The sequence below is a fragment of the Streptomyces sp. NPDC002276 genome, assembly GCF_053891435.1.
On record NZ_JBSFCQ010000004.1, the window covers coordinates 284,365 to 399,707 of the forward strand.

96 protein-coding genes, 1 tRNA gene and 3 pseudogenes (2 of these 100 only partly in view) are annotated in these 115,343 nt (G+C 70.8%); 66 read left to right on the top strand and 34 right to left on the bottom strand.

Annotated features, from left to right (window positions below):
• Both ACWIHT_RS13275 and ACWIHT_RS13280 read left to right on the top strand, forming a co-directional pair.
• Positions 1 to 98 carry the final stretch of a glycosyl hydrolase family 28 protein gene (locus tag ACWIHT_RS13275; RefSeq protein ID WP_456167524.1) on the top strand. Its footprint begins 4,486 nt before the window's first position, so only the last 98 of its 4,584 coding nucleotides appear in the window; its start codon lies off the left edge, out of view; the stop codon is at positions 96 to 98.
• Positions 95 to 2,137, top strand: a complete 2,043-nt coding sequence (locus ACWIHT_RS13280) for a PQQ-dependent sugar dehydrogenase (protein ID WP_456167526.1) — start codon at positions 95 to 97, stop codon at positions 2,135 to 2,137. Before ACWIHT_RS13275 ends, ACWIHT_RS13280 begins: the two co-directional genes overlap by 4 nt.
• Before the next feature lie 12 nt (positions 2,138 to 2,149).
• Here the strand turns inward: ACWIHT_RS13280 and ACWIHT_RS13285 are convergent, their stop codons facing one another.
• Positions 2,150 to 3,976, bottom strand: coding sequence for an AMP-dependent synthetase/ligase (locus ACWIHT_RS13285; RefSeq protein ID WP_456167527.1), 1,827 nt, complete (start codon positions 3,974 to 3,976; stop codon positions 2,150 to 2,152).
• Positions 3,977 to 4,218: 242 nt separating this feature from the next.
• Positions 4,219 to 5,718 (bottom strand): MFS transporter, encoded by a 1,500-nt coding sequence (locus ACWIHT_RS13290; protein WP_456167529.1) that lies wholly within the window; start codon positions 5,716 to 5,718, stop codon positions 4,219 to 4,221.
• 117 nt (positions 5,719 to 5,835) lie between these two features.
• Between ACWIHT_RS13290 and ACWIHT_RS13295 the strand changes: the two genes are divergently transcribed.
• Positions 5,836 to 6,840 carry an Lrp/AsnC family transcriptional regulator gene (locus ACWIHT_RS13295; RefSeq protein ID WP_456168013.1) on the top strand — a complete coding sequence of 335 codons (1,005 nt, stop codon included), beginning with the start codon at positions 5,836 to 5,838 and terminating at the stop codon, positions 6,838 to 6,840.
• A 234-nt stretch (positions 6,841 to 7,074) separates the two neighbouring features.
• Entirely contained in the window at positions 7,075 to 8,220 is a 1,146-nt protein-coding gene (locus ACWIHT_RS13300; RefSeq protein ID WP_456167531.1) for a DUF3500 domain-containing protein, read from the top strand.
• A gap of 152 nt (positions 8,221 to 8,372) precedes the next feature.
• Here the strand turns inward: ACWIHT_RS13300 and ACWIHT_RS13305 are convergent, their stop codons facing one another.
• Positions 8,373 to 9,242, bottom strand: coding sequence for a LysR substrate-binding domain-containing protein (locus tag ACWIHT_RS13305; protein WP_456168015.1), 870 nt, complete (start codon positions 9,240 to 9,242; stop codon positions 8,373 to 8,375).
• A 183-nt stretch (positions 9,243 to 9,425) separates the two neighbouring features.
• Here ACWIHT_RS13305 and ACWIHT_RS13310 point away from each other — a divergent pair, with 183 nt between their 5' ends.
• The gene (locus tag ACWIHT_RS13310) at positions 9,426 to 10,442 is read left to right on the top strand and encodes a bile acid:sodium symporter family protein (RefSeq protein ID WP_456167533.1); all 1,017 of its coding nucleotides are present in this window, start codon (positions 9,426 to 9,428) and stop codon (positions 10,440 to 10,442) included.
• On the opposite strand, the gene ACWIHT_RS13315 is transcribed toward ACWIHT_RS13310, so the two are convergent.
• From ACWIHT_RS13315 to ACWIHT_RS13325, 3 genes are all read right to left on the bottom strand, one after another.
• On the bottom strand, positions 10,375 to 11,613 hold the full coding sequence (locus tag ACWIHT_RS13315) for a hypothetical protein (RefSeq protein WP_456167535.1): 1,239 nt from the start codon (positions 11,611 to 11,613) through the stop codon (positions 10,375 to 10,377). The genes ACWIHT_RS13310 and ACWIHT_RS13315 overlap by 68 nt on opposite strands.
• A 10-nt stretch (positions 11,614 to 11,623) precedes the next feature.
• A complete protein-coding gene (locus ACWIHT_RS13320) occupies positions 11,624 to 13,495 on the bottom strand; it encodes an exo-alpha-sialidase (protein WP_456167537.1) in 1,872 nt (623 codons plus the stop codon).
• Between the two features lie 157 nt (positions 13,496 to 13,652).
• Positions 13,653 to 14,570 carry a quinone oxidoreductase family protein gene (locus ACWIHT_RS13325; protein ID WP_456167539.1) on the bottom strand — a complete coding sequence of 306 codons (918 nt, stop codon included), beginning with the start codon at positions 14,568 to 14,570 and terminating at the stop codon, positions 13,653 to 13,655.
• A gap of 83 nt (positions 14,571 to 14,653) precedes the next feature.
• Between ACWIHT_RS13325 and ACWIHT_RS13330 the strand changes: the two genes are divergently transcribed.
• Both ACWIHT_RS13330 and ACWIHT_RS13335 read left to right on the top strand, forming a co-directional pair.
• The gene (locus ACWIHT_RS13330) at positions 14,654 to 15,091 is read left to right on the top strand and encodes a MarR family winged helix-turn-helix transcriptional regulator (RefSeq protein ID WP_456167541.1); all 438 of its coding nucleotides are present in this window, start codon (positions 14,654 to 14,656) and stop codon (positions 15,089 to 15,091) included.
• Between the two features lie 19 nt (positions 15,092 to 15,110).
• The gene (locus ACWIHT_RS13335; protein ID WP_456167543.1) at positions 15,111 to 15,659 is read left to right on the top strand and encodes an isochorismatase family protein; all 549 of its coding nucleotides are present in this window, start codon (positions 15,111 to 15,113) and stop codon (positions 15,657 to 15,659) included.
• Between the two features lie 86 nt (positions 15,660 to 15,745).
• Here ACWIHT_RS13335 and ACWIHT_RS13340 read toward each other — a convergent pair whose 3' ends face one another.
• Positions 15,746 to 16,465: an SDR family oxidoreductase gene (locus tag ACWIHT_RS13340; protein ID WP_456167545.1), complete on the bottom strand. Its 720-nt coding sequence runs from the start codon at positions 16,463 to 16,465 to the stop codon at positions 15,746 to 15,748.
• Positions 16,466 to 16,617: 152 nt separating this feature from the next.
• On the opposite strand from ACWIHT_RS13340, the gene ACWIHT_RS13345 reads away from it, so the two are divergent.
• The gene (locus tag ACWIHT_RS13345) at positions 16,618 to 17,448 is read left to right on the top strand and encodes a LysR family transcriptional regulator (protein ID WP_456167547.1); all 831 of its coding nucleotides are present in this window, start codon (positions 16,618 to 16,620) and stop codon (positions 17,446 to 17,448) included.
• Positions 17,449 to 17,520: 72 nt separating this feature from the next.
• On the opposite strand, the gene fdhD is transcribed toward ACWIHT_RS13345, so the two are convergent.
• From fdhD to ACWIHT_RS13360, 3 genes and pseudogenes are all read right to left on the bottom strand, one after another.
• On the bottom strand, positions 17,521 to 18,369 hold the full coding sequence (fdhD, locus tag ACWIHT_RS13350) for a formate dehydrogenase accessory sulfurtransferase FdhD (protein WP_456167549.1): 849 nt from the start codon (positions 18,367 to 18,369) through the stop codon (positions 17,521 to 17,523).
• Between the two features lie 59 nt (positions 18,370 to 18,428).
• Positions 18,429 to 18,539: pseudogene (locus tag ACWIHT_RS13355) on the bottom strand (2Fe-2S iron-sulfur cluster-binding protein); the annotation flags it as partial.
• Positions 18,540 to 18,570: 31 nt separating this feature from the next.
• The gene (locus ACWIHT_RS13360) at positions 18,571 to 19,542 is read right to left on the bottom strand and encodes a 2-dehydropantoate 2-reductase (protein WP_456167551.1); all 972 of its coding nucleotides are present in this window, start codon (positions 19,540 to 19,542) and stop codon (positions 18,571 to 18,573) included.
• A 289-nt stretch (positions 19,543 to 19,831) separates the two neighbouring features.
• Between ACWIHT_RS13360 and ACWIHT_RS13365 the strand changes: the two genes are divergently transcribed.
• The 4 genes from ACWIHT_RS13365 to ACWIHT_RS13380 all read left to right on the top strand — a co-directional run bounded on the left by ACWIHT_RS13365 (position 19,832) and on the right by ACWIHT_RS13380 (position 23,261).
• Complete coding sequence (locus ACWIHT_RS13365; RefSeq protein WP_456167553.1) at positions 19,832 to 21,163, top strand: OFA family MFS transporter; 1,332 nt, start codon at positions 19,832 to 19,834, stop codon at positions 21,161 to 21,163.
• Positions 21,132 to 21,266: an MFS transporter small subunit gene (locus ACWIHT_RS13370; protein ID WP_456167555.1), complete on the top strand. Its 135-nt coding sequence runs from the start codon at positions 21,132 to 21,134 to the stop codon at positions 21,264 to 21,266. The genes ACWIHT_RS13365 and ACWIHT_RS13370 overlap by 32 nt, the downstream gene beginning before the upstream one ends.
• 149 nt (positions 21,267 to 21,415) lie before the next feature.
• Positions 21,416 to 22,354: a beta-ketoacyl-ACP synthase III gene (locus ACWIHT_RS13375; RefSeq protein WP_456167557.1), complete on the top strand. Its 939-nt coding sequence runs from the start codon at positions 21,416 to 21,418 to the stop codon at positions 22,352 to 22,354.
• Between the two features lie 229 nt (positions 22,355 to 22,583).
• Entirely contained in the window at positions 22,584 to 23,261 is a 678-nt protein-coding gene (locus tag ACWIHT_RS13380) for a GntR family transcriptional regulator (protein WP_456168017.1), read from the top strand.
• A gap of 94 nt (positions 23,262 to 23,355) precedes the next feature.
• On the opposite strand, the gene ACWIHT_RS13385 is transcribed toward ACWIHT_RS13380, so the two are convergent.
• From ACWIHT_RS13385 to ACWIHT_RS13405, 5 genes are all read right to left on the bottom strand, one after another.
• On the bottom strand, positions 23,356 to 24,753 hold the full coding sequence (locus ACWIHT_RS13385; RefSeq protein WP_456167559.1) for an OFA family MFS transporter: 1,398 nt from the start codon (positions 24,751 to 24,753) through the stop codon (positions 23,356 to 23,358).
• Position 24,754: 1 nt separating this feature from the next.
• Complete coding sequence (locus ACWIHT_RS13390) at positions 24,755 to 26,143, bottom strand: OFA family MFS transporter (RefSeq protein WP_456167561.1); 1,389 nt, start codon at positions 26,141 to 26,143, stop codon at positions 24,755 to 24,757.
• 119 nt (positions 26,144 to 26,262) lie between these two features.
• Entirely contained in the window at positions 26,263 to 28,407 is a 2,145-nt protein-coding gene (locus ACWIHT_RS13395) for an acetate--CoA ligase family protein (protein ID WP_456167563.1), read from the bottom strand.
• A 4-nt stretch (positions 28,408 to 28,411) separates the two neighbouring features.
• Positions 28,412 to 29,644 carry a formyl-CoA transferase gene (frc, locus tag ACWIHT_RS13400; protein ID WP_456167565.1) on the bottom strand — a complete coding sequence of 411 codons (1,233 nt, stop codon included), beginning with the start codon at positions 29,642 to 29,644 and terminating at the stop codon, positions 28,412 to 28,414.
• 11 nt (positions 29,645 to 29,655) lie between these two features.
• Positions 29,656 to 31,338, bottom strand: coding sequence for a thiamine pyrophosphate-binding protein (locus tag ACWIHT_RS13405; RefSeq protein ID WP_456167567.1), 1,683 nt, complete (start codon positions 31,336 to 31,338; stop codon positions 29,656 to 29,658).
• Positions 31,339 to 31,516: 178 nt separating this feature from the next.
• Between ACWIHT_RS13405 and sucC the strand changes: the two genes are divergently transcribed.
• From sucC to ACWIHT_RS13420, 3 genes are all read left to right on the top strand, one after another.
• Positions 31,517 to 32,647 carry an ADP-forming succinate--CoA ligase subunit beta gene (gene sucC, locus ACWIHT_RS13410; RefSeq protein WP_456167569.1) on the top strand — a complete coding sequence of 377 codons (1,131 nt, stop codon included), beginning with the start codon at positions 31,517 to 31,519 and terminating at the stop codon, positions 32,645 to 32,647.
• Between the two features lie 11 nt (positions 32,648 to 32,658).
• Positions 32,659 to 33,621 carry a succinate--CoA ligase subunit alpha gene (gene sucD / locus ACWIHT_RS13415; RefSeq protein WP_456167571.1) on the top strand — a complete coding sequence of 321 codons (963 nt, stop codon included), beginning with the start codon at positions 32,659 to 32,661 and terminating at the stop codon, positions 33,619 to 33,621.
• Between the two features lie 118 nt (positions 33,622 to 33,739).
• Positions 33,740 to 35,302, top strand: coding sequence for an aldehyde dehydrogenase family protein (locus ACWIHT_RS13420; protein ID WP_456167573.1), 1,563 nt, complete (start codon positions 33,740 to 33,742; stop codon positions 35,300 to 35,302).
• Positions 35,303 to 35,343: 41 nt separating this feature from the next.
• Here the strand turns inward: ACWIHT_RS13420 and ACWIHT_RS13425 are convergent, their stop codons facing one another.
• Positions 35,344 to 36,291, bottom strand: a complete 948-nt coding sequence (locus ACWIHT_RS13425) for an LLM class flavin-dependent oxidoreductase (RefSeq protein WP_456167575.1) — start codon at positions 36,289 to 36,291, stop codon at positions 35,344 to 35,346.
• A 73-nt stretch (positions 36,292 to 36,364) separates the two neighbouring features.
• Here ACWIHT_RS13425 and ACWIHT_RS13430 point away from each other — a divergent pair, with 73 nt between their 5' ends.
• The 8 genes from ACWIHT_RS13430 (at position 36,365) to ACWIHT_RS13465 (ending at position 44,316) form a co-directional block, all read left to right on the top strand.
• A complete protein-coding gene (locus ACWIHT_RS13430; RefSeq protein WP_456167577.1) occupies positions 36,365 to 36,829 on the top strand; it encodes a MarR family winged helix-turn-helix transcriptional regulator in 465 nt (154 codons plus the stop codon).
• 157 nt (positions 36,830 to 36,986) lie between these two features.
• Positions 36,987 to 37,074 (top strand) — tRNA-Leu (locus ACWIHT_RS13435).
• A gap of 174 nt (positions 37,075 to 37,248) precedes the next feature.
• Positions 37,249 to 38,268, top strand: a complete 1,020-nt coding sequence (locus ACWIHT_RS13440; RefSeq protein ID WP_019073061.1) for a DNA-directed RNA polymerase subunit alpha — start codon at positions 37,249 to 37,251, stop codon at positions 38,266 to 38,268.
• Positions 38,269 to 38,497: 229 nt separating this feature from the next.
• Positions 38,498 to 40,831 (top strand): penicillin acylase family protein, encoded by a 2,334-nt coding sequence (locus ACWIHT_RS13445; protein WP_456167579.1) that lies wholly within the window; start codon positions 38,498 to 38,500, stop codon positions 40,829 to 40,831.
• 227 nt (positions 40,832 to 41,058) lie between these two features.
• Positions 41,059 to 41,946, top strand: coding sequence for a glycoside hydrolase family 19 protein (locus ACWIHT_RS13450; RefSeq protein ID WP_456167581.1), 888 nt, complete (start codon positions 41,059 to 41,061; stop codon positions 41,944 to 41,946).
• Between the two features lie 238 nt (positions 41,947 to 42,184).
• A complete protein-coding gene (locus ACWIHT_RS13455; RefSeq protein ID WP_456167583.1) occupies positions 42,185 to 42,934 on the top strand; it encodes a DUF4232 domain-containing protein in 750 nt (249 codons plus the stop codon).
• Positions 42,935 to 42,979: 45 nt separating this feature from the next.
• Positions 42,980 to 43,339, top strand: coding sequence for a hypothetical protein (locus ACWIHT_RS13460; protein WP_456167585.1), 360 nt, complete (start codon positions 42,980 to 42,982; stop codon positions 43,337 to 43,339).
• 68 nt (positions 43,340 to 43,407) lie between these two features.
• Positions 43,408 to 44,316, top strand: a complete 909-nt coding sequence (locus tag ACWIHT_RS13465; protein ID WP_456167587.1) for a trypsin-like serine peptidase — start codon at positions 43,408 to 43,410, stop codon at positions 44,314 to 44,316.
• A gap of 276 nt (positions 44,317 to 44,592) precedes the next feature.
• On the opposite strand, the gene ACWIHT_RS13470 is transcribed toward ACWIHT_RS13465, so the two are convergent.
• Positions 44,593 to 46,911, bottom strand: coding sequence for a LuxR C-terminal-related transcriptional regulator (locus tag ACWIHT_RS13470; protein ID WP_456167589.1), 2,319 nt, complete (start codon positions 46,909 to 46,911; stop codon positions 44,593 to 44,595).
• Positions 46,912 to 47,113: 202 nt separating this feature from the next.
• Positions 47,114 to 48,268: a Gfo/Idh/MocA family protein gene (locus ACWIHT_RS13475; RefSeq protein WP_456167591.1), complete on the bottom strand. Its 1,155-nt coding sequence runs from the start codon at positions 48,266 to 48,268 to the stop codon at positions 47,114 to 47,116.
• 137 nt (positions 48,269 to 48,405) lie between these two features.
• On the opposite strand from ACWIHT_RS13475, the gene ACWIHT_RS13480 reads away from it, so the two are divergent.
• The 7 genes from ACWIHT_RS13480 to ACWIHT_RS13510 all read left to right on the top strand — a co-directional run bounded on the left by ACWIHT_RS13480 (position 48,406) and on the right by ACWIHT_RS13510 (position 55,913).
• Positions 48,406 to 49,410 (top strand): LacI family DNA-binding transcriptional regulator, encoded by a 1,005-nt coding sequence (locus ACWIHT_RS13480; RefSeq protein ID WP_456167593.1) that lies wholly within the window; start codon positions 48,406 to 48,408, stop codon positions 49,408 to 49,410.
• Between the two features lie 25 nt (positions 49,411 to 49,435).
• A complete protein-coding gene (locus ACWIHT_RS13485; RefSeq protein ID WP_456167595.1) occupies positions 49,436 to 50,416 on the top strand; it encodes a dipeptidase in 981 nt (326 codons plus the stop codon).
• Between the two features lie 127 nt (positions 50,417 to 50,543).
• On the top strand, positions 50,544 to 51,512 hold the full coding sequence (locus tag ACWIHT_RS13490) for an RNA polymerase sigma factor (protein ID WP_456167597.1): 969 nt from the start codon (positions 50,544 to 50,546) through the stop codon (positions 51,510 to 51,512).
• Between the two features lie 93 nt (positions 51,513 to 51,605).
• A complete protein-coding gene (locus ACWIHT_RS13495) occupies positions 51,606 to 52,508 on the top strand; it encodes an alpha/beta fold hydrolase (RefSeq protein WP_456167599.1) in 903 nt (300 codons plus the stop codon).
• Between the two features lie 104 nt (positions 52,509 to 52,612).
• Positions 52,613 to 53,302, top strand: coding sequence for an alpha/beta fold hydrolase (locus ACWIHT_RS13500; protein ID WP_456167601.1), 690 nt, complete (start codon positions 52,613 to 52,615; stop codon positions 53,300 to 53,302).
• Between the two features lie 240 nt (positions 53,303 to 53,542).
• Positions 53,543 to 54,406 (top strand): GNAT family N-acetyltransferase, encoded by an 864-nt coding sequence (locus tag ACWIHT_RS13505; RefSeq protein WP_456167603.1) that lies wholly within the window; start codon positions 53,543 to 53,545, stop codon positions 54,404 to 54,406.
• A 493-nt stretch (positions 54,407 to 54,899) separates the two neighbouring features.
• Positions 54,900 to 55,913: a glycoside hydrolase family 26 protein gene (locus ACWIHT_RS13510; protein ID WP_456167605.1), complete on the top strand. Its 1,014-nt coding sequence runs from the start codon at positions 54,900 to 54,902 to the stop codon at positions 55,911 to 55,913.
• 83 nt (positions 55,914 to 55,996) lie between these two features.
• Here ACWIHT_RS13510 and ACWIHT_RS13515 read toward each other — a convergent pair whose 3' ends face one another.
• A complete protein-coding gene (locus ACWIHT_RS13515) occupies positions 55,997 to 57,109 on the bottom strand; it encodes a glycoside hydrolase family 53 protein (protein ID WP_456167607.1) in 1,113 nt (370 codons plus the stop codon).
• A 300-nt stretch (positions 57,110 to 57,409) separates the two neighbouring features.
• On the opposite strand from ACWIHT_RS13515, the gene ACWIHT_RS13520 reads away from it, so the two are divergent.
• From ACWIHT_RS13520 to ACWIHT_RS13575, 12 genes and pseudogenes are all read left to right on the top strand, one after another.
• Positions 57,410 to 58,345 carry an ABC transporter ATP-binding protein gene (locus tag ACWIHT_RS13520; protein WP_399117386.1) on the top strand — a complete coding sequence of 312 codons (936 nt, stop codon included), beginning with the start codon at positions 57,410 to 57,412 and terminating at the stop codon, positions 58,343 to 58,345.
• The gene (locus tag ACWIHT_RS13525) at positions 58,342 to 59,187 is read left to right on the top strand and encodes an ABC transporter permease (RefSeq protein ID WP_456167609.1); all 846 of its coding nucleotides are present in this window, start codon (positions 58,342 to 58,344) and stop codon (positions 59,185 to 59,187) included. The genes ACWIHT_RS13520 and ACWIHT_RS13525 overlap by 4 nt, the downstream gene beginning before the upstream one ends.
• Positions 59,188 to 59,290: 103 nt before the next feature.
• A complete protein-coding gene (locus tag ACWIHT_RS13530) occupies positions 59,291 to 60,607 on the top strand; it encodes a sensor histidine kinase (protein WP_456167611.1) in 1,317 nt (438 codons plus the stop codon).
• Complete coding sequence (locus tag ACWIHT_RS13535) at positions 60,604 to 61,296, top strand: response regulator (RefSeq protein ID WP_456167613.1); 693 nt, start codon at positions 60,604 to 60,606, stop codon at positions 61,294 to 61,296. The genes ACWIHT_RS13530 and ACWIHT_RS13535 overlap by 4 nt, the downstream gene beginning before the upstream one ends.
• 105 nt (positions 61,297 to 61,401) lie before the next feature.
• Positions 61,402 to 62,586 carry a lactonase family protein gene (locus tag ACWIHT_RS13540; protein WP_456167615.1) on the top strand — a complete coding sequence of 395 codons (1,185 nt, stop codon included), beginning with the start codon at positions 61,402 to 61,404 and terminating at the stop codon, positions 62,584 to 62,586.
• A gap of 271 nt (positions 62,587 to 62,857) precedes the next feature.
• Positions 62,858 to 63,019, top strand: a pseudogene (locus ACWIHT_RS13545) (ABC transporter permease); the annotation flags it as partial.
• Positions 63,020 to 63,092: 73 nt separating this feature from the next.
• On the top strand, positions 63,093 to 63,407 hold the full coding sequence (locus ACWIHT_RS13550; RefSeq protein ID WP_456167617.1) for an ABC transporter permease subunit: 315 nt from the start codon (positions 63,093 to 63,095) through the stop codon (positions 63,405 to 63,407).
• A gap of 172 nt (positions 63,408 to 63,579) precedes the next feature.
• Complete coding sequence (locus ACWIHT_RS13555) at positions 63,580 to 63,957, top strand: hypothetical protein (RefSeq protein WP_456167619.1); 378 nt, start codon at positions 63,580 to 63,582, stop codon at positions 63,955 to 63,957.
• Positions 63,958 to 64,119: 162 nt separating this feature from the next.
• Entirely contained in the window at positions 64,120 to 67,965 is a 3,846-nt protein-coding gene (locus ACWIHT_RS13560; protein WP_456167621.1) for an nSTAND1 domain-containing NTPase, read from the top strand.
• Positions 67,966 to 68,120: 155 nt separating this feature from the next.
• Positions 68,121 to 69,008 carry an NlpC/P60 family protein gene (locus ACWIHT_RS13565; RefSeq protein ID WP_456167623.1) on the top strand — a complete coding sequence of 296 codons (888 nt, stop codon included), beginning with the start codon at positions 68,121 to 68,123 and terminating at the stop codon, positions 69,006 to 69,008.
• A gap of 268 nt (positions 69,009 to 69,276) precedes the next feature.
• Positions 69,277 to 71,370 (top strand): elongation factor G, encoded by a 2,094-nt coding sequence (gene fusA, locus ACWIHT_RS13570; protein WP_456167625.1) that lies wholly within the window; start codon positions 69,277 to 69,279, stop codon positions 71,368 to 71,370.
• A 345-nt stretch (positions 71,371 to 71,715) separates the two neighbouring features.
• Positions 71,716 to 72,042, top strand: coding sequence for a putative quinol monooxygenase (locus tag ACWIHT_RS13575; RefSeq protein WP_456167627.1), 327 nt, complete (start codon positions 71,716 to 71,718; stop codon positions 72,040 to 72,042).
• A 65-nt stretch (positions 72,043 to 72,107) separates the two neighbouring features.
• Here the strand turns inward: ACWIHT_RS13575 and ACWIHT_RS13580 are convergent, their stop codons facing one another.
• A complete protein-coding gene (locus ACWIHT_RS13580; RefSeq protein WP_456167629.1) occupies positions 72,108 to 73,883 on the bottom strand; it encodes a coagulation factor 5/8 type domain-containing protein in 1,776 nt (591 codons plus the stop codon).
• Between the two features lie 210 nt (positions 73,884 to 74,093).
• Between ACWIHT_RS13580 and ACWIHT_RS13585 the strand changes: the two genes are divergently transcribed.
• From ACWIHT_RS13585 to ACWIHT_RS13610, 6 genes are all read left to right on the top strand, one after another.
• Positions 74,094 to 75,410 (top strand): ABC transporter substrate-binding protein, encoded by a 1,317-nt coding sequence (locus ACWIHT_RS13585; RefSeq protein ID WP_456167631.1) that lies wholly within the window; start codon positions 74,094 to 74,096, stop codon positions 75,408 to 75,410.
• A gap of 8 nt (positions 75,411 to 75,418) precedes the next feature.
• A complete protein-coding gene (locus tag ACWIHT_RS13590; protein ID WP_456167633.1) occupies positions 75,419 to 76,414 on the top strand; it encodes a carbohydrate ABC transporter permease in 996 nt (331 codons plus the stop codon).
• The gene (locus tag ACWIHT_RS13595; protein WP_078532652.1) at positions 76,407 to 77,267 is read left to right on the top strand and encodes a carbohydrate ABC transporter permease; all 861 of its coding nucleotides are present in this window, start codon (positions 76,407 to 76,409) and stop codon (positions 77,265 to 77,267) included. Before ACWIHT_RS13590 ends, ACWIHT_RS13595 begins: the two co-directional genes overlap by 8 nt.
• A 74-nt stretch (positions 77,268 to 77,341) precedes the next feature.
• Positions 77,342 to 78,700, top strand: coding sequence for a GH1 family beta-glucosidase (locus ACWIHT_RS13600; protein ID WP_456167635.1), 1,359 nt, complete (start codon positions 77,342 to 77,344; stop codon positions 78,698 to 78,700).
• 155 nt (positions 78,701 to 78,855) lie between these two features.
• Complete coding sequence (locus ACWIHT_RS13605; protein WP_456167637.1) at positions 78,856 to 80,721, top strand: discoidin domain-containing protein; 1,866 nt, start codon at positions 78,856 to 78,858, stop codon at positions 80,719 to 80,721.
• Between the two features lie 218 nt (positions 80,722 to 80,939).
• The gene (locus ACWIHT_RS13610) at positions 80,940 to 81,782 is read left to right on the top strand and encodes an alpha/beta fold hydrolase (protein ID WP_456167639.1); all 843 of its coding nucleotides are present in this window, start codon (positions 80,940 to 80,942) and stop codon (positions 81,780 to 81,782) included.
• Here ACWIHT_RS13610 and ACWIHT_RS13615 read toward each other — a convergent pair.
• Together ACWIHT_RS13615 and ACWIHT_RS13620 are read right to left on the bottom strand one after the other, a co-directional pair.
• Positions 81,769 to 82,161, bottom strand: coding sequence for an SCO5389 family protein (locus ACWIHT_RS13615; RefSeq protein WP_456167641.1), 393 nt, complete (start codon positions 82,159 to 82,161; stop codon positions 81,769 to 81,771). The two genes, ACWIHT_RS13610 and ACWIHT_RS13615, sit on opposite strands and share 14 nt — an antisense overlap.
• A 73-nt stretch (positions 82,162 to 82,234) precedes the next feature.
• Entirely contained in the window at positions 82,235 to 83,182 is a 948-nt protein-coding gene (locus ACWIHT_RS13620; RefSeq protein WP_456167643.1) for an ATP-binding protein, read from the bottom strand.
• 162 nt (positions 83,183 to 83,344) lie between these two features.
• Here ACWIHT_RS13620 and ACWIHT_RS13625 point away from each other — a divergent pair, with 162 nt between their 5' ends.
• The 6 genes from ACWIHT_RS13625 (at position 83,345) to ACWIHT_RS13650 (ending at position 90,235) form a co-directional block, all read left to right on the top strand.
• On the top strand, positions 83,345 to 83,881 hold the full coding sequence (locus tag ACWIHT_RS13625) for an N-acetyltransferase family protein (RefSeq protein ID WP_456167645.1): 537 nt from the start codon (positions 83,345 to 83,347) through the stop codon (positions 83,879 to 83,881).
• The gene (locus ACWIHT_RS13630) at positions 83,878 to 85,413 is read left to right on the top strand and encodes an ABC transporter substrate-binding protein (RefSeq protein ID WP_456167647.1); all 1,536 of its coding nucleotides are present in this window, start codon (positions 83,878 to 83,880) and stop codon (positions 85,411 to 85,413) included. Before ACWIHT_RS13625 ends, ACWIHT_RS13630 begins: the two co-directional genes overlap by 4 nt.
• 3 nt (positions 85,414 to 85,416) lie before the next feature.
• Positions 85,417 to 87,477: an ABC transporter permease subunit gene (locus ACWIHT_RS13635; RefSeq protein WP_456167649.1), complete on the top strand. Its 2,061-nt coding sequence runs from the start codon at positions 85,417 to 85,419 to the stop codon at positions 87,475 to 87,477.
• A complete protein-coding gene (locus tag ACWIHT_RS13640) occupies positions 87,474 to 88,703 on the top strand; it encodes an MDR family MFS transporter (protein WP_456167651.1) in 1,230 nt (409 codons plus the stop codon). The genes ACWIHT_RS13635 and ACWIHT_RS13640 overlap by 4 nt, the downstream gene beginning before the upstream one ends.
• Positions 88,704 to 88,849: 146 nt before the next feature.
• Complete coding sequence (locus tag ACWIHT_RS13645; protein WP_456167653.1) at positions 88,850 to 89,452, top strand: hypothetical protein; 603 nt, start codon at positions 88,850 to 88,852, stop codon at positions 89,450 to 89,452.
• Positions 89,453 to 89,491: 39 nt separating this feature from the next.
• On the top strand, positions 89,492 to 90,235 hold the full coding sequence (locus tag ACWIHT_RS13650) for a YcnI family copper-binding membrane protein (RefSeq protein WP_456167655.1): 744 nt from the start codon (positions 89,492 to 89,494) through the stop codon (positions 90,233 to 90,235).
• Between the two features lie 153 nt (positions 90,236 to 90,388).
• Here ACWIHT_RS13650 and ACWIHT_RS13655 read toward each other — a convergent pair whose 3' ends face one another.
• Positions 90,389 to 91,159 carry a CDP-alcohol phosphatidyltransferase family protein gene (locus tag ACWIHT_RS13655; protein ID WP_456167657.1) on the bottom strand — a complete coding sequence of 257 codons (771 nt, stop codon included), beginning with the start codon at positions 91,157 to 91,159 and terminating at the stop codon, positions 90,389 to 90,391.
• A 105-nt stretch (positions 91,160 to 91,264) separates the two neighbouring features.
• Here ACWIHT_RS13655 and ACWIHT_RS13660 point away from each other — a divergent pair, with 105 nt between their 5' ends.
• From ACWIHT_RS13660 to ACWIHT_RS13680, 5 genes and pseudogenes are all read left to right on the top strand, one after another.
• Entirely contained in the window at positions 91,265 to 92,245 is a 981-nt protein-coding gene (locus tag ACWIHT_RS13660; protein WP_456167659.1) for a zinc-dependent alcohol dehydrogenase, read from the top strand.
• A gap of 150 nt (positions 92,246 to 92,395) precedes the next feature.
• Positions 92,396 to 92,794 (top strand): 6-pyruvoyl trahydropterin synthase family protein, encoded by a 399-nt coding sequence (locus ACWIHT_RS13665; protein WP_019073017.1) that lies wholly within the window; start codon positions 92,396 to 92,398, stop codon positions 92,792 to 92,794.
• Positions 92,791 to 93,975: a glycosyltransferase family 4 protein gene (locus ACWIHT_RS13670; protein ID WP_456167662.1), complete on the top strand. Its 1,185-nt coding sequence runs from the start codon at positions 92,791 to 92,793 to the stop codon at positions 93,973 to 93,975. The genes ACWIHT_RS13665 and ACWIHT_RS13670 overlap by 4 nt, the downstream gene beginning before the upstream one ends.
• A gap of 116 nt (positions 93,976 to 94,091) precedes the next feature.
• Positions 94,092 to 95,048 (top strand): trans-aconitate methyltransferase, encoded by a 957-nt coding sequence (locus ACWIHT_RS13675; RefSeq protein ID WP_456168019.1) that lies wholly within the window; start codon positions 94,092 to 94,094, stop codon positions 95,046 to 95,048.
• A gap of 11 nt (positions 95,049 to 95,059) precedes the next feature.
• Positions 95,060 to 96,169, top strand: a pseudogene (locus tag ACWIHT_RS13680) (lysylphosphatidylglycerol synthase transmembrane domain-containing protein); the annotation flags it as partial.
• A gap of 104 nt (positions 96,170 to 96,273) precedes the next feature.
• Here the strand turns inward: ACWIHT_RS13680 and ACWIHT_RS13685 are convergent.
• Positions 96,274 to 97,029 carry a creatininase family protein gene (locus tag ACWIHT_RS13685; protein ID WP_456167664.1) on the bottom strand — a complete coding sequence of 252 codons (756 nt, stop codon included), beginning with the start codon at positions 97,027 to 97,029 and terminating at the stop codon, positions 96,274 to 96,276.
• Between the two features lie 38 nt (positions 97,030 to 97,067).
• Here ACWIHT_RS13685 and ribA point away from each other — a divergent pair, with 38 nt between their 5' ends.
• The 5 genes from ribA to ACWIHT_RS13710 are packed head-to-tail and all read left to right on the top strand — an operon-like array spanning position 97,068 to position 101,254.
• A complete protein-coding gene (gene ribA / locus ACWIHT_RS13690) occupies positions 97,068 to 97,730 on the top strand; it encodes a GTP cyclohydrolase II (RefSeq protein ID WP_200713495.1) in 663 nt (220 codons plus the stop codon).
• A 33-nt stretch (positions 97,731 to 97,763) separates the two neighbouring features.
• Complete coding sequence (locus tag ACWIHT_RS13695) at positions 97,764 to 97,901, top strand: hypothetical protein (RefSeq protein WP_456167666.1); 138 nt, start codon at positions 97,764 to 97,766, stop codon at positions 97,899 to 97,901.
• Positions 97,898 to 99,043, top strand: a complete 1,146-nt coding sequence (locus ACWIHT_RS13700; protein WP_456167668.1) for an NAD(P)/FAD-dependent oxidoreductase — start codon at positions 97,898 to 97,900, stop codon at positions 99,041 to 99,043. Before ACWIHT_RS13695 ends, ACWIHT_RS13700 begins: the two co-directional genes overlap by 4 nt.
• Positions 99,040 to 100,107 (top strand): saccharopine dehydrogenase, encoded by a 1,068-nt coding sequence (locus ACWIHT_RS13705; RefSeq protein WP_456167670.1) that lies wholly within the window; start codon positions 99,040 to 99,042, stop codon positions 100,105 to 100,107. The genes ACWIHT_RS13700 and ACWIHT_RS13705 overlap by 4 nt, the downstream gene beginning before the upstream one ends.
• Positions 100,100 to 101,254, top strand: a complete 1,155-nt coding sequence (locus ACWIHT_RS13710; protein WP_456167672.1) for a saccharopine dehydrogenase family protein — start codon at positions 100,100 to 100,102, stop codon at positions 101,252 to 101,254. The genes ACWIHT_RS13705 and ACWIHT_RS13710 overlap by 8 nt, the downstream gene beginning before the upstream one ends.
• A 15-nt stretch (positions 101,255 to 101,269) precedes the next feature.
• Here ACWIHT_RS13710 and ACWIHT_RS13715 read toward each other — a convergent pair whose 3' ends face one another.
• The 3 genes from ACWIHT_RS13715 to ACWIHT_RS13725 all read right to left on the bottom strand — a co-directional run bounded on the left by ACWIHT_RS13715 (position 101,270) and on the right by ACWIHT_RS13725 (position 104,504).
• Positions 101,270 to 102,499: a serine hydrolase domain-containing protein gene (locus ACWIHT_RS13715; RefSeq protein ID WP_456167674.1), complete on the bottom strand. Its 1,230-nt coding sequence runs from the start codon at positions 102,497 to 102,499 to the stop codon at positions 101,270 to 101,272.
• A 65-nt stretch (positions 102,500 to 102,564) separates the two neighbouring features.
• Positions 102,565 to 103,923, bottom strand: coding sequence for an MFS transporter (locus ACWIHT_RS13720; RefSeq protein WP_456167676.1), 1,359 nt, complete (start codon positions 103,921 to 103,923; stop codon positions 102,565 to 102,567).
• Positions 103,920 to 104,504: a TetR/AcrR family transcriptional regulator gene (locus ACWIHT_RS13725; protein WP_456167678.1), complete on the bottom strand. Its 585-nt coding sequence runs from the start codon at positions 104,502 to 104,504 to the stop codon at positions 103,920 to 103,922. Before ACWIHT_RS13725 ends, ACWIHT_RS13720 begins: the two co-directional genes overlap by 4 nt.
• 75 nt (positions 104,505 to 104,579) lie before the next feature.
• On the opposite strand from ACWIHT_RS13725, the gene ACWIHT_RS13730 reads away from it, so the two are divergent.
• The gene (locus ACWIHT_RS13730) at positions 104,580 to 105,023 is read left to right on the top strand and encodes a PPOX class F420-dependent oxidoreductase (protein ID WP_456167680.1); all 444 of its coding nucleotides are present in this window, start codon (positions 104,580 to 104,582) and stop codon (positions 105,021 to 105,023) included.
• A gap of 78 nt (positions 105,024 to 105,101) precedes the next feature.
• Positions 105,102 to 107,186 carry a tetratricopeptide repeat protein gene (locus tag ACWIHT_RS13735; protein WP_456167682.1) on the top strand — a complete coding sequence of 695 codons (2,085 nt, stop codon included), beginning with the start codon at positions 105,102 to 105,104 and terminating at the stop codon, positions 107,184 to 107,186.
• Here the strand turns inward: ACWIHT_RS13735 and ACWIHT_RS13740 are convergent.
• The 7 genes from ACWIHT_RS13740 to zwf form a co-directional block, all read right to left on the bottom strand.
• The gene (locus ACWIHT_RS13740) at positions 107,183 to 108,991 is read right to left on the bottom strand and encodes a hypothetical protein (RefSeq protein WP_456167684.1); all 1,809 of its coding nucleotides are present in this window, start codon (positions 108,989 to 108,991) and stop codon (positions 107,183 to 107,185) included. The genes ACWIHT_RS13735 and ACWIHT_RS13740 overlap by 4 nt on opposite strands.
• Before the next feature lie 215 nt (positions 108,992 to 109,206).
• Entirely contained in the window at positions 109,207 to 110,670 is a 1,464-nt protein-coding gene (locus ACWIHT_RS13745) for a membrane-associated oxidoreductase (protein WP_456167686.1), read from the bottom strand.
• Between the two features lie 97 nt (positions 110,671 to 110,767).
• Positions 110,768 to 111,355, bottom strand: a complete 588-nt coding sequence (locus ACWIHT_RS13750) for a histidine phosphatase family protein (RefSeq protein WP_456167688.1) — start codon at positions 111,353 to 111,355, stop codon at positions 110,768 to 110,770.
• Positions 111,356 to 111,362: 7 nt separating this feature from the next.
• Positions 111,363 to 112,238: a phosphogluconate dehydrogenase (NAD(+)-dependent, decarboxylating) gene (gene gnd / locus ACWIHT_RS13755; RefSeq protein ID WP_456167690.1), complete on the bottom strand. Its 876-nt coding sequence runs from the start codon at positions 112,236 to 112,238 to the stop codon at positions 111,363 to 111,365.
• A gap of 1 nt (position 112,239) precedes the next feature.
• Positions 112,240 to 113,907, bottom strand: coding sequence for a glucose-6-phosphate isomerase (gene pgi, locus ACWIHT_RS13760; RefSeq protein WP_456167692.1), 1,668 nt, complete (start codon positions 113,905 to 113,907; stop codon positions 112,240 to 112,242).
• A complete protein-coding gene (gene opcA / locus ACWIHT_RS13765) occupies positions 113,900 to 114,835 on the bottom strand; it encodes a glucose-6-phosphate dehydrogenase assembly protein OpcA (RefSeq protein ID WP_456167694.1) in 936 nt (311 codons plus the stop codon). The genes pgi and opcA overlap by 8 nt, the downstream gene beginning before the upstream one ends.
• Positions 114,832 to 115,343: the 3' portion of a glucose-6-phosphate dehydrogenase gene (gene zwf, locus ACWIHT_RS13770; RefSeq protein ID WP_456167696.1), read on the bottom strand. Its footprint extends 1,060 nt past the window's final position; the window shows 512 of its 1,572 coding nt (coding positions 1,061-1,572); the start codon falls outside the window, past its right edge; the stop codon is at positions 114,832 to 114,834. The genes opcA and zwf overlap by 4 nt, the downstream gene beginning before the upstream one ends.

Sequence of the window (115,343 nt, forward strand, 5' to 3'; positions counted from 1 at the left end):
CGCTGCGGCCGGGCGAGACCCGGCTGATCCGGGTGAACCCGGTCGACGACGGACTGAACGAACTGAACGAACTGAACGGGCTGAGGGGACAGTCATGAAACGCGACAGAATCCTGGCGTGGGGCCTCTCCCTGGCCCTCGCCGTACCGCTCGCCGGCCTCACCGGCAGCGCCGCGCAAGCCGTGCAGGCCGCGAGCACCGACTACCAGGCCGAGGACGCGACCGTCGTCCAGGGCACCGTGGCCACCAACCACACCGGTTACACGGGCACCGGCTTCGTCGACTACACCAACGTGACCGGTTCGTATGTGGAGTTCACGGTGAGCGCGACCGCCACCGGTACCGCGTCGGTCGCCCTGCGCTACGCCAACGGCACCGCCGTGGACCGCCCGTTGGACATCTCCGTCAACGGTACGGTCGTCGCGCCCGCCGTCTCCTTCCCGGCCACCGCCGACTGGAACACCTGGGCGACGAAGACCGTGAACGTCCCGCTGACGGCCGGCACCGACAAGATCCGGGCCACCGCGACCACCGCGAACGGCGGCCCCAACCTCGACCGCGTCAGCGTCGGCACCGCGACCGACGCACAGGCCCCGACCCGCCCCGGCCAGCCGAGTTGCCCGGACATCGGCGAGGACGGCCTCACGCTGACCTGGGGCGCCTCGACCGACAACGTGGGCGTCACGGCGTACGACCTCTACGAGCACGGCAACAAGATCGGTGAGGCGCCCGGGAGTTCGACGAGCAAGGCCCTCACGGGTCTCGCCCCGAACACCACCTACGACCTCACCGTCATCGCCCGGGACGCGGCCGGGAACACCTCGCCGGCCAGCCCGGTCGTCGACTGCACGACGAAACCCAGCTCCGACACCACTCCTCCCACCGAGCCCGGTACTTTGTCGACCGGCGACATCACATCGAATACGGTCGACCTCGCCTGGGGCGCCTCCACCGACGACCGATCGGTTGTCGCATACGACATCCGCAGCGGGGACACCGTCTACAAGACGGTCACCACCGGCACCTCCACCACCCTCACCGGCCTCGCGTGCGACAGCCCGTACACACTGAACGTCGTGGCCAGGGACGCGGCCGGCAATCTCTCCGCGCCGAGCAACACCGTCACCTTCACCACGAAGGCCTGTGCCGGCGACGGCGGTGTCCCCTCGTCGATCGCGACGCTCTCCACCGGCTGGACCATCCCCTGGGGCACCTACTGGATGCCCGACGGCCAGAGCGCACTCGTCACCGAGCGGGACGATTTCCGGGTCTGGAAGACGACCAAGGACGGCACCCGGACCCAGGTCGGCACCGTGCCCAACGCGGTCACCACCAACGGCGAGGGCGGCCTCCTCGGTGTCGCCGTCGACCCGAAGTGGGCCATCAACCACTACGTCTACTTCATGCACACCGCGTCCGAGGGCAACCGCGTCGTCCGCATGACATACAACGGCACCACCCTCACCGACTACACCGTCCTCCTCCAGGGCATCAAGAAGAACCGCTACCACAACGGCGGTCGCCTCGCCTTCGGCCCCGACGGCTATCTCTACGTCTCCACCGGCGAGGCCCAGACCCCCGACCTCGCGCAGGACAAGACCTCCCTCAACGGCAAGATCCTGCGCATGACGACGGACGGGAAACCGGCGCCCGGCAACCCGTTCGGCAACTACGTCTACTCGTACGGTCATCGCAACCCGCAGGGACTCGCCTTCGACCGCAACGGCCGCCTGTGGGAAGCGGAGTTCGGCAACAGCTCCAAGGACGAACTCAACCTCATCAAGCCGGGCGCGAACTACGGCTGGCCCACCTGTGAAGGGACATGCAGTGTCGCCGGCATGACCAACCCGAAGGCCACCTGGAACGTCAACGAGGCCTCGCCCAGCGGGATCGCGATCGTCCGCAACGTCGTCTACATGGCGTCCCTGCGCGGCGAACGTCTGTGGCGCATCCCGATCAACGGCGACACCGAGAACGTCGGCACCCCGACCGCGTACTACGTCGGAACGTACGGCCGGCTGCGCACGGTCACCAAGGTCCCCGGCGCCGACCAGCTGTGGCTGTCGACCACCAACTGCGACAACAACGGCAACCAGCCGGACGGCTCCGACCAGCTCTTCCGCGTCAACATCGGTTAGGGGAGAGGGAGTTCAGGACCGGTACAGCGCCTCGACCTCGTTGGCGTAGGCGTTCTCGATGGCCTTGCGCTTCAGTTTCAGGGACGGGGTCAGCAGACCGTGTTCCTCGGTGAACGGCTGGGCCAGGATGCGGAAGGTGCGGATCGACTCGGCCTGGGAGACCTGGGTGTTGGCGGCGACCACGGCGCGCCGCACCTCGGTCTCCAGGTCGGTGTCCCGCACCAGTTCCGCCGGTGTCATCCGGGGTTTGCCGCGCATGGTGAGCCAGTGCTCGACGGCCTCGTGGTCGAGGGTGACGAGGGCGGCGATGTAGGGGCGGTCGTTGCCGACGACGATGCACTGCGAGACCAGCGGATGGTCCCGCACCCGCTCCTCCAGCAGCCCCGGCGCGACACTCTTGCCGCCCGAGGTCACCAGGATCTCCTTCTTGCGGCCGGTGATGGTGAGATAGCCGTCCTCGTCGAGGGAGCCCAGGTCACCGGTGGCGAGCCAGCCGTCGTGCAGGGTCTCGTCGGTCGCCTTCTGGTTGTTGAGGTACCCCTGGAAGACGTTGGGGCCGTTCAGCCAGATCTCGCCGTCGTCCGCGATGTGCACGGTCACACCCGGGACCGCCTGCCCGACGGTGCCGTAGCGCGTGCGTTCCGGCGGGTTGGCGGTCGCGGCGGCCGTCGACTCGGTGAGGCCGTAGCCCTCGTAGATCTGCACCCCCGCACCGGCGAAGAACAGTCCGAGCCGCCGGTCCATGGCCGACCCGCCGGACATGGCGTTGCGGATCCGGCCGCCCATGGCGGCCCGCACCTTGGAGTAGACGAGTTTGTCGAACAGCTGGTGCTGCATCCGCAGTCCGGCGGACGGTCCCGGGCCGATGCCCCAGGCCTTCTCCTCGACCGCGTCCGCGTACTTCACCGCGATCTCGACGGCCTTCTCGAACGGCCCCGACTTGCCGTCCTTCTCCGCCTTGCGGCGGGCCGCGTTGAAGACCTTCTCGAAGATGTACGGCACGGCCAGGATGAACGTCGGCCTGAACGCGACCAGGTCGGGCAGCAGGGCGGCGGCGTTGAGCTGCGGCTGGTGGCCGAAACGCACCCCGCCGCGGATCGCCGCGACCTGCACCATCCGCCCGAAGACGTGCGCCAGCGGCAGGAACAGCAGGGTCGCCGCCTCGTCGCCCTTCTTCGAGTGGAAGACGGACTCCCAGCGGTCGATGACGGTGTCCGCCTCGTACATGAAGTTGCCGTGCGAGATGACACAGCCCTTGGGGCGGCCCGTGGTGCCCGAGGTGTAGATGATCGTCGCGGTCGAGTCCGGGGTGACGGCCTGGCGGTGGCGGTGCACCACCTCGTCCTCGATGTGCGCGCCGGCGTCGTACAACTCCTGCACGGCGCCCGTGTCCAGCTGCCACAGCTGGTGCAGCGCGGGGAGGCGGTCGATGACGGTGGCGATGGTCATCGCGTGGTCCTCGTGCTCGACCATCGCCGCCGAGACCTGCGCGTCGTGCAGCATCCAGAAGCACTGCTCGGCCGAGGAGGTGGGGTAGACGGGTACGACCTGGGCGCCGATCGTCCACAGCGCGAAGTCGAACAGCGTCCACTCGTAGCGGGTGCGGGACATGATCGCGACCCGGTCGCCGAACCGTACGCCCCGGGCCAGCAGCCCCTTGGCGAGGGCGAGGACCTCGTCGCGGAACTCGGCGGCGGTCACGTCCCGCCACCGGTCCTGCTCGTCCTTGCGGCCGAGGGACACGTGGAGGGGGTCGTCCTGGGCACGCTCGAACACGACGTCGGCCAGACCGCCCACCGGCGGCGCCAACGCCGACGGAGGGTTGGTGAACTCGCGCAAACCCCGCTCCCCGCTCTCGTCGACGCTCCCCACGGCGCGGTGAAAGCTACCCCACCGGACGGAAGGGCGGGAGGGGGCCGGAATCAGAGCACTCCTCACGTCCGCACAGGTCAGCGCCGGAAAATGCCCTCACAAGGGGAAGGGTCGGACAGAAATCCTTACGGTTCCGTAGGTTTCGGCCCCGTAATCTCCACTGAATCTGTACGACCCGATTACCCCCGTCGCCCCCCCCTCGTGCGACGTCACCCGGACGACGCCGTCTCCTCCTCACTCAGCGCCCGCCCGGCCGATTCCGTCACCCCGCCACGCTCCGCGCGACCGGCCCCGACCAGCACGAGGACCAGCGCACCGGCCGCCGTCCCGACGAACCCGGCCGTCACGAACGCCGAGTCGAGCCCCGACGCGAACGCCGCCCGCAGCGCGTGCTCGGAGAACACTCCGCGCAACGCCCCCGCCCCGCCGCCCGCGAGCGTGTGCGCCGCGTCGTGCGGGAGCGTGTCCCGCATCCGCGAGGTGAGGACGGTCCCGGACACGGCGACACCGAGCGCGTACCCCAGCTGCCGTACGGTGTTCATCGCGCCGCCCGCCATGCCCGCCCGCTCGGCAGGCACCGCGGCGAGCGCCGCACCCGCGATCCCCGGCGCCACCAGCCCCGTACCGACACCGACCAGGACCAGCCCGGGCACGAGCGCCGTCCAGTCCGAACCGGCGCCGAGGACGGCCTGGCAGAAACACCCCGTACCGATCAGCAGCAGTCCGCCGCCGACGGTCAGCCGTGCCGGCACCCCGTGCAGCAGCTTCCCGGCGAGCACCGACACCACGACCGCCGCCCCCGTCAGCGGCAACAGCGTCAGCCCGCCGCGCACCGGACTCATCCCCAGCACCGTCTGGAGCCAGATCGACAGATACGGCATCCCGCCGAACGCCACCCCGTTGAAGGCCAGCCCGCCCGCCAGCACCCCCACGAACGCGGGCTTGCGCAGCAGCGCCAGATCGAGCAGCGGATGCGCGACCCGCCGCTCCACCAGCACGAAACAGACCAGCGCGAGCGCCGCCAGCGCGAAGGACACGAGCGTCGGCGTCGCACCCCAGCCGTCCTCCCCGGCCCGCACCACCGCGTACGTCACCCCGCCCGCGAACCCCGCGAACGCCACCGTCCCGAGCCAGTCGATACGCATCCCGCGCGGCCCCTTCGACTCCGGCACCACCCGCAGCGTCAGCCACACCGCGGCCACGCTGACCGGCAGGTTCACGAAGAAGATCCACCGCCAGCCCGGCCCCTCGGTGAGCACCCCGCCCAGCACCGGCCCGACCGCCGCGGCCCCGCCGCTGACCGCGCCCCACACTCCGAGCGCCACCGACCGCCGACGCCCCTGATACACCGAGCCCAGCAACGGCAGCGTGGTCGCGAGCATCGCCGCCGCCCCCACCCCCTGCACGGCCCGCGCGGCCACCAGCGGACCCGGCCCGCCCGCGAGCCCGCACAGCAGCGACGCCACCGCGAACAGCACCAGACCCGCCACATGCACCCGCCGCCGCCCCAGAATGTCGGCGGCGGCCCCGAACCCCAGCAGCAGCGCGGCCAACGCCAGCGCGTACCCGTCGACCACCCACTGAAGGTCACTCAACGACGCGTGCAGCGACCGCGCCATGTCCGGCAGCGCCACCACCACGATCGTCACGTCCAGCAACAACATGAACGTGCCCAGACACACCGCCGTCAGCGGCCCCCATGTACGCATGCCCTCAACTCCCCTGTCCCGGAAAATCAGTTCTCCGTACGATGGGCTCCTCCCGGACGATCACCGCCGAACCGGGCACCTCATCGCCGGAATCCGACAGGAGCAGCCGTGCTGGAGATGGAATCCGACACCCTCGACCGGCTCGACATGGAACTCCTCACCGCCCTGGAGATCAACGGCCGCGCCTCCTTCAGCCGCCTCGGCACGGTCCTCGGCGCCTCTGACCAGACCGTCGCCCGCCGCTTCCGCCGACTCACCGCCGAGGCGGGCCTGCGCGTCGTCGCCATCCGGGACGCCGAACGCCTCGGTCAGGACCAGTGGATGCTGCGACTGCGCTGCGCCCCCGACAATGCCCTCAACATCGCCGACGCCCTCGCCAGACGCCCCGACACCGCCTGGATCGGCCTCGCCTCCGGCGGCACCGAGATCGTCTGCCTCACCCGCCCCCGCAACCCCGGAGACTACGACGACCTCCTGCTCGGCAAACTCCCGCGCACCCCCAGCGTCCTGGACATCCGCGCCCACCAGATGCTGCACCGCTTCTACGGCGGCCCCACCGGCTGGCTGCGCCGCTTCAAAGTGCTGGCGGACGACCAGATCACCGCCCTGCTCCCCGAACCGGCGCCGACACCGGGCCCCGCCCGCATCGAACCGGAGGACGAGGCCCTGATCGCCGTACTCGAACGCGACGGACGCGCCGGCTACCCCGAACTCCAGCGCGCCACCGGCCGCTCCGAGTCCGCCGTCAAACGCCGCCTCGCCACGCTGATCGGCTCCGGGGCGGTGTACATCGACATCGAGTACGACTCGGAGGTCTTCGGCTACCCGCGTGCCGCCGTGCTGTGGATCACGGCGACCCCCGCGGCACTCCACTCGGTCGGCGAGGCACTGGCCACGCACGACCAGATCGCCTACGCGTCCGCCACGGCCGGCCCGTCCAACATCGTCGTCACGGCCGTCGTCAAGGACACGGCGGGGCTCTACGACTACCTCAGCGGACCCCTGGGCGGGCTCGACGGAGTGCGGCACGTGGAGGCGAGCCCGTTTCTGCGCCGGGTCAAACAACTGACGTACCGGACGCTTCCGCTCAACTCGCCCTCAACTCGCGCTCCCTCAAAGTAAGTTCAAGATAAATCATGCTCAACACCAAGCACTCGGAGGCGTTAAACACAGTGTTCGGGGATCGAATGTGGCTCGTCCAAAGCGATGCCGCAGGGATTTCCACAAAGATCTTTTCCGGTGCTGGAAAAAATCATGGGAAGTCCTCGGGGCGAGACCCCTGAAGGGAATATCGAATTGAAGACCAAAAACGCTCACCGCAGGTCTCTGGGACGCCACAGGAAGGTGGTGGGCGCCTTGGCGGCAGCGACGGCCCTCCTCGGCGGCGGGCTCTACGCCAACGCGAACGCCGCCTCCGTCCAGTCCGACCCGTCCAGCAGTGCCTCCGCCTCTGACCCCGGATCCCAGTCCCAATCCACCCCCGGATCCAGCTCCCCGTCCACGCCCGGATCCGCCCGCCCGTCCTCGATCGTGCCCTCGAACTCCGCCGGGACCGGCACCTCCGCCTCGGACGTGGTCGACGCCGCCAGCACCTTCCTCGACACCCTGGACGACGACCAACAGGCCGACGTACTCCTCGACTTCACCCAGGCCAACGCCGTCGCCTGGTCGAACCTCTCGTGCGGCGCGACCTGCCGGGTCGGCATCGAACTCAGCTCGCTCAGCGACACCCAACTCGCCGCCGCCAAGGCCGTGGTCGAGGCCGCCACGGGCACCGGCACCGACACCGGCTACAACCAGATCTCCCAGATCCTCGCGGCCGACGACGTCCTCGGCGAGACCGACAGCAGCTACGGCAGCGGCAACTACTACCTCGCCTTCCTCGGCACCCCCAGCACCACCGGCACCTGGCAACTCCACTTCGGAGGCGACCAGTTGGCCGTCAACCTCACCTACAAGGACGGCGAGGTCGAGGGCGCCACCCCGTACTTCGCCGGCGTCGAACCCGTCAGCTGGACCGACGACAGCACCACCTACGCACCCCTGTCCGGGATGCACGACGGCCTGGTCTCGATGCTCGAAGGCCTGACCGACGACGAGTTGACCGAGGCGAAGCTCTCCGACACCACCACCGACGTCGTGCTCGGCCCGGACGACGACGGCGACTTCCCCAGCACCAAGGAAGGCATCGCGGCCAGCGAACTCACCGACGACCAGCAGCAGTTGATCCTCGACGCCATCACCCCCTGGGTCGAGGCCGCGGACGACACGACCGCCGCGTCCACCCTGAGCACCTACAAGTCGGAACTCGACGACACCTACATCTCCTACTCCGGCACCACCGACCTGGACACCGCCGGCGACTACGTACGCATCGACGGACCCGGCGTCTGGATCGAGTTCTCGGTCGAGGACGGCGTCGTCGACACCAGCCAACTCGGCTACAGCAGCGTCTACCGCGACCACGACACCGACTACGGAGGAGAGTTCTCGTTCTCTTGAACCGCATGACGGGCGGCGCTGCTCCTGACCGACAGCGCCGCCCGCTGTCGCGTATTTCCTCGGTCAATATTTCTTGTGCGGCGTCTTTTCTTCCGCCCTCGCGGAATTCGACATCGGCATCGCCCCGCAATGGAACGCCGATGCCACCGGTATTACGGACCGCGCCGATGCAGCCGATCCCCACCCGCCAGAATTGCCGCCGCCAGCGCGTCCGCCGCCCCCTGTGCGGAAACCCTGCGCCGCCCGTGCACCAGCACGAAATCGACCTCACCCAATTCCGGCAGCCCCGCCCGCTCCGGTACCCGTACGAGTCCCGGCGGCACCAGCCCCTTCGAGTGCGCCATCACCCCGAGTCCCGCCCGGGCGGCGGCGATCAGCCCGTTCAGACTCCCGCTCGTGCAGGCGATCCGCCAGGCCCGCCCCTGCCGCTCCAACGCCTCCATGGCGAGGGCCCGAGTGATCCCCGGCGGCGGATAGACGATCAGCGGCACCGGACGGTCCGCGTCCAGGCGGAGCCGCTCCGCGCCGATCCACACCAGCTTGTCGTGCCAGACCAATTCGCCCCGGGGGTCCTCGGACCGCCGCTTCGCCAGCACCAAGTCCAGCTTCCCGGCGGCGAGTTGCTCGTGCAGCGTCCCGGACAGCTCCACCGTCAGCTCCAGGTCGACCTCGGGATGGTCGTACCGGAAGCCCTCCAGGATCTCCGGCAGCCGGGTCAGCACGAAGTCCTCGGACGCCCCGAAGCGCAGCCGGCCGCGCAGCCGGGTGCCGGTGAAGAACGCCGACGCCTGCTCCTGCACCTCCAGGATCCGGCGTGCGAAACCGAGCATCGCCTCGCCGTCCTCCGTCAGCTCCACGGAGTGCGTGTCCCGGGTGAACAGCTGCCGCCCCGTCGCGTCCTCCAGCCGCCGCACATGCTGGCTCACCGTCGACTGGCGCAGCCCGAGCCGCCGCGCGGCCTGCGTGAAACTCAGCGTCTGGGACACCGCGAGGAAAGTCCGCAGGTGAGAGAGGTCGTACATGGCATACACCATGGCATACACGGTAGCCGGTCATCGTGAAACGTGATGACAGTCAGAGCGGTATGACGGATTCCCGATCAAGCGGCGGAAGAGGACGATGGGGAGGGCACGGGTCCGCGCCGGACGGGCGGACGTACAGCGAGACGGTGGAGCACAGTGAAACGCCTGCGATGGCCCAGTCGGATGCCGATCGACCCCTACATCCTGCTGCTCCTCGGGACGGTCGGCATCGCCGCACTCCTCCCCGCCCGAGGCACCGGCGCCGACGTCGCCTCGGGCGCCTCCACGGCCGCCATCGCCTTCCTCTTCTTCCTCTACGGCGCCCGCCTCTCGACCCGCGAGGCACTGGACGGCCTCAAGCACTGGCGACTGCACACCACTGTCCTGGCCTGCACCTTCATCGTCTTCCCGCTGCTCGGCCTGGCCGCCCGCGGCCTCGTCCCCGTGCTCCTGACCCACCCCCTCTACCAGGGGCTGCTCTTCCTCACCCTCGTCCCCTCGACCGTCCAGTCCTCGATCGCGTTCACCTCGATCGCGCGCGGCAACGTACCCGCCGCGATCTGCGCCGGCTCCTTCTCCTCCCTCGCCGGCATCGTCATCACCCCGCTGCTGGCCGCCGCCCTGCTCGGCGGCAACGCGGGCGGCTTCTCCGCCGACTCCGTCGTCAAGATCGTGCTGCAACTCCTCGTGCCGTTCCTCGCCGGGCAGCTGCTGCGACGGTGGGTCGGCGGCTTCATCACCCGGCACAAGAAGGTCCTCGGCTACGTCGACCGCGCCTCGATCCTCCTCGTCGTCTACACCGCGTTCAGCGAGGGCATGGTCCAGGGCATCTGGCACCAGGTCAGCGCCCTGCGCCTGGCCGGACTGCTCGCCGTCGAAGCCGTCATCCTCGCCGTGATGCTCACCCTGACCTGGTACGGCGGCAGGGCGCTGCGCTTCGACCGGGAGGACCGGATCGCCATCCAGTTCGCCGGCTCGAAGAAGTCCCTGGCCTCCGGACTCCCCATGGCCAGCGTCCTGTTCGGCGCCCACGCCTCCCTCGCCGTACTCCCGCTGATGCTCTTCCACCAGATGCAGCTGATGGTGTGCGCGGTCATCGCCAAGCGCCGCGCCCGCGATCCACAGCCCGAAGTCACCGAGGCGGCGGCCCCAACCGCAGGGTCACGAACCGCGGTCGGTACAGCGACACATTCCGGCTGAGGTTCCAGGCCGCCGAACCGGCCGTCGCGTCCAGCCAGTTGACGTCGTAGCTGAGCACGATCCGCCCGCCGCCGCCGAGCGCCGGATGCGTCTGCGGGTTGTACGCGGCGACCTGCCCGACCGGCAGCGGCGGACTGAACCCCCTCGCTGGCCCGTGCCACGGCCCGACGGGCGAACAGGCCCAGTACGAGGTCACGGTGGTCAGCCCCCGGCTCCCCGCCGCCATCGTGAACAGGACGTACGTCCGCCCGTCCCGCAGCACCGAGAACGCGCTCCCCACACCGGTGTGTCGACCGTCCCCGAGCACCGCCCGCGGTCCGGCCCGGGCCGTCCACCCGGAGCCGTCCCAGTACTCCCAGGCGCCCGGCTCCCCGAGCCGGCCCTCCGGCACCCGCGCCACATACGCCGAGGACGTCGGCCGCGCCGCCGCCTGCGCGTCGTTCCCGCCGAAGACATACGCCCACCCGCCCACCGCGACCAGCGTCGTCCCGAACTGCACCCGCCGGGACGGGTCTTGGACCAACCGCTGGTCGAAGACGGTCACGATCGACTCCACGCGCAGATCCGGCAGCGACAACGTCGCCACCTCCGTCGCGGTCGGCACCCCGTAGATCCACGGATACGCCCCCGCCGTCCGCGTCCACAGCAGCACCCGTACGACGGACTCGGCCGAGCCGGGGGAGCGCGGCTCGACCCGGGCCGCGACCGGCCAACGCCACTCGCCGGGGCCCGGATCGGGGAACAGCGGTGCGGGAAGGGTGAGTTGGGGGTGCCCGTCACGCATCACGACCGCCGAGTCGCGCACCAGCGGCGCCGTGGTGTCCCGCCAGACATACGACTCGCCGACCGGGTTGGGCGGGCCGTGCACCTGGCCGAGATAGGTGTCGGAGAACAGCCACAGCACCCGCCCGTCCGGCAACCGCACCGAGTGGCTGCCGTCGCCGCCGGTCCAGTCGTCGGTGCGGGTCGCGTCGTCGCCGTACGCGGCAAAGGCGTCGGTGAGTTTCGTGTCGGCAGACCAGGAGCGCACCGTACGGGCCGGGCACGTGCCGCCGCCCTCCCGGTCGTGGTCCTTCGGGAGGGCGGTGAGCAGCACGGCCGCGAGAGCCAGGGCCAGCAGCAGGCCGACCCCGGCTCCCGTCCGCTGTCGTGCTCGTCGGTCCTCGGGCACGCCCGGGACGTTAGTGGCTGCCGCTCACATGGTCCATGGGCAGCCACAGCACGGTCCCGGCGGTCGGCGGCTGCTGCGCGGCCAGCTCGTCGTCCGTCAACAGCCGGTCCCAGACGTGGACTTCGTCGAGGGCCCCGGTGAAGTACTGGAGGCTGTCCACGCGTTGGCCGAGGTGCACGCCGAACGGCGAGTTGCGGCTGACGGACCCCACGACATCCGCCGTGCTCACCGTCGTTCCGTCCACGGACAGCGTCAACTGCCCACCTCCGCGCCGCACCACGGCGTGATGCCACTGCCCGTCGTTGTAGGCGCCGACGGTGACCACGGAGGTGGTGTGGACGGCGGTCGCACCGTCCCGGGTGGTGATCAGCGCCCGCACATGGTTGCCGGCGGGCTCACCGCGCAGCCACACCTGCGGCTGACTGGTACCGACCCCGCCCATCCACAGGAACGGCTGATCGCCGGTCGTCGCGGTGTAGCGGAACCAGAGGGAAGCCGTGAAGTCCTTTGTCCCCAGGGGCAGTCGGTCGCTGTAGGGCAGTCGTACGGCGTCGTCGACACCGTCGAAGGACAGCGCGCCGCCCGACACGCCGTCCGTCTCCTGGGCGCCGCCGAGCACGGCGGCGCGCTTGGCGTGCGGGGCGAGGTCGGCGGTCGTCGGGTCCGGGCCCCGACGCGGTTGCAGCCAGGCCTCGTTGAAGCGGGCGAAGCGGATCTCGTCGGTCGCCGACACGGCACCGCCCTCGTAGAGCAGCCCCACCGTGTCCCCGCTGATCCGCGCCATGTCCGAGTAGCCGGACCAGTCCTTCGTCACCACCGTGCCGCGGTCCACGCTGTCCCAGGTGCGCCCGCCGTCGTAGGAGGACCGGATCATCATCGTGCGGCGGCGGTCGGGGTCCGCGTCGCAGGACAGCAGGATGCGGGAGCCGAGGCCGAGGGTCGCGCACTGGACCTGCGGGGCGTACAGGTCGGGGAGGTCGCGGAAGGGTGCGGTGAAGCTGTCGCCGCCGTCGCGGCTGACCGCCTGGGTGCGGTGGCCCAGGTCGGTGCCGTCCTGCTCACGGCCGCTGACCAGGATCGAGCCGTCGGTGCGCTCGGTCATCGTCACCTCGGACGGTTTCTGCCGCCAGGTCCCGTCGGCCGCGATCGGGTACGAGTCGGTGGCACCGATCTTCCAGTGGTCGCCGCCGTCGTCGCTCACGATCAGTGCCGCGTTGTTCGCGGTGACCCGACTCCCGTCCCAGGTCTCGGTGTTGACGCCGAACACGAGCCGGCCGCGGTGCTTGCCGCGGGTGAGCTGGATGCCGTGCACGGGGCCGGTGGCGTACCAGGAGTTCCAGTTCGGGGGCAGGATCTCGTCGCTCAGGTCACGCGGCTGCGACCAGCTGAGACCGTCGTCGTCGCTGTACTGGAGGTGCGGGGTGCGGTCGCAGGGGACCGAGCAACTGGCGCTGTCCGTACGGCCCGTGTTGTACGTCTCGGCGAGCAGGATCCGGCCCGTCTCGCGGTCCACGATCGGCGCCGGGTTGCCGTGCGTGTCGCCGCCGCCGTGGTTGACGACCTGCAAGGGGCTCCAGGTGGCGCCGTCGTCGGTGGAGCGTTTGACGACGATGTCGATGTCGGTGGCGTCACCGCAGTTGAGGATCCGGCCCTCGGCGAACGCGAGCAGCGTCCCGTCGTCGGTCCTGACGACGGCCGGGATCCGGAAGCAGGCGTAGCCCGGGTCCTGGGACGCCTTGAAGAGGACCTGTTGCGTGAACTCCGGTGCGGGGCTGGTGGTTTGGGCGGCGGCGTGGGCCGGGCTCGGGAGGACGAGCAGCGCGGCCAGGGTGAGTGCGGCGGTGAGGGTGGATCTCAGACGTGCGCGAAGACTTGACGGCATGGTGGTGCTACCTGCCCTTCATTCGTCTTGACATCCGGACATCCCACGTCCAACGGGCGCGCCACAGACGTTAGTTGGGGCATCCGGAGCCTCACAAGAAGCGTGCAGCGTTCGGTGTCAAGGAAGTTGACGGGGCGACAGGGGCGGGGTCGGTGTCTCAGGGCCGCAGTACGACCTTGCCCAGATTGCCCCGCGACTCGATCACCTCGTGCGCCTTCGCCGCCTCGGCCAGCCCGAACTCCCCGTGCACGAAAGGCTTCAGGGCACCCTCGGCGACCAACCGCCACAGCTCCCGCCGCCACCGCTCGTACAACTCCGGCCTCCCGCGCGCGATCCGCGCGATCTGGAACCCGATCACGGACTTCGCGCCCACGAGAAGGTCGTACGCCCGGATCGTCCCGCCGCCCGAGCTGTACGCCACGAGCCGCCCGCCCGGGACGAGCGCCGCCACCGCCGGGGTGAGCAACTCGCCGCCCACCGCGTCGAGTACGCAGTCGACGGGCTCGACCGAGCCCAACGCGTCGTAGCCGATCACCTCGTCGGCACCCAGGGCGCGCACGAAGTCACCCTTCGCCGGATCGGAGACCGCGCCCACGACCCGCCCCGCACCCCGCGCCTTCGCCAACTGCACGGCGAGATGCCCGACTCCGCTCGCCGCGGCCGTGATCAGCACGGCCTCGCCGGGCTCGGGCCGGGCCGCGTCCAGCGCGCCGAGGGCCACAAGCCCGCCGCGGACGAGCGCCACCGCGTCGACGGCGGAGGCGGTGCCGGGCACAGGGGAGGCCATGGCCTCGTGGAGGACGGCGAAGTCGGCGTAGCCGTGCCCGAAGCACAGCCCCGTCACCCGCTCGCCCACCCGGAACCCGGTCACCTCCTGTCCTACGGCGACCACCTCGCCCGCGATCTCGCCGCCGAGCGGGATCGGTTCGGCGGCCTCGGTGACCTTGCGGACGACGGGCAGGGTGACCCCGATCGCCTCGGTGCGGACGAGGAGTTCAGCGGGCCCGGGGTCGGGCACGGGGGCCTCCTCCAGGAACAGCGGGCCGCCGGTGGACTCGTACCGGACGCGACGCATCGCACCTCCAAGAATCGTTGGGAGGTCCAATGATATTCACGATTTCATTGGGAAGTCCAACGAATTCCGAGTAGGCTGCGCACATGGCCGAAGCACCCCTCCCCGCGATCCGCTCCCTGCCCAGTTGGCTCCTCGGCCGAGCCGCCGCCCGCGGCCGGGCCCTCGTCGCCGACGCCCTGGCCGCCGAAGGCCTCAAGATGTGGCACCACGTGGTCCTCTCCGCCGTCCGTGACCTCGCCCCCGTCGCCCAGGCCGACCTCGGCCGCGGTGTCGGGCTCGACCCCAAGGACCTCGTCGGCGTCCTCAACGACCTCCAGTCCGCCCATCTGGTCGTCCGCGAACCGGACCCCGAGGACCGCCGCAAGAACGCGGTGTCGCTCACGACGGAGGGCGCACGCCTGCTGAAGCGGTGCGAGAAGGCGGCCCGCGAGGCCAACGACCGGCTCCTCGCACCACTGACGGCGGCCGAACGCGACCGGTTCATGGACCTGTTGATCCGGATCTCCGGTACGGACGGCTGACGGGAGCTAACGTTCCGTCATGACCCCACCGCAGACTCCCGAACCCCGGCTCGCCCTCGACCCCGAGCGCACCGCCCTGGTCCTCGTCGATCTGATGGACCGCATCGTCGCGCTGCCGCTCGAACCGTACAAGGGCACCGAAGTCCTGTCCGTGGCCGAGGAGTTGGCAACCGCCTTCCGCTCCGCCGGAGCGCTCGTCGTACTGGTCCGCGTCGAACGCCCCGGCATCGCCGAACAGCCCTCCGGCAGCGGACTCGCCGCCGGACTGGCCGGGGAGGGCGACCTGGAGATCGTGAAGCGGACGATCGGCGGCTTCCAGGGCACGGGACTTGACGAGCACCTGCGCCAACGGGGCGTCGACACCCTGGTGTTCGGCGGAATCGCCACCAACCTCGGTGTGGAGTCCACCGCCCGCGCCGCCGGCGACCTCGGGTATCGACTCGTCTTCGTCGAGGACGCCATGAGCGCGCTCACCGACGCCGAACACCAGGCGTCGGTCAGACTCGACTTCCCACGGCTGGGGTCGGTCGTGACGGCGGCGGAGGTGGGGTTCACGCCGGGAGGCTGAGACGCCCTGTGCGCAAGGGAGTTGACCCCCGTGCGGAAGGGAGTTGACCCCAGTGCGCAAGGGAGTCGAGAAGTGCGGCCCGGCCGTCACACGAGGAGGGTGCCGCCGTCCACGACCACTGTCGACCCCGTGCTGTAGCCGCCGCGCATCAGATACAGATACGCCTCGGCGACATCCGCCGGCTCACCGATCCGGCCGACCGGGAGCGACCCGGCGACGGACGCGAACAGGCCGTCCCGGTCCTCGTCGGGCAACTCCCGCCACAGCTCCGTGCGGACGAGACCGGGCGCGACCACGTTGACCCGCAGCGGCGCCAACTCCAGCGCCAGCGCCCGGGTCAGCGACTCCATCGCCCCGCACAGCGCGGCGGCCACGGACGTACCCGGCAGCGGCCTGCGCCCGGCGGTACCCGTGGTCAGCACCACCGAACCGCCCTCCCGGATCGACCCCGCACCGTACTTCACCGCCGTGTACGCACCCCACAGCCGTGTGTCCAGGAACGCCCGGGACCGCCCGAGGTCGGACTCCGCCACGCTCTCCATCAGCAGCGCCTCACCCGCCGTGTACACCAGATGGTCGTAGCCGCCGAGCCCCGCGAAGAAGTCCCGTACGGTGCTCTCGTCGCTCGCGTCGAGCACCCGGCCCTCCGCGTCCTCCGGGAGCCGCTTCAGCGCCGCGTCCACACTCTCCTGCCGGCGCGAGGCGACCACCACCCGGGCGCCCTCCCGCCCGGCCGCCTCCGCGACCGCGAGCCCGATGCCCGCCGTACCGCCGATGACGACGACCCGCTGTCCTCGCACTCCCATGACCTGCCCCTTTCGTGTCGCTGTGACGTCGTCCAGCCTGCGGTCGCCGCCACCCCGCCGTCCAAGACCTCTTTCGGCGACGGCGATACCCTGAAGGCATCGCCGACGGCGACAGCGCCGGCAGTGACAGTGGCAGGGAGGCGGTGGCACCCATGGATCTCGACCTGCGGAAGGTCCGCTACTTCGTGGCGGTGGCCGAACTGCTCCACTTCGGGCGCGCGGCCGAACAACTGCACATCGCGCAACCGGTGTTGAGCCGTCAGATCCGGGCCCTGGAAAAGGACTTGGACGCCACCCTCTTCGAACGCGACAGCCACGGCGTGACCTTGACCTCCGCCGGGCGCCAACTCCTCGACGACGGACGGACCTTGCTCGCCTCCGCCAACGCCGTTCGGCGCAGGGTGCAGCGCGCCGCACACGGGCCGCACCGCCTCGTCGTCGGCTTCCGCGCCGGTGTCGTCATCACCCCCACGCTGCGTGCCTTCGCCGCCGCCCACCCCGAGGCCGAGGTCAAGGCCCGCCGGGTCGAATGGGACGACCAGGAACAGCTCATCCTCGACGGCACCGTCGACCTCGCCTACCTGCGCCGCCCCATCCGCGAACAGGGCCTCACCCTGCTCCCGCTGTTCACCGAGCCCCGGGTGGCGATGCTCCCCGCCGACCACCGGCTCGCCGGCAAACCGGACCTCGTCCTGGCCGACCTCGACGGCGAGATTTGGCTGCGCTACCTCAACCCCCACCCCGACCCCGACGACGTACCGATCCGCAGCATCGAGGAGAAGTTCGAGAACGTCGCCTCCGGAGCGGGCATCACCCTCGTCCCGGTCTCCGTCGCCGAGCAGTACTTCCGCCTCGACATCACCTACGTCCCCGTCACCGACGCCGACCCCGACGAGGTGCTCCTCGCCTGGGAGACAGCCCGCCGCTCACCCCTCGTCACGGAATTCGTACGGGCCGCGCAGGGCGTCGAGGGCCGGGACTGAGGCGGGGCCCCGCGGCGCAGGGGGCGCTCCCCGCCGACCGGGGCCCCGCCGCCGTGCCGCGGGGCGAGGGCGTCAGCCCTGGCCGGCCACGGCCGTCAGGGCGATGCGGTCCTCGCCCGCGTACACGTTCATGTTGCTGCCCCGCAGAAAGCCCACCAGGGTCAGACCCGTCTCCGCCGCCAGATCCACGGCCAGCGACGAGGGCGCCGACACCGCCGCCAGCACCGGGATCCCGGCCATCACGGCCTTCTGCGCCAACTCGAACGAGGCCCGGCCCGAGACGAGCAGGATCACCCGCGACAGCGGCAGGTCCCCGTTCTGGAGGGCACGGCCGACCAGCTTGTCGACCGCGTTGTGCCGGCCCACATCCTCCCGTACGTCCAGCAGCTCGCCCTCCTCGCTGAACAGGGCCGCCGCGTGCAGACCCCCGGTCCGGTCGAAGACCCGCTGGGCCGCGCGCAGCCGGTCGGGGAGGCTCGCGAGCAGCGCGGGCTCGACACGGACCGGGGGAGTGTCGGCGATCGGCCAGCGGGTCGTCGTACGGACCGCGTCCAGGCTCGCCTTGCCGCACAGACCGCACGACGACGTCGTATACACGTTCCGCTCCAGCGTGATGTCCGGAATCACCACGTCCGGGGCGGTGCGCACATCGACGACGTTGTACGTGTTCGTACCGTCGACCGTCGCCCCCGCGCAGTAGACGATGTTCCGCAGATCGTATGCGTTCGCCAGTACACCTTCGCTGACCAGGAACCCGGCCGCGAGCGCGAAGTCGTCGCCCGGTGTCCGCATGGTGATTGCGAGGGGTTTGCCGTTGAGCCGGATCTCCAGGGGCTCCTCGGCGACGAGCGTGTCCGGACGGCTGGAGACCGCGCCGTCGCGGATCCGGATCACCTTGCGTCGTTCCGTGACTCGTCCCATGTCCTGATCAGCCCCGGTTCTGTACGTGTCTGGTTCTGTGTGTGTCTGTACTTGTCCGTACGTGCCTGTACGTGCTGGTGGTCGAAACGGCCCCTGCCGCGAAAGTCGCCGTAGGTCACCGGGCCGTCGTGCGACGAGGTGACCCTCACGCTCTCATTGTCCTGCACGTACGGATCGGGCCGACGGCCCACCCGCTCCTCCTCACGCGGCGCTCCCCAGCGCGAGCAGGTCCGAGATGGCGTGCACGGTGCGCAGGGTGGGCACCTCCACGCCGGTGATCTCCGCCAACTCGACGACGGCCGCGAGCAGTACGTCGAGTTCGAGCGGCTTGCCGCGCTCCAGGTCCTGGAGCGTCGAGGTGCGATGGTCACCGACGCGTTCCGCGCCCGCCAGCCGCCGCTCGATGGAGACACCGACCTCGCAGCCCAGTGCCTCGGCGACCGAGAGCGTCTCGGTCATCATGATCTCGATGACCCTGCGGGTACCGCCGTGCAGACACATCTGCCGCATGGTGGCGCGGGCCAGCGCGCTGATCGGGTTGAAGGAGATGTTGCCGAGCAGCTTGAGCCAGATGTCGTTGCGCAACTCCCGCTCGACCGGGCACTTCAACCCGCCGGCCCGCATGGCCTCGCTCAGCGCGAGACAGCGCGCCGAAACGCTCCGGTCGGGCTCCCCGATCGAGAACCGGGTGCCTTCGAGATGGCGCACAACTCCCGGGCCCGCGAGCTCCGTTGCCGCATAGACGACACAGCCGACGGCCCGTTCGGGCGCGAGCACCGCACTGACCGCGCCGTCCGGGTCCACACTCTCGACGCGGTGCCCGTCGTAGGGTCCGCCGTGCGCGTGGAAGTACCACCAGGGGATGCCGTTCTGGGCCGCCACCACCGCCGTGGTGTCGTGCAGCAGGGGCTCGATCAGCGGCCCGCACGCCGCGTACGAGTTGGCCTTCAGACCGAGCAGGACGAAGTCGACCGGGCCGATCTCCGCCGGGTCGTCGGTGGCGTGGGCGCGGGCGGTGAAGTCGCCGCGCGGGCTGAGGACTTGGACGCCGTGCTGCCTCATGGCCGCGAGATGCGGTCCACGGGCGACGAGATGCACATCGGCGCCCGCACGGTGGAGCGCGGCGCCGACATAGGCGCCGATCGCACCGGCGCCGAGGACTGCGACTTTCACTGGGACTCTCCGTTCGGTCGAGGGGAGTACCGCGGAGGTGGCTGCTGGGGCTGTGCCGTGACTGCCGTGACTGCCGTCCGGACAGTGCGGACGGCAGACGAACAGTGTCGACGAAATATTGTCTACAGTATGGAGTTGATGGTCGGCGGTCGGCAAGGGTTCGGACAACGACCGCTGCGTCAACGACCTTTCCGGCGGCGACCGTTCGGCGCACTCTGCATACCGCTCATCGCATGCGGTCGACGCGCCGCCTTCTCAACTCCCTTGCCACTCCCTACCGTCCGGGATCATGAGTCCCCCAGTAGCACCCCCGGCGTGGAGCCGCTGGCTGGTTCCCCCCGCCGCCCTCTCGGTGCACCTCTCCATCGGCCAGGCCTACGCCTGGAGCGTCTTCAAGCCGCCGCTCGAATCCTCACTGAACCTCAGCGGCACACAGAGCGCGCTGCCCTTCCAGCTCGCCATCGTCATGCTCGGACTGTCGGCCGCGTTCGGCGGCACCCTCGTCGAACGCAACGGGCCGCGCTGGGCGATGACCGTCGCCCTGATCTGTTTCTCCTCCGGCTTCCTGATCTCCGCGCTGGGCGCGGAGACGAAACAGTTCTGGCTGATCGTCCTCGGCTACGGCTTCGTCGGCGGCATCGGCCTCGGCATCGGCTACATCTCACCGGTCTCGACCCTGATCAAGTGGTTCCCGGACCGGCCCGGCATGGCCACCGGCATCGCCATCATGGGCTTCGGCGGCGGCGCGCTCATCGCCTCCCCATGGACGGCTCAGATGCTGAAGTCGTTCGGCTCCGACCACACCGGCATCGCGCAGTCGTTTCTTGTACTCGGTCTTTCGTATGCGGTCTTCATGACACTCGGCGTGCTCCTGGTCCGGGTGCCGCGCACCGAGAAGCCCGTCGAGAACGCGCCCAGCGTTCTGTCGGGCGTCCAGGTCTCCGCCAACAGCGCCGTGCGCACCCCGCAGTTCTGGTGCCTGTGGGTCGTCCTGTGCATGAACGTGACCGCGGGCATCGGCATCCTGGAGAAGGCCGCCCCGATGATCACGGACTTCTTCGCGGACACCTCCACACCCGTCTCGGTGTCGGCCGCCGCCGGCTTCGTCGCGCTGCTCTCCGCGGCCAACATGGCGGGCCGTATCGGCTGGTCGTCGACCTCCGACCTGATCGGACGCAAGAACATCTACCGCGTCTACCTGGGCGTCGGCGCCATCATGTACGCCCTCATCGCCCTGTTCGGCGACTCCTCGAAGCCGCTGTTCATCCTCTGCGCGCTGGTCATCCTCTCCTTCTACGGCGGCGGCTTCGCGACCGTACCCGCGTACCTGAAGGACCTCTTCGGGACCTACCAGGTCGGCGCGATCCACGGCCGGCTCCTCACCGCCTGGTCCCTGGCCGGAGTCCTCGGGCCGCTGATCGTGAACTGGATCGCCGACCACCAGAAGGACGCCGGCAAACACGGCGCCTCCCTCTACGACACCTCCTTCCTGATCATGATCGGTCTCCTCGTCGTCGGCTTCGTCGCCAACGAACTCGTCCGGCCCGTCAACGCCCGCCACCACATCCCCGCCCAGAGGGAGGCCGTCGATGTCGAACGACACCAGTCAGAGTCCGCCTGACCGACGACCGCTGATCGCCTTCGCCTGGCTCTGGGTCGGCGCACCCCTCGTGTACGGCCTGTACGAACTCGTCCTCAAGGCGAAGCAGCTGTTCACCGGCTGAATGTTCGGTGCATACCGTCGACCGTGGGACGGCTGACGGAAGCCGACAACCCGGACGGCAGTTTCCTGTGGCATCACCTGCCGTCGTACCCGCGAGTCACTGGCAAGACTGGTGGATCCCGCTACCCAAGGCAACGAGGGGAACCACCCATGAACGGCACGCGGATCGCCTCCGTCGGCCACTACCAGCCCGCCAAGGTACTCACCAACAAGGACCTGGCGGGCATGGTCGACACCAGTGACGAGTGGATCACTTCCCGGGTGGGCATCCGGACCCGTCACATCGCCGGACCCGACGAACCCGTCGACGAGCTGGCCGCGCACGCCGCCGCCAAGGCGCTGGCCGCGGCCGGCCTGACGCCCGAGGACATCGACCTGGTCCTGGTCGCCACCTCCACGGCCATCGACCGCTCCCCGAACATGGCCGCCCGCGTCGCCGCCCGCCTCGGCATCCCCTCGCCCGCCGCCATGGACATCAACGTCGTGTGCGCCGGCTTCACCCACGCCCTGGCCACCGCCGACCACGCCGTCCGCGCGGGAGCGGCCGTACGGGCCCTGGTCATCGGCGCCGACAAGATGTCCGAGGTCACCGACTGGACCGACCGTACGACCTGTGTCCTCGTCGGCGACGGAGCGGGCGCCGCCGTCGTCGAGGCCGCCGACGAACCCGGCATTGGACCGGTCCTGTGGGGATCCGTGCCCGAGATGGGCCACGCGGTACGGATCGAGGGCACGCCCCCGCGGTTCGCGCAGGAGGGCCAGAGCGTCTACCGCTGGGCCACCACCCAACTCCCGCCCATCGCCCGCAAAGCCTGCGAGAAGGCCGGCCTGACCCCCGCCGACCTCGCCGGCGTCGTCCTCCACCAGGCGAACCTGCGCATCATCGAGCCCCTCGCCGAGAAGATCGGCGCCGTCAACGCGGTCGTCGCCCGCGATGTCATCCAATCGGGCAACACTTCCGCCGCCAGCATCCCTCTCGCCTTCTCGAAGCTCGTCGAACAGGGTGCCGTCCGCACCGGCGATCCGGTCCTGCTGTTCGGCTTCGGCGGAAATCTGTCGTACGCCGGTCAGGTCGTCCGGTGTCCCTGACCTGCGCATACGCCCCGATGTGGCGAGAGTGACCGCCATACCCTCTGGCTACTGTGCGCCGTAGACTGTAGACGAAAGACAATCCATACTGGATTTCCGGCCGCAGTGGCCGCGCCGCCCGTATGCGAAAACTCGTCTGCACACGTCTGTATGCACAAGCCCGCATGCACCGGCCCGTACACGCGGGCCCATAGGCACAAGGCGGGGCGCCGCCAAGGAGGGGACCGTGATGTTGTCCGCAGGACTGCCGCAGGGAGCGGTGCCCAAGCTCGAACGCCCGGGCCCGCTGCGCGACCGTGTCTACGAGGCGCTGCTCGAACTCATCACCACGCGCGCCCTACAGCCCGGCCAGCACCTCGTCGAGAGCGAACTCGCCGGGCACCTGGGGGTGTCCCGGCAGCCCGTGCGGGAAGCGCTCCAGCGGCTCAACACCGAGGGCTGGGTCGATCTGCGGCCCGCCCAGGGCGCGTTCGTGCACGAGCCGACGGAGGAGGAGGCCGACCAACTCCTCACCGTACGCACCCTGTTGGAGGCCGAGGCCGCCCGGCTCGCCGCCGCCAACGCGGGCAAAGCAGGCATCGCCGCCCTGGAGGAGCTGTGCGCGGAGGGTGAGCGGGCCGTCGACGCCGACGACGTGGACGCCGCCGTCGCCATGAACGCCCGCTTCCACGCGAAGGTCATGGAACTGGCCGGCAACGCCGTCCTCGCCGAACTCGCCGCACAGGTCGACCGCCGCGTCCGCTGGTACTACACGCCGGTGGCCCGGCAGCGCGGGCTGACGTCCTGGATCGAGCACCGTCACCTGATCGACGCGATCGCGGCCCGCGACGAGCTGCGCGCGAGCCTGCTGATGAGGGAACACACCGAGCACACCCGGCGGTCGTACCACGAGCGCGAGAAGTCCTGACTCGCCCGAGCCGGGCGATGGCCCTCCCGTATCGGGGAGGGCCATCGGGCGGTTCCAGGTACGTGGTTCCGCCCCGGTGCCGTGGGGCCAACTGTCAGGTCGCGGGCTGTGGTTGGGGTACCGTCGCCAACTCCCTGTCCCCGCGCCCCGGTTGGCGCAGCAACAACGCGATCGCCGCCGCCACCATCGAGACGCCGCCCGCGAGCGCGTACGCCCCGTTGTAGCCCCAGGCCGCGACCACCATGGAGCCGAGACCGCCACCGAACAGGCCGCTGATGAGCTTGCCGCTGTACACCAGGCCGTAGTTGGTGGCGTTGAAGTTCTCGCCGAAGTAGTCCGGGGTCAGGGCCGCGAACATCGGGTAGAACGCGCCGCCGCCGAAACCGGACAGGAACGCGAAGAACAGGAACAGCCACTCGCTGCGCAGATGCCCGGCCCAGATCACACCGAACTGGGCGAGCCCCAGGACCAGGATGACGAAGACCAGGGTGAGTTTGCGGCCCCACAGGTCGGACAGCCAGCCCACCACCGCGCGGCCGATGCCGTTGATGACGGCCATGACGCCCATCGACGAGGCAGCCACCAGTGGGCCGAAGCCGACGTCCTTCGCGAAGTCGACCTGGAAGGAGATCCCGAAGATCGACACCCCGGCGGTCAGCACGATCGACAGCCACATCAGCGGCAGCATGCCGGTGCGGATGGCCTCCTTGGGCGTGAACTGCCGTACGGCAGGAGGGTTCTTGGCGAGGCTCGTGGCGCTCTTGTCGTTGCCGCCGTAGGTCAGCGGATCGATGTCGGCGGGCCACCAGTTCTTCGGCGGGTCCTTGAAGAAGAACGCGCACCCGAACACCACGATCAGGATGTAACAGCCGATCAGATCCAGGACCCGGTGGTAATTCCCGGTGTCGAAGGCGTAGTTGAAGATGAAGATGAACGGCAGCGAGCCGTACGCGAAGCCGCCGTTGACGAACCCGGTGCGGGCGCCCCGCCGTTCGGGGAACCACTTGCCGACCATGTTGATGCAGGTCGCGTAGACCAGACCGGCGCCGACACCGCCGATGACGCCGAAGCCGATGATCGCCAGCCACACGTTGTCCAGGTGCGACAGCGCGAGGAAACCGATCACGCACATCACCGAGCCGACGTACATCGCCTTGCGGGCCGTGAGGATGCCCTTCTCCCGCATCCAGCCCGCCGGGAAGGCGATGCCGGCCTGGAAGAACACCCAAATGCTCAGGATCCAGAAGGTGTTGCTCTGCGTCCAGCCGTGCGCACTGGACAGGGTGTCCTCCGCGGAGCCGTACGCGTACTCGAAGACACTGATCGCCATCATGGCGATCCAGGGGAGGTAGATCATGATCTTGCGGGAGTGGCCGAGGATGTCGCGGTCGGTCTCGCCGACACGGTAGACGCGGCCGTTGGCGTCGGTCACTTCACGGTAGGGACGGTTCGCGGCGCCGGATTCGTTCGTGGTGATGGGATCTGCGGTCATGTCACGCCATCTCCTCGCCGAGCGGGTGCGGGTTGGGAGCGATACGCCGGGCGCTGGGCCTGCCCGGAGCCTTGAGGAAGAGCGCCAGCACCGCGGAGGCCAGACCCACCGAACCGGCCAGCACGAACGCGCCGTGGTAGTCCCACTCACCGACGACGACCGCGCCCAGACCGGAGCCGACGAGCCCCGAGATCAGCTTCGAGCTGTAGACCATCCCGTAGTTGCTGGCGTTGTTGTTCTCACCGAAGTAGTCGGCCGTCATGGCCGCGAACAGCGGGAAGATCGCCCCGCCGCCGAAACCCGAGACCATGGAGCAGAACAGGAAGAACGGCATGCTGCCCATCTGGCCCGAGACCAGCACACCGAACTGCGCGGTGCCGAGCACGAGGCACACGATGATCAGCGTGTGGCGGCGGCCGTAGCGGTCGGAGATCCAGCCGATGACCCCGCGCCCGGTGCCGTTCACGATCGCCTTCAGAGACATCGCCGTGGCCACGATCCCGCCCGCGAAGCCCATGTCCTTGCCGAACGGCACCTGGAACGCGATGCCGAAGATGTTGATGCCGGCCGTGCACAGCAGACAGAACCACATCATCCAGAGCACGGGCGTACGGGCTGCCTCTCTGGGTGTGTACTGCTTCACCGCCGGCGGATTCTTCTCCAACGCCCGCCGGATCCTGGGGTCTTGGGCCACCGTCAGCGGATCGACATGAGCGGGCCACCAGTTCTTCGGCGGATCGCGAAAGAACCAGCCCGCCGACGCCACCACCAGACACAGCCCGATGCCGACCAGGCTGAGCAGCACCTTGTAGTTGCCGAGATCCAGCACCGAGGTGAAGAGGAACACGAACGGCACGGAACCGTAGGCGAATCCGCCGTTCACGAAGCCCGTCTTGCCGCCCTTGCGCTCCGGATACCACTTGCCGACCATATTCACGCACGTCGCATACACAAGACCGGCGCCGATACCGCTGCACATACCGAATCCCAGATACGCGACGAGCACATTCGGCGCGAACGCCAGCGCCAGATAGCCCAGCAGCGTGCCGAGCGCGCCGATCAACATGGCCGTACGCGCCGGGAGTCTGCCGCTCTCCCGCAACTGCCCAGCCGGGAAGGCCACGGCCGCCTGGAAGAACACCCAGACGCCCATCAACCAGAAGATGTGCCCACTGCTCCACAGATGCGCGTCGTGGAGCGTGTCCTCCGCCGACGTGAACGCGTACTCGGCGGAACTGATGCCCATCATGCCCACCCAGGGCAGGACAACCATCCATTTGCGCGCGCGGCCCATGATGTCGACATCGGATTCACCGATGCGGTACACGCGGCCGTGACGGTCCGTCACCTCCCTGAAAGGGACGGACGTCGAGTAGTCCGTTGTTGCCATCGCTCAGTGCCCCTTGCGTCGAAAGTCTGGCCAGCGCCCCCTGTCCAATGCCTTTCGTGTGCGCACGGGTCCCCGGGGCCGGCCGACCGCACTGTCGGCCGGCCCCGCGTCGGCTCACGTCATGAACCACCGCCCAACAGGCCTGCCGCACGCGCCCATTGGTACTTCGCGCCAAGCACGGCCACCGGCTTCTCAGTGGTGTACGGGTACGCCACCACCCCGCGCTCGTACAGGTACTGGCAGGCCTCCTCGACCTCCACATCACCCGCGAGCGACGCCACCACCGGCTTCTCGATGCCGCGTTCCCTGAACTCGGCGACCACGCGCGCGGTCAACTCCGCGAAGACCATCGGGGGAGTGACGATGGTGTGCCAGTAGCCGAGGACCAGCGCGTGGATCCGCGGATCCTCAAGTCCCAGCCGGATCGTCGCCTCGTACGTCGACGGCGGCTCGCCCCCGGTGATGTCCACCGGGTTGCCCGCGGCCCCGAAGGGCGGGATGAACTCCCGGAAGGACGCGTCGAGATCCGGCGGAATCTCCATCAGTGAGAGGCCGTTGTCGGTCACCGCGTCGGAGAGCAGCACACCGCTGCCGCCCGCGCCGGTGATGATAACTACGTTGTCGCCCTTGGGAGTTGGCAGCACAGGCAGTCCGCGCGCGTACTCCAGCATGTCGTTGAGCCCGGGGGCGCGGATGACACCGGCCTGCTTCAGGATGTCCGTGTACACGGCGTCGTCGCCGGCCAGCGCGCCCGTGTGCGAGCCCGCGGCCTTCGCACCCGCCGCCGTACGACCGGCCTTCAACACCACAACCGGCTTACGGGGAACGGTCTTTCGGGCCGCCTCCACGAACGCCCGCCCGTCCTTGAGGTCCTCCAGGTGCATCGCGATGCACTCCGTGTGCGGGTCCTCGCCGAACCAGGTCAGCAGGTCGTCCTCGTCCAGGTCCGACTTGTTGCCGAGCCCGACGATGGCCGACACCCCCGTCTTCGTGGTCCGCGCGAACCCCAGGATGGCCATCCCGATGCCACCGGACTGCGAGGTCAGCGCCACCCCGCCCTTCACGTCGTACGGCGTGCAGAACGTGGCGCACAGGTCCTGCCAGGTGGAGTAGTAGCCGTAGATGTTCGGCCCGAGCAGCCGCACGCCGTAGCGCTCGGCTATCTCCACTATTTCTTCCTGGAGTTGGACCTCGCCGGTCTCGGCGAACCCGGAGGGGATGAGGACCGCGTTGGGGATGTTCTTGCGACCCACCTCCTCCAGCGCCGCTGCCACGAACTTGGCGGGAATGGCGAAGACGGCCACATCCACCTCACCGGGAACGTCCGTGACACTCTTGTACGCCTTGCGGCCGAGGATGTCATCGGCACGGGGGTTCACCGGGTGGATCTCGCCGGCGAAACCGCCGTCGACGAGGTTGCGCATCACCGAATTGCCGATCTTGCCCTGCTCGTTGGAGGCACCGATCACGGCGACCGAGGTCGGCTCCATCAGGCGGCGCATGGTCGTCAGGATTTCGTCGCGTGTATACCGTCGACGGGCTACCGGCTGCGACTCGGCGAGGATGACACGGATGTCCGCCGCGACCGCGCCCTCCGGAGTCGCGATCACCGGATTGAGATCCACCTCGGCGATCTCCGGGAAGTCCGCGACCAGTTGGGACACCCGGCGGATCTGCTCGGCGATCGCCCACCGGTCGACGGCCGGTGCGCCGCGCACCCCGCGCAGGATCTCCGCCGCCCGGATCGAGTCCAGCATCGACAGCGCCTCGTCCGCGCTCACCGGCGCCAGCCGGAACGTCACGTCCTTCAGCACCTCGACCAGCACGCCGCCGAGCCCGAACGCGACCACCTTCCCGAACGTCGGATCGGTCATCGCGCCGACGATCACCTCCTGCCCCTGCGGCAGCAACTCCTGTATCTGGACGCCCTCGATACGGGCGTCGGCGTCGTACGCCCGCGCGTTCTCGACGATCCTGTGGAACGCGGCCCGTACGTCCGCCGCGCCCTCCACTCCGACGATCACGCCACCCGCGTCGGTCTTGTGCAGGATGTCGGGCGACACGATCTTCATCACGACGGGCCCGCCGAACCGCGCCGCGAACGCCACCGCCTCGTCGACATCCGTCGCCAACTCCTCGCCCGGTACGGCGATCCCGTACGCGTCGGCGATCACCTTGCCCTCCGGCGCGGTCAGCGCGAGCCGTCCCTCGGCGCGCACGGAGTCGAGCAGGGCGCGCACCTTCAGCAGTCGGTCCTCTGTCATCACGTCAGATCACCCCGTTCGACTTGAGGAGGCGCAACTCTTCGTCGCCGAGACCGAGTTCGCCGATGTAGACCTCTTCGTTGTGCTCGCCGAGCAGCGGTGAACTGGTCACGTCCACCGGGGAGTCGGAGAGCTTGAGGGGGCTGCCCACGGTGACGAACTCACCGCGCTCGGGGTGCGGCACCGTCACGACCATCTCGTTGGCCACCAGCGACTCGTCCTCGATGATCTCCCTGGTCGACAGGATCGGCCCGCACGGGATGTTGTGGGCGTTGAGCCGCTCCAGCACCTCCCACTTGGGCAGCGTGGACGACCACTCCTCGATCAGCTGGAACATCTTGGTGAGCTGCGGGAGTCGTGCCTCCGGTGTGGCCCACTCGGGGTCCTCGGCCAGTTCGGGCCGGCCGATCAGCTCGGTGAGCGGCCGCCAGCCGACCGGCTGCACGATGACGTACACATAGTCGTTCGGGCCGCCCGGCGCGCACTTGACCGCCCAGCCGGGCTGGCCGCCGCCGGACGCATTGCCCGAGCGGGGCACCTCGTCGCCGAAGTCGTCGTTCGGGTACTCGGCGAGCGGCCCGTGCGCAAGGCGCTGCTGGTCGCGCAGCTTCACGCGGCACAGGTTCAGCACGGCGTGCTGCATGGCCACGTTGACCCGCTGGCCGCGGCCAGTGCTCTCGCGCTGGAAGAGTGCCGCCAGTATCCCGGCTACTGTATGCACTCCTGTGCCCGAGTCACCGATCTGAGCGCCCGTGGCCAGCGGCGGTCCGTCCTCGAAGCCGGTGGTCGACATCGACCCGCCCATCGCCTGCGCGACGACCTCGTACGCCTTGAAGTTGGTGTACGGGCCGTCCCCGAAACCCTTGATGGACGCATACACGATCCGCGGATTGATCTCCTGTATGCGATCCCAGGTGAACCCCATACGGTCGACCGCGCCCGGCCCGAAGTTCTCGACCATGACGTCGGAGCGCCGGATCAGCTCGGTGAGGATTTCCTTGCCGCGCTCGGTCTTGGTGTTGAGGGTGATGCTGCGCTTGTTGCAGTTGAGCATCGTGAAGTAGAGGGAGTCGACGTCCGGGAGGTCGCGCAGCTGCTTGCGCGTGATGTCGCCGGTCGGTGCCTCCAGCTTGACGACGTCGGCGCCGAGCCAGGCGAGGAGTTGGGTGGCGGAGGGGCCGGACTGGACGTGCGTCATGTCGAGGACGCGGATGCCCTCAAGTGCCCTGGCGGTCATGGCCGTTCACCTCACTTGTACATCGTCTGGTTCATGGTTCCGGGGGCGTACGCGTCCGGGTCGACCCAGACGTTGATCAGCGACGGCTTGCCCGACTCACGGGCGCGGCGCAGGGCCGGGCCGATGTCGGCGGGGTCGCGGACCTCCTCGCCGTAACCGCCCAGCATCTGGGCGAACTTGTCGTAGTGGACGTCGCCAAGCGTGTTGCCGACCCGCTCGCGCTCCAAGCCGTACTTGGCGGCCTGGCCGTAACGGATCTGGTTCATCGAGGAGTTGTTGCCGACGATGCCGACGAAGGGGAGGTCGTAGCGGACGAGGGTCTCGAAGTCCCAGCCGGTGAGGGAGAACGCGCCGTCGCCGAACAGCGCGACGACCTCCTTGTCGGGCCGTGCCTGCTTCGCCGCGAGGACGAAGGGGATGCCGACGCCGAGCGTGCCCAGCGGGCCCGGATCCATCCAGTGGCCGGGCGATTTGGGCTGCACGACCTGCCCGGAGAAGGTGACGATGTCGCCGCCGTCGCCGATGTAGATGGAGTCCTCGGTGAGGAAGTCGTTGATCTCGCTGACCAGGCGGTACGGGTGGATCGGTGCGGCGTCCGACCGCAGACTCGGCAACCGCTTCTCGATCGCGGCCTGTTCGACGGCGCGCAGCTCGTCGAGCCACTCCTTGCGCCTGGAAGCACCGCCGTTGAGACGTCCCGAGGCCGCTTCCGCGACGGACTTCAGTACGAGCCCCGCGTCGCCGACGATGCCGAGGTCGATGTCCCGGTTCTTGCCGACGGTGCGATAGTCGAGGTCGATCTGCACGACGGTCGCGTCGGGGGAGAGCCGCTTGCCGTAGCCCATGCGGAAGTCGAAGGGCGTGCCGACGATGACGATGACGTCGGCGTGGGAGAAGGCGTACCGGCGCGAGAGTTGGAAGTGGTGCGGGTCGCCGGGCGGGAGGGTGCCGCGGCCCGCGCCGTTCATGTACGCGGGGATGTTGAGGGTGCGGACGAGGTCAATGGCCGCCTCCGTGCCGCGAGTTGTCCACACCTGACTGCCCAACAGGATCGTCGGCTTCTCGGCGTGGACCAGCAGGTCGGCGAGCTTCTCGACCGCCTCGGGGTCGCCGGCCGAGCGGGTCGAGGCGCGATAGGCGCCGGGCTGGGGTACCCGTGCCCTGCTCACCGCCACCTTCGCGTCGAGGACATCGCGCGGGATCTCCAGGAAGGAGGGTCCTGGCGCGCCGTGGTAGCACTCGCGGAACGCCATCGACACCATGTCGGCGGCGCGCGCCGTGTCCGGCACGGTCGCCGCGAACTTGGTGATCGGCGTCATCATGTCGACGTGCGGCAGGTCTTGGAGGGACCCCATCTTGTGCTGGGTGAGGGCCCCTTGGCCGCCGATCAGCAGCATCGGGGACTCCGCGCGGAAGGCGTTGGCGACACCGGTGACGGCGTCGGTCGTACCGGGACCCGCGGTGACGACCGCGCACCCGGGCCTACCGGTGATGCGTGCGTAACCGTCCGCCGCGTGGGCTGCCACCTGCTCGTGGCGTACGTCGACGACTTCTATGCCCTCGTCGACGCAGCCGTCGTAGATGTCGATGATGTGGCCGCCGCACAACGTGTAGATGCGGTCGACCCCCTCGGCCTTCAGGGCTTTGGCGACGAGATGACCACCGGAAATCACGTCCTGGGTGTCGTCGGGCATGGCGAAGTCCTGTCCCTTCGTAGGGGGTTGGAAGGCTCTCGCGGTACATTGCATACAGTCGACGAATACTGTATGAAACTTGTTATCCCGCATCCGGTGGGTGGTGTCCAGGGGGCGTGCGGCACTTTTCGGGGGACTGGGATCGCTCCCCGGACAGACACAGCAGGCAGGAGCCGAGATGGACCTGTACGAGCACCAGGCAAGGGAACTCTTCGCGGAACACGGCATCTTGGTGCCCCGGGCCGAGGTCACCTCCTCGTCCAAGGAGGCGCGCGGGATCGCCCGTGGGCTGGGCGGCCGGGTGGTGGTGAAAGCCCAGGTGAAGACCGGTGGGCGAGGCAAAGCGGGTGGGGTGAAGTTCGCCGCGGACCCGGCCGCCGCCGAGCTGACCGCACGGCAGATCCTCGGCATGGACATCAAGGGCCACACCGTCGGCACGGTGATGCTGGCCCAACCCGTCGACATCGAGAGCGAGTTCTACGTCTCCTACGTCCTCGACCGGGCGGCGGGCCGCTTCCTCGCGATCGCGTCCGCGGAGGGCGGTATGGAGATCGAGGAGATCGCCGCCCGTCGACCGGATGCGGTCGCCCGTATGCACATCGACCCGGCCGAAGGCGTCACCTCGGCGAAGGCGGCCGAGATCGCCGAGGCGGCCGGGCTGCCACCGCAGACCGTCGACGTCCTCGTACGACTGTGGGAGGTGCTGGTCCGCGAGGATGCCCTCCTCGTCGAGGTCAACCCTCTCGTGCGCACCCGGCAGGGGCAGATCCTCGCCCTCGACGGCAAGGTCACCCTCGACGACAACGCCCGCTTCCGGCAGGCCCGTTGGGGTGCCGAGGGCGCGGTACACGACGATCCGCTGGAGGCCGCGGCAGCCGCGAAGGGGCTCAACTACGTCAAGCTCGACGGCGAGGTCGGCGTCATCGGCAACGGCGCCGGCCTGGTCATGTCGACGCTCGACGTGGTCGCGGGGTGTGGTGCCCGTCCGGCCGACTTCCTCGACATCGGGGGCGGGGCCTCGGCCCAGATCATGGCCGACGGGCTCTCCGTCATCCTCTCCGACCCGGCCGTGAAGTCGGTGTTCGTCAACGTCTTCGGCGGGATCACCGCATGCGACGCGGTGGCCGACGGCATCGTGCGGGCGCTGGACACGGTCCGATTGACCAAGCCGCTGGTCGTCCGGCTCGACGGAAACAACGCGGCCCGCGGCCGGGCGATCCTCGACGGGCACGCGCATCCACTGGTCCAGCAGGTCACCACCATGGACGGCGCCGCCCGCCGCGCCGCCGACCTCGCCAACGCACGCTGAGGAGCGGGGACATGGCGATCTACCTCACCAAGGAGAGCAAGGTCCTCGTCCAGGGCATGACCGGCGGCGAGGGCATGAAGCACACCCGCAGGATGCTCGCCGCCGGCACGAACGTCGTCGGCGGCGTCAACCCGCGCAAGGCGGGCCGCACCGTCGACTTCGAGGTCCCCCAGTGCTTGAACGGCCTGGGAGGTGCCCCCATGGCCGTCCCTGTCCCTGTCCCTGTCCCCGTCTTCGGGTCGGTCGCCGACGGTATACGGTCGACGGGAGCCGATGTCACCGTCGTGTTCGTGCCGCCCGCTTTCGCCAAGGACGCCGTGACCGAGGCCGCCGACGCGGGCATCGGCCTCGCCGTCGTCATCACCGAGGGCATCCCCGTCCACGACTCGGTCGCCTTCACGGCCTACGCCGGGTCGAAGGGCACCCGGATCATCGGCCCCAACTGCCCCGGTCTGATCACCCCCGGCCAGGCCAACGCGGGCATCATCCCCGCCGACATCACCAAGCCGGGCCGTATCGGCCTGGTCTCCAAGTCCGGCACGCTCACCTACCAACTCATGTACGAACTCCGGGACATCGGCTTCTCGACCTGTGTCGGTATCGGCGGCGACCCCGTCGTCGGCACGAGCCACATCGACTGCCTCGCCGCGTTCCAGGACGACCCCGACACCGAACTCGTCGTACTCATCGGGGAGATCGGCGGCGACGCGGAGGAGCGGGCCGCCGCGTACATCCGCGACCACGTCACCAAGCCGGTCGTCGGCTACATCGCCGGTTTCACCGCGCCCGAGGGCAGGACGATGGGCCACGCCGGCGCCATCGTGTCCGGCTCCTCCGGTACGGCGGCGGCGAAGCGGGAGGCGCTGGAGGCCGTGGGAGTCAGGGTCGGGCGTACGCCTACGGAGACCGCCCGGCTGGTGCTGAACCGCCTGGAGGGGGTGCGGGAGGCGGCGCGTGATGTCACTCATAGTTGAGGTGACGTCACTGTCGCGCTCCTTGGAGCGCAACTAGCCTCATCTGTACGACGGTTCGTGCGGAGGACCGTTCCTGCCTCACCCCGCCCCGACTGTGCACCGAGAGCGGAGCAGAAGCATGGCATCAACCCTCACCCCCCTTCATCACCCCCCGACCCTCAAGACGGGCACGTCCTGGAGCGACGCGTGGCGGCGTTGTCTCGCCGTCGCGCCCGAGGCGTTCCAGGACGACCGTGTCCTCAACCTCTGGAACGCCGCCTGGCAGCGGGACGGCCGGGCCCTGCCCGCCACCTCCCCCGTCGACGGCAGCCCCATCGCCGGACCGCCCCGGCTGGACCGGTCCACCGCCCACCAGGCCGTACGCGCCTCCCTCGACCAGCACCGCGCCTGGCGGCACGTCCCGCTCGACGAACGGCGGGCCCGTGTCGCCGCCACGCTCGACGCCCTCACCGAGCACCGCGAACTCCTCGCGCTGCTGCTGGTCTGGGAGATCGGCAAGCCCTGGCGGCTCGCACAGGCGGACGTGGACCGGTCCATCGACGGTGTGCGCTGGTACGTCGACGGCATCGAACCGATGCTCGCCGGCCGCACCCCGCTGGACGGCCCGGTGTCGAACATCGCGAGCTGGAACTACCCGATGAGCGTGCTCGTCCACGCCATGCTCGTACAGGCGCTGGCGGGCAACGCGGTCATCGCCAAGGCCCCGACCGACGGTGGCGTCGCCTGCCTCACCCTGGCCTGCGCGCTCGCCGCCCGCGAGGGCATCCCCATCACCCTCGTCAGCGGCAGCGGAGGCGAACTGTCCGAGGCGCTGGTCCGGGCGCCCGAGATCGGCTGCGTCTCCTTCGTCGGCGGGCGCGACACCGGGGCGGCGGTGGCCACGGCCGTCGCCGACCTTGGCAAACGGCACGTCCTGGAACAGGAAGGACTCAACACCTGGGGCATCTGGAACCACACGGACTGGGACACCCTCACCGCCATCATCCCCAAGCTCTTCGACTACGGCAAGCAGCGCTGCACCGCGTATCCGCGCTTCGTCGTCCAGCGCGAGCTGTTCGACGAGTTCCTCACCGCCTACCTCCCCGCGGTCCGAACTCTCCGCGTCGGCCACCCCCTTGCCGTCCAGCACGCCGAAGACCCCTACCCCGAGCTGGACTTCGGTCCGGTGATCAACGCGGCCAAGGCCAAGGAACTCCACGACCAGGTGGCCGAGGCGATCGACCGCGGCGCCGTACCGTTGCACCGCGGCAAGCTGTCCGAGGCCAACTTCCTTCCGGGGCAGGACACTTCGGCGTACGTCCGTCCCGTCACGCTCCTCAACCCGCCACCGTCGTCGCCGCTGCACCACGCGGAGCCTTTCGGCCCGGTCGACACCATCGTCCTGGTCGACACGGAGGCGGAGTTGCTGGCCGCGATGAACGCGTCCAACGGTGCGCTGGTCGCCACCCTGTCCACCGACGACCGCGCGACCTACGACCGACTCGCCCCGCAGATCCGCGCGTTCAAGGTCGGGCACGGCAAGCCGCGTTCCCGAGGCGACCGCGACGAGTTGTTCGGCGGCTTCGGTGCCTCTTGGCGCGGTGCCTTCGTCGGCGGTGAACTCCTCGTCCGGGCGGTGACACACGGACCGGTGGGGGAGCGGCTGCCGGGCAACTTCCCGGAGTACCAGCTCATGCCATGACCGGCAGGTATCGGTTCATGCAGTGACCGGTCGGTATCGGTTCACGCCGTGACCGGTGGCCGGGCGGTACTCGGGTCCGTCGAGTGCCGCCCGGCGATGATCTCGTCGGCCAGCCAGCGGGCCACGCCCTGCGGATACGGGCGCGGCAGGTTCAGCACGATGTGGTTCATCCCGGCGTCGACGAGGCGGCCGACCGTCTCCCGGGTCGTGGCCGGCTCGTCGTACGACACCAGGACCTGCACCGAACGCGTGATCCCGGCCGGGTCACGGCCCAGTTCGGCGCAGTGCGCGTCGAGGACACGGGCGCGCTCGGCGACGTACTCGACCGTGTTGTGCGGCGGCCCTGGAACGTTCCATATGTCCGCGTGCTCGGCCACCAGTCGTAGCAGCCGGGTGCCCCAGCCGCCGATCAGCAGCGGGGGACCGGGCCGTTGGACGGGCTTGGGTTCGCAGCGCGTACCCCGGAGCCGGTAGTGGCGGCCCTCGAAGTCGAAGACGTCCCGGGCCCACATCCCCTTCAGGATCGCGACGGTCTCCGCCAGCCGCTCGATGCCCTCACCCGGCGGGACGAGCGGGAGGCCGTAGGCCGCGTACTCCGCGATCGCCGGATTCGCGCCCGGGATTCCCCCGGCGCCGGCCGGCTGATGCGTCCCGCCGACGCCCAGCCCGAGCACCAGCCGCCCGCCCGAGATCACGTCCACGGTGGACGCCATCTTGCCGAGCACGGCCGGCGGCCGGACACGGTTGCTGGTGACGAGAAGGCCGAGCCGCAGCCGCTCCGTCTGGGCGGCGAGTGCGCCGAGCAGCGTCCACCCTTCGTGTATCTGTCCGTCCTCGGGCCCGGCGACCGGCAGCAGGTGGTCCCACAGCCAGGCGTCCGCGATCTCCGGGACGGCGTCCGCCTCCAGCCAGACCCGGCGGATGTCCCCGTACGACACATGCATGGGTGTGGTCTTGATCCCGAAGCGCACAGTGGTCTCGTCCGTCATGACCGTCAGCCTACCGAATCATCAGCACTACTGACGATCAGATGGGAGATTCATGTCGGGATACAGTCGGGGAATGGCCAACGATCAGTTCCCCAGCCCCCTGGAGTCCCGGCTCGGCTACCTCCTCAAGCACGCCCAGGCGAAACTGGCCAAGGCATCGGCCGAGGCGCTCGCTCCGCACGGTGTCGACGGTCACGAGTTGGCCGTACTGGTGGTGCTCGCCGCGGGGGAGCCGTTGTCGCAGGTCGAGGCCGCCGGGCGGCTCGGGGTCGACCGCACCACGATGGTGTCGCTGATCGACGGCCTGGAGGACCACGGTCTGGTGGTGCGGCGGCGCAGTCCGCAGGACCGCCGCAAGAACATTGTCGAACTGACGTCCGAGGGGCAGGACTGCCTGCGCCAGGCGGAGAAGGCCCGTCGAGCGGCGGAACGGCGATTTCTGGCCCCGCTGGACGAGGCGGGGGCGGCCTCGCTCGTACGGGCGCTGCGGACCCTGGTGCTCGACGGGCGAGTGCCCGAATCCGGCGCGTGTCCGTAGGGGTTCGTTCGTCAGTCGTGGTGGAGTCCTCGCAGGTGGCAGGCGTCCCGGGGCTGGTTCCGCGGGGGCGGATATGCAGGTGAAAGGCACTGCGAAAGCTTGGTATTGTTGTCCATGTCGCCGCGGGGAACACCCCCGGTCGGGCGGCAGACACCTCGTCCGGGTGGCGGAATGGCAGACGCGCTAGCTTGAGGTGCTAGTGCCCTTTATCGGGCGTGGGGGTTCAAGTCCCCCCTCGGACACCAGCGGAGACCCCACTTCACGTGGGGTTTTCTGCTTGCCAGGGCCGCCGTGCGGTTGGCCCGCGGATGACATCTCACCTACCGGGCAGCCCCGGCGAGGTTTGAAGCGATGTCGACGTATCCTTCTTGAGGTCTACGGCGTCAAATAGTGGGCGCCGAAAATGGAGGCAACACCCCGTGCTCATTGCTCAGCGTCCGTCCCTGACCGAAGAGGTCGTCGACGAGTTCCGTTCCCGGTTCGTGATCGAGCCGCTGGAGCCGGGCTTCGGCTACACCCTCGGCAACTCCCTCCGCCGTACGCTCCTCTCCTCGATCCCGGGTGCGGCGGTCACGTCCATCCGCATCGACGGCGTCCTGCACGAGTTCACCACCGTGCCGGGTGTCAAGGAGGACGTCACCGACCTGATCCTCAACATCAAGCAGCTCGTCGTCAGCAGTGAGCAGGACGAGCCCGTGGTGATGTACCTGCGCAAGCAGGGTCCGGGTCTGGTCACCGCCGCCGACATCGCGCCCCCGGCCGGTGTCGAGGTCCACAACCCCGACCTCGTCCTCGCCACGCTCAACGGCAAGGGCAAGCTGGAGATGGAGCTGACCGTCGAGCGCGGTCGCGGCTACGTCTCGGCGGTCCAGAACAAGCAGGTGGGCCAGGAGATCGGCCGGATCCCGGTCGACTCCATCTACAGCCCGGTGCTGAAGGTCACGTACAAGGTCGAGGCGACGCGTGTCGAGCAGCGCACCGACTTCGACAAGCTGATCGTCGATGTCGAGACGAAGCAGGCCATGCGTCCCCGCGACGCCATGGCGTCGGCCGGTAAGACCCTCGTCGAGCTGTTCGGTCTCGCGCGCGAGCTGAACATCGACGCCGAGGGCATCGACATGGGCCCGTCCCCCACGGACGCCGCCCTGGCCGCCGACCTCGCGCTGCCGATCGAGGAGCTGGAGCTCACCGTTCGGTCGTACAACTGCCTCAAGCGCGAGGGCGTCCACTCGGTGGGCGAGCTGCTGGCGCGCTCCGAGGCCGACCTGATGGACATCCGCAACTTCGGTGCGAAGTCCATCGACGAGGTCAAGGCCAAGCTGGCCGGTCTGGGTCTGGGCCTGAAGGACAGCCCGCCCGGATTCGACCCGACCGCCGCGGTCGACACCTTCGCCACCAACGACGCGGACACGCGGTTCGTGGAGACCGAGCAGTACTAGGCAGTACTTGGAACGGTGTAAACGGTAAGTCCCGGCGCCCTGGTCGAGCAGCAGCCCGACCAGGGCGCCGTGCTGTGCCGGGTCTCAGGGTGTACATCCCGAGGCTGACGGAGCGGCCCGTAAATCCGCCGAAGGCGGGATGCCGCCTCGCCGTTCGCACAGCAGGGTGGCGGGCATGCGTGAAACCGGAGAACTGACGAAGCGTCATAGACGTTTGTTATCAGGCAGGTTGGCGGCGCTGGGGGCCGTCCTCTGTCTCACCTCGGCCACCATGGCCCTGCTGCCCGCCCCCGCGTCCGCCACCACGACGGTCGCCGAGGGCGGGCACACGGTCCGCATCAGCCGGACCGAGTACGGCGTACCGCACATCCTGGCCCAGGACTTCGACGGACTCGGTTACGGCTACGGGTACGCGTTCGCGCAGGACAACGTCTGCGAACTCGCCGACCAGATAGTGACGTTGCGGGGTGAACGGTCCCGGTTCTTCGGGCCCGACGGAGACTCCGGTACGGGCGCCGACCTCGCGAGCGACACCTACTACGGCGGACAGCTGCGCGCCGGGACAGTGCGCCAACTGCTCGACAAGAAAGCGCCGTTGGGGCCCACGACGGAACTGCGGCGGATGGTCGAGGGATACGCCGCCGGGTACAACCGCTATCTCCGGGACACCGGAGTCGACCGGCTCCCGGACGCGCGCTGCAAGGGCAAGCCCTGGGTGCGGCCGATCACCGCGCTCGACCTGTGGAACGTCGTCTACGACGTCAACAGGGTGACCGAGACAGTGCCGTTGGCCCCGGACATCGGCGACGCGCAACCCCCGACCGCCTCCGCCCCCTCGACGGCCGCGACAACCTCCTCCCGCAGCGGCCTCGTTGGTCTCGGCCTCGCCTCCGCCGACGTCGGCAGCAACGGCTGGGCGCTCGGCCGGGACGCCACCCGCACCGGCAACGCGATGGTGCTCGCCAACCCGCACCTGCCCTGGGCCGAGGGCAACTTCCGCTTCTACCAAGTGCAGTTGACGATCCCCGGCACCCTGGACGTGTCCGGCGCCGGCCTCTACGGCACCCCGTTGGTGGAGATCGGCCACAACCGCACCCTCGCCTGGACGCACACCGCGAGCGATGCCCAGCACGGCTCCTTCTACGCCCTCAAGCTCGTGCCCGGCGACCCGACGAGCTATCTGCTCGACGGCAAGGCCGTTCCCATGGAGCGCCGTACGATCCCGGTTGCCGTACGGGGCGCGGACGGTGGACTGTCGACCGTCGAACGGACGCTGTACACCTCGCGGTTCGGCCCCGTCCTGTCGTCCGGCTGGACCACGACCACCGCCTACGCGATCCGCGACGCCAACGCCGACAACCTGCGCTCCCTGAACACCTGGCTGGCCATGGGGAAGGCACGCACTCTCGGTCAACTCCGCGCCGCCCAGGACACGTTCCAGGGCGTCCCATGGACCTACACCCTCGCGGCCGACACCAGCGGCGGCACGTACTTCACCGACTCCTCGGCCGTCCCGCACCTCACCGACGAGCAACTGAAGCGCTGCACAGTCGCGGCGGACCAAGGGCCCACCGCCCTGGACGGTTCCACGTCGGCCTGCGCCTGGGGCAGTGACCCCGACGCACTCGTGCCCGGCGTCTACGGCCCCTCCCACCAGCCGAAGTCGGTGCGCGGCGACTATGTCGCCAACTCCAACAACGGTCCCCAGTACGTCAATCCGGAGGCGCCGATCACCGGCCTCCCGGGCGCGTACGACACCGATCCACACCTCGACGGGCGGGCCCAGCTGGGACTGGGCATGATCGCCCAACGCCGGGACGGAACGGACGGGTTGGGCGCTCCCGGCTTCACCGAGGACACCCTCGGCGCGTCGATGTTCGGCAACCGTGTCCTGTCGGCCGAGCGGGGCCGCGACGGCATCGTCGCCATGTGCCGCGCCCACCCGAACCCGACGGCCACGGACGGCACACAGGTCGACGTGACGCAGGCGTGCGCGACCCTCGCCCGCTGGGACACCCGCGCCGACACCACCAGCCGGGGCATCGTGCTCTGGAGCACGTTCTACAACCGCCTCCTCGACGGCGGCCCGCCCGACACCTGGCGCCGCGTCCCCTACGACCCCGCCCAACCCCTCACCACACCAAGGGGATTCAACGGCGACGACCCGCGCGTCCAACGCGCCCTCGCCGACGCCGTCCAGGACCTGGCCGCCCGTGACCTCCCGGTCGACGTCGAACTCGGCGCCGTACAGAAATGGGCCGGCATCCCGCTGCCCGGCTGCGACGTGGGCTGTTTCGACGTCGTGGAGGCGGGGCCCGACTCGGGCACCGGCACCCCGACCGCGGGCGCTTTCGGCAGCAGCTTCCTGATGACCGTCGAACTGACCCCGGCCGGGCCGCGCGCCCACACCCTCCTCACCTACGGAGAGTCCGCGAACCCGACGTCACCCCACTTCTCGGACCAGACACGGCTGTTCTCGCGCAAGCAGTGGGTCACCGAACGATTCACCCGCGCGCAGATCGCCGCCGCCCCGGGCCTGGAGGTGACGACTCTGCGCAGGTGACGCGGTCGGCGCGGCACGGGCCGGTCGCAACTCGGCTGCCCGGAAGCGGGGTTGACTGGTCTATACCCTTGACTGGTACAGACCAATACGGTTCAGTGGGGGCGTCATCCCCCCACCACGGCCGCCCCCCACGCCGTGACCGGTCCGACCGGCCCGTGCGCACAAAGGCTCCGCTCCGCCCTGCCCTTGGCGGGGTACGGCCGTGCTCCACAGAGGAGTTGAACCCTGTGTCGAGACGCCGCATCGCCGCAGTACTGACCGCACTCGTCCTCGGTAGCCTTACGCCCGTGGTCCTCCCCGCCGCCGCGTCCGCCGCGTCCTGTTCCAGCTATCCCAACTGGGTGGCCGGGCAGTCGTACGTGACCGGCAACATCGTCCGCTACACCGACGGCAAGGCGTACATCGCCGAGCACGACAACCCGGGCTACGACCCGGTCATCAGCACCTGGTTCTGGGAGCCGTACGCCTGCGACGGCGGCTCGGGCACGCCCGTCGGCAACTTCGTCGTCAGCGAGGCGCAGTTCAACCAGATGTTCCCGAGCCGGAACTCGTTCTACTCGTACAGCGGTCTCACCGCCGCCCTCAGCGCCTACCCGGGCTTCGCCAACACCGGCAGCGACACCACGAAGAAACAGGAGGCCGCCGCCTTCCTCGCCAACGTCAGCCACGAGACGGGCGGGTTGGTGTACATAGTCGAGCAGAACACCGCCAACTACCCGACGTACTGCGACTGGAGCCAGTCGTACGGCTGCCCGGCCGGTCAGTCCGCCTACTACGGGCGCGGTCCGCTTCAGCTCAGCTGGAACTTCAACTACAAGGCGGCCGGGGACGCGTTGGGCATCAATCTGCTCAACAACCCCTGGCTGGTACAGAACGACTCGGCGGTGGCCTGGAAGACCGCGCTCTGGTACTGGAACACCCAGAGCGGCCCCGGCTCCATGACCCCGCACAACGCGATCGTCAACGGCGCCGGTTTCGGCCAGACCATCCGCAGCATCAACGGCTCGGTGGAGTGCGACGGCAAGAGCCCCGCCCAGGTACAGAGCCGCGTGGACGCCTACAACCGCTTCACCTCGATCCTGGGGACCACCCCGGGCGGCAACCTCTACTGCTGAACGTGCGGCACGGGCACCGGCCGGACCGTTCCAACGGCCGGTGCCCGTCCCGTCCACGCGTTCCAGGAAGGATACGTTCCCGCAGGTCAAACCCTGCGCGAGCGTTCCAGCTTCCCGTTTCCCCCGACTGTCCTGGCGGCTGGGACGGATCGCCGCGCAAGCTGCGGTTGTTCGCAGCGAGACCCACCACGAACCGGGTGGCTCGCCTTCCAGCACCGCACTCACGGGGAGCCCGATCATGTCCGACACCTCCTTCCGCCGCCGCACGGCACTCCTCACCGCCGGCTTCGCCGCGGCCGCCTCACTGGCACTGACCGCCTGTGGGACCAGCCAGGACACGGGGGCCAAGAGCACCCCGACCGCCGTCGCCGACAACGGCAACGGCAACTCCTCGACCGCCACCGGGAGCACCGGGGGCACCGGGAGCACCGGGGGCGCCGAGGCGGACGCGGGCACCGAAGCCGCCGCCTCCGGCACGGACAAGGCCGTCACGGTCTCGAAGTCGGGCCGCAGCAGCACCGCCTTCAAGGGATCCACCGGGTCCACCGGGTCCAACAGCTCTTCGGGCACCGTCACCTGCACCGACGCCAACACCAAGGTCACGGCGCAGACCGTGACGCGTCCGCTGAACCACCTGCTGCTGGCCGTCAAGAACACCGGCTCCAAGACCTGCTACCTGTACGGCTACCCGGCCCTGAACTTCCAGGACGCCCAGGCCGTGCCCCCGGTCGACGAGGCCTCGCAGCCGCAGGCGGTCACCACGCTCCGCCCCGGACAGTCGGGCTACGCGGGCGTCCGCCTCTCCGCCGCCGACGGCAGCGGCTCCGGCGGCTACACCGCGAAGACGCTCAAGGTGATCTTCCAGAACCGCGCGCTCGACTTCGTGGGCTCGGGTGTCGACGTCCCGCTGCCCGCCAAGGGCGTCTGGATCGACAGCTCCCTGACCACCACCTACTGGCTGGCCGACCCCCAGGACGCCCTCAACTAGGCAGTCCGTGCAGCGCAGTTCCCCGCCGCGCAGAGAGGGCGAGGTGTGTCCGGTACAGCGAACGACGTGGCTCGGCGGCTCGATCCAGGGGCGCCCGCGCACGAGTACTTCGAGGTGGTGTGGCGCACCTCGTCCGACGGCGCGTTCAAGAGAGCGGGGCTGCTCGCCTGGGAGATCATCGGCATCGCGGTCGGCCTGCACTCCGCCGACGAGATACAGCCGATCGGCATCGACGTCCGCGTGCACCAAGGCCCGCCGATCGTGGGATTCGCCTACGGCGACGACCGCGAACTGGCCCGCCGGCACACCGCGTTGGTGGAACGCCGACTCTGGGACAGCACAGTGGGCGAGTTCCTGACGTTTCTCCGCGAGACGGCTGCCACTCCGGCCGTCCGAACCACATGAACCACATGAACCAAATGAAGCACCTGAAACACATGAACCACCTGAACCAGTCGAGGAGACATCCCCCCATGTTGGACCGCTCCCTTTCCGGCAACCGGCGCCCGATCCGCCGTGCCACGGCCCTCGCAGCCGCCGGTGCGGCCCTCGCGCTCGCCTTGCCGGTCTCGGCCACGGCCGTGTCCGGTACGGCTCGTGCCGCCGCCCCCGACCCGGTGTCCTCCTTCGGGTTCACCGCCCAGGAACGCAAGGACGCCCTCGCCTACTGGACGCCGGCCCGGATCAAGGCCGTAGGGAAGTCCGTGGACCTCGGGCCGACCGGGCCGAAGACCAAGACGTGGACCGGTCCAGAGTTGAAGACCGTGGGGCGGCTCTTCATGGTCAACGCGGGAGGGGCCGACACCTGGTGCACGGCCACCGCCGTCACGAGCGCCAACCGGTCCGTCGTGATGACCGCGGGGCACTGCGTCCGCCGCTCCGCCTCGCCCGCCAACACCAACATGTCGATGGTGTTCGTCCCGGCCTACAGCAAGGGCAGGCAGCCGTATGGCGGTACCGTCCTGACGCCGCGGACCTTCGGGGAGGAGGGCACGAACGACGTGGCCGCGATGGTCGTCGACGCGGACAGGAGCGGTCGTAGGCTCACCGATGTCGTGGGCGGGACGCCCGTCGCCTTCGACCGGGCGGTCGGCGGGAAGATCTCCTCCTTCGGCTACCCGGCCACCCACCCGCAGCGCGGCGAGGAACTCCTGCGCTGCGTCGGCACGGAGAAGACGGAGAACGGCCAGCGGGTGATCCCCTGCGACATGACCGGCGGCTCCAGCGGCGGCCCGTGGCTGGCCGGGTTCGACGAGGCCACCGGGAAGGGCACCCTCGTCTCCGTCAACAGCGCGCTGGACGGCTTCACGCCGACCAAGATGTACGGCGAGATCCTGGGCGCCACCGCCAAGGCGATGTACGAGCGGGCCGGGCGCGGCTGACCGGCGGTGCCCGAGGGCTGCCCCCGCCGACAGGGGCAGCCCCATGTGAGTACCGCCAGGGGAGGTGCGGTGGCGGGTGCCTTGCCATGACAGCCGTGGGGTTGACCAACACTGCCGACGCCCGCGACGTTCCGTTCCCCTGGCGGTGGGACCAGCCTGCGGTGCCGGGCGGGTGCGGGGGGTGCGAACCACGGGAGATCCGTGCACCCAGTCGCGGGGAGGGGCCGCGCGAGGGGTACCTAGGTATGCGGAGGCCCCTCGGACGCACCGGGATACCTACGCCGTCGAGGTGCCCTCCGCCTGTGCCGGGGCCAGGATCTCGGTACGGGAGGTGATCCCCAGCTTGGCGAGGATGTGCTCCACGTGGGCGTCCACGGTGCGTTTGGAGATGACGAGCCGTTCGGCGATCTCCCGGTTGGACAGTCCCCGGGTCACCAGCGCGGCGACCTCGCGTTCGCGGCGGGTGAGGGAATCGGCGGGGCGGCCGTCCGCAGTGCCGGGGCGGGGCGCGGGAACGCCGGGCGGCTCGTCCGCGTCCGCCCTTACGGCGTCCAGGAGTTCGCGGCCCGACATGCGGGCCCCGGCCTCGCGCCACCGTTCGTACGGTTCGTCACCCAGTGCCGCGCGCACCGCCCGCTGCTGGGCCTCCTGCTCCTCCAGCAGTCGGGGCAGCATGCCGACCGGGTCGCCGCCCAGTCGGCGCGCGTGCTCCGCGTAGCCCAGCAGCCAGCAGGCCCTGACGTACCGCTTCTGTCCGGCCGCGTGCCAGGCCAGCCCGAGGGACGCGAGTGCCGCGACGAGGACCTCGCCGATCTCGCTCGCCGCCTCCAGGCCCCGGCGCAACGCCACCGCGCTCTCCTCGGGCCGGCCCACGAGCCACAGGATGACGCCCTGGACGGTGAGCGTGGACCCGTACAACTGGCGCTCGCCCCGGCCCTCCAGATACGCCAGCCCCGCCGCGCACCACTCCAGCGCCCGGTCCGTGAAGCCCAACGCCCCGTACAGCAGGGCCCCTTCGTAGTGCACGACGCCGATGCCCAGCGCGTCGTCCGCCGCGACCATCCGCGCGCGGACCGCGTCGAGCGCCGCCATTCCCTCCTCGACGGCGCCGCCGAGGACGGTCATGGCGGCCAAGTAGCCCTCGCTGAACAGCTCCACCCGGCTCTCGCCGACCCGCCGCGCCAGGTCGAGGGCGCGCGGGAACCGGTCCAACGCCGTCTCCAGATCCGCCGTCCACACCCCGAACACGCCGGTCATGAACAGCGCCCAGGCCCGCACGGGGGAGTCCTGCTGGACCGGTCCAAGCCCCTTGTCGATCCAGTACCGGCCCTCGGACAGCGTCCCCGCCGCCCGCCAGTACGCCCCGAGCCGGGTCGCCAGCCACAGCGCGTCCGCGGCCCGGCCCTCCGTGGCGCAGCCGTACTCCAGGGCCGCCCGCACATCGGCGATCTCCGCGCGCACCGCGTGGTGCAGCGTGACCTGCGCCGGGCCCACCAGGCCGTCCCAGAAACGGCCGACGAGTTCCTCGTAGTGGGCGAAGTGCCGCCGCCGTACGGCCTCGGCGTCCTCGCTCTCCGCGAGCCGCCCGGCGCCGTACTCGCGGATGGTGTCGAGGAGCCGGTAGCGGGCCCCGTCCTCGCCGAGGCGCTGGACGACCGACTTGTCGACCAGGCCGATCAGCGCCTCGACGACCTCCTCGCCGCCGAGGTCGCCCGTACCGCCCGTACCGCCCGCGCACACCCGTTCGGCGGCGGTCAGTCCGAAGGAGCCGGCGAACACCGACAGCCGCGCCCACAGCAGTTGCTCCTGGGGTGTGCACAGGTCGTAGGACCAGTCGATGGCCGCGCGGAGGGTCTGGTGCCGGGTGAGGGCCGTGCGGCGGCCGCCGGTGAGGACCTCGCAGTGGCGGTCCAGGCGGGCGACGAGTTCGGAGAGGGGTACGGCCCGCAGTCGTACGGCCGCGAGTTCGAGTGCGAGGGGGATGCCGTCGAGGCGGTCGACGAGCGCGAGGGCGTGCTCCCGGTCGGCGCCGTCGAGAGCGGGGCCGCCGGTCACGGCGGCGGCGCGCCGGTTGAACAGGTCGACGGCGTCGGCGCGGGTCAGCGGGGCGATCGGCAGACAGCGCTCACCGGGCACGTCGAGCGGCTGCCTGCTGGTGGCGAGCACGCTCAGCCCGGGTGCCTCGCGCAGCAGGACGTCGCAGAGCATCGCGCACGCGTCGACCAGGTGCTCGCAGGTGTCGAGGACGATCAACATCCGCCGCCCGCGCAGGTGTTCCACGATGGCGTCGAGCGGTGTCATGCCGGACTGCTCGGGCAACTCCAGCACGCCCGCGAGGGTCGGCGGCACCAACTCCGGGTCGCGCAGGGCGGATAGCTCCACCAGCCGTACTCCGTCGGCGAACCGGTCAGTTGCCGCGCGAGCCGCCCGCAGCGCCGTACGGCTCTTGCCGACACCGCCCGGACCGACCAGCGTGACCAGCCGCGAACGCGCCAACTCGGCGTTCAGCGCGGCGAGTTCGCCGGTGCGTCCGACGAAGCTGGTCAACTCGACGGGGAGTTGACCGCCGCGCCGCTGTCCGAAGCCGTATCCCATGCCGCCCCCATACCCGTCCGCCAACCGATCACCACAGCGTAGGCGAGTGACTCCCGAGCGTGAACGGTAGTCGAGTCCGGCGGGTGGACGCGAGATCGCGCCGGTGGCTCAGTGCGGGGGCGTGCGGGGCAGCGGGAGTGCGCGCCCCGCACGCCGGGCTCGGCCAGGTTCCTGTCTCTGCCGGGCTCACCGAGGTGCCGCTCTATGCGGGGCTCGCCCAGCCGCCGCTCTCGACGGAGCGCACCATGGCGTCCAGCACCGCCGCGCTGTGCACGGCGTCCGGGAGGGTGGCGCCGTACGGCTTGCCCTCGGCGACGGAGCGCAGGAAGCGGTAGGCCTCGATGACCTTGAGGTCGTCGTAGCCCATCGCGTTCGCCGCGCCGGGTTGGAACGCTCCAAACTCGCCGTCGCCCGGGCCGACATACACGGTGGTGACGGGCTGGTCCTGGTACGACGTGCCGCGGCTGACCGCGAGTTCGTTCATCCGGCGGAAGTCCCAGAACACCGCGCCCTTGGTGCCGTGCACCTCGAAGCCGTAGTTGTTCTGCTCGCCTACCGAGACCCGGCACGCCTCCAGGACACCCCGGGCGCCGGAGGCGAACCGCAGCAGGCAGTTGACGTAGTCCTCGTTCTCCACCGGGCCCAACTCGCCGCCGGTGGCGAGCGCGTGGCCCGCGGTCGCGCCGGTGGGGCGGGCCCGCCGCGGCAGGAAGATCGCCGTGTCGGCGGCGAGGGAGGTGATGTCGCCGAGCAGGAAGCGGGCCAGGTCGGCGCCGTGCGAGGCCAGGTCGCCGAGGACTCCGTGGCCGCCGCGCTCCAGCTCGTAGCGCCAGGTCAGGGCGCCGTCCGGGTGGGCCGCGTAGTCGCTGAAGAGGCGGACGCGGATGTGGGTGACTGCGCCCAGCTCGCCGGAGGCGATCAGGTCGCGGGCGGCCTCCACGGCGGGCGCGTTGCGGTAGTTGAAGCCGACCGCGCCCTGCACGCCCGCCTTCGTGACCGCGTCGGCGACGGCGGAGGCGTCCGCGGTCGACAGGCCCACCGGCTTCTCGATCCAGATGTGCTTGCCCGCCTCGGCCATCGCGACGCCGATCTCGCGGTGCAGGAAGTTCGGCGCGGTGATGCTCACCGCCTGCACGCGCGGGTCGGTGACCACCTCGCGCCAGTCGCGGGTGGTGGAGGCGAAGCCGAACTGCTCGGCGGCCTGCTCGGCCCGCCCGGGCACGTCCTCGGCGACCGACACGAGCTGTGGCCGCACGGTCAGCTGCGGAAAGTGGTGCGGGACACGGGCGTACGCCTGGGTGTGCACCCGCCCCATCCATCCGAAGCCGACGACGGCTACACCGAGCGAGGTCACCATGACTGCCCTTCTTTGGACCGGTCCATAAACTGTCCTCGCCACAGTGGAACCCATTCGTCCTGATGTCAATACGTGGACGTCAACACCGAGTGTCCGCGCCTTTGACACGGGGCGCGACCGCGTGGAACGGTCCAGCCATGAGTGCTCCGACCATCCGTGATGTCGCCGAGCGGGCCGGTGTGTCGAAATCCCTGGTCTCCCTGGTGCTGCGCGGCTCCGAGCAGGTACGACCGGAAAAACGGCAGGCCGTGTTGGCCGCGGTGGCGGAACTCGGCTACCGCCCGAACGCCGCCGCCCGCAGCCTCAGCGAACGCCGCACCCGCTCGGTCGGCGTCCTGCTGAACGACCTGCGCAACCCCTGGTTCGTGGAACTCCTCGACGGCCTGGGCTCCCGCCTGCACGAGAACGGCCTGCACATGATGCTGGCCGACGGCCGCCTCAACCGCCATCTCGGCGAGGACCTCACGCGCATCTTCACGGAACTCCGCGTCGACGGCCTGATCGCGGTGGGCACCTTCCCGGGATCTGACGAATTCCTCACCGCCGCCACCCACATCCCCACGGTGATCGCGGGCGCCATCGAACCGGTCCTGCGCCACGTCGACGTCGTGGCCGGCGACGACTCGTACGGCGCCACCCTGGCCACCGAGCACCTCATCGACCTGGGCCACCGCCGCATCGCCCACATCGCCGGCCAGGGCGTCGCCGGCGAACTCCGCCGCACCTCCTTCGAAATGGTCATGCACGCCCACGGCCTGACCGACCTCGCGACGGTCGAACAGGGCGACCACACGGAGGAGGGCGGCTACCGCGCGATGGTCCGTCTGCTCACCGCCCCGCAACGCCCCACGGCCGTCTTCGCCTTCAACGACATCGCGTGCGTCGGCGCGCTCTCGGCGGCCGAGGAGTTGGGCCTCCAGGTGCCTCGGGACCTGTCCCTCGTCGGTTACGACAACACGTACCTCGCGCGCCTACGACACCTCTGGCTCACCACCGTCGACAACGGCAGCCATGACATCGGCCGCCGCGCCGCGCAGCTCCTCGTCCACCGGATGAAGGACCCGAGGCGGGCGGAGGAGACGGTGTTGTCGGAGCCGAAACTTGAGGTGCGGGGGAGCACGGGGTCGCCCTCGACGGAGTAGCTCCGACGCGGGCATGATCCGTACGGTGTCGAACGAATCCACGGAAGCGCGCCGCCCGCCCCTGCTCTGGGAACAACACTGCTGCCTGGCCCTGGAGAAGAACGCCGACGTCGGTGAACTCGCCCGCTACCGCAGACCCGGCGGCAGCTTCGTCTCGGTGAACGTCGGCTACGCGCCGCACGGCGCCAACGACGTCACCGGCCTGGTGGCGAGTTGGCGGGAGCGGATCGCCGCGGACGACCGGCTGCGACTGGTCGCTGCTGTCGACGACATCGACGACGCTGTGCGCGCGGGGAGCGTGGCCGTCGCCTTCGACTTGGAGGATTCCGGGCCGCTGGAAGGGGACTTGGACCGGGTCCGGCACTTCTACGACCTCGGTGTGCGCACCATGCTGCCGAGCTACAACACCCGCAACGCGGCCGGTGGCGGTTGCCTGGACGCGGTCGACGAGGGACTCACCGGCTACGGGCGGGCGCTGGTACGGGAGTTGAACGCCGTCGGCATGGTGGTGGACGGCTCGCACTGCGGTGCCCGTACCGGCCTCGACCTGTGCGAGGTGTCCCAACTCCCCGTCGTCTACAGCCACTCCAGCATGCGCGCGGTGTGGGACCACCCCCGCAACATCACCGACGAGCAGGCCAGGGAGTGCGCCGCCACCGGCGGGGTCGTCGGCATCACCGGCGTCGGCATCTTCCTCGGCCCCAACGACGCCTCCGTGGAGGCCCTCGTACGGCACATCGACCACGCGGTCGACCTCGTCGGGCCGGAACACGTCGGGATGTCCACCGACTACCCGTTCGACGCAGGGGACTTCAATGCGATGCTCGAACAGAGCCCGGAGCTGTATCCCGAGTGCTACACCCGCTGGGGCGCGATCGAATTCATGCCGCCGGAAGGCCTGTTGACCGTCGAGGGCGCGCTGCGGGCCCGGGGATATCCCGAGGACGCCGTCGCCGCGATCCTGGGCGGCAACTTCCGGCGGGTGGCGGCGCGGGTGTGGCGGTAGCGGGCGACCGGCCCGCCCGAGCCCGCTCCGGGCCGGACCGACCCGGCCGGACCACCGCGCGATGTGACGTCACGCGGCGCGCCCGTTACGTTCGTGGGGACGACGGGAACGCCGGAAGAGGAACAGCATGAGCAGCCGCAGCACGGGCGAGATCACGCGCATCGAGGACGCGGCGCTCACCCTGGCCGCGCAGGCCGGTGACGTCGCCTCCCTGGGGCTGCTGCTGGAACGGCACCGGGCCGGGATGCGCGCGGTCGCGGTGAGTGTGCTCGGGCCGGGGCCCGACGTCGACGACGTGGTGCAGGACGCCGCGCTGACCGCCCTGCGGCGGATCGGGGACGTGCGCGACCCGGAGGCCGTGGGCCCGTGGCTGCGGATGATCGTGCGCAATGCCGCCCGCTCGCTGCTGCGCGGCACCGTCGACCTCCGGCCCCTCGACGACCTCCATGTGCCCGCCACGGACTCCGGCCCGGAACGGTGGCTGGAGCACCACACGATGCGGGACTGGATCTGGGAGGCCATCGAGGAACTGTCGCCCGCGCTCCGACTGCCCCTGGTACTAAGGCACTTCAGCGTCGGCGTCACCTCGTACGAGCGGATCGCGGAGGCCTGCGGGATCCCCGTCGGCACCGTCCGCAGCCGCCTCAGCCAGGGCCGGGCCAGGCTCGCGCTGGCCCTCGCCGCCACGGCCGACGCCCCGCACGGCGACGCGGGCCGCCGCACCCGCGCCAGTCGCGTCGAGGCCCGCGAGACCCTGGAGGCGGCCGAGAGCGGGCACTTCGGCAAGCTGGTCACCGAACGGTGGTCGCCCGAGGCCGCGTTGGTCCGCGGCGGTGAACCGGTCGGCGGCAGAAGCCTGTTGGTGCGCGGAATGGAGTGCGACCTGGAGGCCGGCGTACGGCAGCACCTCGCGCACGCCGTGGCCGGCCGGTCGCTCGTCGTCTGGGAGATGGACATCAGCAACCCCGACGACGACCCCGAGCACTGCCCGCCCGCCGTGGCCTGGCTGATGAGTCTGGACGCCGCCGGACGGGTGCACCGCCTCCGCCTCGTCCACCCCCGGCCGGTACCGGTCCCGCACCACCTCCTGGTGTGACGGGCATCACGCGACCCGTTTCGAACTTCGCCCTTTCTCCCGCGTCCTGTCCGTGTCATCGCCGCATCGGCACGTGCCGGACAAGGAGATCCCATGAGCACCACCCCTTCGACCGACCCGCTCGCCACCGGAACGCACACCGTCGAGATCGACGGAGTCACACAGCGCTACCACGTCCATGGGACCGGTCCCGTGTGCGTCGCGCACTCCGGCGGACCCGGCATCTTCTGGGAGTACCTGCGCATGCCCGCGCTGGAGGAGCACCTCACCGTCGTCTACCCGGAACCCGTCGGCACCGGCGCCTCCGGCCGGCTGCCCACCCACCCGCACGGCTACACCCGGGCTCGCTACAGCCACTTCCTCACGGCACTGATCGACCACCTCGGCGTCCCCGAGGCGCACCTCCTCGGACACTCCCACGGCGGCTTCGTCGCCCAGTACCACGCGCTGCACCATCCCGACCGCCTCGCGGGCGTGATCCTCTACGAGAGCGCGCCGGTGACCGGCCCCGAGCACGGCGCCGAGGCCATGCGCCTGGTGCAGGAGTTCGCCGCCCGGCACGCCGACAACCCCGGGCTCCCCGAAGTCGTTGAAGCGTTCCAAAGCATCCCCACCATCTCCGACGACGCGGGGACCACCGCCGTGGCCCGCGGGCTCTTCCCCGCCTACTTCGCCGACTTCTGGGGCCGGGAGGCCGAGTTCGCCCCCGTCCGGGAGGCCGTGGCGGCCACCCACATCTCCGGGCTGGCCGAGGACCACACCCCGGACGTCGTCGACGACCGCGCCACCCTCGGCGCACTCACCGTGCCGACCCTCGTCCTCGTCGGCCGCCACGACTTCATCTGCGGAGTGCGCTGGGCCGAGGAACTCCACGAACTCATCCCGGGTTCGGAGCTGGTGATCCTGGAGAACAGCGGGCACTTCGGGCACCTGGAGGAACCGGAGGCCTTCGCAAAGGCGGTGACCGCGTTCGTCGAGGCCACCGCCCGCAACTAGGTCGGCCAATTCCCGCAACTAGGTCATTCGGTCGAAGCCCCGGCGGACGGCCCGCCCTAGCGTGGAGCCGTCCGGAGGGTTTCCGACAAACAAGGAGCAACGGCATGAGCGCCGTCAAGAACATCGTCCTCGTGCACGGCGGATTCGTCGACGGTTCCGGATGGCAGTCCGTGTACCGCCTGCTCACCCAGGACGGATTCCGCGTCAGCGTCGTACAGAACCCGACCCTGTCCCTCGAAGGCGACGTCGCCGTCACCCACCGCGCCCTCGACGCCCTGGACGGTCCGGCGGTGCTCGTCGGCCACTCCTACGGCGGCGCCGTGATCACCGAGGCCGGCCGCCACGACAAGGTGGCCGCGCTCGCCTACATCGCGGCCTTCGCGCCGGACAAGGACGAGTCGGTCGGCACCCTGGTCGCCGACCCTGCGCCCGGCGCGCCCGTGCCGCCGATCCTGCCGCCGGTCGACGGCTTCCTGTTCTTGGACCGGGACAAGTTCGCCGCGTCGTTCGCGGGCGACCTGCCGGCCGAGGACGCCGCGTTCCTGGCCGACGCCCAGGTGCCGTGGGGCCTGGACGCGCTCGGCGGTACGATCACCGAGCCCGCCTGGCGGACCAGGCCCAGCTGGTACCTCGTCACGACCGAGGACCGTATGATCCCGCCGCCGGTCCAGCACCGGATGGCTGAGCGAGCGGGCGCCACCGTCTCCGAGGCCGAGGGCAGCCACGCCATCTACGTCTCCCGGCCGGAGGCGGTCGTGGAACTGATCAAGCAGGCCGCGGCCGACCAAGGCTGACCGTGCGGCCCGCCGGGGTCGCTGGGGTCGCTGGGGTCGCCGGGGCCACCCGGTACGCCATTCCTTCCGACCCCCAGTGACCACCTGCACCCCCTGCGCCACCTGACCCCCCGAACCCCTGACGACTCGACCCCCCTGACAACCTGACCATCCGTCAACTCTCCGCGACAGCCCGCCTGTTCCCCTCAGGCGGGCTGCCCGCGTGCCCCTCCCGGGACCACCCGAGAAAGAAGCAGCACCTTGACGACCGTCGTGCAGCCGTCCGTCGCCGAGCAGTCCGAGGCGGAGGCCCTCTACCGATTCCAGACGGAGACCCCCGAGCCCGTCCGCACCGCGCTCGGCATGAGCGCCACCCGGATCGGCGGCGGGGTGGTGCTGTCGATGCGCAACGACAGCACCCACTTCTGGAGCAAGGCCCTCGGCTTCGGAGTCACCGCCCCCGTCACCGCCCAACTGGTCGAGGAGGTCTGCGACTTCTACCGCGCCGAGCGCACCCCGCAGGCCGTCCTACAGATCGCGCCCGCCTTCCTGCCCGAGGACTGGCCGGAGATCTGCGCGCGGGAGGGCATCGTTCGCGCCCCGTCCTGGGTCAAGCTCGTCTGCCCGACCGACGAGGCCGTCGCGCGCGCCGACGCCCTGGACCGGTCCGACGGCATCCGGGTCACCCCGCTGGCCGCCGAAGAGGCCCTGGAATGGGGCACGGTGATGATGCGGGCCTTCGGCACGCCGGTCGAGCACTACGCCGAGATGGCCGCGTCGACCGTGACCCGGCCGGGCTGGCACCCCTACGCCGCCTGGCTGGACGGGGAGTTGGTCGGCACCGGCACCCTGCTCGTCCGCGGCGAGACGGCGCAGATGTTCGCAGGCGGCGTACTGCCCCACGCGCGCGGTCGCGGCGGCCAGACCGCGCTGCTCGCCGCCAGGGCCCGCGCGGCACGGAAGCTCGGCTGCCGGGTCCTCGTCGCCGAGACGGGCGCCGAACAGCCCGGCACCCACAACAGTTCCCTGCACAACATGCTCCGCCTCGGCTTCGAGGTCGCCTACGAACGCCCCAACTGGCGTTGGCACTTGAACCCCGACGAGGCGGGCACGACCGGGAACTGAGCCGAGGGCGTCACGGAACAGGGGCGGTCGGCGCTGGGTGTGGGGCGTGGAGCACGGCGATCGCCGCCTCGAACAGGTCGAGGTCGTGGTCGACGAAGTCCGTGACTCCTGTCGCCTCGGCGGCGTCCGTCGGCCCGGCTGGCCGGGCCGAGACCGAGGGGATGCCGGTCCTGCGGACCGCCGCAACGCGCTCCGCAGTCTCACCCGTGCCGGTCGGTGCGGATCGCGACTCCGAGGAAGTCCACCGGCAGTCACAGGGCGCGGGGTGCGGGGCGTGGGGTGCGGGGTGCGGGGTGTGGGGCGCGGGGCGCGGGGCATGACCCCGGCCTCTCGTCCGGCGTGTCGAGCACCGACAAGACCCGGACCCGCGGCGCCACTTCGTGCACATGTCGTGAATGGCGTGCTACGTCATCTTCTGCCCCGCGCTGGTACGTTGCTCGGGCGTCGGAGCCGTCCGGCGCCCCACGCACCCGGGAAGAAGGAGAGGCGTCCAGTGGCCCCGCACGGGACGCGCCGCAGCCTGTCGGCCCTGTTCACCGCCGCCCTCGCGTTCGTGCTGCTGGCCGGACCGGCCTGCGTACCCGGTGGTGAGCCCTCGCCCCGGCCCGCGCGGGCGGCCCCGGCCCACCCGTCCGGCCCGCCGACGGCCTACGGCGCCTACGTCGGCTACGGCCCCGAAGCCGTCCGCCGCGTCGCGGAGTTCGGCGCCTGGCTCGGCCGGCCCGAGCCCCGGGTCGGCCACGCGTATCTGCCCGGCGACACCTGGACCGGCATCGAGGGAGCCACCGGCGACCTGGACCAGTGGGCTCAGTGGCGCCGCGCCCGCCAGGACCGTCTGCTGGTCCTCAACGTCCCGATGCTGGACCGCAACGAGGCCCACCTGCCCGACGACGTGGTCCGCGCCGAGTTGAGGGACGGGGCGAGCGGACGCTACGACGACCACTTCCGCGCACTCGCCCGCCGTCTGGTCCAACTCGGCGCCCCCGACACCGAGATCGTCCTCGGCTGGGAGATGAACGGCACCACCTACACCCACCGCTGCGCGCCCGACCCTGCCTCCTGGAAGCGGTACTGGACCCGTATCGTCGCCGCGATGCGGTCCGTCCCCGGCCAGCGCCTCCGCTTCGACTTCACCCCGAACCGCGGCCACGACGCGATCCCCTGGACCGACTGCTACCCCGGTGACGCCTACGTCGACGTCATCGGCATGGACGCCTACGACGCCCCCCGGGGCCTGTCCTTCTCCGGCCAACTCACTGAACCGTACGGCCTGTTGGCACAGGTCGACTTCGCCCGTGCCCACCACAAGCCGATCGCCTATCCCGAGTGGGGCCTGTTCGACAACGGCGACAACCCCACCTACATGCGCGGCATGCTCACCTGGATGGCGGGACAGCGCCCGCTCTACCAGACCATCAGCGACTACTGCCCGCACGGAGTGTGGCGCTGCCGCGCCAACCCCAAGTCGGCGGCTGTATACCGTGCCCTGACGGATCATCAACAGTGAGGACTCATCAACAGTGAGGACGCGGAACGGCACCGCCCGGAGAAGAAGGCGATGCCGTTCGTATGTGCCGTCGAACTACCCCGCTACGCCGTCCACTTCACGTTCGGATTCACCTGGCCGGTCCAGTTGAAGATCGCCATGTTGTCCCAACCGTCCCCGCTGGTCGCGATGTTGGCCGGGTCCCAGCCGTTGCCCGTGACCGCGTACCAGGTCGGTTCCCAGTAGAAGACGCCGATCGCGCCCGCGCTGCGCGCCGTGTTCTGCACGGCGGTGAACTCCGCGCCCTGGCCCGCCCAGGTGAGCGGATACCCCGAGCAGCCCGACGTCACAGAGTTCGCCGTACTGTCCGCGTCGGACGAGGTGAACGGATAGGCCGTCTCCGCGATGATGACGTCCTTGCCGTAGCGGGACTTCATGTCCGAGACGACGCTGCCCATGTTGGCCAGGGTGCCGTGCCACATGCAGTAGTAACTCAGCCCGGTGATGTCCCAGTTGACGCCCTGCGCCTTGATGCCGTCGTAGAACCAGCGGGCGTTGGAGTCGCTGTCCGCGTCGGCGGTGTGGATGATCACCTGGGTGGAACTGTTGCACGCCTTGGTCGCGTTGTAGCCCGACTTCAGCAGCAGTCCGAGGTTGGTGAAGCTGTTGTTGACGACCTTGCCGTCGTCCCACAGCATGCCGACGTTGATCTCGTTGCCGATCTGCACGCTGTCCGGGGTGGTGCCCTGCGACTTGAGGCTGTTGCAGACGTCGTAGGTGTAGTTGTAGACGTCGGTCTGGAGTGCGCTGATGCCGTGGCTCGACCAGGCCGCGGGCTTGTACTGCTTGCCCGGGTCGGCCCAGGTGTCGGAGTAGTGGAAGTCGATCAGCAGCTTGAGGCCCTTGGCCTTGACCTGCTTCGCGTAGGCCAGCACCTTCGCCTTGTTGTTGTAGCCGCTGGCGGGGTTGTTCCAGATCCGCAGGCGGACGTAGTTGACGCCGGCGCCCTTGAGGATGTCCAGCGGGTCCTTGGCGGTCCCGCTGGAGTCGTAGTACTTGGCGCCGAGGTCGATCGCGCGCTGCGCGGACGAGACGTCGGCGCCGAGCATCGTGAGGGAGTTCGCGGCGGCGGCGTCGGTGGGGGTGAGCATCGCCGCCGGCAGGGCGACTGCGGCCAGCAGCAAGGCGGCCTTCACTATGCGGCCCGGGATTTTCACGGGGTACCCGACCTCCTTGGGTCGACTGACATGCGCATGCGGGTTGGGTTCTGAGAACGTTCACAGTAAGAGAGGTAACAGGCACTGTAAATATGTGTGACGGTTGTATTTCCCGCAGCTGGTGGACGTGAAGTCCGTGCGAAGGGGGTGGGAACGTACACAACTCGCACCGCACAGTCGTACCGCGGTACTACGCCCGCCCTCGCAACAGCCCCTCGGTACGACGGGTTCGGGGCCCCTGTCCTCCTAGCGTTGCCGGTGTCCAGTCGGGGCAGTGGCACGTGAACGTGAGGGATGGCGATGATCGAGGCGCAACAGCTGACGAAGCGGTACGGGGAGAAGACGGCGGTCGACCGGCTCGACTTCGTCGTCAAGCCGGGCACGGTCACCGGCTTCCTGGGCCCCAACGGTGCCGGGAAGTCCACCACGATGCGCATGATCGTCGGCCTGGACGCGCCCACCGCCGGCACCGTCACGGTCAACGGCAGGCCCTACGCCGAGCACATTGCACCGCTCCAAGAGGTCGGCGCGCTCCTGGAGGCCAAGTCGATCCACCCGGGCCGTTCCGCGTTCGACCACCTGATGGCGCAGGCCTACACGCACGGCATCCCGCGCCGTCGTGTCGACGAGGTCATCGAACTGACCGGGCTCCAGTCCGTGGCGAAGAAGCGGGCCGGGGCCTTCTCCCTCGGCATGGGGCAGCGGCTCGGCATCGCCGCCGCGCTGCTCGGCGATCCGGCGACCGTGATGCTCGACGAACCCGTCAACGGCCTTGATCCGGAAGGCGTGTTGTGGATCCGCAACCTGCTGACCGGACTCGCCGCGGACGGCCGTACCGTCTTCGTCTCCTCGCACCTGATGAGCGAGATGGCACTCGTCGCCGACCACCTGATCATCGTCGGACGGGGGCGGCTGCTGGCCGACACCACCGTGCAGGACCTGGTCCGGCACGCGGGCGGCGACACCGTCACCGTGGCCTCCGAGCAGCCCGCCCGACTCCGTGAGGTCCTCGCCGGTCCCGGCGTGGAGATCACCGGCGAGGTCGGCTCCGAAGAACTGCACGTCACCGGGCTGACCGCGCGCGCCATCGGCATCAGGGCCGCCGAGCACCGCATCCCGCTCTTCGAACTCAGCGCGCGCACCGTCTCGTTGGAGCAGGCGTTCATGGACCTGACCCGGGACGCCGTCGAGTACCACGGCACCACCACCGTCGAGACCCCCGGGAGGGCCGCGTGAGCACCGCCACCGCGACCGACAGCGCCGCACCCGCGGCCGTACGGCCGGCCCGTCCGCCGTACAAGGTCACCGGGCGCCGCGTGCTGCGCTCCGAGTGGGCCAAACTGTGGTCCCTGCGCTCCACCTGGATCACCCTCGGCCTCGGCCTGCTGTTCCTGATCGCGTTCGGCCTGATCGCCGCCGCGCACTACAAGTCCTCCTACGACGGTGGGCACTTGAGGCCCGACGACGCCAACTCCACCGCGCTCGACATCTCCCTCTTCGGCACCAACTTCGCGCAGCTCGCCCTCGGCGTACTGGGCGTCCTGGTCACTGCGGGCGAGTACTCGACCGGCATGATCCGCTCCACGCTGGCCGCCGTCCCGCGCCGCCTGCCGGTGCTGTGGTCCAAGGCCCTCGTGTTCGGCGTGGTCGCGCTCGGCATCTCGCTCGTCGGGGTGTTCGTCGCGTTCCCGATCGTCAGCGGCATCGTCTCCGGCACCCCCGCCGCCCTCTCCTTCTCGCACGCCGGAGTCGTCCGCAGCCTGCTCGGCGCCGGTCTCTACCTCGGCCTGGTCGGCGTGATCGGCACCGCGCTGGGCGCGTGGCTCCGCTCGGTGGCCGGCGGTATCTCGGTGCTGGTCGCCTCGCTGATGCTGGTGCCCGGACTGATCGAGCTGCTGCCCAGCTCCTGGCAGGACAACATCAGCCCGTATCTGCCGAGCAACGCGGGCCAGGCGATGTTCGCGCTGACGCACGACTCGACGACCCTCTCGCCCGGCGCCGGACTCCTGGTCTTCCTCGTTTGGACCGTTCTCGCGCTGGGCGGGGCTGCCTACCGGCTGGTGAAGTCCGACGCCTGAGCCCCGCGACGCGGCATCCGGCCCGCTCGACGGTCGGATGCCGCATCGGCGTGGGGCCCCACAATGGACAGGTGACCTCCATGAACCCGGACCAGTGACACCGATGAGCCCCGATGACCCCGCCCACGCGCTGTTCGCGGAGACGGACCTCCCGTGGAGCCATCCCGTGGCCGGCCGGCTGTCCCGGTTCGGCCGCCGGGTCAAGCAGGGCGACCGGCGACACCCCTGGGTGCTGGACACGGCTCTGACCGTCCTGGTCCTGCTGATGTTCTGCCTGCCGGACCTGCTGGACGACGACGACGGCCGACGGCGCGGCTTCGACAACAGCTTCATCCACCTGCCCTGGCCGGGGACCATCGCCCTCCAACTGGGCCTGGTGCTGCCGCTGTTGTGGCGCCGCCGCAGACCGACGCTGGCCTTCGCCCTGATCGCCGCGGTGTTCTTCGTCCAGGCCGGTCTTGGGGTCTGGCTGCGTGCCGACGTCGCGCTGCTGATCTCCCTCTACAGCCTGGTCCTGCACGGGCAGTTGCGGCGGCTGCCCGCAGCCTGTGCGGTCACCCTCGCCGCGTTGGGTCTCTTCGCACTGCGGCTGCCGTCCGAAGTGCCGGTCCTGGACGCTCTGTTCGTCCTGTTCAGCACGATCACGGCGGCCGTCGCGCTCGGCTTCGTGGTCCGCATCCGACGCGCCCAGCTCGCCGTACTGCGCGACCGCGCCGCCCGTCTGGAGGTGGAGCGCGACCAGCGCTCCAAGCTCGCCGCCGCCGCCGAACGCACCCGTGTGGCACGGGAGATGCACGACATCATCGGCCACAACCTCTCCGTCATCATCACCCTCGCCGACGGCGGCGCCTACGCCACCGACCTCGCCCCCGAACGCGGAAAGCAGGCCCTGCTCCTCATCGGCGACACCGGACGCCAGGCGCTCGGTGAACTCCGGCGCATGCTGGGCGTGTTGCGCGTACAGAGCCCCACCCCGGACGCCCCCGAACTCAGCCCCCAGCCGGGCGTCGCCGACCTCGACGCCCTGTGCGCCCGCATCCGCGCGGCCGGTCCGCAGGTCGTGTACCGCACCGGCGGCGACCCCGCTGCCCTGGACCGAGGGGTCCAGCTCACCGTGTACCGCATCGTGCAGGAGGCACTCACCAACGCCCTCAAGCACGCGGGCCACGACACCCGCGTCGAACTGACCGTGCACGTCGAGGACGCCCGGGTGCGCATCGACTGCCACGACACCGGCCCGGCCGGGACCGTTCCAGGACCCGCACCCAGCCACGACGAAGGACACGGACTCGCCGGCATGAGAGAACGCGCCGCCCTCTACCACGGCACCGTCACCGCGGGCCCCGCCCCGGGCGGCGGCTGGACGGTACGGGCCACCCTCGACCTCACCCCGCTCGACGCGATCGGGGGAGCGGCATGACGACCGTGCTCATCGTGGACGACCAACCCCTCCAACGCCTCGGATTCCGCATGCTGTTGGAGGCCAACCCCGACACCGAGGTGGTCGGCGAGGCCGGGCACGGCGGCGAGGCGGTGCGGATGGCCGCCGAACTGCGGCCCGACGTGATCCTGATGGACGTACGGATGCCCGGCATGGACGGCATCGAGGCCACCCGCCGGGTCGTCGCGGCCGGCGACCGCTCCCGCATCCTGATCCTCACCACCTTCGACCTCGACGAGTACGCCCACGAGGCACTGCGCGCGGGAGCCAGCGGCTTCCTCCTCAAGGACGCCCACCCCGAGGAACTCCTCGCCGGCATCCGCGCGGTGGCCTCCGGCGACGCCGTCATCGCCCCCGCCCTCACCCGCCGCCTGCTGGACGCCTACGCCCAACACCTGCCGAAACACTCACCGGAAGGTCCTACGGCGGCTCCGGCGGCGGACGACCCCCGCATCCGCTCCCTCACCGATCGCGAGCGCGAAATCCTCCTCGCCATCGGCCAGGGCTGGACCAATGGCGAGATCGCCGAGCGCCTCTTCGTCTCCGAGTCCACGGTGAAGACCCACGTCGGCCGCGTCCTTGCGAAGGTCGGCGCCCGCGACCGCATCCAGGCCGTGATCCTCGCCTACGACCTGGGCCTCGCCCACCCCAACGCCCCTGACCAGTAGGCGAGTTGAGCGTTCGGATCGCGAAAGCTCAACTTGCGCGGCCCGCACGCACAGCTTCGTACGCGCTGTGGACCCTGCCGCGCATCGCGACAACTGTTGCTTCCCATGGCCGAGATCAAAGGGGCTGTGTCCCGCAGAACGTTATTGGGCGCCATGACGGCCATGGCGACCGCGGCGGCCGTGCCGCTGACCGCCGGAGCACCGAGCGCCGAAGCCGCGCCACAGGCGAGACCCGATCTGCTCTACGTCGGCAGCTGGAACGGCGGCCAGGTCTACGGGGTCACGTTCGACCCCGTCCAAGGATCCCTGACCTCCAACGGGCCGGTGGCACAGGTCAGTTCGGGCTGGGTGACGGCACATCCGGACCGCCCGCTGCTCTACGTCGGCAGCCAGCTGAACGGCGGAATGGTCACCGCCTTCGCCGTCGACCGCACGACCGGCGCGCTGACCCGGCTCGGCCAGGTGAGCACGGACAGCGGAGCCACGGCGGGCGGCGGCCTCTCGTACCTCGGCGTGGACCGTTCCTCGCGCACCCTCCTCGTCGCCAACTTCGAGGCGGGCCTCGCCACTTCACTCCCGATCCACCGGGACGGCACACTCGGCGCACCCGTGTCGGTCGTCGTCGACACCGGATCGGGGCCCGGCCCACGCCAGTTGGGCCCGCACCCGCGCCAGGTCGTCGTCGCACCCGGCCGCCGCCACGCCCTGGTCCCCGACTTCGGCGCCGACCGTGTCTTCGTCTACGGCTTCGACGGTACGACGGGTGCGCTGTCCCCGGGCGGGACCGGTCCCGGCGCCTACGCAACCGACCCCGGAGCAGGGCCGCGACGGCTCGTCTTCCACCCGGACGGACGCAAGGCCTACCTGCTGACCGAACTCACCGCCGAACTCCAACTCCTCGACTGGGACGGCGGATCCGGCGAACTGACGCACCGCCAGAGCCTCGCTATCGACTCACCCGACTTCACCGGCACCAAGAGCGGCGCCGAACTCGCCATCAGCCGCGACGGCCGCTTCGTCTATGCCTCAAGTCGCGGTGAGAACACCCTCGTTGTGCACAAGGTCGAGCGGCACACCGGGCTGCTCTCCCTCCTCCAGCGCATCCCCAGCGGGGGTCTGAAGCCCTGGAGTTTCACCGTGCACCCGAGCGGGCGCCGACTGCTTGTCGCCAACGAGGCGAGCAGCACCGTCGACGTCTTCGCCGTGGACCCCCGCACCGGGCTGCTGACCGGCCCCGGAAACTCCCTGTCCCTGCCCAACCCCGACTCCATCGCCGTCTGCGCGCGCTGACGTCCGGCCGCGCCGGACTGTCCATCAATCCTGCGCGGCAAGGGAGTTGAGTGCGAACAGGCAATGCGTTCTCGCGGTGATCGCGCTCTGCCTGATCCTCTGCCAGGTGATGAGCGGACCCGTCGTCCCGGAGCGCGTGGTCAGCAAGCCGACCGACGTGTCCCATGCCCTGTGGAAGCTGCTCGGCTCCTCCTCCGGGTGGACGGACATCAGGGTGACGTCGATCGAGATCCCCGCCAGATCCGCCATCGGTGTGGTCCTCGGCACGGTGATGGGCCTGGTCCTGGGCTCCTTCCCGCTCGCGGGCCGGGTCCTCGAACCCCTGGTCGCCGCCGTCAACGGCATCCCCAAGATCGCCCTCGCCCCGCTCTTCCTGCTGTTCTTCGGCATCGGCCCCTGGTCGAAGGTCGACATCGCGGTCACGGGAGTGTCCTTCGTCGTCTTCCGCAACGTCTACCTGGGACTGCGCCTGCGGGAACGCGAACTCGTCGAGATCGGTCCAGGCCATGGGCGGCCGACGCCACCACGCCCTCGGCCACGTCACCATCCCCACCCTGGCCGCCCCCTTCTTCGCCGCCCTCAAGACCGGCGGCCCGCTCGCGATCTTCGGCGTCATCGGCGGCGAGTTCATCGCCTCCTCCGAAGGCGTCGGCCACGAACTCTTCACCTCCGCCATGAACCTCGACGCCGCGACCGAGTTCGCCAGCTTCATCGTCCTGGTGGTGATGACCCTGATCCTGAACGGCCTGCTGACCCGGCTCGACACCTACGCGCTGAAACGGCTCGGGCACGGCCCCCGGCGACCGGCCCGGCCGCGTTGACCGCTTTCGGTTGACCGCTTTCGTACGACGTCGCAGGTCACGCCCGGTTTCCCGGCCGTCCCCCGGACGGGCAACGGGCAACCCGTCGATCCCGGTGATCTCCCGGGGCAGGCTGATCCCGTCAGCCCGTTCCACACCCTGCGACCACGCAGGAGACCCACCAGGGGGAAACATGCGCAAGATCATGAGCGCCGCCGCCGCACTCGCGACCGCCGCCACCGCGGTCCTGGCGATGAGCGGCGCAGCCCAGGGCGCACCCGCCGGAAACAGTCCCATCTGGGGCTGCCCGTCGGGGGCCGTGTGCATTTACGGCCGGGGAGTGGACCCGGCCGCCAACCCGCACCCGACCGACGTCTACTACAGCTACGGCGCCCACAACCTGAGCAACCAGGTCGGCTACCACTACGTCGTCAACAACCAGTACGGCGGCGCCTCCGCGAGCCTGTGCAAGAACTACGGCGGCACCAACTGCGTCCTGACCATCCCGCAGGACTACCACAGCAACTACGACCTCACCCCCATCAACTCCATCACCCTCAACCGGCCGTAGCGGACCCCCCCCACGGGGAAGACCGCCGGGACCGGTCCAATCCGGTCCCGGCGATTCCGTGTTCGCCACTCCGGGTGAATGTCCTGTCTCCCTGTGTCACCTCCGCAGTAGCCTGGGCGTCCGCCGTCTCACGATCCGGACGGCCAGTACCAGGGGGACGCGTTGGGGGATCAGCACGACGAACACGCGGGCGCCGACCGGACCGACCAGCCGGAAGGCCCCGCGCAGACCACGCTGTCCTTTCCCGTACAGCTGAGACGGCTGCGCCGGGAACGCGGATTGTCCCTTGCCGACCTCGCGCGCCGGACGCACTACAGCAAGGGCTACCTCAGCAAGATCGAGACCGGCGTCAAGCGCGCGACCCTCGACGTGGCCCGCCAGTGCGACCACATCCTGTCCGCCGAGGGCGAGTTGCTGCGGCTCGTGGAACAGCCTGGCCGGGAGCGGGGCGGCGATGCCGCCGCGCCCAGCTGCCCCTACCGCGGCCTTGCGGCGTTCACCCCCGAGGACGTGGGCTGGTTCTTCGGGCGGGAGCGGGCCACGGCCGCGCTGGTCGAGCGGGTCTTCCAACGCCTGGGCGGCGGACCGTTGTTGCTGGTCGCCCCGTCCGGCGCAGGCAAGTCCTCCCTGCTCAACGCCGGACTCGTACCGGCACTCCGCCGTCCCGGCGGCTTCCCGATGCCGGGCGCCGACCGCTGGCCCGTGATGGCCCTCACCCCCACCGCCCACCCGCTGGACGAACTCCTCGAACGGACGGCGAAGGTCCTCGGCAGCGATCTCGCCCTCACCGCACGGCAGTTGGCCGACGGCCCCGACGCACTCCTCGAAGCGGTCCGCGCTCGCTCGGACGGCCCGCCGCCCGGCACCGACGGCCGCCGCCCGCCACCGGTCCGGCCGGTGCTGCTGGTCGACCAGTTCGAGGAACTGTTCACCCTCTGCTCCGACGAGGACGAGAGGCGGACCTTCGTACGGGTCCTGCGCGCGTTGTCCACCGGCCCGGAGCCCGCCGTCGTCGTTCTCGGTGTCCGCGCCGACTTCACCGGCCGCTGCCTCGAACTCCCGGAACTCGCCCCGGTGTTCACCGACGGACTGTTCGTCCTGCTGCCCATGTCCGTCGCGGAACTGCGCGAATCCATCACCCGCCCCGCCGAACTCGCCGGCATCACCCTCGAACCCGGCCTCGTTCCCCTCCTCTTGCGTGACGCCGGCCTGCGCGACGAAGCCGGCGCTACGACCGCCACTACCCCCGACACAACCCCGTCCGGCGCCCTGCCCCTCGTCTCCCACGCCCTCCTCGCCACCTGGCAGCAACGCGAGGACACGACCCTCACCGTCGCCGGATACGAACGCACCGGAGGCATCCAGGGCGCCGTCGCCCGCACCGCCGAGACCGTGTTCGCCGAGCTCTACCCGGCCGAGCAGAGGACGATCCGACGCCTCCTGTCCCGGCTCGTGCACGTCTCCGACGACCAGGGCGCCGCCACCCGTCGCCGCGCCGGACGCCGTGCCCTCATGGAGCAACTCGCCGACGCCGAGGCCGCGTCGACCGCTCTCGACGTGTTCGTGCGGGCCCGTCTCGTCACCGTGGACCGGGACACCGTCGAGATCACCCACGAGGCCCTGCTGCACGCCTGGCCCCGGCTGCGCGACTGGATCCACGCCGACCGGGCCGGACTCCTCCTCCACCAGCAACTCGCCCACGCCGCCGCCGAATGGGAACGCGAGCACCGCGACCCGTCCGCCCTCTACCGGGGCACCCGCCTAGACACCGTCCGCGCCTGGGCCGACGAACTCGACGGCCGCAGCCGCCTCGGCCCCCGCGAAACCGCCTTCCTGCGCGCCAGCCAGGCCGAGGAGGACATCCGGGCGCAGCTGGCGAGGCGTCAGGTCCGGTTCCGGCAGGCCTTGTTCGCCACCCTCGCCGTCCTCCTCGGTCTCGCCGTCACCGCCGGAGGCCTTGCCTACCGGCAGCGCGCGAGCGCCCTGGTCCAGGAACGCGTCGCCCGCTCCCAGGCCCTCGCCGTCCAGTCCACCTCGCTGGCGGGTGGTCGGCCCGAGGCGTCGATGCTGCTCGCCGAGGAGGCCTACCGCACCGATCCGACCCCCGAGGCGCGCGGAGCCCTGCTGAGCACCCAGGCCCAGGCCTTCTCCGCCCGCCTCGTCGGCCGGCACGGCCCGGTCAACGCGGTCGCGTTCACCCTGGACGGCACGCTGCTGGCGGCGGTCGGCGCGAACGGAACGGTCCAACTCCGCCGCACGAGCGACCACCGCACGACCGCCACGCTCCCCGTTCCCGGCCGCGTGCGGTCGGTCGCCTTCAGCCACGACGGGACCGTGCTCGCCGCTACCTCCTCGGAAGGACCGGTCCACATCTGGGGCACCGCCGACCACCGGCTGCGCGCCCTGCTCCCCGCCGCCACCAAGGGCGCCCGCGCACTCGCCTTCGACCCTCGCGGCCGTACCCTCGCGATCGCGGCCGACGACGGAACGGTCCAACTGTGGGACACCGGCGGCGGCCACCCGTCCGTGGTCCGCCTCGCCGGGCACACCGGACGGGTCAACACGCTGGCCTACGCCCACGACGGACGGACCCTCGCCTCGGGTGGCTCCGACCGGACCGTACGCCTGTGGGACACGGACCGGGCCTGCCCCCTCGCCGTCCTCGGGGGACACACCGACGAGGTGCTCGGAGTGGCGTTCGCACCGGACGGGCGGAGCGTGGCCTCCGGGGGCGTCGACCGGACCGTACGCCTGTGGGACGTGGCCTCGCACCGGGCCACCGCGACCCTGACCGGACACAGCGACGACGTCAACGCCGTCGCCTACACCCCCGACGGCGCCACCGTCGTCAGCGCGAGCGGCGACGGCACGACCCGGCTGTGGGACGTGCGCACCGGCCGGACGGCCGCGATCCTCACCGGGCACACCGACTACGTGATGTCCGTCGCCGTGAACCAGGCCGGGACGACGCTGGCCACCGGCGGCTTCGACCAGTCCGTGGTGCTGTGGGACCTGCGCGGCCCCGTGCTGACACCGCGCCCGTTCACCGAGGTCTCGCAGGCCGCCTACAGCCCGGACGGGAAACTCCTCGCGACCGCCGACGCGGACCACACCGTACGGCTGTGGGACGTGGCACGGCACCGGGTCGTGACGACGTTCACCGGACACCGCGAGAGCGTCTTCTCGGTGGCCTTCGCGCCGGACGGCCGCACTCTCGCGTCGGCCGGTTCCGACGGCACGATCCGGCTCTGGAACGTTCCAGCGCGGCGCGCGCTCGCCACCCTCACGGGCCACACCGGGGACGTCTTCTCGGTCGCGTTCGCACCCGACGGCCGTACCCTCGCCTCCGCGGGCGCCGATCGCACGGTCCGCCTCTGGGACGTCCCGACCCACCATCGGCTCGCCGTTCTGGACGGCCACACGGACTCCGTCAACGACGTCACCTTCAGCCCCGACGGCCGCACCCTCGCCAGCGCGGGCGACGACCTGACCGTACGGCTGTGGGACACGGCCACGCACCGTCGGCTCGCCACCCTCACCGGACACACCGGCGCTGTACGGGGTGTGGCCTTCAGTCCCGACGGCACCACCCTCGCGAGCGGCGGCAACGACGGCACCGTCCGCCTCTGGGACGTCCGCCACCGTCGCCTCGCGGCCTCCCTGAGCGGCCACACCGGATCCGTGCGCGGCATCGCCTTCTCACCGGACGGCCGTCTCCTCGCCAGCAGCGGCAGCGACCGTACGGTCCGCCTGTGGGACGTGTCCGGACGGCGGCCGTGGGCCACGCTCACCGGGCACACCAACGCGGTGTGGGGCGTCGTGTTCGCCCCGGACGGGCGGACCCTCGCGAGCAGCAGCAACGACGGCACCGTCCGCCTGTGGGACCTGGACCCCGGCACACGGCTCGCCCGAATCTGCCGACTGCGCACGGCACTTGGCCCGCGGGAGCGCGACGAGCTGCTGCCGGGACTGCCCGTGTCCCGCAACCCAGGCTGCGCCAGGCCCTGATGACGATGCGTCAAGTGCCGCTGGTGGGACGGGGTTTCCTCAGGGTTTCCCGTTGCCCTTCGGGACGGGGTGCCACCGGAATCTCGACCGGCCCCGCCGTGCTCGGCAGGCTGGCGGACAAGCACTCACACATCACACGAAACGGGGGTCCCGGCATGCTCCGGCGGACCGGAATCATCGGCACACTCCTCGCGCTGTTCGCCCTCCTCATCTGGACACCCGCGGCCGTCGCCGCCCCGCAGGCCCCGCAGGCCCCGCAGGCCCCGCAGGCCCCGCAGGCATCGGCGGCGAGCGGCTGTGAAGTCCTCGCGCCCGGCGGTTCGGCCGCCGCCGAGCGCGCGATCGCCGCCGCCTGCGCCCAGGTCGACGCGGGCACCTGGTACACGTGGGGCGGCGGCCACGGCGCTCAACCCGGCGCCACCCGCGGGCAGATCGACCCCACCGACCCGGCCAGCGCACACGACCCGGAGCGGCTCGGCTTCGACTGCTCGGGCCTGGTCCGCTACGCCTACGCGCAGGCCGCAGGCTCCGACATCCTCGACGGGGTGGCGAGCGGGCAGTACTACACGGTCCGTGCCGCCGCCCGCTTCACCGCCGACCAGGGCACCGCCCCGCTCGTCCCCGGCGACCTGCTCGCCTACGGCACCGCGCAGCACCTGCACCACATCGCGATCTACCTCGGCGCGGGCAAAATGGTCGAGGCGAAGCAGTCCGGCACGCGTCTGATGGTCAGTGATGTCCGCCTGGGCGGAGACTACTTCGGGGCCGTCCGCGTCAACACCGGTGCTGTCACCGGGCATGTCCTCCAGACCTGGGGCACCGGCGTCTGGACCAAGACGGCGCCCTCCGTCAACGCAGCCCGCGTCTACGCCTTCCCGGACTCGACGACCATCCGCGTCGAGTGCCAGAAGCACGCCGAGGTCGTCACCGCCGACGGCTACACCAACGACGCCTGGGCCTATCTGCCCGACTACAAGGCCTGGATGACCAACATCTACATCAAGGGCCCGGCCTGGCTCGACGGTGTACCCACCTGCGCCTGACCGCCCGCCCCCGATAAATCGCATGCCCCACCAACCCGGGCTTCCCTACACTCGCCACAACCGTTGACGAGTGAGACGAGTGAGGGGAGCCCGCCGTGCGTGACCGCACCGCAGTGATCCTCCTGTCCTCGTCCCTCCGGTACCCGCCGCGCGGCCGGTACCGGACACCCGTGACGAGCAGCTGAGCATCTGACTCGACGTCAACTCCCTTTCCTCGTACGGGAATCGCGCCGCCCTGCACGGAATCACTCTCGAAAGGCCACGGGCCGTGCGCACCGAACGCCCTGTCACCAACCCGCTCACCGCCGTCCGCAACCTGGGCATCCTCGCCCATGTCGACGCCGGCAAGACCACCGTCACCGAGCGCTTCCTCTACCTCACCGGCTCCACGCACAAGCGCGGCGAAGTCCACGACGGCACCACCGTCACCGACTTCGACCCCCAGGAACGCGACCGCGGCATCACCATCTTCGCGGCGGCTGTCAGCTGTGCCTGGGACGGGCACCGCGTCAACCTCATCGACACCCCGGGACACGTCGACTTCGCCGACGAGGTGGAACGGTCCCTGCGCGTCCTCGACGGCGCGATCGCGGTGTTCGATGCCGTCGCGGGCGTGGAGCCGCAGAGCGAGTCGGTGTGGCGCCAGGCCGACCGGTACGGCGTGCCGCGCATCGCCTTCGTCAACAAGCTGGACCGCGCGGGCGCCGACCTCGACACGGCCGTCGCGTCCATCCGGGAACGGCTCCATCCGGCGCCGCTGGTGGTGCAGTTGCCGATCGGCACGGAGGACGGCTTCACCGGAGTCGTCGACCTGCTGCGCCTACGGGCAATGGTGTGGGCGGACGTTGACGGCCCGGTGGCCGAAGTCCCGGTTCCGGACGGCCTGTTGGACGAGGCGTGGCGGCGTCGGCGGCTGCTGGAGGAAGCGGTGGCGGAACTGCACCCGGGCGCGTTCGAGGAGTTCTGCGCCGAATCCACCCTGTCCGCAGGGACGTTGAGCACGGCACTGCGCGACCTGACCCGCACCGGCGACGGTGTGGTCGTACTGTGCGGCTCGGCGTACCGCAACCGCGGCATCGAGCCGCTGCTGGACGCCGTCGTGGCGTATCTGCCCTCGCCGTTGGACGTGCCCCCGGTACGGGGAACGTACGACGGCGGCGAACAGGAGAGGGCGGCCGACCCTCAAGTGCCGCTGTCCGCGCTGGCGTTCAAGGTGAGTGCGGCGGGGGCCGGACGGTTGACGTACCTGCGGATCTATTCTGGCGCGATCGAGAGAGGAGACACGGTGTGGGATCCGGGCGCGCGGCGCACCGAGCGGATCGGTCGCATCCTGCGGGTGCAGGCCGACCGGCACGAACGACTGGAACGGGCGGTCGCCGGGGACATCGTCGCCGTGGCCGGACTCAAGTCCGTCCGCGCCGGCTCGACGCTGTGCGCACCCGAGGCCCCGCTCGTCCTCGAACCGCCCGCGGTCGCCGACCCGGTGGTGTCCGTGGCCGTCGAGGCCCGTCGCGGCACCGACACCGACCGGCTCACGTCGGCGCTCGCCCGACTGGCCGAGGAGGACCCGTCGTTGGTCGTACGGACCGACACCGAGACCGGCCAGACGGTCCTGTCCGGCATGGGCGAACTGCACCTGGAGGTCGCGGTGGAGAAGATCCGCCTGGCCACCGGGGTCGAGGTCGACGTCGGCCGCCCGCGGGTGGCCTACCGGGAGACGGTGGTGCGCGGGGTGTCCGGTTTCGTGTTCCGGCACGTCAAACAGGACGGCGGCGCGGGCCAGTTCGCGCACGTCGTACTGGACGTCGAACCGCTCGACGACGCGGGCTCCGGCCCCGGTTCGGGCTCGGGCTCTGGCTCCGGCTTCGAGTTCCGTTCGGCGGTCGTCGGTGGGCGGGTGCCGCAGGAGTACGTCCGCTCGGTGGAGGCGGGCTGTCGTGACGCCCTTACCGAGGGGCCGGTCGGCGGGTTCCCGGTGACCGGGCTGCGCGTCACGCTGACCGACGGGGCGACCCATGTGAAGGACTCCTCGGAGCAGGCGTTCCGCACGGCCGGCCGCCTCGGCCTGCGCGAAGCGCTGCGCGCCTGCGAGACGGTCCTCCTCGAACCGGTCGCCGAGGTCACGGTCACCGTGCCCGAGGACGCGGTTGGAACGGTCCTCGGCGACCTGTCCGCCCGCCGCGGCCGGATCACCGCCTCGGCGACCCGCACGGGCTCCGCACTCGTCACGGCGACCGTGCCGCTGGTTGAACTCTTCGGCTACGCAACGCGGTTGCGCAGTCGAACCCAGGGCCGCGGCACGTTCACGGCCCGGCCGACGGGGTACGCACGGGTGCCGGGCGGGGTGGCGGTGGCCCGGTAACGGCGTACGGGCGGGAGGTGTCTCCGTGCGGGGCGTCTTCTGCTTCCCGTTCCCCGGTCTCGGAAGGCGGGCCCGGGGTGAACTCGCAGCCCGTGCGGGGCGGTTGCGCGGCAGCGGCAGCGGCAGCAGGAGGCGGGGCGGGGCCTGAGGGACGTTCCTCGGACCCCGCCCGACGGACCCCGCCCGACGGGGCGTGCGCCGGCGCCCGGCGCGGTGGTGAACCGCCCCGTGCCCGCCTCCGTAGGGCAGGTGTCCACGGTGGGGCACCTCCCGCCGTCCGCCCGTGGGAGGCACGCTCGGGTCGGTACGTTTCCGCGTGCCGGTCCGACAATGCAGGAGCACCGCATGATCTTCATCGCCGTACGGTTCCCTGTCCGCCCCGAGTACCGTGACGAATGGCTCGACCGGGTCGCCGAGTTCACCGCCGCGACCCGGGCCGAGCCCGGCAACCTGTTCTTCGACTGGTCCGTCGACGCGGTCGACCCCAACCGCTTCGTGCTGCTGGAGGCGTTCGCGTCCCCGGAGGCCGGCGCCATCCACGTCGCCTCCGAGCACTTCAAGACGGCCATCGCGTGGATGCCGGACGTCGTCGCCGCGACGCCCGACATCATCCACGTCGAGACGGAGGGCGGCGGCTGGTCACCGATGGCGGAGATCACGCCACGGCGGTGACGGCGACGATGACGGTGGCGGGTGCGGGCCGGAAGGGGGAGCTTCGGCCCGCACCCACCACGACCTCAGGGGTACGACACCACCGTGGACGGGATCGTCGACGTGCCCGAAGTCGCCGCCCCCGTCTCGTTGATGACGTGTTCGTACTGGCCCTGCCCGCCGAGCGAGACGACCAGCAGGTCGTGGAACTTCACGCCCGAACGGTTCGGCGCGGCGAAGCCGTTGTGCTGCACGATCGTCGGATCGACGTTGTAGTAGCAGTAACTGCCCAGACCCCAACCCTCGTGCACGGTCACGTTGTCACCGACCTTGTAGGCCGCGTACCCCTTGATCGAGCCGTTCTGGATGGCCGCCTGGTTGGGGGCGTCGTACGCCTTCTCGTTCTGGAAGAAGATCGTGCGGCCCCGCTCGCCGTTCCACTGCACGTCGTACTTGTTGAAGTGCTCCACGAACAGGCCGGTGGTCAGCACGTCCGCGCCGTTGACGACCAGGCCGTAGTCGGCCCGGTTGACGTCCCAGCCGATGCCCGTGCCGTGATCGGCGCGCCAGAGCCAGGTGTGGTCGACGATGGTGTGCCGGTTGTTGATCACCACGCTGGTCGTGGCCTTGCCCGCGCCCGCGCCGCCGATGCGGACGAACACGTCCTGCACGGTGGTCGGGTTGGCGGAGTGGTCCGTCGTCGTGCCCGAAGGCCCAACTTCCAGCAGGGTCGACGAGTTGACCGTGCCCGCGTCGATCAGGAACCCGGCCAGCCGTACGCCGTCCACGTCGGCCGTCTTCAGGGCCGTAACTCCGTTGTCCGGGACCAGAGTCGCGTAACCAAGGCCCAGCACAACGGTGTTGGCGCGGTTCACCTGGATCGGCTGGTCCAAGTGGTAGATGCCCGGCGTCAGCAGGAGGTGAAGTCCTTGCGTGAGCGCCTGGTTGAGGGTGGCGGCCGTGACGCCCGGCTTCGCGACGTAGAACTGCGACAGGGACAGCGAGGTGCCGCGCGGGGTGCCGTTGCCCCAGGTCACGCCGCTCGCGTTGGTGCGCTTCTCGGGGAGGAAGACGCGGTACTCGGTGCCGTTGAGGTAGAGGAAGGGCTTCTCGCGGGAGACGGGGGTCGTGGCGAGGGTGGTGTACACCGGGTTCGGGAAGCCCTGCGCCGGTGCGCCCTGGACGCCTGAAAAGACCATGTTCCAGACGCCGTTGAGCCAGCTGCCGATCACGCTGTCCCGGGTGTACCACTGCTGCTGCGAGTACGGCTGGACCTGGCCGTCGATCCGGCTGTCGGCGATGTAGCCGCCGGAGGCCCAACCGTAGCCGTTCGGGGCGAGGTTGAGGCTGCCGCGGACATGCATACGACGGAAGGGGGCCGCCTGAGCCACGGCCCACCTGTTGGTCCCGCTGACGGGTACGAGCGCGAGGTTCTCCGCCGAACGCCAGAAGTTCTGGGTGGCGTTGCCGTTGAACCAGCCCGCGTCGACCGTGACGTCACCGTTGATCGTGGTGTCGTCGGGGGAGAGGCCGAGGCCCGCGATCGAGGTGTAGAAGCCGAGTTGGGCGTTGAGCCCGGAGTAGGTGCCGGGTTTGAAGAAGAAGGCGTAGCGGCCGGTGCCGAACTGGGCGGTCTCCTGCTGGGCGAAGACCTGGTCCAGCTTGGCCTGGATGCCGGCGGTCGACGGGTCGAAGACGATCACGTTGGGGCCGAGATCGCCGCCGCCCGGCAGGGCAAGTGGCTTGTTCGCAGCAGGAGTTGAGGGAGTTGCGGGGGCGGCGGAGGCAGTTGCGGGCAGCCCGGCCAGGGCGGACACGGCGGCGGCCGCACCGAGGACGGTTCTGCGGGGAACTGAGGACATGTCGCGGCTCTCCTTGTTCATGAAATGAACGCCGGTGGGGTTGGGAGCGCTCTCTCGCGAGGGAATGCTTCAGGTCCGTGAACGCGGCCGTCAAGAGATACGACCGAGTTCGACGAGTGGCGTCCAAACTCTTGACGCCTTTGGCTTCCGAGGTTTAACTCACGTCCTAAATTAAGTCGTGAGTGCATTCCCTGAAGGGACACCCGGAGTATGCGCAGCATCCGAGCCGCGGCCGTAGGCGCCGTCACCATGTCACTCGCCCTTGCGGCCACGGCCTGCGGAGGCGGTTCGTCCACGGGTGGGGGATCCAACGACTCGCCCAAGACGCTCACCTACTGGGCCTCCAACCAGGGCGCCAGCATCGAGATCGACAAGAAGGTCCTCCAGCCCGAGCTCGACAAGTTCAAGAAGCAGACCGGCATCACGGTCAAGCTGGAGGTCGTGCCCTGGTCCGACCTGCTCAACCGCATCCTGACCGCGACGACTTCCGGCCAGGGCCCCGACGTCCTGAACATCGGCAACACCTGGAGCGCCTCCCTCCAGGCCACCGGCGCCTTCCTGCCGTGGAACGCGGCCAACTTCGCGAAGATCGGCGGCAAGGACCGCTTCGTCGACTCCGCGCTCGGCTCGACCGGCGCCGTGGGCAAGGACCCGGCGGCCGTCCCGCTGTACTCGATGGCGTACGCGCTCTACTACAACAAGCAGATCTTCGCCGACGCGGGCATCTCCCAACCTCCGGCCACCTGGGCCGAGTTGGTCGCCGACGGCAAGAAGATCCAGGCGAAGGGCAAGCAGGTCCTCGGCGCCGAGGGCGCCAACGTCTCCGAGAACATCCACCACACCTTCGTCTTCGCGAAGCAGCACGGCGCCGACTTCTTCACCGCCGACGGCAAGGCCGACTTCACCAACGACGGTGTCGTGGCCGCCGTCAAGCAGTACGTCGACCTGATGGCCAAGGACAAGGTCATCCCGGTCGGCAACGCCGAGTACGCGCAGAACCAGTCCGTCAGCGACTTCGCCAAGGGCAAGACGGCGATGCTGATGTGGCAGTCCGCGTCCGCCAACCTCAAGTCCCAGGGCATGAGCGACAGTTCGTACGGCATCGCCCCGATACCCGTGCAGTCCGGCACCCCCGGCACCGGCGCCCAGGTCGACTCGATGGTGGCGGGCATCAACCTGGCCGTCTTCAAGAACACCGACAACCTCGACGGCTCCACCAAGTTCGTGAAGTTCATGACGAGCGATGCCGAGCAGAAGATCCTCAACACCGCCTACAGCTCCATCCCGCCGGTGAAGGCGGCGCAGGAGGACACGGCGTTCAACACCCCGGCGAACTCCGTCCTGAAGAACACCCTCGCGACCAGCGCCGCCGCGCTGCCGCAGGTCGCCGACGAGTCGCAGTTCGAGACGGCGGTCGGCACGGCCGTCAAGAACCTGTTCGCCGACGCCGCCGCCGGACGGGCGGTCACCACCGCCTCCGTGAAGGCGGAGCTCGAAAAGGCCCAGCAGCAGATGCCGGCGAAGTGAGTGCGACTGTGACGAGCACTGTCACCCCGGAGGCCGCCGTGCGGAAGAACCCTTCCGACCCGGCGGCCCCCGGCCCGCGCCGGCGGCGCGGCGAACGGATCCGCCGTATCGGACTGCCCTACCTGCTGCTCCTGCCCGCCCTGTTCCTCGAACTCCTGGTCCACCTGGTGCCGATGGTCATCGGTATCGTCATGAGCTTCAAGGAACTCACCCAGTTCTACATCCGCGACTGGGGCACCGCGCCCTGGTCCGGCTTCGACAACTACAAGGTCTCGGTGGACTTCAGCGCCCCCGTCGGCAAGGCGCTCCTCCACTCCTTCTTCGTCACCGTCGCCTTCACCCTGCTCTCCGTCGCCCTCTGCTGGCTGATCGGCACGGTCGCCGCGATCTACATGCAGGACACCTTCCGCGGCCGGGGCTTTCTGAGAGCGCTCTTTCTCATCCCGTACGCGCTGCCGGTCTACGCGGCCGTCATCACCTGGGTGTTCATGTTCCAGCACGACAACGGCCTGGTGAACCACGTCCTGCACGACCAGCTGCACCTCACCGACAAGCCGTCGTTCTGGCTGATCGGCGACAACAGCTTCTACGCGCTGCTGATCGTGTCGGTCTGGAAGGGCTGGCCGTTCGCCTTCCTCATCGTGATGGCGGGCCTCCAGAACATCCCCAAGGAGCTGTACGAGGCCGCCTCCATCGACGGCGCGGGCCGCCTCCAGCAGATCCGCCGCATCACCCTGCCGTCGCTGCGCCCGGTCAACCAGGTGCTGGTCCTGGTGCTGTTCCTGTGGACGTTCAACGACTTCAACACGCCGTACGTCCTGTTCGGCAGGTCGGCCCCCGAGGCCGCGGACCTCATCTCGGTCCACATCTACCAGGCGTCGTTCGTCACTTGGAACTTCGGTACCGGCTCCGCGATGTCCGTCCTGCTGCTGCTGTTCCTGCTCGTCGTCACCGGCGTGTATCTCGTGTTCACCTCACGCGGACGGAAAACCGCCGATGTCTAGCCCCACCTCGCCCATGGCCCCGCCCCGCTCCTTCATCTGGTCGCGGCGGATCTTCCTCACCCTGCTCACCGGCTTCGTCCTGGTGCCGGTGTACGTCATGCTCTCCAGCTCCCTGAAACCGCTCTCGGACGTCACCGGCAAGTTCCGCTGGCTGCCGAGCGGGCTCACGATCCGCCCGTACATCGACATCTGGTCGACGGTCCCGCTCGCGAAGTACTTCATGAACTCGCTGATCGTGTCCGTCGCCGCGACGGTCTGCTCGGTGGTGATCGCGGTCTTCGCCGCGTACGCGGTGAGCCGCTACGAGTTCCGCGGCAAACGCGTCTTCACGGTCACCGTCCTGTCGACGCAGATGTTCCCCGGCATCCTCTTCCTCCTCCCGCTGTTCCTCCTCTACGTCAACATCGGCAACGCCACGGGCATCGCCCTGTTCGGCTCGCGCGGCGGCCTGATCCTGACGTATCTGACCTTCTCGCTGCCGTTCTCCATCTGGATGCTGATCGGCTACTTCGACTCCGTGCCAAAGGACTTGGACGAAGCCGCGCTGGTCGACGGCTGCGGACCGCTCGGTGCGCTGCTCCGGGTCGTCGTCCCCGCCGCGATCCCCGGCATCGTCGCGGTCGCCGTCTACGCCTTCATGACCGCGTGGGGAGAAGTCCTCTTCGCCTCGGTCATGACCAATGACTCCACCCGCACCCTCGCCGTCGGACTCCAGGGCTACTCCACGCTCAACGACGTGTACTGGAACCAGATCATGGCCGCCTCGCTGGTCGTCAGCGTGCCCGTGGTCGCCGGCTTCCTGCTGCTCCAGCGCTATCTCGTCGCCGGACTGACGGCGGGCGCCGTCAAGTGACCGACCCGACCGACTCCACTGACAAATCCACTGACAAATCCACTGACAACTCCGCTGACCGTAAAGGGACTTCAGTGACCATCGACTTCGCCGCACTCCCGCACGACTTCCTGTGGGGCACGGCCACCGCGGCGTACCAGATCGAGGGAGCCGTCGCCGAGGACGGGCGTTCGCCGTCGATCTGGGACACCTTCTCGCACACCCCCGGCAAGATCGACAACGACGACACCGGCGACGTCGCCTGCGACCACTACCACCGCTGGCGCGAGGACATCGGCCTGATGCGCCAACTCGGCGCCAACGCCTACCGGTTGTCGATCGCCTGGCCCCGGGTGATCCCGGGTGGCGACGGCCCGACGAACCCCAAGGGCCTGGCGTTCTACGACCAGTTGGTGGACGGACTTCTCGAAGCGGGCATCACCCCCTCCGTCACCCTCTACCACTGGGACCTGCCCCAGGCGCTCCAGGACCGCGGCGGCTGGCCCGAGCGCGCCACCGCCGAGCACTTCGCCGCGTACGCCTCGGTCGTCGCCGAACGGCTCGGCGACCGCGTCACCCACTGGACCACCCTCAACGAGCCCTCCTGCTCGGCCTGGATCGGCCACCTGGAAGGCAAGATGGCACCGGGTTGGACCGATCTAACCGCCGCCGTCCGAGCCTCCTACCACCTGCTCCTCGGCCACGGCCTCGCCGCCCAGGCGATCCGCGCCGCCGCCCCGAACGCCCAGGTCGGCATCGTCAACAACCTCTCCACGGTGTACCCGGCCAGCGACCGCGACGAGGACGTACAGGCCGCGCGCCGGCAGGACGGTCACGTCAACCGCTGGTGGCTCGACCCGGTCCACGGCCGAGGCTTCCCGGCCGACATGGTCGAGACGTACGGCGTCGAACTCCCGGAACAACCGGGCGACTTGGCGACCATCGCCGCCCCCCTGGACTGGCTCGGCCTGAACTACTACTTCCCGGCGACCGTCGCCGACGACCCCACCGGCCCCGCCCCCTACACCCGCGCCGTCCGCCGCCTCGGCGTCCCGCGCACCGGCATGGACTGGGAGATCGACGCCTCCGGCATCGAGACCCTGCTGCTCCGCCTCACCGAGGAGTACGACCCGCGCCGGATCTACGTCACCGAGAACGGTTCCGCGTTCCCCGACGTCGTACGCCCCGACGGGACCGTCGACGACCCGGAGCGCCAGGACTACCTGGTCCAGCACCTCGCGGCCTGCGCCTCGGCGGCCCGCAAGGGCGCCCCACTGGCCGGCTATTTCGCCTGGTCGCTGCTCGACAACTTCGAGTGGGCGTACGGCTACGAGAAGCGCTTTGGACTGGTCCACGTCGACTACGACACCCAGGTCCGCACGATCAAGGGCACCGGCCACCGGTACGCGGAGATCATCCGCGACCACCGCAGCCGGGCCCGGCGCGCGGCCTGACGGAGACCGCCCCGGTGGGTGCGGGCGGGGGAGCCCGCGCCCACCGGGGCACCAACGGTCCCCTGGATCGGTCCAACCCCATTAACCCCGTGTATGTCATGCGCACGTCAGTACGAGCACCCCCTGAAGGAGACCCGCCCCTCAAGGAGACCCGCATGCGAACCCGCACCCTGCTCACGGCGCTCACCGCGCTGACCCTGCTCTGCGCCACCCCGGCCCTCGCCGCCCCCTCCCCGCAGGCCGCCGTCGCGGCCACCTGGGACACCGACCGCGCTGCCGCCGCCTACGCCGCGAACCCGGCCGCCGTCACCGCCTCCGGCAGCGAGAACGCCGGCACCACCCCCGGCCTCGCCTTCGACGGCGACGGCGCCACCCGCTGGTCCAGCAACTTCGCCGACGACGCCTGGATCCGCCTCGACCTCGGTACGACCCTCCGAGTCGACCGCGTCACCCTCGACTGGGAGGCCGCCTACGGCAAGAGATACGTCCTGGAGATCTCGAAGAACGGCACCGACTGGACGCCCTTCTACACGGAGACGGCGGGCACCGGCGGCTCGGTCACCACGAGCACGTACCCCCAGGAGGTGACGGGCCGCTACATCCGCCTGCGCGGTTTGGAACGGGCCACGCCCTACGGCTACTCGCTCTACTCCTTCAAGGTCTACGGCGGCGAACCGGCCCCCGCGTCCACGACCCGCACCAACCTCGCCCTGAACCACCCCGCGTACTCCAACTACTACCAGCACAACGGCAATTCACCGACGTACGTCACCGACGGCGGCTGGCCCGCCAACCTCAAGGACGACGCGACCCGTTGGTCCAGCGACTGGAACGCCGATCGCTGGGTCTCGGTCGACCTGGGCGCGACCTCGACGATCGACACGGTCGACTTCTACTGGGAATCCGCCTACGCCGTCGACTACTTGCTCCAGGTCTCCGACGACAACACCACCTGGCGCACGGTCTACGAACCCTCGGCCGCCGACATCGCCGTACGGCGGGCCGATGTGAAGTCGCCCTCCGACGCGACGGGCCGCCACGACACGGTGACCCTGCCCCAACCCGTGACCGGCCGCTACGTCCGCATGCTCGGCAAGGAACGCCGCTCCTTCTACAACCCGGCGCCCTACACGGCCCAATTCGGCTACTCGCTCTACGAGTTCCAGGTCTGGGGCACCGGCGGCAACGCGGCGGCGGCCTACCCCGCACTCCCCGGCGACCAGTCGGGCACGTACCGGACGACGTTCTTCGACGACTTCACCTCCGCCGCCCTGGACCGCTCCAAGTGGCGGGTCGTGCGGACCGGCACGGAGATGGGATCGGTCAACGGCGAGTCCCAGGCCTACGTCGACTCGACGGACAACGTCCGTACGCAGAACGGTGAGTTGATCCTCGGGGCGAAGTACTGCAAGGGCTGCACGCAGGCGGGCGGCGGGACTTACGACTTCACGTCGGGCCGCATCGACACCAACACCCACTTCGACTTCACCTACGGCAAGGTCAGCGCCCGCATGAAGCTGCCGGTCGGCGACGGATTCTGGCCCGCCTTCTGGCTGCTCGGCAGCAACGTCGACAACCCGTCCGTGTCCTGGCCGGCCTCCGGCGAGACCGACATCATGGAGAACATCGGCTACGGCGACTGGACGAGCACGTCCCTCCACGGCCCCGGGTACTCGGCGGACGGCAACATCGGCGCCCGCCAGACCTTCCCGAACGCCGGCACGATCGACCAATGGCACACGTACGCCGTCGAATGGACGCCGACCGCGATGCGCTTCTACGTCGACGACAACCTCGTCCAGGAGACCACCCGCAACAAGCTCGAATCGACGCGCGGGCAATGGGTCTTCGACCACAACCAGTACGTGATCCTCAACCTCGCCCTGGGCGGCGCGTATCCGGCCGGCTGGAACCAGGTGACCACGCCGTACTGGGGCCTGCCGCAGTCGAGCGTCGACAAGGTCGCGGCCGGGGGAGTACAGGCGGAGGTGGACTGGGTGCGGGTCGAACAGAAGCAGTGACAGCTGGGCCGGTCCGGAGCGCGGAACCGGACCGGCCCGTCCGACCCCCGGCGGCAATCCGGGGGGCGGACGTGGCGCGCGCCGTGAACCGGTTGCTGTAGGTGCGGGGCCCGGGCATCCGGAGCGATAGGTGCGGTGCCCTGCGATTCGGTTGCGGTGGATGCAAGGCCCCGGGAATCCGGTTGCCGCACACCCCGCCCCCTGACACGCTCACGCCCATGCCGACCTTCGCCGCACCCGACGGAACCCGCCTCGTCGCGCACGCCTCCGGCGACGGCCCGCCGCTGGTCTGTCTGCCCGGCGGACCGATGCGGGACTCGGCCTACCTCGGCACCCTGGGTGGCCTGACCGCCCACCGGCGGCTGATCCGGCTCGACCTCCGGGGCACCGGTGCGTCGGAGGCGCCGCGGGACCCGGCGTCGTACCGCTGCGACCGGCTCGTGGACGACGTCGAGGCCCTGCGCGTACACCTGGGCCTGGAGCGGATGGACCTGCTCGCGCATTCGGCCGGCGCGAACCTGGCCGTGCTGTACACGGCCCGCCACCCCGACCGGGTGGCCCGACTGACGCTGGTCGCTCCCAGTGTCTACGCGGTCGGTATCGAGATCTCCGCCGATGACCGGCTGGCGGTCGCGCGGCTGCGCGGGTCCGAGCCGTGGTTCGGACCCGCGTTCGCCGCCCTGGAGGAGATCACCGCGGGGCGGGCCACGCCCGACTCCTGGGAGGCCATCTCGCCCTTCGCCCACGCCCGTTGGGACGAGACGGCACGTGCCTTCGAGGAGGCCGACGCCAAGGAGAGGAACGCGGAGGCCGCGGCCCTCTACGCCGCCGAAGGCGTCTTCAGCCCGGCCGACACCCGGGCGGCGCTGGCCGGCTTCACCTCCCCGGTGCGCGTCCTCGCCGGGGAGTTCGACATCTCCGCTCCACCGCATGTGCTGGCCCGGTACGCGGAACTGTTCCCGGACGCCGAGTTCGTGATCCAGCCCGGCGCCGGACACATGCCGTGGCTGGACGACGCCGAGCGGTTCGTCGCGCTGGTGCTGCCGGTCAGCAGTCCCTGAACTCCGGTGACTGGTTCAGTACTTGGGACCGCGGTGAAGTGAACTTGGCATACGTCCCGCCGTCCCGGGCCGTCGGCCGGAACGCCGCCACCCGGTGGCAGTTCTGGAAGGCCAGGGCCACCCCGAAGTGGCGCTCCAGGCTGCCCCGGATCGCGTCGCTGGCCAGCGCCCGCAGCAGCTGGCCGCGTTCCTTCTCGGACGGCGGCGGAGTCTGGTTGTCGGTGAACTCGGCCGTGCCGTCGTGGAGTTCGGCGGCGAGGCCCGCGACGAGGTCGTAGGCGTACGGCAGGGACGTGCGGACCGTGTCCACGAAGTCCGCCTCGCGGATGTCACCGTGTTCGGCTTCGGCGAGGAGCTTCGGGGAGACGTCGAGAGACATGAAAAGGGGTGTCCTGTCGGGTAGTTGGGGGTGGTGGGGAGGGTGGAGTGGGGTGCGCTGGGGTGCGGTGTCGTCAGGTCAGTGCGGGCGGGCCCGGTACGTAGCCCGGGTCGACCTGGGCGGCCAGGTCCAGGCCCGTCGCCCGGTCCGCCCAGGCCCGCGCGTTGCGCAGGTGGAACTCGACGGCGTGGCGGTGCAGGGTCGGCCAGTCCCGGGGGCAGGAGTCCACGGCCTCGCGCAGCAGACGCAGGGCGTGCACGTTGTGCGGTTCCAACTCGCCCTCCGACCGGCCCTGTTCGGCGGCGCGGACGGCGGGGGAGTGGACCAGGTGAGTCAACAGGTCGTCGCCCACCTCCTGTTTGAGGAAGAGCAGGTCGTCCTCGCCGGTCACCTTGTTGCCGATCACGGCGATCCGGATCCCGAACTCCCGTGCGTGGTCCCGGTACTGGCGGTAGACCGAGACGCCCTTGCGGGTGGGTTCGGCCACCAGGAAGGTGAGGTCGAAGCGGGTGAACAGGCCGGAGGCGAAGGCGTCGGCGCCCGCCGTCATGTCGACCACGACGTACTCGCCGGGGCCGTCGGCCAGATGGTTCAAGTACAGCTCCACCGCGCCGAGTTTGGAGTGGTAGCAGGCCACCCCGAGGTCGCTCTCCTCGAACTCGCCCGTCGCCATCAGCGGTACGTCACCCGCCCGCACCACGTGCCGGGCGTGCACCTCGTCGTCGCCGAGCAGTCGCAGCAGGCGTGAGCCGCGCCCCGGCGGGGTGGTCTTGATCATGGCCTCGCGGGAGGCGATGCGCGGGTTGGTGCCGCGCAGGAAGTCCTTCAGCTCCCCCAGGTGGGCGCCGAGCGGAGGGGCGACGACGGATGCGGTGCCCGGGGCCAGGGCCTCGGCCAGGTGCTGGTTGATGTCGCCGTCGACGGCGAGCACGGGGGCGCCGGAGCGGGCCAGTTGACGGGCGAAGAGAGCCGACAGCGTGGTCTTTCCGCTGCCGCCCTTGCCGACGAACGCGACGCGCACTACCGGTCCGCCGCTTTCGCGGTTTTGAAAATGAATGTCATGTGGCTAGGTTTTAGGGGTCGGCCGCAGGGCTGTCAAATCGGGAGCGGCCATCAGGGGTGGCCGTCATGGGGATCGCCGGGCGCGATCAAGGACGGGAGTCTTAATGCATATGATGTGCAAGTGCTGGATTACTGCATCAGGGCGGCAGGCCCGGACGACCTCGACGGTGCGCGTGCCGTGATGCTCGACACCGTCTACCGCGACTTCGCCACCGGCTATGTGCCCCGCTGGCACGCCGACATCATCGACCCGGCCGCCGCCTACCTCGCCCCGGTCCGCCACACCCTCCTCGTGGCGCTCGATCCGGACGACGGCCAGGTCGTCGCGACCGCCGCGCTCGACTCCCGTGGACCGGTCCACCCGCCGAACCCGCGCCACCTCGCCGAGCGCTACCCCTCCGGCACGACCGCGCAACTGCGCCGCGTCTACGTCCGCCCCGCGCACCGCCGCCGCGGCCTCGCCCGGCATCTCGTCGCCGAACTCCTCGCCTTCGCCGCGGCCGACGGCGGCTACCGAGCCGCCTATCTGCACACCGACCCCGCCGTGCCCGGCGCCGAAGCCTTCTGGCGCTCGCTCGGCAAGGTCGTGCACGACGAGCGCGGCGACGCGGACGGCGGGCAGGGAATCATGCACTTCGAGCTGGCGATGGGGCGATGACCGCGATGCGATTCCGCCGATTCCGCCGAACCCGCCCCGCCCGACTGCTCCTTGGGCTCGCCCTCGCCCCGCTGCTCACCGGCTGCTTCGCCTCCGCGGGTGAGGAGAGCGGGGAGACGACCGGGACGTCCGGTTCCCGGCTGCGGGTCGCGCTCGCGTTCCCGCCCGCCGAGAACCTCTCCCCGTACGGCGCCGACGCCACCATCCTCAGCCGCCTCGGTGTCACCGAGGGCCTGACCTCGCTGGACGCCAACGGCTCCGCCGCTCCCGCGCTCGCCCGGTCCTGGCAGCGGGAGAACGACCGCGGTTGGCTGTTCACCCTGCGCGAGGCCACCTTCCAGGACGGCACCGACGTCACCCCGGCCCGCGTCGCCGCCGCCCTCACCCGCGCCACCGAGGCGAAGCCCGCCCCCGCCGCGCTCTCCGGCGTCACCCTCACCGCCGAACCCGCGGGCGGCGACCGGGTGCGCGTCACCACCAACTCACCTGATCCGGTACTGCCGTTGAGGCTCGCCGGTCCCGCCCTCGCGGTCCTCTCCCCGAAGGCGTACGAGGAGAAGGGCCGCGTCGACCCGGTCGGCACCGCCACCGGTCCCTTCGAACTCACCAAGGTCACCGGCTCCACGGCGGCCACCCTCGACCGCTTCGACGACCACTGGGGCGGCATCGCCCGCGCCTCCGGCATCGACGCGCGCTTCATAGCCGACGGCACCGCCCGCACCAACGCCCTGCGCACCGGACAGGTCGACATCGCCGAGGCGATACCCGTCGCCCAGGTCGCGACCCTCGACCGCGCGGTCCGCCGCGAGACCGCCACCACCCGCACCACGAGCCTCCAACTCAACACCCGCACCGGCCCGTTCAAGGACCCGAAGCTGCGGGCCGCCGCCCGCGAGGCCGTCGACACCGGCGCGCTGGCCAAGGGCGTCTACGAAGGTCACGCCGACGCGGGCACGGGCATCTACGGCCCCGCGGTCACCTGGGCCGCCGGCAAGCGCGAAGAGCCGGTCGGGCGGGAGAACGCGAACGCGGAGGCGGAGGCGCCCGACGGAACGTCGATCACCCTCGCCACGTACGACAACCGGCCCGAACTGCCCGAGGCGGCGCAGGTGTTGAAGCAGCAGCTGGAAGAGGCCGGATTCCGGGTCGAGTTGGAGGTGCGCGAGTACTCGCGGATCGAGAGCGACGCGCTGGCCGGGAAGTTCGACGCGTTCGTGGTGGCCCGCAACACCCAGGTGGACACCGGGGATCCGGTCGCCGTGCTCGCCAGCGACTACACCTGCGACGGCGGCTACAACCTGGCCCTGCTCTGCGACAAGGATGTCGACCGGGCCGTCGCGAAGGCCGAGGGCGCCGCCGACACCTCCGCACGGCAGAGCGCCGCGATGGCGGCCGAGGCCGAGATCCTCGGCACCGACGCGGTCGTGCCACTCGTCCACCAACGGGTCGTCACCGGCGTCGGCGGCGCCGTCGAGGGCGTCCTCCTCGACCCGTACGAGCGCACCCTCGTCGGCACCGGAACCCGGCGCTGAACCATGCCGCACCGCACGACCGCGCTGCTGTGGCGCGCCCTTCTCGCGGCCGGACTCGTCTGCGCCGTGGGCCTGTTGCCCTGGCTCGCACACACCGACCCGGCACTCACCGTACTCAAGGCACGCTCGGCGGAACGCGACCCCGACCCCGAGGTCCTCGCCACGATCCGCGCCCAACTCGGCCTCGACAAAGGCCCGTTGCGCCTGCTCGCCCAGTGGCTCGGCGGCCTCCCACGCGGCGACGCCGGCCGCTCATGGATCTCCGGCACCGAGGTCATGCCCGCCGTCCTCCACGCCCTGGGCGCGTCCCTGCTCCTGATGACCACGGCACTCGCGGTGGCCGCGGTGACCGCCGTGGCGGTGTGCGCGGGCACGCTGTGGCGCGGCGGGCGGGCGATGGGGCGGTCCGGTGGAGGTGGTTGCGCGGGGCGCGCTGTGCTGCCGGGGTTCCTCGGACGGGGACACACTGGGCGTCTCGCAAAGCGGCTCGCCGGTCGGCCTGTTCGGCGTTCCGGCGACGGCGACGGCGATGGCGACGGCGATGGCGCGGTTCGCGCCGTGCTCCCCGGGGTTCTCGCCCGGCGGCGCAGCAGCCGACCCGCAGGGCTCTCCGGTGCTGGCGATGGTGGCGAAGGCGGCGGCGACGGCGCTTGCGCGGTTCCCGGCGCCCCGCCGGGGCCACTCGCGCGACGCCGTCTCCGTCGTCCCGTGGGCGTAGGCGTAGGTGTAGGCCACCCCCGTGGCACCGGCTCCGCCGCTCTCGCCGCGCTTCCCGAGTTCCTCACCGCGTCCGTGCTCGCCACCGTTGTCGGGGTGCAGTTGGGGTGGTTGCCCGCGCTCGGGTGGTACGGGCCGCGGTGGACGGTGTTGCCCGCGTTCGCGCTCGGGCTGCCTGCCGGGGCCGTGCTCGGGCGGCTGCTCGACGATCTGCTGCCCGGTGCGTTCGCCGAGCCGTGGGCGCGGGCCGCCGCCGCGCGTGGGCTGCCCGGGCGGCGTATCGCCCGGCAGGCCGTGCGGCGGTGTCTGCCCGGACTGCTGCCGAATTTGGGGCTGTTCGTCGTCGGGCTGACCGGCGGGGCCGTCGCCGTCGAGCAGATCTTCGACATCCCCGGTCTCGGCCGCACCACCCTCCAGGCCGCCCTGGCCCAGGACCTGCCCGTCCTCCAGGCCGGAACCCTCGTCCTCCTCCTGCTCGCCGCCCTCGCCGCCGGACTCTCCCGCCTCGTCACCCGCCTCCTCGTCGGACCCGCACTGCGCGCCGGGGCCCTGCCGTCCCTCCATGGGCCCGCCCCAACACCCGGACGCGCCCTGCCCGTTGTGTACGCCGCCCTCCTCCTCGGTGTTCTCGCGCTCGGTCTGCCCCGCGACCCCCTCGCCCTGAATACCCGTCTTCGTCTCCAACACCCCACCTGGGCCCACCCGTTCGGCACCGACGCGCTCGGCCGCGATCTCCTCGCGCGGATCGCCCACGGAGCTGTCGACACCCTGCTGCTCGCCCTCGCGATCAGTGCCGTCGCGCTCGTCACCGGTGTCCTGCTCGGGTTGCTGCCCCGGTTGTCCGGACCGCTCGTCGACACGGTGAACGCCGTACCGCCCGTCCTCGCAGCCCTGTTGGTCACCGCCGTGGCCGGCCGCGGGAACGGTACGCCCGCCCTCGCCGTCGCCGCCCTGGCGTGGACCCCCCTCGCCGCACACACCTCCGCGCTGCTGCGGCAGGAGCGCGCCACCCTGCATGTGACCGCCACCCGGGGCCTGGGCGCGGGCCGTTGGTACCTTCTGCGCCACGAACTGCTGCCCGCCGTCCTGCCACCCGTCACCCGGCACGCCCTGCTCCGCCTGCCCGGCGTCGCCCTCGCCCTCGCCTCGCTCGGCTTCCTCGGCCTCGGCGCCCAGCCGCCCGCCCCGGAGTGGGGCCTCCTCCTCGCCGAGAACCAGCCCTACGCCGAGCGCGCCCCCTGGGCCGTCCTCGCCCCCGCCGCCGTCCTCGCCCTCTTCGGTGCCCTCGCGGTGACGGCGGCGGGCAGCGTACGAGCCTCGGGGCAGGGGCAGTTGGCGGTCCGATGAGTGCGGCGACCGTCGTACGGACTCCCCTCCCGCCCCTGCTCAGGCTGCTGATCCTCACTCAACTCGCCTTCAACGTCGGCTTCTTCGCCGTGCTGCCGTTTCTCGCCGAGCATCTGGCGGACGTGATCGGCATGGCGGGCTGGCTGGTTGGGCTCGTGCTCGGGCTCAGGACCTTCAGTCAGCAGGGGCTGTTCGTGGTCGGCGGGGCGCTGGCCGACCGGTACGGGGTGCGGCCCGTGGTGCTCGCCGGGTGCGTGCTGCGGATCGCCGGGTTCGGCTGGCTCGGGTACGCCGAACGGACCTCGGCGGTCGTCGGGGCCGTACTGCTCATCGGGTTCGCCGCCGCGCTGTTCTCCCCGGCCGTGGAGTCGGAGGTCGCGCGACAGGCCGTCGAGTGGGAGGAGAGGGGCGGTGGCCAACGGGCCCGTGTGCTCGCGCTGTTCACCGTCGCTGGTCAACTCGGGGCGTTCGTCGGGCCGTTGCTCGGTGCGCTGCTGCTCGCCGTGGACTTCCGGGTGACCTGTCTCGCCGGGGCCGGGATCTTCGTGTTCGTGCTCGTGGGGCATGCGTGGCTGCTGCCGCAGCACATCCCCGGACGGACGCGCGTCACGGAGAAGGGCGGTGCGAGGGCTCTCGTACGCAACCGGCCCTTCCTGGCGCTGTGTTGTGCCTACGGTGCCTATCTCCTCGCCTACAACCAGCTCTATCTGGCCCTTCCCGCGGAGGTCGAACGCGCGGCTGGCTCCCAGGCGCCGCTGGCCTGGCTGTTCGCGCTGTCCTCGCTGCTCGTGGTGAGCGCGCAGTTGCCCCTCACCCGGTGGGCGGGGGAGCGGCTCGATCCGCGCCGGTCCATGGCGGCCGGGCTGCTGCTGATCGCCGTAGGGTTCACGGCTGTCGCGGCGGCCCGGCCCGCCCAACTCACCGGCACCACCGGGCTGTTGCCCGCCGCCGTCCTCGTCGTGCTGCTCACCCTCGGCCAGATGCTCATCGCCCCCGTCGCCCGCGCCTGGGTCCCGGACCTCGCCGAACCCGGCCGCCTCGGCCTCTACACCGGGGCGCTGTCCTCCGTCTCCGGGCTGATCGTCCTCGTCGGCAGCGCGGCCACTGGCACGCTCCTCGACACGGGACTGCCCGCGGCCGTCCCGTGGCTGGTGCTGGCCGCCGTACCGGTCGCGGCGGTCGGGCTGTTGCCGCGTAGGGGCGCCCCGGCCGCCGTATCCCGGTAAATCGACGCATCCGCGCACGAGTCCGCCCACCCGGACTGAACGTCCCACGCGTCACCGCCGTACCAAGCCATGAACCAGATATGAGCTGCCCCCTAAACAGCCATCGACGGCTACGGCGGCAGCGGCCCGTGGGAGGATCCGTCACCATGAGCGCATCCCCGGCGGTACGGAGCCTGCGCGCCGCGGTGTTCGCCGCGGTGTGTGTGCTGCTGGCTGCCGCCGGGCACGGGCTCGCCACCGGCGCGACACCACCGTTGTGGGCGGACGGCGCCGGGTTCCTCGTCGTGTTCGGTATGGGGTTCCTGCTCGGCGGGCGGGAACGGTCCCTGCCCGGCATCGGCGCCGCGATGCTCGCCACCCAGGCGGGGCTCCACCTCGGCTTCGACCTCGCGCGGCCCCGGGCCGGGATGGCGATGGCCGGGATGGCGCACATGTCGGGGGGCGCCATGGCCCCCATGCGGCAGACGCAGGCGATGACCCCGCACGCCGTGGCCGCGCATGTCGTCGCCGCTCTCGTCGCGGCCTGGTGGCTGCGGCGCGGTGAGGCCGCGCTGTGGTCGCTGCTGCGCTGGGCCGTCGCCTTCGTGCCGGGGCTTGTGGCCTGGTGGCGGGACGCCCCCGCGCCCCTGCCCGCCCGCACGGTGGGTCCCGGACGCACCGGCGCCGACGCGGCCCCCTTCCGTCAACTCCTCCTGCGGCACGCGGTCAGCCGCAGAGGTCCACCGGTCCCGATCCCGTACCCGGTCTGACCCCCCAACTTCCTTTTCCCGTACGGAGATCACCTCACCATGTCCGCACACCGCACCACCCTGCGCCGCGCAGGCACCGTCGCCGCGCTCGCCACCGCCGGAGTCCTGGCCGCCGCCGGAGTCGCCTCCGCGCACGTGACCGTCCACCCGGAGAGTTACGCCAAGGGAGCCACGGACGGTGTCATCACCTTCCGGGTCCCCAACGAGGAGGACAAGGCCAGCACCACCAAGGTCCAGGTCTATCTGCCCACCGACCACCCCGTCCTCGGTGTGCTGGTCACCCCGCAGAACGGCTGGACCGCGAAGGTCACCACCAGCAAGCTGAAGACGCCGGTCAAGACCGACGACGGCACCATCACCGACGCCGTCTCCGAGATCACCTGGACCGGCGGGAAGATCGGCGCCGGACAGTTCGAGGACTTCAATGTCGCCTTCGGTCAACTGCCCGACGACACCGACCAGTTGACGTTCAAGACGCTCCAGACCTACTCGGACGGCGATGTCGTGCGCTGGATCGAGGAGGCCGCGGCGGGCGCCGACGAGCCGGAGAACCCGGCGCCCGTCCTCAAGCTCACCGCCAAGGAGAGCGAGGACGGCGACGAGACCCCAGCCGCCTCCGCCTCGACGGCCGCCACCGCAACGAAGACGACCTCCGCCTCCTCGTCGAGCTCCAGCAGCGACTCGACCGCCCGCGGGCTCGGCGTCGCCGGCCTGGTCGTGGGCGTCCTCGGCCTCGCGGCCGGCGCCTTCGCCGTCGTCCGCAGCCGCTCGCCGCGGTCGTAGCCGCCGTAGCACTGAAGTCGTACGGGTAGCACGGAAAGCCGAGTCGTACGGGTAGTACGGAAGGCAGCCGAGTCGTACGGGTAGTACGGAAAGCCGAAGGGCCCGGATCCACCGTCTGGTGGTCCGGGCCCTTTCGATACGACCGGTGCGGTGCTACTGGGAGACCAGTTCGAGGACTTTCTCCTCGGCCGGGGCCTCCTCGACGAGGGCGATGCGGGAGGTGCGCCACAGCCAGAGGATGTCGCGGCCGAAGGACCACACCAGCGTCCCGAGGGCGAGCGCCACCACGGCGAGGTTGGCCGTGTGCGGGAGGAGGTTCGCGCCCGCCAGCAGCAGGAGGATGCCCTGGGTGGCGGCGACCGTCTTGCGGGCCGTGCTCGGCGGCAGCGGGGCGTTCAGCCACAGCCAGACGCGCGCGGCGGCCACGAAGACGTAGCGCATGGCGCCGATCAGCAGGACCCACGGGCCGAGCTGCGTCGACACGTACACGCTGAGGACCAGGATCAGGAACGCGTCGACCTCCATGTCGAAGCGCGCGCCCAGCGCGGTCGAAGTCCCCGTGCGCCGGGCGACCTTGCCGTCGACGCCGTCCAGGATCAGGGCCACCGCCGTCAGCCCGACCAGCAGCGTGACCGGGGGCGAACTCTCGAAGGAGTCCGCGACCAGCGCGGTCACCCCGCCGACCAGGATCGCGCGGCCGAGCGTGACCCGGTTGGCCGGGCCGAAGTTGCGCGTCCGCGTCTTGTGCAGGGCCTGGGAGAGCACCGCCCAGGTGGCGATCGCGAACGCGAGTCCGGTCAGCCAGCCCGCCGGGCCCATCCCGATCGCCGTACCGAGCAACGCCAGCAACAGGATCTGAACGCCCGCTCCCACAGCGGTCTCCTGCTGGACCAGCCTTGCTTCGTATGTGTTGTTCAGGGCCACCGCACACCCTCCGGCCATATGACAGAGTCGATCAACGCCGCGTACTGTGCGCGGCCTGTGGTTACCCGTACGTGAACAGCTTCCCGATCGTTCAGGAGGATTCCGATGAAGCGCACCGCGAGGGCGTTTTGGATCGGTCCACCCGGTCACGGCGAGATACGCGACGTCGTTCTGCCGGACCCCGCCGAGGACGAGGTGCTGGTCCGTTCCCTGTGGTCGGGCGTGAGTCGCGGCACCGAGACCCTGGTCTTCCGCGGGGGCGTCCCCGAGAGCCAGCACGCGACCATGCGTGGACCGTTCCAAGAGGGTGACTTCCCAGGTCCGGTGAAGTACGGCTACCTCAACGTCGGGGTCGTGGAGGAGGGCCCGGCCGCGCTGCTCGGCCGTACCGTCTTCTGCCTCTATCCGCACCAGACGCGCTACGTCGTCCCCGCGAGCGCCGTGACACCCGTACCGGACTTGGTGCCCGCCGGGCGGGCCGTGCTCGCCGGGACCGTGGAGACCGCCGTCAACGCCCTGTGGGACGCGAGGCCGCTGATCGGCGACCGGATCGCCGTGGTCGGCGGCGGGATGGTCGGGTGTTCGGTGGCCGCGCTGCTGGCCCGCTTCCCGGGCGTACGTGTGCAGTTGGTGGACGCCGACCCGGCGCGGGCGAAGACCGCCGAGGCGCTGGGAGTCGGCTTCGCGCTCCCCGCCGACGCGCTCGGTGAGTGCGACCTCGTCGTGCACGCCAGCGCCACCGAACAGGGTCTCGCCCGTGCGCTGGAACTCCTCACGCCCGAGGGCACCGTCCTCGAACTCAGTTGGTACGGCGACCGGAAGGTGAGCCTCCCGCTCGGCGAGGCCTTCCACTCCCGGCGCCTGGTCATCCGCAGCAGCCAGGTCGGCACCGTCTCCCCGAACCGGGCCGACCGCAGCTACGCCGACCGTCTCGCCCTCGCCCTGGATCTCCTCGCCGACCCGGCGCTCGACGCGTTGGTCACGGGGGAGAGCGACTTCGAGGAGCTGCCGGACCTGCTGCCGAGGCTCGCCTCCGGAGAGATTCCGGCCCTGTGCCACCGGGTGCGATACACCGACATCGGTTGAGAATCGTTCAATCCGCTACGACAAGCGCGTCTGACCTGAGAAAAGAGTGAGAGAGGGCTGAACAGGGGGAGGCGTGCAGCCGTACTACACGGCATCCCCCGGCAGGGATCAGCCGGGGGACCAGACGCGCCGCACCTGGAGGGTCGTCCGTTGTTCAGCATCACCGTCCGCGATCACATCATGATCGCCCACAGCTTCCACGGCGAAGTGTTCGGACCCGCGCAGCGCCTGCACGGGGCCACGTTCCTGGTGGACGCCACCTTCCGGCGCGCAGAGCTGGACGACGACAACATCGTTGTCGACATCGGACTGGCCACCCAGGAACTGGGCGCCGTCGTCAGCGAGTTGAACTACAGAAACCTGGACAACGAGCCCGATTTCGCGGGCGTCAACACCTCCACGGAGTTCCTGGCGAAGGTCATCGCCGACCGGCTCGCCGAGCGGATCGAGAAGGGCGCGCTGGGCGAGGGCGCCCGCGGCCTGGCCGCGCTCCAGGTCACCCTGCACGAGTCGCACGTCGCCTGGGCGAGTTACGAGCGTGCCCTGTGAGCGACGTGACCATCGACCGCGCCCCCTCGCTGGGATTCCTGCCCGCACAGCGCGCGGCCTCCCGGAATGCCGAGATCATCCCCATGTCCCTGCGCACCGTGCACTTCGTGATGCCGGGCGGCGTCGACGACCCGGCCGCGCCGAGCGGCGGCAACGCCTACGACCGGCGGGTCAGCCTGGACCTCCCCGGCTTCGGCTGGCAGGTCCACAAGCACGCCGTCGACGGCGAGTGGCCCCGGCCCGGTGCCGCCGCCCGCGCGGAACTCGCCCGGGTGCTGGGTGAGTTGCCGGACGGCGCCGCCGTACTCCTCGACGGGCTCGTGGCCTGCGGAGTCCCCGAGATCGTCGTCCCGGAGGCGGACCGGCTCGGCCTCGCCGTCCTCGTCCACCTCCCGCTCGGCGACGAGACCGGCCTCGAAGCCGCCGTCGCCGCGGAACTGGACGCCAAGGAGCGCACGGTCCTGCGGGCGGTGTCCGCGGTCATCGGCACCAGCGACTGGGCGGTCCGCCGCCTCGTCTCCCACCACGGCCTGGCCCCCGAGCGGGTCCATGTCGCCACCCCCGGCGCCGACATCGCCCCCCTCGCCTCCGGCACCGACGGCGTCTCCCAGCTCCTGTGCGTCGCCGCCGTCACCCCGCGCAAGGGCCAGCACCGGCTGATCGAGGCCCTCGCCGCCGCGGCCGACCTGCCGTGGACCTGCACCTGCGTCGGCGGCCTCGGCACCGACCCCGAGTACGTCGACCACCTGCGCGGCCTCATCAAGCAGTACGGCCTCCAGGACCGGCTGCACCTCGCGGGCCCGCAGGCCGGCGCCCAACTCGACGCCAGCTACGCGAGTGCCGACCTCATGGTCCTCATGTCGTACGCCGAGACCTACGGCATGGCCGTCACCGAGGCCCTGGCACGCGGTATCCCCGTGCTGGCCACGGACGTCGGCGGGCTGCCCGAGGCGGTCGGCCGCGCCCCCGACGGCGGGGTGCCCGGCATCCTCGTCCCGCCGGAGGACCCCGCCGCCCTCGCCGCCGAACTGCGCGGCTGGTTCGGCGAGGCCGATGTGCGTCGCCGGCTGAAGGCGGCGGCGCGCGGTCGGCGCGCGGCGCTCGACGGGTGGGCCACCACGGCCCGCAGCCTCGCCGGGGTACTCACCCGGCTCCCCAGCGAATCCCGGAGGGTGGCATGAGGAAGACGGCGACCACCTCACCGGCGACGGGACAGCGCATCCCCGCGCAGCCGGGACCCCGGGGCGTACCGCTGGGGATGCTCGTGCCCCCGGCACCGACCGCAGTGGAGGACGTGATGGCGGGAACCGTTTCGGCGGACACCGGCGAGCAGGCCGGACACGGCGCCGTGATCCCCGGCGCCGGACCCGCGACCCGCCCCGGCGAACGGGCCACCGTACGGCTGCGGGACGTCGGACCCGACGACCCGCCGCGCTACGCGCCCGAGTGGCTGGAGCTGCGCGAGGGCGCCGACGCCGTCGCGCGGGCCCCCGAACTCCTCGACCCGCTGCGCATCCGGCTCGCCAACCTGCCCGGAAAGTCCGGGGTCGTCATCCACGACCTGGGCTGCGGCACCGGCTCGATGGGCCGCTGGCTCGCCCCGCGCCTCGACGGCTCCCAGCACTGGATCCTGCACGACCGCGACCCCTACCTCCTGCACTTCGCCGCCGTCGCCTCTCCCCGTGCCGCCGCCGACGGCAGCCGCGTCACGGTCGAGACCCGGCGCGGCGACGTGGCCCGGCTGACCCCGGACGCGCTGGTCGGCGCCTCCCTGGTGACGGCCTCCGCGCTCCTGGACGTCCTCACCCGCGAGGAGGTCGACGCGCTCGTCACCGCGTGCGTCGGCGCAGGCTGCCCCGCCCTGCTCACCCTCTCCGTCGCCGGACGGGTCGAACTCACCCCGGCCGACCCGATGGACGCCGAGATCGCCGACGCGTTCAACGCCCACCAGCGGCGCGACGGACTCCTCGGCCCGGACGCCGTCACCGTCACCTGCGAGGCCTTCGCCGCGCACGGCGCCACGGTCCGCGTCCACCCGAGCGCCTGGCGCCTCGGCGCCGACGACCTCGCGCTCACCGCCGAGTGGCTGCGCGGCTGGGTCGGCGCCGCCGTCGAGGAACGCCCGGAACTGAAGGAACGCGCCGACCGCTATCTGCGCGAACGCCTCGCGGCCTGCGCGGCGGGGGAGTTGACCGTGCTGGTCCACCACAGCGACCTGCTGGCGCTGGCCCGGCCGACAGGGGGAACATCATGAGCGTCGAGACGATGAGGACGGTCGCACCGCGCCCGGGCACCACACGGCGCCGGGTGCCCGTCGAGCGGACCGCGCCGGTCGCCCTCGAACTGCGCGCCCCGGGCACCGTCGAGGAGGTGCGCAGGCGGCCCGCGCACACCCCGCCGCTGCACAGCGCGGCCGTCTCCGGCGACCGTATCGGCGTGATCGTCGCCGCACCCCGGCCCACCGCCGACCGCGCCTCCGGCGCCCGCCGGGTGCTGCGCGCGATCCTGACCCGGGTGAACTCCCGCGCGGTACGCACCCACTTGGGCTCGGTCGTCGGCATCGCCATCCTCGGTGTCCTCCTGTGGCGCCTGGGCACCGGAGTCTTCCTGGACGGCCTGCGCCGCATCGACGCACCGACCCTGCTGATCGGGCTCGCGATCGGGGTCGTCACCACCGTGTTCAGCGCCTGGCGCTGGGCGCTGGTGGCGCGCGGACTGCGCATCAAGCTGCCGCTCGGCCCGGCCGTCGCCGACTACTACCGCGCCCTGTTCCTCAACGCGGCCCTGCCCGGCGGCATCCTCGGCGACGTGCACCGCGCGGTACGGCACGGACAGAGCGCCGGCGACATGGGCCGCGCCGTCCGCGCCGTCGTCCTCGAACGCGTCGCCGGCCAGATCGCGCTGGCCGTCGTAGGGGTCGGGGTCCTGCTGGGCCTGGACTCCCCGGTGATGGCCGACGCCCGCAGCGTCGCCCCGCTCGTCCTGCTCGCCGGGATCGGAGCCCTCGCCGTCGTGGCCGCCCTGCGGATGAACCGTCCGCCCAGCGCCACCCGCCGCGGCCGCGCCCTGCGGACCACCCTCGACGAGGTGCGCGCCGGACTCTTCTCCCGCGCCAACTGGCCCGGCGTCGCCCTCTCCTCGCTGGTCATCCTGGCCGGTCACCTAGCGATGTTCGTGGTCGCCGCGCACGCCGCCGGATCCGCCGCGACCGTGGGGCAGCTGCTGCCGATCGCGGTTCTCGCGCTGGTCGCCATGGGCCTCCCGCTGAACGTCGGCGGCTGGGGCCCCCGCGAGGGCGTCACCGCCTGGGCGTTCGGCGCCGCGGGCCTCGGCGCCAGCAGCGGCCTGTCCGTCGCCGTCATCTACGGCGTCCTCAGCTTCGCCGCCGCCGTGCCCGGCCTGTTCGTCCTGGTCGCCCGCTGGTACACCGGCCTGCGCACCACCGGGCCCGGCACCGCCGTACCGGACCCGGCGCCCGCTCAGGAGTCCGCGGTCAGCATCGAGAAATACGCGCCGAAGGAATCGGCGAGGCTCGCCAGCAAGGCCTTCCCCTTTTCCGCCGAGCCGAGGGACGGGCGCCCGATGACGCCCGACTCGGTATAGCCGGCCATACCGAGCGTCAGAAGATGACGACGGTCGTCGGCGACGAAATCGGAGGTCTCATAACCGGGACGGATCAATTCGGGATGAGCGTGCAGAAGAATGGAGGTCTCGATTTCCCCCGCGTGCATATCGGTGAGCAGCGAGGTCAGTACCCCGGCCCGCTCCCGCGCCGCCTCCCAGTCCTCGGCGGCCGGGAACAGCGCCATCCGCTCACCGCGCGCGGAGGACTCCTGAACGACGTTGCCCAGTACGTAGTTTCCGCCGTGCCCGTTGACCACCACCAGGGTCTCGACCCCCGAGCGGCGGAGCGAGTCCGCGATGTCCCGCACCACCGCATGAAGGGTCACGGAAGAGATGCTGACGGTTCCCGGCCAGGCCGCGTGCTCCTGCGAGCAGGCGATCGTCACCGGCGGCAGCAGGTGCACCGGGTACGCCCCGGCGATCTCCCGGGCCACGGCACAGGCGACGAGGGTGTCGGTCGCCAGGGGAAGATACGGGCCGTGCTGCTCGAAACTGCCGACCGGAAGGACCGCGACCTGTGCCGAGAGACCTGCCCCCCTAGCCCGTACGTCCTCCGTGGTGTCCGCCGGCACCAGTCCGTATGCCGCCGTCCGTGAGCCCGAACCATTCATTGTTTCACGGCCTTTCGTCTCTGCTTAGGAACCAGATCATGACAGAAAACATTGGCGTACTCGGCAAGCAGAAGTCCGCGCAGCCCAGGGGCGCGGAACGCGTCGTGAATGCTCCGTTGCCCACCGTGTACGGCAAATTCCAGGCGATCGGTTACCTGGACCACGACCGCGGTGACGAGCAAGTGGCCCTGGTCTACGGCGACATCGGCACGGACGACGTACTCACCCGGCTGCACTCGGAGTGCCTGACGGGCGACGCCTTCGGCTCGCAGCACTGCGAGTGCGGCGACCAGCTGGACGCCGCGATGCGCGCCGTGGTCGCCGAAGGCCGGGGCATAGTCGTCTACTTGAGGGGGCACGAGGGGCGCGGCATAGGCCTCCTCGCCAAGTTGCGCGCGATGGCGTTGCAGGCGGAGGGCCTGGACACCGTCGAGGCGAACCTCGCCCTCGGTCTGCCCGTCGACGCCCGCGACTACGGCGTGGCCGCCGAGATCCTGCACGACCTGGGGGTGGCGAGCGTTCGTCTGCTCTCCAACAACCCGCGCAAACGCGAGGCGTTGATGGAACACGGCATCAAAGTCTCCGAAGAGGTACCGCTGTTGATCGAGCCCTGCGAGAACAACATCACCTACCTGCGCACCAAGCGGGAGCGCCTCGACCACCACCTGCCCCATCTGGACGCGGTGGCGCACTGGTCCTGATTCCGGTGAGCGGCATCCGGACAGGAAGAGGGAATGACCGAAGACGTCCTCTTCCTCTCCGGCGACCGGGTCGCCGAACCGCACGTCCCCCACAACAGCGCCGGACCCGGCTTCCTGGACGCTGCCGCGGCCCGGGCCGTCACCGGCGCGGCACCCAAGGAGCGCCCGTGAAGCGTCAGGCCGAGGTAGTCGTCATCGGCGGCGGGGTCATCGGTACCAGCATCGCCTACCACCTGGCCCGCGCGGGCGTCAGAGACGTCGTCCTGGTCGAACGGGACGAACTCGCCGCCGGATCCACCTCGAAGGCCGCCGGTGGGGTACGGGCACAGTTCTCCGACGTGCTCAACGTGCAGTTGGGCGCGCGCAGCCTGGAGGCCTTCGACCGCTTCGAGGAGGACACCGGGCACGACATCGGGTTACATCGCGTCGGCTATCTGTTCCTGCTGTCGCGGCCCGAGGACGTCGCCTCCTTCGAGACGGGCGTCCGCCTCCAGAACTCCCTCGGCGTGCCCAGCCGCCTGATCGACCCGGCCGAGGCCCGCCGCCTCTCCCCGCTGATCAGCACGGACGGTCTCCTCGCCGCCGCGTACTCGCCCGACGACGGCCACTGCACCCCCGAGGCCGTCGTCCACGGCTACGCCTCCGCCGCCCGCGCCTACGGCGCGACGATCCTGCGCCACACCGACGTCACCGGCATCGAGACCTACGGCGACCAGGTCACCGCCGTGCTCACGACCCTCGGCCGCATCGACACCAACACCGTGATCTGCGCGGCCGGAGCCTGGTCGAAGGCCATCGGCGCGATGGTGGGCGTCGACCTCCCCGTGCAGCCGCTGCGCCGCCAGATCGCCATCACGGAACCCGTCCCCGGCCTCCCGCCCAGGCTCCCCATGACGATCGACTTCACGACGAGCCTCTACTTCCACACCGAGGGCCCCGGCCTCCTCCTGGGCATGTCCGACCCCGACGAGCGTCCCGGCTTCGCCACCGACACCCACGACCGCTGGATCCCCCGCCTCGCCGAGGCCATGCGGCGGCGCGCCCCGGGCCTCCTCGACCTGCGCTGCACCGGCGGCTGGGCGGGCCTGTACGAGAACACCCCGGACCACAACGCCCTGATCGGCGAGGCGACTTCACTCTCCCGCTTCCTCTATGCGACGGGTTTCTCCGGCCACGGATTCCTCCAGGCCCCGGCCGTCGGCGAGGTGATCCGCGACCTGTATCTCGGCCACGTACCCTTCGTGGACGTCAGCCCCCTGAGCGCCGGCCGGTTCGCGGCCGACGCCCCGCGCCCGGAGGACAACCTGGTATGACCGAGCTGCATCTGTGGCTGCGCCACGAGACCCGCACGACCGAGCGCCGCACCCCGGTCGTCCCCGCCGACGCCCGTCGGCTCGTCGAGAGCGGCGTGACCCTCACGGTCGAGGAGTCCCCGCAGCGGATCTTCCCGATCGAGGAGTACGAGGCGGTCGGCGCGAAAACGGCACCCGCGGGTTCCTGGGTGTCGGCGCCGAAGGACGCGGTGGTCCTCGGCCTGAAGGAACTCCCCGACGAACCCGCCGTGTTGACGCACCGTCACATCTTCTTCGGGCACGCCTACAAGGGCCAGCCGGGCGCGAGCGACCTGCTGCGCCGCTTCGGCACCGGCGGCGGCGCGCTCCTCGACCTCGAATACCTGGTGGACGACACCGGCCGCCGCCTCGCCGCGTTCGGCTTCTGGGCCGGCTACCTGGGCGCCGCCCTCGCCGTCCTCCAGCACCGGGGCCGACTGGCCGCACCCCTCACCCCCACCTCGAAGGAGGAGCTGGACGGCACCCTCCAACCCGCCCCCGGGGACGCCGAGTTCACCGCGCTGGTGATCGGCGCGCTCGGCCGCAGCGGCCGGGGCGCACGGGCCGCGTTCGCCGCGGCCGGGATCGAACCGACGAGTTGGGACCTGGCGGAGACCCGGAACCTGGACCGCCCGGCCCTGTTGGCCCACGACGTCCTGGTCAACTGCGTCCTGGCCACCACGCCCGTCCCGCCCTTCGTCCGCCCGCAGGACCTCGACGACCCGTCGCGCCGCCTCCGCACGGTCTCCGACGTCACCTGCGACGTCGGCTCACCCCTCAACGTCCTGCCCGTCTACGACCGCACGACCGAATGGGACGCCCCGGTACGGCGGTTGCACGCACAGCCCCCGCTCGACCTCATCGCCATCGACAACCTGCCGTCCCTCCTGCCCAGGGAGTCCAGCACCGACTTCTCGGCCGCCCTGCTGCCCCAGCTCCTGGACTTCGGGACCGGCGAGGCGTGGGGGCGCTGCCTGGACCTGTTCCGCGAGAAGGCCCGGCAACTCGGAATCGCCGTGACAGAAGGGGAGTTGGGCCATGTCTGACGTGGTCCGCGCGAGCGGCACCGTGCACTGGATCGGCGCCGGACTGTCCACGGGCAGCGGGCTCGCCCTGCTCTGCGACACCGCCGACCGGGTAACGCTGTGGCACCGCACCGAGGACCGCGCGGCACAGGCCCTCGACCGGCTGGGACTGACGGAACGCGCGGAACCGCGTGCCTTCGACCTCGCCGCGCTCACCGCCGAGTTGGTCCCCGGAGACGTCGTCGTCTCCATGCTGCCCGCCCCCGAACACGCGGCCCTGCTGGCCGCCTGTGTCCGGCGGCGGGCCCACTTCGCGTGCTCCAGCTATGTGTCGGACGCCGTCCTCGCACAGGTACCGGCGGCCGAGCAGGCGGGCATCGTCGTCCTCACCGAGGCCGGACTCGACCCCGGCATCGACCACCTCTTCGCGCACAGCCTCGTCGCCCGCGCACAGGAGGCGATCGGTACGGACACGGCGGCCACCTACAGCCTCACCTCGTACTGCGGCGGAGTCCCCGCGGTGCCCAACGACTTCCGGTACCGCTTCAGTTGGGCCCCCGCCGGAGTCCTGGGCGCGCTGCGCTCACCGGCACGCTATCTGGAGGACGGGACGGAGACCGTCGCCGAGCGCCCCTGGGAGGCGACCCGGCCGCATGTCGTCGACGGCGAGACCTTCGAGGTCTATCCCAACCGGGACAGCGTGCCCTTCATCGAGCAGTACGGGCTGCCCGAGGCCTGGCAGCCGCGCACCTTCGTGCGGGGCACGCTGCGGCTTGACGGCTGGCTGCTGGCCTGGGAGCCGGTGTTCGAGGAGCTGAAGGCGGGCGACGACACCCGGATCGCCGCGCTGGCAAGGGAGTTGGCGGCCACCTACCCGACCACGGAGGCCGACCACGACCGGGTCGTCCTCGCCGTGTCGTTGGACGTCCGCGGCGACACGGGCCGTACCTGGTCCGGGAGTTACCTCCTCGACCTGGTGGGCGACGAGGAGGAGAGCGCGATGGCCCGCTGTGTCTCGCGCCCCCTGTCCCTCGCCGTCCGGCACATCCTCGGCGACGACCTGCCGTCCGGCCTGAACCGGGCGGCCGAGACGGCACCCCGGTCACGGGAGTGGCTCAGTGAACTGGCGGGGGAGGGGCTGGAGTTCACCCTGCGGGTGGATCGGTGAGCGGGCGGTCGCGGCTCAGTCCGTGACCGCCTCGTGCAGCAGCTGCTTCAGCTCGGGCATGATCTTCAGCGAGGACTTCGGCCGCAGCTGGGTCATGAACTGCACGGTCAGGTCCCGGCTCGGGTCCACCCAGAACGTCGTCGTCGCGACCCCGCTCCACCCGAACGTGCCGAGCCCCGACGGGGCCTGGGTGCGCTCGGGGTCGACGACCACGGAGACGCTGAGGCCGAAACCGATGCCGTCGTTGCCCGGCTCCTGGTGGGCCGGGCTGCCGAAGGCACGCATGTCGGCGCCCCCGGGAAGGTGGTTGCTGGCCATCAGGTCGACGGTCTCGGGGGCCAGCAGCCGGACGCCGTCGAGTTCGCCCCGGCGCCGCAGGAACTCCGCGAACCGGTGCACGTCGTACGGGCTCGCCGCCATTCCGCCGCTGCCCGACAGGAACCGCGGTCGGCCGCCCCGCAGCGGCAGCCCGAGGATCGGCTCGATCCCGCCGCCCTCGGCGTCGCCGTACAACTCGGCCAGCCGGTGCGCCTTCTCGTCCGGGACCTGGAAGCCGGCGTCCGGCATGCCCAGCGGGCGGAAGATCCGCTCGGCGAAGAACTCGTCGAGCCGCTGCCCGGACACCACTTCCACGATCCGGCCCAGCACGTTCGAGGAGACGGAGTAGTTCCACTGCGTGCCCGGCTCGAACTGGAGCGGCAGACTCGCGTACACGTCCATCGTCTCGGCCAGGTTGGCGCCGGCCGGCACGGACGACTCCAGGCCCGCCTCCCGGTAGAGGGCGTCGACCGGGTGCGAGTGGTAGAAGGCGAAGGTCAGACCCGAAGTGTGGGTCATCAGATGCCGGACCAGCATCGGCTGCTCGACCGGCCGGGTCTTCAGGTCGGCGCCGGAACCGCTGTCGTAGACCCGCATGTCGGCGAAGGCGGGGAGGTGGTCGGCGACCGGGTCGTCCAGGGAGAGCTTGCCCTCCTCCATCAGGAGCAGCGCGGCGACGGCGGTGACCGGTTTGGTCATGGAGTAGATCCGGTACAACGTGTCCGGTGTGACGGGCAGTCGGGCCGCCACATCGCGGTGCCCGTGGGCGGTGAGGTGGGCGACACGGCCGTGACGGGCCACGGACACCAGGAAGCCGGGCAGGCGCTCCACGTCGACGTAGTGGGCGAAGTGCTGGTCCAGGCGGTCCAGCGCCTTGTGATCCAGTCCGACCTCGTCCGGGTCGACTTCTTGTCGCAGCTGTGCCATGGCTCTCCTCCGAATTGCGTTCACGAGGTGGGGTCCCGCATACCCGGCCCCGGACACCTCGGAACTCATCGTCGCGCAGGAACACCTGCGCGGTCTCCTGTAACGCCGTGATGTGTGAGCGACGCGACTGTCCGGCCGGGCAGTACGAGACACGCGAGAGCACCGGTCAGGGCCACTCCGGCGAGGACGGAGAGGGCTGTCGCGGACCCGCTCGCGGCCAGCAGCGCGCTTCCGGCGGCGACCCCGAGCGTGGGTCCCACGTTCACCGCGGTCTGCTTGAGCCCGCCCGCCACCCCGGCGGACTCCACCGCCGCCGCCCGCACCACCACCTGCGTCGCCGCCACCATCACCGTCCCGAACCCGGCCCCCAGCAGGGCGAATCCCCCGCACACCGCGACCGTCCCCGAGGCCCGCGACAGCACGAGCACGGCCAGCGCCACGACCACCGCCGCCGCTCCGGCCGTACGACGCGCCCCGACCCGGCGCAGTACCGCCGGGCACACGGGCGCGGCCAGGACCATCGCCGCCGCCAACGGCAGCCCGCGCAGGGCGCTTTGGAACGGTCCCAGCCCCATCGAGTCCTGAAGGACATAGGTGACGACGAACAAGGTTCCGGAGAACGCGGCCGACACCGCCAGCAGCAGACCGAGCGCGCCACGGATCGCCGCCGACCCGACGACGTCCGGCGGCAGCAGCGGATGCGCCGTACGACGCTCATGGCGTACGAAGGCGAAGCCCGCGAGCACGGACACCACCAGCCCGGCCGCCGAACCGCGCGGATCCGCCAGCGCCTGCACGAGCGCGGCGAGGGACAGCGCGAGCAGCAGGGCCCCCGGCAGATCGAACCGCACGTCCCGCGACTCCGGCCGCTCCGGCTCCCGCGCGGTGAGGGCGAGCACGCCGAACACCAGCGAGGGCACGACATGGAGGAAGAACACCGCCCGCCAGCCCACCGCGCCCACCAACGCCCCGCCCACCAGCGGTCCGGCCGCCGCGGCCACCCCGATCACGCTCGTCCGCACGGCGATCGGCATGGCAAGGCGGTCGGGCGGGAACGCGGCCCGCAGCATGCCGAGCGTGGCCGGCTGGAGCAGCGCCCCGAACACCCCCTGCACGACCCGGAGTCCGATCACCCAGCCGACCCCGGGCGCCAGCCCGACCCCGGCCGAGGCGACCCCGAAACCGAGCATGCCCAGCGCGAACACCCGCTGATGCCCGTACCGGTCCCCGATCCGCCCCGCCGACACCAACAGGCTCGCCACGGCCACCAGATACGCGGTGCTCGTCCACTGCACCTGCGCCAGCGACGCCCCCAACTCCCGCTGCAACGTGGGCTGTACGACGGTGAGCACGGAACCGTCCAGGGCGACGATCGCGGCGCCCGCCACACTGCTCGCCAGCACGAGCCGCCGACGCGCCGTCACGGGGTGGCCTCCGGACCGAGGTGCGCGTCGAGGACGGATCGCAGCAGGGGTACGAAGTCGTCGGCGCCGATGGCGAGTTGGAGGCTGCCCCAGCGCCAGAGCTGGACGAGGCCGTGCAGGTTCGCCCACAACGCGCCCGCGACCAGGCGGGCGTCCACGTCGGGACGAGCCCGCCCTACCAGGCCCACGAGCACGCCGAACAGCGGCAGGCTGGTCTCCCGCAGCCCCAAGTGACCGCTCTCCAGCAGATCATGACGGAACATCAACTCGTACATGCCGGGGTTGTCGAGCGCGAACTCCAGATAGACCCGCCCCAGCGCCGTCACCTGCGCGCGCGAGTCCGCCGTACCGTCCCCGATCGCACCCGCCGCCCGCTCGCCCAGGTCGGCGAAGCCGCGCCGCGCGATGGCGGACAGCAGCTCCAGGTGGGTGGGGAAGTACCGGCGCGGCGCCCCGTGCGAGACACCCGCCCGCCGGGCGATCTCCCGCAGGGTGAGCGCCTGCGCCCCTTCACCGGCCACCAGCTCCACACCGACGTCGACGAGCCGGTCCCGCAGTCCCGCTGCTTCCGCATCACTCATAGACACTGTCTACCAGCTGGTGGTAGACAGTGTCTACTGGGGAATGACGGACGCGCGGTACTCGTTGTCGTCGATATGACTCAGGACGACGCCCCACTCCTCCAGCTGCTGTCCGACGGCCACGCCGGGGTGCTGGTCACCCTCAAGAGCGACGGCCGGCCCCAGCTCTCGAACGTCAGCCACGCCTACTACCCCGACGAGCGCACCCTCCGCGTCTCGATCACCGACGACCGCGCCAAGACCCGCAACCTGCGCCGCGACCCCCGCGCCTCCTACCACGTGACCAGCGCCGACCGGTGGGCGTACACGGTCGCCGAGGGCGCGGCCGACCTCACCCCGGTCGCGACGGACCCGCACGACGAGACCGTCGAGGAACTGATCCGGCTCTACCGCGACGTCCTCGGCGAGCATCCTGACTGGGACGAGTACCGGGCGGCCATGGTCCGGGACCGTCGGCTCGTGCTGCGGCTGCGGGTGGAGCGGGTGTACGGGATCCCGAAGGGCGCCAACCTGGGGTGACCGATCGTCACCTCCCGTCCCCGGCGCTAAGGTTGATCCGCGACACGGCGATGTGCGGACGACGGGGGAGTGCACGAGGTGATCGATCCGGTGTCCATGAGCGCCATCGCCGCCGTGTTCGGGGCCGTCGGCTCCGGGATGGCGAGCGAGGCCGGCAAGTTGGCCTGGGAGTCGGCCGGTGGACTGGTCCGCCGCCTGGCCGGGCGCGAGGTGCCCGCACCGGCGACCCCCGACGAACTCGACGCCGTCGCCCGCATGATCCACGACCGCGTCCACGACGACCCCGAACTCGCCCTGATCTGGACCCGGTTCGCGCGCGGCGTGCGTACCCCGGGCCGGATCACGGGCCCGGGACGGCACTGCCTCCCACCGGCGCCCCGTTCCTTCACGGACCGTCAGGAGGCCCTGAAACTCCTGGACAAGGAGGCGAGGCGCCCCTTCGGCGGGCGCCCACGGCTGGTCCTCCTGCACGGACCCGAGGGCATCGGCACCAGCACCCTCGCCCACCACTGGGGCGCACGGCAGACGGCCCGCTTCCCCGACGGGCAGCTCTACGCCGACCTGCGCACCCTCGGCCCCGAACCGGTCCTGACCACCCTGCTGCGCCAACTCGGCCTGCCCGACGAGGAGATACCGCCCTCGGCCGCCGACCGGGCGACCCTGTTCCGGGCCTCCCTGACCGACCGCCGCGCCCTCGTGGTCCTCGACCACGCCCAATCCGGCGCCCAGGTACAGCCGTTGCTGGCCTCGGCCGCGGACGTGGTCACCCTCGTCGTCGCCCGGCAGCCGCTCGTCGGCCTCGACGCGTTACGGATCCCGGTCGGCCCGCTGACCCGCCGCGACGCGCGACGACTCCTCACCGAACTCGTCGGCGGGCCCGCGGTCACCGCCGCCCGCGCCACGCTGCCCGCCGTACTGGACCGCTGCGCCGGCTCGCCCTACGCACTGCGTGCCGCAGCACCCCGGCTCACCGCCCCGCCGCAGCCACTTGCCGGACCGGACACCGACCCGGTGACGTCGGCCATCGAGGACTCGTACCGCCTGCTGGCCCCCGACGCGGCCCGCCTCCACCGCCTGACCGGCCTCTACGACTGGCCCGCTTTCGACGCCGCAGCGGCGGCACGCGCGGCGGACACCGACGAACCCGAGGCCGCCCGGCTCCTCGGCGAACTGGCCGACGCCCTGCTCGTCGAGCGCACCGACGACGGCCGCCACCGCTACCGGCCCGCCGTCCGCGCCCACGCCGAACGCACCGCCGCCGCCACCGACGGGATCGCCGCGTGCTCCGCCGCCGTGTCCCGCACCGTCCAGCACTATGTGCACCTCGGCCTCGCCGCCGCACAGGCGGCACTGCCGGAGAGCTGGCGCGTCCCCTCCGCGCCCACCCCGCTGTCGTACGCGGACCGGGGAACGGGCGTCGCCGCACTGGCCGCCGAAGCCCCCAACCTGGTCCAAGCGGTGCGTGCCGCCGAGGAGTTCGGCGACTGGGACACCGTCGTCCTGCTGGGCCAGACCCTGTGGCCGCTCCAGCTCAAGGCCGGCCACCACGACGTCCTGCTGCCCGCGCTGCGCACCGGGGCGCGCACGGCGGACGCCCACTTCCCCGGCACCCGTGGCGCCGGTGCCCTCCATGCCCAACTCGCCCACAGCCTCATGGAGTTGCGGCGCTGGGACGAGGCCGAGCCCGAGGCGCTCGCCGCCGCGCGGGAGGAGCGGGCGGCCGGGCATGTGCGCGGCCACGCCTCCGCCGTCGAGTTCCTCGGTCTGCTCCGGCTGCGTCAATGGCGGTTCGCCGAGGCGTACTCGGCCTTCGACGAGGCCTACGGCATCCTGGACGGCATCGGTCCCGACGACGAGGGCGCCGCCGATCTGCCGCGCGCCCGCGCCCTGTTGGAACGCCACCGCGGCCGGGCCCTGCGCGGGATGGGCCGCCCCACCGAGGCCGTCGCCCGCCTGGAACACGCGCTGGCCTTCTTCCGCGCGAGCGGCGAGGCCTACAACACCGCCCGCACCCTCACCGACCTGGCCGAAACCCGCCTGACCGAGGGCGAGTTCACGGCCGCGCGCGCCCTGATCGACGAGGCGGCCGGTGCCCTGCGCGACGAGAAGGCGGAACAGCACCTGACGTATCTGAGCGTCCTGCGCGAGCGCTGCGAGAGTTAGCCGAGGGCGATCCGCACCCGGTGCACGGCCCCGCCCGTGTGCACGGTCAGCCCCTGCGCCACGGCCTCGTGCAGCGACTTGCCGCTGGACAGCCAGGCGTGCAGGGCCGAGGCGCAGGCGACCGGGTCGGCGTCGGACGGCGGTTCGGTGCGAAGGAGCAGCAGGGTGCCGTCCGAGGTGCGGGCCGTGCACGCGGCGGGGCCGGTGACGTAGACGGCGAGCGCGCAGCGCGGGTGCCGGGCCAGGACTTCGGACGTCCAGAGCGCGGGTGGGCCGAAGCGCGGATCGTCTGCCGCGCCGTACCGGAACACCACGTCGGCCAGGGACAGTTGGTCCTGCTCGCGAGTGTCCTCGTGCACCGCCGTGTGGGACTCGCCCGTGCCGTCGGGCACCGGGTGCGGGCCCGCGTACCGGACGACGGAGACCTCGGCGCTGCCCGGCAGCCGGGTGAGCACCCGCAACGGGACCGTGTGCACGGCGGGTTCGAACGGCGGGAGCGGGAGCCGTTCGAGCAGCGCGGGCGCGTCCGGCTCGGGGATGCCGATCATGCCGTAGAAGAGGCGCCGGAGGCGGGTGGCGGATTCGCCGGGGACGGAGCTGGTGAAGGCGGCCGGGGTGGGCAACGGGCGGTGGGTGTCGATGAGTTGGGTCAGTTGGGGGCGCAGCGGGAGTGCGGGGTCGAGGCGGGGTGCCGTACGGACGAAGGCGTGTACCGGGGCGTCGGGGGCGAGGCCCGTGAGGGGTGCGGCGCCGAGGAGGACGGGGGTGCCGAGCGCGGCGGCGTAGTAGGTCACCGAGCCGTGGTCGCCGATGACCGCGTCGGCGGCGAGCAGCGCCTGGCGCCAGCCGTGCAGCGGGTCGACGAGGGTGAGTCCGGCGCGGCGGGACCGGTCCAACCAGGCGCGGATCTGGCCCGGGCCGTGGCCATACCAGATGTTGGGGTGCAGGACGGCGGCGAGACGGTACTCGTCGAGAGGGAGTTCCGAGGTCAACCGGGGGAGCAGGGACGGCAGTACGTCGTCGCCGGAGGCCGGGCCGTCGCCGAACAGGGACTCCGGGTTCCAGGTGGAGTTGAGGACGACCAGCCGCTGCGCCCGGCCGACGCCGAGCGCCCGCCGGTAGCGCTCCCGGTACGGGCGCGCCGCGAGCATGCGGTCCCAGCAGGGATCACCGGCCAGTACGGCCGCGGGCGCCGCCTCGGGACACACGGCACGCAGCCGCTCCACCTGCTCCGGGTGCGAGAGCACCAGCGCGTCGGCGACGGGTCGGCCGGTTTCGTCGAGCAACCACTCGGGCGACAACCCGAACACCGGAACCTCGACCTCCGCCACCTCGCCGCCGGGTGTTGGGTGTTGGGTGTTGGGTGTTGGGTGTTGGGTGTTGGGTGTTGGGTGTTGGGTGTTGGGTGTCCCTAGCCTCTTAGTGTATCCGACACCGTGGGACATCACGGCCAATACGCCTGAAATTGCCCGGAGTTGACCGCCGAAGCTCGCGGAGACCGCCAAGTCGACCGGAGTTGCCGTCGCCTGTTCCCAGGGCAGTACCGGCACCCCCGTTTCCGCGAGCAACTCGTTCACCCCGGCCCGGAAAGCCGACGATTCCGTGCAGGTCACCAGCGACTGCACTCGGAAGTCGTCGTGGAAGAGGGGCAGTACGTCCAGGAGCCGGGTCGCGGACGTCACGTTGTGCACGACGAACAGCACCTTGCGCGTACGCCCCCGCGTGGCCCACCGCCCGGCGTCGGCGCCGACCGGCACCCGTATCCACTCGGCCCCCGCCACGCCCCTCGACCACCCTCCGCGCATGTGATCGGGCAACGATAGTCGGCCCCGGGCCCGCGTGCGCCGGCCGCCCCTGAAATCGGCCGGTGCACGCGGGGGCCCCTACGGGCGGCGCGGGTGCGCGGAGGCCGCTGTCGTCGGCCTCTTCACCGTCCTACCCCGGTTGGCGTCGTGCCACGTCCCCGCCGGGGGACGGATGTTCCGGGAACGGGAACGTCATGGCTGAACGGCTCGGCGGCTCACTGCCGGCTGACGGTCCTGGTCACACCGGTGACGACCGTCGTGGCCAGGATCCAGCCGGTGATGATCAGGGCGTACGCCAGGTACTGGTACCAGCCGGTCGGCGCGAACGCCTCCTCCTGGCCGAAGGAGATCACCGGCAGCAGCAGGTCGAGGGTGTAGAAGACCGCGTTGAAGTGCGGGGCCTCGGACGCCTTGAGGGCGTGGGGGTGGTGCAGGCCGTAGGCGAGGGAGCCGATGGCCAGCAGCGACAGCAGCCAGGCGCAGGCGCGCAGCGGGCGGAAGCCGTAGCCGACGGTGACGTCCTGGACGTAGCCCCAGATCCGGTTGTACCGGGGGAGGGTGGCGCGCAGGCGGCGCTGCTTGGCGAGTTGGACGCGGCGGGCGGCGTAGTCGTCGCCGGTGCGTCGGTAGGAGAGGGCCAACTGCTCGTAGGCGTGCGGGACATAGCCGTCGCCGTCCTGCTCCAGCATGGCGAGGCGGCGCTCGGCGGGCTCGTGCGGGATGAGCGAGGTGTAGACGAGGCTGGTGAGATACACCTTGCCCGGCACCACCCGCGGCTCCAGCAGCAGCACGTCGATCTGGGCGCTGCGCAGCACGACACCGCCCTCGACGGGCGGGCTCTCCCGCAGCCAGAGTTCCCCGATGCCGGCGCTGCTCGCCAGCAGCACGGAGTGGCCGGGGTTCGACAGGGTGCTGTACGACAGGTCGAGGCGGCCCGCGATCCGGGCGCCGCGCAGTCCGACCCAGCCCTCCACCCGGGCGTGCCGGAACAGGATGTTGCCCGCGACGACGAGTACCTCGGCGTCGATGGCGGAGTTCCCGGGGTGGGAGAGGTGCGCGGTGTTGAGGTTGACCGACCCGGCGACGCTCGCGCCGCTGAGCCGGATCTGGCCCTGGGTGCGCAGTCCGGCGGCCCGGAGGTCGTCGCCGACGGAGGCCTGGTTGAGCTGGAGGACCGGTTCCTCGGCGTCCGGGGCGATGATCTCCGAGCCCTCCATGAACAGGCTCCCGGCGACCTTGACCTCCGCGAGCCGCACCACACCGCGGAACTTGGCCCGGGTCAGCCGCAGTACGCCGTCCACCCGCATCGCGTGCGCGGTCAGTCCGGGCAGGAAGGAGTCGCCGAGATTGAGTTCGCGCAGCCGGGCCGCGTAGCAGCGGGGCACTTCCTCGAAGTGGCAGTAGCGCAGCCGCACGGGGTGGTCGATCGTCGCGTACTGAAGGTCGAGCCGGCCGGTGATCCGGGCGCCCGCCAGGCTGAGGGACGCTATCTCCCCTGCTTCCTGCGGCCCGTTGAGCAGCAGCGCCCGCAACACCGCGGCGCGTACGGTCCGTTCGGGACCCCAGTCGCCGCCGAGGGCGATGTCCTCGTCCTGCGCCGTACGGAAGTCCACGGACTCGCCCAACGGGAAGGCCCGCCACACCTGTTCCTCGGCCGGTGTCAGATCGTTGATCTCCATCGGGAGGGACTCTAGCCCGGCGGCTGTCGTGCGCACAGAGGACGACCGCGGCCCGGGCCGCGCTTCAACGCGCGGTCCGGGCCGGGGAGTTGTGCCACTACGGTCGGGTGTTCCACTCCGCGATGACAGGCCGGTCGTGCTCGGTGGAGAGGCGGCTGACGGTGCCGGTCGCCAGCTGGAACAGCCGGCCGTCCGCCGCCGGCAGGCCCAACCGGCGTGCCGTGAGGACACGCAGGAAGTGGGCGTGCGCCACCAGGACCACGTCACCGTCGTCGAGCGCGGAGTCCACCCGCTTCAGCACCCGGTCGGCCCGGGCGCCGATCTCGTCCGGGGACTCGCCCGGGTGCCCGGCGGGGCCCGGCGGCACGCCGTCGGTCCACAGGTACCAGTCGGGGCGGGTGCGGTGGATGTCGACGGTGGTGACGCCCTCGTAGCCGCCGTAGTCCCACTCGTGCAGGTCGGGGTCGGGTGCGGCCCCGGTGACGCCCGCGAGTTCGGCGGTGCGTATGGCACGGTCCAACGGGCTGGTCAGGGCGAGTGCGAAGGTCCGGCCGGCGAGGAGCGGGGCGAGGGACTTGGCCTCCTCCTCGCCGTGCCGGGTGAGGGGCAGGTCGGTCCAGCTGGTGTGCCGGCCCGACACGCTCCACTCCGTCTCGCCGTGGCGGACCAGCAGAAGATCCCCCACGGCGCGCCTACTTGGTCTCGACGGCGTGGCCGCCGAACTGGTTGCGCAGGGCCGCGACCATCTTCATCTGCGGCGAGTCCTCCTGGCGGGAGGCGAACCGCGCGAAGAGGGAGGCCGTGATCGCGGGCAGCGGCACGGCGTTGTCGATGGCCGCCTCGACGGTCCAGCGGCCCTCGCCGGAGTCCTCCGCGTAGCCCTTGAGCTTGTCCAGGTGCTCGTCGCTGTCGAGGGCGTTGACGGCCAGGTCTAGCAGCCAGGAACGGATGACCGTCCCCTCCTGCCAGGACCGGAACACCTCGCGCACGTCCGTGACGGAGTGGACCTTCTCCAGGAGCTCCCAGCCCTCGGCGTAGGCCTGCATCATGGCGTACTCGATGCCGTTGTGGACCATCTTGGAGAAGTGCCCGGCACCGACCTTGCCGGCGTGCACGAACCCGAACTCGCCCTCCGGCTTGAGCGCGTCGAAGACCGGCTGCACCTTCGCGATGTTCTCGGCGTCGCCGCCGACCATCAGCGCGTAGCCGTTCTTCAGGCCCCACACACCGCCCGAGACACCCGCGTCGACGAAGCCGATGCCCTTGGCACCCAGCTCCTCGGCGTGCTTCTCGTCGTCCGTCCAACGGGAGTTGCCGCCGTCCACGACGACGTCACCGGGCTCCAGGAGCTCGCCCAGCTCGTCCACGACCGACTGGGTGGCGGCACCGGCCGGGACCATCACCCAGACCGTGCGCGGCGCTTCGAGCTTGTCGACCAGTTCGGCCAGGTCCTTCACATCGGAGATCTCGGGGTTGCGGTCGTAGCCGATGACGGTGTGGCCCGCGCGGCGGATGCGCTCGCGCATGTTGCCGCCCATCTTGCCGAGGCCGATCAGTCCGAGCTGCATGTCAGTTCACTTCCTGGGAGTTCCGCGAATCACGGAGAGTGCGGTAGGTGGCCACGAGCGCGGCGGTGGAGGAGTCGAGCCCGGGCACGTCCGCGCCTTCGGTGAGGGCGGGTTCGACGCGCTTGGCGAGGACCTTGCCCAGCTCGACGCCCCACTGGTCGAAGGAGTCGATGTTCCAGACCGCGCCCTGAACGAACACCTTGTGCTCGTAGAGCGCGATGAGCTGGCCGAGCACGGAGGGGGTCAACTCGCGGGCCAGGACGGTGGTCGTGGGGTGGTTGCCCTTGAACGTCTTGTGCGGGACCAGCTCCTCCGGCACACCCTCCGCGCGCACCTCGTCGGGCGTCTTGCCGAACGCCAACGCCTGCGTCTGCGCGAAGAAGTTGGCCATCAGCAGGTCGTGTTGTGCCTTGAGCCCGTCGCTCAGCTCGGCGACCGGGTTGACGAAGCCGATGAAGTCCGCCGGGATCAACTTCGTTCCCTGGTGGATGAGTTGGTAGTACGCGTGCTGGCCATTGGTTCCCGGGGTGCCCCACACCACAGGCCCGGTCCCCCACTCCACCGGATTCCCGTCCCGGTCCACCGACTTGCCGTTGGACTCCATGTCCAGCTGCTGCAAGTAGGCGGTGAACTTGGAGAGATAGTGCGAGTACGGCAGCACGGCGTGCGACTGGGCGTCGTGGAAGTTGCCGTACCAGACGCCCAACAGGCCAAGGAGGAGTGGCGCGTTGGACTCGGCGGGCGCGGTGCGGAAGTGCTCGTCGACGAGGTGGAAACCGCCGAGCATCTCCCGGAAGCGGTCCGGGCCGATGGCGATCATCAGGGAGAGCCCGATGGCGGAGTCGAAGGAGTAGCGTCCGCCGACCCAGTCCCAGAACTCGAACATGTTGTCCGTGTCGATGCCGAAGTCCGAGACCTTGCCGGCGTTGGTCGACAGCGCCACGAAGTGCTTCGCGACGGCCTTGTCGTCACCGCCCAGCCCCTCAAGGAGCCACGTCCGCGCGGAGGTTGCGTTGGTGATCGTCTCGATCGTGGTGAAGGTCTTCGACGCGACGATGAACAGCGTCTCCGCCGGGTCGAGGTCACGGGTGGCCTCGTGCAGGTCGGCGCCGTCCACGTTCGACACGAAACGGACCGTCAACTCGCGGTCGGTGAAGGCGCGGAGGGCCTCGTACGCCATCGCCGGACCGAGGTCCGAGCCACCGATGCCGATGTTGACGACATTGCGGATACGGCGGCCCGTGTGCCCGGTCCACTCGCCGGAGCGGACGCGCTCGGCGAAGCCGGCCATCTTGTCGAGCACCGCGTGCACGGCAGGGACGACGTTCTCGCCGTCGACCTCTACGACCGCGTCACGCAGGGCACGCAGCGCGGTGTGCAGGACCGCGCGGTCCTCCGTCACGTTGATCTTCTCGCCGCGGAACATGGCGTCCCGCAGGCCGAACACGTCCGTGGCGGTGGCGAGTTCCTGGAGGAGGGCGAGGGTCTCGTCCGTGATCAGGTGCTTGGAGTAGTCGATGCGCAGGTCGCCGACGGTGACCACGTACCGCTCCGCGCGCTCCGGGTCCGCCGCGAACAACTCGCGCAACTGCGGGTTCGGTTGAGCCGCGCGGTGGTCCTCCAGAGCGGTCCACTCGGGCCGCCGCACGAGCTTGGGGGAGTCAGACATGGGAAGGGGTCTCCTTGGTGCCCTCGGCCCGGAGGGCGATGGCGTACATCTCGTCGGCGTCCAGGCGCCGCAGTTCCTCGGCGATGAGTTCGGAGGTGGTGCGGACCTTCAGCGCGAGGGTGCGGGAGGGCTGCCCGGGCAGGGACAGCGTCGCGAGGGGGCCGTCGGGGCGGTCGATGACGACGTCGCCGGCGCCGGTGCCCAGCCGGACGGCCGTGATGACCGGCCCGTCGGTGACCACGCGGTCGATCTTCACCTTGAGGCGGGCTTCCAGCCAGCGCGCGAGCAGCTCGGCGGCCGGGTTGTCGGCCTCGCTCTCCACCGCACCGGACGTGATCTTGGACTTGGCCTGGTCGAGGGCCGCCGCCAGCATCGAGCGCCACGGAGTGAGCCGGGTCCAGGCGAGGTCGGTGTCGCCGGGCGCGTAGGAACGGGCGCGGGCGTCCAGCGCTTCGAGCGGGTTCGTCGCCGCGTACAGGTCGGTGATCCGGCGCTGCGCGAGGGCGCCCAGCGGGTCCTTCGCCGGGATCTCGGGGGCCTCCACCGGCCACCACACGACGACCGGCGCGTCCGGCAGCAGCAGCGGCAGCACCACGGAGTCGGCGTGGTCGGACACCTCGCCGTAGGTCCGCAGCACGACCGTCTCGCCGGTGCCCGCGTCGGCGCCCACCCTGACCTCGGCGTCGAGGTGCGAATTGGTCCGGTCCCGCGGGGTGCGGGCCTGCCGCTTGATGACGACCAGGGTGCGCGAGGGGTGCTCGTGCGAGGCCTCCTCGGCCGCCTTGATCGCGTCGTAGGCGTTCTCCTCGTCCGTGACGATGACCATCGTCAGGACCATGCCCACGGCAGGGGTGCCGATGTCGCGGCGACCCTGCACCAGCGCCTTGTTGATCTTGCTTGCCGTGGTGTCGCTCAGGTCGATCTTCATGGCCTGCGCCAGCTCCGTCCGTCTCGTGCGAGCATCTCGTCCGCCTCCTGGGGCCCCCAACTGCCCGAGGAGTACTGCGCGGGCCTGCCGTTCTGTGCCCAGTACTCCTCGATCGGGTCGAGGATCTTCCAGGACTCTTCCACTTCCTGGTGGCGCGGGAACAGGTTGGCGTCGCCGAGCAGCACATCCAGGATGAGCCGCTCGTACGCCTCAGGGCTCGACTCCGTGAACGACTCGCCGTAGGCGAAGTCCATGGACACGTCCCGGATCTCCATCGAGGTGCCCGGAACCTTCGAGCCGAACCGGACCGTCATGCCCTCGTCGGGCTGGACGCGGATGACGATCGCGTTCTGGCCCAGCTCCTCGGTTGCGTTGGAGTCGAAGGGGGAGTGCGGGGCGCGCTTGAAGACGACCGCGATCTCCGTGACGCGTCGGCCGAGCCGCTTGCCGGTGCGCAGATAGAAGGGGATGCCCGCCCAACGGCGGTTGTCCACCTCCAACTTGACGG

Bases quoted from the DNA above. Each gene is read 5' to 3' on its own strand.
- pgi (WP_456167692.1), bottom strand. From the start codon at position 113,907: ATGTCTGACTCCCCCAAGCTCGTGCGGCGGCCCGAGTGGACCGCTCTG.
- sucC (WP_456167569.1), top strand. From the start codon at position 31,517: ATGGACCTGTACGAGCACCAGGCAAGGGAACTCTTCGCGGAACACGGC.
- ACWIHT_RS13555 (WP_456167619.1), top strand. From the start codon at position 63,580: ATGCGCAAGATCATGAGCGCCGCCGCCGCACTCGCGACCGCCGCCACC.
- ACWIHT_RS13480 (WP_456167593.1), top strand. From the start codon at position 48,406: ATGAGTGCTCCGACCATCCGTGATGTCGCCGAGCGGGCCGGTGTGTCG.
- gnd (WP_456167690.1), bottom strand. From the start codon at position 112,238: ATGCAGCTCGGACTGATCGGCCTCGGCAAGATGGGCGGCAACATGCGC.
- ACWIHT_RS13710 (WP_456167672.1), top strand. From the start codon at position 100,100: ATGTCTGACGTGGTCCGCGCGAGCGGCACCGTGCACTGGATCGGCGCC.
- ACWIHT_RS13310 (WP_456167533.1), top strand. From the start codon at position 9,426: ATGCCGATCGACCCCTACATCCTGCTGCTCCTCGGGACGGTCGGCATC.
- ACWIHT_RS13635 (WP_456167649.1), top strand. From the start codon at position 85,417: ATGCCGCACCGCACGACCGCGCTGCTGTGGCGCGCCCTTCTCGCGGCC.
- ACWIHT_RS13740 (WP_456167684.1), bottom strand. From the start codon at position 108,991: ATGCGCGGAGGGTGGTCGAGGGGCGTGGCGGGGGCCGAGTGGATACGG.
- ACWIHT_RS13645 (WP_456167653.1), top strand. From the start codon at position 88,850: ATGAGCGCATCCCCGGCGGTACGGAGCCTGCGCGCCGCGGTGTTCGCC.
- ACWIHT_RS13380 (WP_456168017.1), top strand. From the start codon at position 22,584: ATGTTGTCCGCAGGACTGCCGCAGGGAGCGGTGCCCAAGCTCGAACGC.
- ACWIHT_RS13575 (WP_456167627.1), top strand. From the start codon at position 71,716: ATGATCTTCATCGCCGTACGGTTCCCTGTCCGCCCCGAGTACCGTGAC.
- ACWIHT_RS13430 (WP_456167577.1), top strand. From the start codon at position 36,365: ATGGCCAACGATCAGTTCCCCAGCCCCCTGGAGTCCCGGCTCGGCTAC.
- ACWIHT_RS13675 (WP_456168019.1), top strand. From the start codon at position 94,092: ATGGCGGGAACCGTTTCGGCGGACACCGGCGAGCAGGCCGGACACGGC.
- frc (WP_456167565.1), bottom strand. From the start codon at position 29,644: ATGACCGCCAGGGCACTTGAGGGCATCCGCGTCCTCGACATGACGCAC.
- ACWIHT_RS13290 (WP_456167529.1), bottom strand. From the start codon at position 5,718: ATGCGTACATGGGGGCCGCTGACGGCGGTGTGTCTGGGCACGTTCATG.
- sucD (WP_456167571.1), top strand. From the start codon at position 32,659: ATGGCGATCTACCTCACCAAGGAGAGCAAGGTCCTCGTCCAGGGCATG.
- ACWIHT_RS13610 (WP_456167639.1), top strand. From the start codon at position 80,940: ATGCCGACCTTCGCCGCACCCGACGGAACCCGCCTCGTCGCGCACGCC.
- ACWIHT_RS13365 (WP_456167553.1), top strand. From the start codon at position 19,832: ATGAGTCCCCCAGTAGCACCCCCGGCGTGGAGCCGCTGGCTGGTTCCC.
- fdhD (WP_456167549.1), bottom strand. From the start codon at position 18,369: ATGGGACGAGTCACGGAACGACGCAAGGTGATCCGGATCCGCGACGGC.
- ACWIHT_RS13585 (WP_456167631.1), top strand. From the start codon at position 74,094: ATGCGCAGCATCCGAGCCGCGGCCGTAGGCGCCGTCACCATGTCACTC.
- ACWIHT_RS13725 (WP_456167678.1), bottom strand. From the start codon at position 104,504: ATGAGTGATGCGGAAGCAGCGGGACTGCGGGACCGGCTCGTCGACGTC.
- ACWIHT_RS13715 (WP_456167674.1), bottom strand. From the start codon at position 102,499: ATGGCACAGCTGCGACAAGAAGTCGACCCGGACGAGGTCGGACTGGAT.
- ACWIHT_RS13550 (WP_456167617.1), top strand. From the start codon at position 63,093: ATGGGCGGCCGACGCCACCACGCCCTCGGCCACGTCACCATCCCCACC.
- ACWIHT_RS13305 (WP_456168015.1), bottom strand. From the start codon at position 9,242: ATGTACGACCTCTCTCACCTGCGGACTTTCCTCGCGGTGTCCCAGACG.
- ACWIHT_RS13295 (WP_456168013.1), top strand. From the start codon at position 5,836: ATGGAATCCGACACCCTCGACCGGCTCGACATGGAACTCCTCACCGCC.
- ACWIHT_RS13500 (WP_456167601.1), top strand. From the start codon at position 52,613: ATGAGCGCCGTCAAGAACATCGTCCTCGTGCACGGCGGATTCGTCGAC.
- ACWIHT_RS13335 (WP_456167543.1), top strand. From the start codon at position 15,111: ATGACCCCACCGCAGACTCCCGAACCCCGGCTCGCCCTCGACCCCGAG.
- ACWIHT_RS13605 (WP_456167637.1), top strand. From the start codon at position 78,856: ATGCGAACCCGCACCCTGCTCACGGCGCTCACCGCGCTGACCCTGCTC.
- ACWIHT_RS13395 (WP_456167563.1), bottom strand. From the start codon at position 28,407: ATGACAGAGGACCGACTGCTGAAGGTGCGCGCCCTGCTCGACTCCGTG.
- ACWIHT_RS13340 (WP_456167545.1), bottom strand. From the start codon at position 16,465: ATGGGAGTGCGAGGACAGCGGGTCGTCGTCATCGGCGGTACGGCGGGC.
- ACWIHT_RS13630 (WP_456167647.1), top strand. From the start codon at position 83,878: ATGACCGCGATGCGATTCCGCCGATTCCGCCGAACCCGCCCCGCCCGA.
- ACWIHT_RS13640 (WP_456167651.1), top strand. From the start codon at position 87,474: ATGAGTGCGGCGACCGTCGTACGGACTCCCCTCCCGCCCCTGCTCAGG.
- ACWIHT_RS13540 (WP_456167615.1), top strand. From the start codon at position 61,402: ATGGCCGAGATCAAAGGGGCTGTGTCCCGCAGAACGTTATTGGGCGCC.
- ACWIHT_RS13530 (WP_456167611.1), top strand. From the start codon at position 59,291: ATGAGCCCCGATGACCCCGCCCACGCGCTGTTCGCGGAGACGGACCTC.
- ACWIHT_RS13375 (WP_456167557.1), top strand. From the start codon at position 21,416: ATGAACGGCACGCGGATCGCCTCCGTCGGCCACTACCAGCCCGCCAAG.
- ACWIHT_RS13615 (WP_456167641.1), bottom strand. From the start codon at position 82,161: ATGTCTCTCGACGTCTCCCCGAAGCTCCTCGCCGAAGCCGAACACGGT.
- ACWIHT_RS13490 (WP_456167597.1), top strand. From the start codon at position 50,544: ATGAGCAGCCGCAGCACGGGCGAGATCACGCGCATCGAGGACGCGGCG.
- ACWIHT_RS13455 (WP_456167583.1), top strand. From the start codon at position 42,185: ATGTCCGACACCTCCTTCCGCCGCCGCACGGCACTCCTCACCGCCGGC.
- ACWIHT_RS13390 (WP_456167561.1), bottom strand. From the start codon at position 26,143: ATGGCAACAACGGACTACTCGACGTCCGTCCCTTTCAGGGAGGTGACG.
- ACWIHT_RS13465 (WP_456167587.1), top strand. From the start codon at position 43,408: ATGTTGGACCGCTCCCTTTCCGGCAACCGGCGCCCGATCCGCCGTGCC.
- ACWIHT_RS13420 (WP_456167573.1), top strand. From the start codon at position 33,740: ATGGCATCAACCCTCACCCCCCTTCATCACCCCCCGACCCTCAAGACG.
- ACWIHT_RS13370 (WP_456167555.1), top strand. From the start codon at position 21,132: ATGTCGAACGACACCAGTCAGAGTCCGCCTGACCGACGACCGCTGATC.
- opcA (WP_456167694.1), bottom strand. From the start codon at position 114,835: ATGAAGATCGACCTGAGCGACACCACGGCAAGCAAGATCAACAAGGCG.
- ACWIHT_RS13425 (WP_456167575.1), bottom strand. From the start codon at position 36,291: ATGACGGACGAGACCACTGTGCGCTTCGGGATCAAGACCACACCCATG.
- ACWIHT_RS13405 (WP_456167567.1), bottom strand. From the start codon at position 31,338: ATGCCCGACGACACCCAGGACGTGATTTCCGGTGGTCATCTCGTCGCC.
- ACWIHT_RS13745 (WP_456167686.1), bottom strand. From the start codon at position 110,670: ATGGAGATCAACGATCTGACACCGGCCGAGGAACAGGTGTGGCGGGCC.
- ACWIHT_RS13475 (WP_456167591.1), bottom strand. From the start codon at position 48,268: ATGGTGACCTCGCTCGGTGTAGCCGTCGTCGGCTTCGGATGGATGGGG.
- ACWIHT_RS13695 (WP_456167666.1), top strand. From the start codon at position 97,764: ATGACCGAAGACGTCCTCTTCCTCTCCGGCGACCGGGTCGCCGAACCG.
- ACWIHT_RS13280 (WP_456167526.1), top strand. From the start codon at position 95: ATGAAACGCGACAGAATCCTGGCGTGGGGCCTCTCCCTGGCCCTCGCC.
- ACWIHT_RS13320 (WP_456167537.1), bottom strand. From the start codon at position 13,495: ATGCCGTCAAGTCTTCGCGCACGTCTGAGATCCACCCTCACCGCCGCA.
- ACWIHT_RS13325 (WP_456167539.1), bottom strand. From the start codon at position 14,570: ATGCGTCGCGTCCGGTACGAGTCCACCGGCGGCCCGCTGTTCCTGGAG.
- ACWIHT_RS13705 (WP_456167670.1), top strand. From the start codon at position 99,040: ATGACCGAGCTGCATCTGTGGCTGCGCCACGAGACCCGCACGACCGAG.
- ACWIHT_RS13520 (WP_399117386.1), top strand. From the start codon at position 57,410: ATGATCGAGGCGCAACAGCTGACGAAGCGGTACGGGGAGAAGACGGCG.
- ACWIHT_RS13565 (WP_456167623.1), top strand. From the start codon at position 68,121: ATGCTCCGGCGGACCGGAATCATCGGCACACTCCTCGCGCTGTTCGCC.
- ACWIHT_RS13595 (WP_078532652.1), top strand. From the start codon at position 76,407: ATGTCTAGCCCCACCTCGCCCATGGCCCCGCCCCGCTCCTTCATCTGG.
- ACWIHT_RS13580 (WP_456167629.1), bottom strand. From the start codon at position 73,883: ATGTCCTCAGTTCCCCGCAGAACCGTCCTCGGTGCGGCCGCCGCCGTG.
- ACWIHT_RS13495 (WP_456167599.1), top strand. From the start codon at position 51,606: ATGAGCACCACCCCTTCGACCGACCCGCTCGCCACCGGAACGCACACC.
- ACWIHT_RS13470 (WP_456167589.1), bottom strand. From the start codon at position 46,911: ATGGGATACGGCTTCGGACAGCGGCGCGGCGGTCAACTCCCCGTCGAG.
- ACWIHT_RS13535 (WP_456167613.1), top strand. From the start codon at position 60,604: ATGACGACCGTGCTCATCGTGGACGACCAACCCCTCCAACGCCTCGGA.
- ACWIHT_RS13660 (WP_456167659.1), top strand. From the start codon at position 91,265: ATGAAGCGCACCGCGAGGGCGTTTTGGATCGGTCCACCCGGTCACGGC.
- ACWIHT_RS13650 (WP_456167655.1), top strand. From the start codon at position 89,492: ATGTCCGCACACCGCACCACCCTGCGCCGCGCAGGCACCGTCGCCGCG.
- ACWIHT_RS13345 (WP_456167547.1), top strand. From the start codon at position 16,618: ATGGATCTCGACCTGCGGAAGGTCCGCTACTTCGTGGCGGTGGCCGAA.
- ACWIHT_RS13385 (WP_456167559.1), bottom strand. From the start codon at position 24,753: ATGACCGCAGATCCCATCACCACGAACGAATCCGGCGCCGCGAACCGT.
- ACWIHT_RS13330 (WP_456167541.1), top strand. From the start codon at position 14,654: ATGGCCGAAGCACCCCTCCCCGCGATCCGCTCCCTGCCCAGTTGGCTC.
- ACWIHT_RS13685 (WP_456167664.1), bottom strand. From the start codon at position 97,029: ATGAATGGTTCGGGCTCACGGACGGCGGCATACGGACTGGTGCCGGCG.
- ribA (WP_200713495.1), top strand. From the start codon at position 97,068: ATGACAGAAAACATTGGCGTACTCGGCAAGCAGAAGTCCGCGCAGCCC.
- ACWIHT_RS13730 (WP_456167680.1), top strand. From the start codon at position 104,580: ATGACTCAGGACGACGCCCCACTCCTCCAGCTGCTGTCCGACGGCCAC.